The 112275-nt window shown below is 58.5% G+C and carries 105 protein-coding genes, 1 tRNA gene and 1 pseudogene (1 of these 107 only partly in view); 47 read left to right on the top strand and 60 right to left on the bottom strand.

What is annotated here, in order from left to right:
- From ACK4FF_RS15275 to ACK4FF_RS15265, 3 genes and pseudogenes are all read right to left on the bottom strand, one after another.
- A pseudogene (locus ACK4FF_RS15275) lies at window positions 1-357 on the bottom strand (4-hydroxythreonine-4-phosphate dehydrogenase PdxA); the annotation flags it as partial.
- A gap of 5 nt (window positions 358-362) precedes the next feature.
- Window positions 363-1763 (bottom strand): peptidylprolyl isomerase, encoded by a 1401-nt coding sequence (locus ACK4FF_RS15270; RefSeq protein ID WP_409711154.1) that lies wholly within the window; start codon window positions 1761-1763, stop codon window positions 363-365.
- Window positions 1760-3919, bottom strand: a complete 2160-nt coding sequence (locus ACK4FF_RS15265) for an LPS-assembly protein LptD (RefSeq protein ID WP_409711152.1) — start codon at window positions 3917-3919, stop codon at window positions 1760-1762. Before ACK4FF_RS15265 ends, ACK4FF_RS15270 begins: the two co-directional genes overlap by 4 nt.
- A 258-nt stretch (window positions 3920-4177) precedes the next feature.
- Between ACK4FF_RS15265 and ACK4FF_RS15260 the strand changes: the two genes are divergently transcribed.
- The 6 genes from ACK4FF_RS15260 to ACK4FF_RS15235 are packed head-to-tail and all read left to right on the top strand — an operon-like array spanning window position 4178 to window position 10169.
- A complete protein-coding gene (locus tag ACK4FF_RS15260; protein ID WP_409711150.1) occupies window positions 4178-5221 on the top strand; it encodes an aminoglycoside phosphotransferase family protein in 1044 nt (347 codons plus the stop codon).
- A gap of 1 nt (window position 5222) precedes the next feature.
- Window positions 5223-5954 carry an N-acetylmuramate alpha-1-phosphate uridylyltransferase MurU gene (murU, locus tag ACK4FF_RS15255; protein ID WP_409711148.1) on the top strand — a complete coding sequence of 244 codons (732 nt, stop codon included), beginning with the start codon at window positions 5223-5225 and terminating at the stop codon, window positions 5952-5954.
- Window positions 5951-7348: an aminopeptidase P N-terminal domain-containing protein gene (locus tag ACK4FF_RS15250; protein WP_409711146.1), complete on the top strand. Its 1398-nt coding sequence runs from the start codon at window positions 5951-5953 to the stop codon at window positions 7346-7348. Before murU ends, ACK4FF_RS15250 begins: the two co-directional genes overlap by 4 nt.
- On the top strand, window positions 7345-8556 hold the full coding sequence (locus tag ACK4FF_RS15245) for an FAD-dependent monooxygenase (RefSeq protein ID WP_409711144.1): 1212 nt from the start codon (window positions 7345-7347) through the stop codon (window positions 8554-8556). The genes ACK4FF_RS15250 and ACK4FF_RS15245 overlap by 4 nt, the downstream gene beginning before the upstream one ends.
- Window positions 8553-9173 carry a CoA pyrophosphatase gene (locus ACK4FF_RS15240; protein ID WP_409711142.1) on the top strand — a complete coding sequence of 207 codons (621 nt, stop codon included), beginning with the start codon at window positions 8553-8555 and terminating at the stop codon, window positions 9171-9173. The genes ACK4FF_RS15245 and ACK4FF_RS15240 overlap by 4 nt, the downstream gene beginning before the upstream one ends.
- A 6-nt stretch (window positions 9174-9179) precedes the next feature.
- Window positions 9180-10169, top strand: coding sequence for a hypothetical protein (locus ACK4FF_RS15235; protein ID WP_409711140.1), 990 nt, complete (start codon window positions 9180-9182; stop codon window positions 10167-10169).
- Window positions 10170-10174: 5 nt separating this feature from the next.
- On the opposite strand, the gene rsgA is transcribed toward ACK4FF_RS15235, so the two are convergent.
- Genes rsgA through ACK4FF_RS15220 form a run of 3 tightly spaced genes read right to left on the bottom strand, consistent with a single transcriptional unit; the run spans window position 10175 to window position 12760 of the window.
- Window positions 10175-11083 (bottom strand): ribosome small subunit-dependent GTPase A, encoded by a 909-nt coding sequence (gene rsgA, locus ACK4FF_RS15230; RefSeq protein WP_409711138.1) that lies wholly within the window; start codon window positions 11081-11083, stop codon window positions 10175-10177.
- 45 nt (window positions 11084-11128) lie between these two features.
- On the bottom strand, window positions 11129-11503 hold the full coding sequence (locus tag ACK4FF_RS15225) for a 4a-hydroxytetrahydrobiopterin dehydratase (protein WP_409711136.1): 375 nt from the start codon (window positions 11501-11503) through the stop codon (window positions 11129-11131).
- Complete coding sequence (locus ACK4FF_RS15220; protein WP_409711134.1) at window positions 11504-12760, bottom strand: M48 family metallopeptidase; 1257 nt, start codon at window positions 12758-12760, stop codon at window positions 11504-11506.
- A 98-nt stretch (window positions 12761-12858) separates the two neighbouring features.
- Here ACK4FF_RS15220 and orn point away from each other — a divergent pair, with 98 nt between their 5' ends.
- Entirely contained in the window at window positions 12859-13467 is a 609-nt protein-coding gene (gene orn, locus ACK4FF_RS15215) for an oligoribonuclease (RefSeq protein WP_409711132.1), read from the top strand.
- On the opposite strand, the gene ACK4FF_RS15210 is transcribed toward orn, so the two are convergent.
- The 3 genes from ACK4FF_RS15210 to ACK4FF_RS15200 form a co-directional block, all read right to left on the bottom strand.
- Entirely contained in the window at window positions 13464-14834 is a 1371-nt protein-coding gene (locus tag ACK4FF_RS15210; protein ID WP_409711130.1) for an MATE family efflux transporter, read from the bottom strand. The two genes, orn and ACK4FF_RS15210, sit on opposite strands and share 4 nt — an antisense overlap.
- A 1-nt stretch (window position 14835) precedes the next feature.
- Window positions 14836-16620, bottom strand: coding sequence for a hypothetical protein (locus tag ACK4FF_RS15205; protein WP_409711128.1), 1785 nt, complete (start codon window positions 16618-16620; stop codon window positions 14836-14838).
- 105 nt (window positions 16621-16725) lie between these two features.
- Entirely contained in the window at window positions 16726-16980 is a 255-nt protein-coding gene (locus tag ACK4FF_RS15200; RefSeq protein ID WP_409711126.1) for a type B 50S ribosomal protein L31, read from the bottom strand.
- A gap of 291 nt (window positions 16981-17271) precedes the next feature.
- Between ACK4FF_RS15200 and ACK4FF_RS15195 the strand changes: the two genes are divergently transcribed.
- Window positions 17272-18927 carry a methyl-accepting chemotaxis protein gene (locus ACK4FF_RS15195; protein WP_409711124.1) on the top strand — a complete coding sequence of 552 codons (1656 nt, stop codon included), beginning with the start codon at window positions 17272-17274 and terminating at the stop codon, window positions 18925-18927.
- An 84-nt stretch (window positions 18928-19011) separates the two neighbouring features.
- The gene (locus tag ACK4FF_RS15190) at window positions 19012-19275 is read left to right on the top strand and encodes a hypothetical protein (RefSeq protein WP_409711122.1); all 264 of its coding nucleotides are present in this window, start codon (window positions 19012-19014) and stop codon (window positions 19273-19275) included.
- 103 nt (window positions 19276-19378) lie between these two features.
- Here ACK4FF_RS15190 and groL read toward each other — a convergent pair whose 3' ends face one another.
- The 3 genes from groL to ACK4FF_RS15175 form a co-directional block, all read right to left on the bottom strand.
- Window positions 19379-21025 carry a chaperonin GroEL gene (groL, locus tag ACK4FF_RS15185; RefSeq protein ID WP_409711120.1) on the bottom strand — a complete coding sequence of 549 codons (1647 nt, stop codon included), beginning with the start codon at window positions 21023-21025 and terminating at the stop codon, window positions 19379-19381.
- A gap of 29 nt (window positions 21026-21054) precedes the next feature.
- Window positions 21055-21345 carry a co-chaperone GroES gene (locus ACK4FF_RS15180; RefSeq protein WP_409711118.1) on the bottom strand — a complete coding sequence of 97 codons (291 nt, stop codon included), beginning with the start codon at window positions 21343-21345 and terminating at the stop codon, window positions 21055-21057.
- A 146-nt stretch (window positions 21346-21491) separates the two neighbouring features.
- Window positions 21492-22532 (bottom strand): TRAP transporter substrate-binding protein, encoded by a 1041-nt coding sequence (locus ACK4FF_RS15175; protein ID WP_409711116.1) that lies wholly within the window; start codon window positions 22530-22532, stop codon window positions 21492-21494.
- Window positions 22533-22655: 123 nt separating this feature from the next.
- Here ACK4FF_RS15175 and ACK4FF_RS15170 point away from each other — a divergent pair, with 123 nt between their 5' ends.
- Window positions 22656-24650: a two-component system sensor histidine kinase NtrB gene (locus ACK4FF_RS15170; protein ID WP_409711115.1), complete on the top strand. Its 1995-nt coding sequence runs from the start codon at window positions 22656-22658 to the stop codon at window positions 24648-24650.
- Entirely contained in the window at window positions 24637-25296 is a 660-nt protein-coding gene (locus tag ACK4FF_RS15165) for a response regulator transcription factor (RefSeq protein WP_409711113.1), read from the top strand. Before ACK4FF_RS15170 ends, ACK4FF_RS15165 begins: the two co-directional genes overlap by 14 nt.
- On the opposite strand, the gene ACK4FF_RS15160 is transcribed toward ACK4FF_RS15165, so the two are convergent.
- Both ACK4FF_RS15160 and ACK4FF_RS15155 read right to left on the bottom strand, forming a co-directional pair.
- Entirely contained in the window at window positions 25278-26660 is a 1383-nt protein-coding gene (locus tag ACK4FF_RS15160; RefSeq protein WP_409711111.1) for a chloride channel protein, read from the bottom strand. The genes ACK4FF_RS15165 and ACK4FF_RS15160 overlap by 19 nt on opposite strands.
- A gap of 135 nt (window positions 26661-26795) precedes the next feature.
- Window positions 26796-28709, bottom strand: coding sequence for a DEAD/DEAH box helicase (locus ACK4FF_RS15155; RefSeq protein ID WP_409711109.1), 1914 nt, complete (start codon window positions 28707-28709; stop codon window positions 26796-26798).
- Between the two features lie 377 nt (window positions 28710-29086).
- Here ACK4FF_RS15155 and ACK4FF_RS15150 point away from each other — a divergent pair, with 377 nt between their 5' ends.
- The 5 genes from ACK4FF_RS15150 (at window position 29087) to ACK4FF_RS15130 (ending at window position 32383) form a co-directional block, all read left to right on the top strand.
- On the top strand, window positions 29087-29671 hold the full coding sequence (locus ACK4FF_RS15150; protein WP_409711107.1) for a hypothetical protein: 585 nt from the start codon (window positions 29087-29089) through the stop codon (window positions 29669-29671).
- A 73-nt stretch (window positions 29672-29744) separates the two neighbouring features.
- The gene (gene dacB, locus ACK4FF_RS15145; RefSeq protein ID WP_409711105.1) at window positions 29745-31175 is read left to right on the top strand and encodes a D-alanyl-D-alanine carboxypeptidase/D-alanyl-D-alanine-endopeptidase; all 1431 of its coding nucleotides are present in this window, start codon (window positions 29745-29747) and stop codon (window positions 31173-31175) included.
- Window positions 31176-31273: 98 nt separating this feature from the next.
- Window positions 31274-31573 (top strand): YqjD family protein, encoded by a 300-nt coding sequence (locus tag ACK4FF_RS15140; protein WP_409711103.1) that lies wholly within the window; start codon window positions 31274-31276, stop codon window positions 31571-31573.
- A gap of 16 nt (window positions 31574-31589) precedes the next feature.
- On the top strand, window positions 31590-32012 hold the full coding sequence (locus ACK4FF_RS15135) for a phage holin family protein (protein WP_409711101.1): 423 nt from the start codon (window positions 31590-31592) through the stop codon (window positions 32010-32012).
- Window positions 32012-32383 (top strand): hypothetical protein, encoded by a 372-nt coding sequence (locus ACK4FF_RS15130; RefSeq protein ID WP_409711099.1) that lies wholly within the window; start codon window positions 32012-32014, stop codon window positions 32381-32383. The genes ACK4FF_RS15135 and ACK4FF_RS15130 overlap by 1 nt, the downstream gene beginning before the upstream one ends.
- Before the next feature lie 14 nt (window positions 32384-32397).
- Here the strand turns inward: ACK4FF_RS15130 and ACK4FF_RS15125 are convergent, their stop codons facing one another.
- Entirely contained in the window at window positions 32398-33981 is a 1584-nt protein-coding gene (locus ACK4FF_RS15125; RefSeq protein ID WP_409711097.1) for a UbiD family decarboxylase, read from the bottom strand.
- A 412-nt stretch (window positions 33982-34393) separates the two neighbouring features.
- Here ACK4FF_RS15125 and ACK4FF_RS15120 point away from each other — a divergent pair, with 412 nt between their 5' ends.
- Window positions 34394-35218, top strand: a complete 825-nt coding sequence (locus tag ACK4FF_RS15120; RefSeq protein WP_409711095.1) for a lytic transglycosylase domain-containing protein — start codon at window positions 34394-34396, stop codon at window positions 35216-35218.
- 12 nt (window positions 35219-35230) lie between these two features.
- On the opposite strand, the gene ACK4FF_RS15115 is transcribed toward ACK4FF_RS15120, so the two are convergent.
- Complete coding sequence (locus ACK4FF_RS15115) at window positions 35231-36418, bottom strand: aminotransferase class I/II-fold pyridoxal phosphate-dependent enzyme (protein WP_409711093.1); 1188 nt, start codon at window positions 36416-36418, stop codon at window positions 35231-35233.
- Window positions 36419-36543: 125 nt separating this feature from the next.
- Between ACK4FF_RS15115 and ACK4FF_RS15110 the strand changes: the two genes are divergently transcribed.
- The 8 genes from ACK4FF_RS15110 to ACK4FF_RS15075 all read left to right on the top strand — a co-directional run bounded on the left by ACK4FF_RS15110 (window position 36544) and on the right by ACK4FF_RS15075 (window position 47168).
- Complete coding sequence (locus tag ACK4FF_RS15110) at window positions 36544-38859, top strand: NADP-dependent malic enzyme (protein ID WP_409711091.1); 2316 nt, start codon at window positions 36544-36546, stop codon at window positions 38857-38859.
- A gap of 133 nt (window positions 38860-38992) precedes the next feature.
- Window positions 38993-40192: a patatin-like phospholipase family protein gene (locus ACK4FF_RS15105; protein ID WP_409711089.1), complete on the top strand. Its 1200-nt coding sequence runs from the start codon at window positions 38993-38995 to the stop codon at window positions 40190-40192.
- A 38-nt stretch (window positions 40193-40230) separates the two neighbouring features.
- Entirely contained in the window at window positions 40231-42075 is a 1845-nt protein-coding gene (locus tag ACK4FF_RS15100) for a bifunctional chorismate-binding protein/class IV aminotransferase (RefSeq protein ID WP_409711087.1), read from the top strand.
- 32 nt (window positions 42076-42107) lie between these two features.
- Entirely contained in the window at window positions 42108-43367 is a 1260-nt protein-coding gene (locus ACK4FF_RS15095; protein WP_409711085.1) for a putative Na+/H+ antiporter, read from the top strand.
- Between the two features lie 93 nt (window positions 43368-43460).
- Complete coding sequence (gene mgtE, locus ACK4FF_RS15090) at window positions 43461-44945, top strand: magnesium transporter (protein WP_409711162.1); 1485 nt, start codon at window positions 43461-43463, stop codon at window positions 44943-44945.
- A gap of 21 nt (window positions 44946-44966) precedes the next feature.
- On the top strand, window positions 44967-45683 hold the full coding sequence (locus ACK4FF_RS15085) for a TIGR04283 family arsenosugar biosynthesis glycosyltransferase (RefSeq protein WP_409711083.1): 717 nt from the start codon (window positions 44967-44969) through the stop codon (window positions 45681-45683).
- A complete protein-coding gene (locus ACK4FF_RS15080) occupies window positions 45680-46393 on the top strand; it encodes a TIGR04282 family arsenosugar biosynthesis glycosyltransferase (RefSeq protein WP_409711081.1) in 714 nt (237 codons plus the stop codon). The genes ACK4FF_RS15085 and ACK4FF_RS15080 overlap by 4 nt, the downstream gene beginning before the upstream one ends.
- Window positions 46374-47168, top strand: coding sequence for a DUF3047 domain-containing protein (locus ACK4FF_RS15075; RefSeq protein WP_409711079.1), 795 nt, complete (start codon window positions 46374-46376; stop codon window positions 47166-47168). The genes ACK4FF_RS15080 and ACK4FF_RS15075 overlap by 20 nt, the downstream gene beginning before the upstream one ends.
- Before the next feature lie 482 nt (window positions 47169-47650).
- Here ACK4FF_RS15075 and ACK4FF_RS15070 read toward each other — a convergent pair whose 3' ends face one another.
- The 7 genes from ACK4FF_RS15070 to tyrS form a co-directional block, all read right to left on the bottom strand.
- Window positions 47651-48124 (bottom strand): C40 family peptidase, encoded by a 474-nt coding sequence (locus tag ACK4FF_RS15070; RefSeq protein WP_409711077.1) that lies wholly within the window; start codon window positions 48122-48124, stop codon window positions 47651-47653.
- 101 nt (window positions 48125-48225) lie between these two features.
- On the bottom strand, window positions 48226-48849 hold the full coding sequence (locus ACK4FF_RS15065) for a riboflavin synthase (RefSeq protein ID WP_409711075.1): 624 nt from the start codon (window positions 48847-48849) through the stop codon (window positions 48226-48228).
- Between the two features lie 34 nt (window positions 48850-48883).
- Window positions 48884-50041 (bottom strand): bifunctional diaminohydroxyphosphoribosylaminopyrimidine deaminase/5-amino-6-(5-phosphoribosylamino)uracil reductase RibD, encoded by a 1158-nt coding sequence (ribD, locus tag ACK4FF_RS15060; protein WP_409711073.1) that lies wholly within the window; start codon window positions 50039-50041, stop codon window positions 48884-48886.
- The gene (gene nrdR / locus ACK4FF_RS15055) at window positions 50038-50493 is read right to left on the bottom strand and encodes a transcriptional regulator NrdR (protein WP_409711071.1); all 456 of its coding nucleotides are present in this window, start codon (window positions 50491-50493) and stop codon (window positions 50038-50040) included. Before nrdR ends, ribD begins: the two co-directional genes overlap by 4 nt.
- A 4-nt stretch (window positions 50494-50497) precedes the next feature.
- Window positions 50498-51748 carry a serine hydroxymethyltransferase gene (glyA, locus tag ACK4FF_RS15050; protein WP_409711069.1) on the bottom strand — a complete coding sequence of 417 codons (1251 nt, stop codon included), beginning with the start codon at window positions 51746-51748 and terminating at the stop codon, window positions 50498-50500.
- A 63-nt stretch (window positions 51749-51811) separates the two neighbouring features.
- A complete protein-coding gene (locus ACK4FF_RS15045; protein ID WP_409711067.1) occupies window positions 51812-52540 on the bottom strand; it encodes a histidine phosphatase family protein in 729 nt (242 codons plus the stop codon).
- 7 nt (window positions 52541-52547) lie between these two features.
- Entirely contained in the window at window positions 52548-53735 is a 1188-nt protein-coding gene (gene tyrS / locus ACK4FF_RS15040) for a tyrosine--tRNA ligase (protein ID WP_409711065.1), read from the bottom strand.
- 227 nt (window positions 53736-53962) lie between these two features.
- On the opposite strand from tyrS, the gene ACK4FF_RS15035 reads away from it, so the two are divergent.
- Both ACK4FF_RS15035 and ACK4FF_RS15030 read left to right on the top strand, forming a co-directional pair.
- Window positions 53963-55363 carry a peptidoglycan DD-metalloendopeptidase family protein gene (locus tag ACK4FF_RS15035; RefSeq protein ID WP_409711063.1) on the top strand — a complete coding sequence of 467 codons (1401 nt, stop codon included), beginning with the start codon at window positions 53963-53965 and terminating at the stop codon, window positions 55361-55363.
- Between the two features lie 27 nt (window positions 55364-55390).
- Window positions 55391-56512: an anhydro-N-acetylmuramic acid kinase gene (locus ACK4FF_RS15030; RefSeq protein WP_409711061.1), complete on the top strand. Its 1122-nt coding sequence runs from the start codon at window positions 55391-55393 to the stop codon at window positions 56510-56512.
- On the opposite strand, the gene ACK4FF_RS15025 is transcribed toward ACK4FF_RS15030, so the two are convergent.
- Both ACK4FF_RS15025 and ACK4FF_RS15020 read right to left on the bottom strand, forming a co-directional pair.
- Window positions 56493-58298 carry a sensor histidine kinase gene (locus ACK4FF_RS15025; RefSeq protein ID WP_409711059.1) on the bottom strand — a complete coding sequence of 602 codons (1806 nt, stop codon included), beginning with the start codon at window positions 58296-58298 and terminating at the stop codon, window positions 56493-56495. The two genes, ACK4FF_RS15030 and ACK4FF_RS15025, sit on opposite strands and share 20 nt — an antisense overlap.
- Before the next feature lie 55 nt (window positions 58299-58353).
- Window positions 58354-59016: a LuxR C-terminal-related transcriptional regulator gene (locus ACK4FF_RS15020; RefSeq protein ID WP_409711057.1), complete on the bottom strand. Its 663-nt coding sequence runs from the start codon at window positions 59014-59016 to the stop codon at window positions 58354-58356.
- Window positions 59017-59329: 313 nt separating this feature from the next.
- On the opposite strand from ACK4FF_RS15020, the gene fabR reads away from it, so the two are divergent.
- The 3 genes from fabR to ACK4FF_RS15005 are packed head-to-tail and all read left to right on the top strand — an operon-like array spanning window position 59330 to window position 63071.
- Window positions 59330-60031, top strand: coding sequence for an HTH-type transcriptional repressor FabR (gene fabR, locus ACK4FF_RS15015; RefSeq protein ID WP_409711055.1), 702 nt, complete (start codon window positions 59330-59332; stop codon window positions 60029-60031).
- Window positions 60028-61449, top strand: a complete 1422-nt coding sequence (locus ACK4FF_RS15010; RefSeq protein ID WP_409711053.1) for a UbiA family prenyltransferase — start codon at window positions 60028-60030, stop codon at window positions 61447-61449. Before fabR ends, ACK4FF_RS15010 begins: the two co-directional genes overlap by 4 nt.
- 44 nt (window positions 61450-61493) lie before the next feature.
- Window positions 61494-63071 carry an ArnT family glycosyltransferase gene (locus ACK4FF_RS15005; RefSeq protein WP_409711051.1) on the top strand — a complete coding sequence of 526 codons (1578 nt, stop codon included), beginning with the start codon at window positions 61494-61496 and terminating at the stop codon, window positions 63069-63071.
- A 15-nt stretch (window positions 63072-63086) separates the two neighbouring features.
- Here ACK4FF_RS15005 and ACK4FF_RS15000 read toward each other — a convergent pair whose 3' ends face one another.
- Both ACK4FF_RS15000 and ACK4FF_RS14995 read right to left on the bottom strand, forming a co-directional pair.
- The gene (locus ACK4FF_RS15000; RefSeq protein ID WP_409711049.1) at window positions 63087-64190 is read right to left on the bottom strand and encodes a fatty acid desaturase family protein; all 1104 of its coding nucleotides are present in this window, start codon (window positions 64188-64190) and stop codon (window positions 63087-63089) included.
- A gap of 15 nt (window positions 64191-64205) precedes the next feature.
- Entirely contained in the window at window positions 64206-65267 is a 1062-nt protein-coding gene (locus ACK4FF_RS14995) for a flavin reductase family protein (protein WP_409711047.1), read from the bottom strand.
- Window positions 65268-65645: 378 nt separating this feature from the next.
- On the opposite strand from ACK4FF_RS14995, the gene ACK4FF_RS14990 reads away from it, so the two are divergent.
- Window positions 65646-66164 carry a porin family protein gene (locus tag ACK4FF_RS14990; protein ID WP_409711045.1) on the top strand — a complete coding sequence of 173 codons (519 nt, stop codon included), beginning with the start codon at window positions 65646-65648 and terminating at the stop codon, window positions 66162-66164.
- A gap of 57 nt (window positions 66165-66221) precedes the next feature.
- Here the strand turns inward: ACK4FF_RS14990 and ACK4FF_RS14985 are convergent.
- The 9 genes from ACK4FF_RS14985 to ybgC all read right to left on the bottom strand — a co-directional run bounded on the left by ACK4FF_RS14985 (window position 66222) and on the right by ybgC (window position 72744).
- Window positions 66222-66298: transfer RNA gene (locus ACK4FF_RS14985), tRNA-Met, on the bottom strand.
- Window positions 66299-66369: 71 nt separating this feature from the next.
- Window positions 66370-67479 carry a YeeE/YedE family protein gene (locus ACK4FF_RS14980; protein WP_409711043.1) on the bottom strand — a complete coding sequence of 370 codons (1110 nt, stop codon included), beginning with the start codon at window positions 67477-67479 and terminating at the stop codon, window positions 66370-66372.
- 74 nt (window positions 67480-67553) lie between these two features.
- Window positions 67554-68315, bottom strand: coding sequence for a tol-pal system protein YbgF (gene ybgF / locus ACK4FF_RS14975; RefSeq protein WP_409711041.1), 762 nt, complete (start codon window positions 68313-68315; stop codon window positions 67554-67556).
- Between the two features lie 20 nt (window positions 68316-68335).
- Entirely contained in the window at window positions 68336-68869 is a 534-nt protein-coding gene (gene pal / locus ACK4FF_RS14970; RefSeq protein WP_409711039.1) for a peptidoglycan-associated lipoprotein Pal, read from the bottom strand.
- Between the two features lie 44 nt (window positions 68870-68913).
- A complete protein-coding gene (tolB, locus tag ACK4FF_RS14965) occupies window positions 68914-70221 on the bottom strand; it encodes a Tol-Pal system beta propeller repeat protein TolB (RefSeq protein WP_409711037.1) in 1308 nt (435 codons plus the stop codon).
- Window positions 70222-70251: 30 nt separating this feature from the next.
- Window positions 70252-71133 carry an energy transducer TonB gene (locus ACK4FF_RS14960; RefSeq protein WP_409711035.1) on the bottom strand — a complete coding sequence of 294 codons (882 nt, stop codon included), beginning with the start codon at window positions 71131-71133 and terminating at the stop codon, window positions 70252-70254.
- A gap of 5 nt (window positions 71134-71138) precedes the next feature.
- Window positions 71139-71561: a protein TolR gene (tolR, locus tag ACK4FF_RS14955; protein ID WP_409711033.1), complete on the bottom strand. Its 423-nt coding sequence runs from the start codon at window positions 71559-71561 to the stop codon at window positions 71139-71141.
- A 20-nt stretch (window positions 71562-71581) separates the two neighbouring features.
- A complete protein-coding gene (gene tolQ / locus ACK4FF_RS14950) occupies window positions 71582-72259 on the bottom strand; it encodes a protein TolQ (protein ID WP_409711031.1) in 678 nt (225 codons plus the stop codon).
- Between the two features lie 74 nt (window positions 72260-72333).
- Entirely contained in the window at window positions 72334-72744 is a 411-nt protein-coding gene (gene ybgC, locus ACK4FF_RS14945; RefSeq protein WP_409711029.1) for a tol-pal system-associated acyl-CoA thioesterase, read from the bottom strand.
- Between the two features lie 125 nt (window positions 72745-72869).
- On the opposite strand from ybgC, the gene ACK4FF_RS14940 reads away from it, so the two are divergent.
- From ACK4FF_RS14940 to ACK4FF_RS14920, 5 genes are all read left to right on the top strand, one after another.
- On the top strand, window positions 72870-74375 hold the full coding sequence (locus ACK4FF_RS14940) for a WS/DGAT/MGAT family O-acyltransferase (protein ID WP_409711027.1): 1506 nt from the start codon (window positions 72870-72872) through the stop codon (window positions 74373-74375).
- A gap of 187 nt (window positions 74376-74562) precedes the next feature.
- Window positions 74563-75315, top strand: coding sequence for a hypothetical protein (locus ACK4FF_RS14935; protein ID WP_409711025.1), 753 nt, complete (start codon window positions 74563-74565; stop codon window positions 75313-75315).
- Window positions 75316-75318: 3 nt separating this feature from the next.
- Window positions 75319-75933, top strand: coding sequence for a hypothetical protein (locus ACK4FF_RS14930; RefSeq protein ID WP_409711023.1), 615 nt, complete (start codon window positions 75319-75321; stop codon window positions 75931-75933).
- Window positions 75930-76442 carry a hypothetical protein gene (locus ACK4FF_RS14925; protein ID WP_409711021.1) on the top strand — a complete coding sequence of 171 codons (513 nt, stop codon included), beginning with the start codon at window positions 75930-75932 and terminating at the stop codon, window positions 76440-76442. The genes ACK4FF_RS14930 and ACK4FF_RS14925 overlap by 4 nt, the downstream gene beginning before the upstream one ends.
- A gap of 18 nt (window positions 76443-76460) precedes the next feature.
- Complete coding sequence (locus tag ACK4FF_RS14920; RefSeq protein WP_409711019.1) at window positions 76461-77192, top strand: hypothetical protein; 732 nt, start codon at window positions 76461-76463, stop codon at window positions 77190-77192.
- A 20-nt stretch (window positions 77193-77212) separates the two neighbouring features.
- Here ACK4FF_RS14920 and ACK4FF_RS14915 read toward each other — a convergent pair whose 3' ends face one another.
- From ACK4FF_RS14915 to ACK4FF_RS14845, 15 genes are all read right to left on the bottom strand, one after another.
- Window positions 77213-78559, bottom strand: a complete 1347-nt coding sequence (locus tag ACK4FF_RS14915) for a dicarboxylate/amino acid:cation symporter (protein WP_409711017.1) — start codon at window positions 78557-78559, stop codon at window positions 77213-77215.
- 109 nt (window positions 78560-78668) lie between these two features.
- Window positions 78669-79721, bottom strand: a complete 1053-nt coding sequence (gene ruvB / locus ACK4FF_RS14910) for a Holliday junction branch migration DNA helicase RuvB (RefSeq protein ID WP_409711015.1) — start codon at window positions 79719-79721, stop codon at window positions 78669-78671.
- Between the two features lie 53 nt (window positions 79722-79774).
- Window positions 79775-80377 (bottom strand): Holliday junction branch migration protein RuvA, encoded by a 603-nt coding sequence (gene ruvA, locus ACK4FF_RS14905; protein ID WP_409711013.1) that lies wholly within the window; start codon window positions 80375-80377, stop codon window positions 79775-79777.
- Between the two features lie 81 nt (window positions 80378-80458).
- The gene (gene ruvC / locus ACK4FF_RS14900; RefSeq protein WP_409711011.1) at window positions 80459-81007 is read right to left on the bottom strand and encodes a crossover junction endodeoxyribonuclease RuvC; all 549 of its coding nucleotides are present in this window, start codon (window positions 81005-81007) and stop codon (window positions 80459-80461) included.
- A 13-nt stretch (window positions 81008-81020) separates the two neighbouring features.
- Window positions 81021-82613, bottom strand: coding sequence for a bifunctional phosphoribosylaminoimidazolecarboxamide formyltransferase/IMP cyclohydrolase (gene purH / locus ACK4FF_RS14895; protein WP_409711009.1), 1593 nt, complete (start codon window positions 82611-82613; stop codon window positions 81021-81023).
- A gap of 40 nt (window positions 82614-82653) precedes the next feature.
- Window positions 82654-82902 carry a Fis family transcriptional regulator gene (locus tag ACK4FF_RS14890; RefSeq protein WP_409711007.1) on the bottom strand — a complete coding sequence of 83 codons (249 nt, stop codon included), beginning with the start codon at window positions 82900-82902 and terminating at the stop codon, window positions 82654-82656.
- Window positions 82899-83951 (bottom strand): tRNA dihydrouridine synthase DusB, encoded by a 1053-nt coding sequence (dusB, locus tag ACK4FF_RS14885; protein WP_409711005.1) that lies wholly within the window; start codon window positions 83949-83951, stop codon window positions 82899-82901. Before dusB ends, ACK4FF_RS14890 begins: the two co-directional genes overlap by 4 nt.
- A gap of 219 nt (window positions 83952-84170) precedes the next feature.
- Window positions 84171-84560, bottom strand: coding sequence for a lactoylglutathione lyase (gloA, locus tag ACK4FF_RS14880; RefSeq protein WP_409711003.1), 390 nt, complete (start codon window positions 84558-84560; stop codon window positions 84171-84173).
- Window positions 84557-85282, bottom strand: a complete 726-nt coding sequence (locus ACK4FF_RS14875) for a M48 family metallopeptidase (protein ID WP_409711001.1) — start codon at window positions 85280-85282, stop codon at window positions 84557-84559. The genes gloA and ACK4FF_RS14875 overlap by 4 nt, the downstream gene beginning before the upstream one ends.
- A 14-nt stretch (window positions 85283-85296) precedes the next feature.
- On the bottom strand, window positions 85297-86058 hold the full coding sequence (locus ACK4FF_RS14870) for a lysophospholipid acyltransferase family protein (RefSeq protein ID WP_409710999.1): 762 nt from the start codon (window positions 86056-86058) through the stop codon (window positions 85297-85299).
- A gap of 59 nt (window positions 86059-86117) precedes the next feature.
- Window positions 86118-86696, bottom strand: a complete 579-nt coding sequence (gmhB, locus tag ACK4FF_RS14865) for a D-glycero-beta-D-manno-heptose 1,7-bisphosphate 7-phosphatase (protein ID WP_409710997.1) — start codon at window positions 86694-86696, stop codon at window positions 86118-86120.
- A gap of 43 nt (window positions 86697-86739) precedes the next feature.
- Window positions 86740-88824 (bottom strand): glycine--tRNA ligase subunit beta, encoded by a 2085-nt coding sequence (glyS, locus tag ACK4FF_RS14860; protein WP_409710995.1) that lies wholly within the window; start codon window positions 88822-88824, stop codon window positions 86740-86742.
- Between the two features lie 33 nt (window positions 88825-88857).
- Window positions 88858-89772, bottom strand: coding sequence for a glycine--tRNA ligase subunit alpha (gene glyQ / locus ACK4FF_RS14855; RefSeq protein ID WP_409710993.1), 915 nt, complete (start codon window positions 89770-89772; stop codon window positions 88858-88860).
- 75 nt (window positions 89773-89847) lie between these two features.
- The gene (locus ACK4FF_RS14850; protein ID WP_409710991.1) at window positions 89848-91308 is read right to left on the bottom strand and encodes an NAD-dependent succinate-semialdehyde dehydrogenase; all 1461 of its coding nucleotides are present in this window, start codon (window positions 91306-91308) and stop codon (window positions 89848-89850) included.
- A gap of 16 nt (window positions 91309-91324) precedes the next feature.
- Window positions 91325-92122: a 16S rRNA (uracil(1498)-N(3))-methyltransferase gene (locus ACK4FF_RS14845; protein ID WP_409710989.1), complete on the bottom strand. Its 798-nt coding sequence runs from the start codon at window positions 92120-92122 to the stop codon at window positions 91325-91327.
- 138 nt (window positions 92123-92260) lie between these two features.
- On the opposite strand from ACK4FF_RS14845, the gene tkt reads away from it, so the two are divergent.
- From tkt to ACK4FF_RS14830, 3 genes are all read left to right on the top strand, one after another.
- Window positions 92261-94261 carry a transketolase gene (gene tkt, locus ACK4FF_RS14840; protein WP_409710987.1) on the top strand — a complete coding sequence of 667 codons (2001 nt, stop codon included), beginning with the start codon at window positions 92261-92263 and terminating at the stop codon, window positions 94259-94261.
- Between the two features lie 26 nt (window positions 94262-94287).
- Complete coding sequence (gene gap / locus ACK4FF_RS14835) at window positions 94288-95298, top strand: type I glyceraldehyde-3-phosphate dehydrogenase (protein WP_409710985.1); 1011 nt, start codon at window positions 94288-94290, stop codon at window positions 95296-95298.
- Between the two features lie 262 nt (window positions 95299-95560).
- Entirely contained in the window at window positions 95561-97594 is a 2034-nt protein-coding gene (locus ACK4FF_RS14830) for a S8 family serine peptidase (RefSeq protein WP_409710983.1), read from the top strand.
- Here ACK4FF_RS14830 and ACK4FF_RS14825 read toward each other — a convergent pair.
- Complete coding sequence (locus tag ACK4FF_RS14825) at window positions 97519-98130, bottom strand: rhomboid family intramembrane serine protease (RefSeq protein WP_409710981.1); 612 nt, start codon at window positions 98128-98130, stop codon at window positions 97519-97521. The genes ACK4FF_RS14830 and ACK4FF_RS14825 overlap by 76 nt on opposite strands.
- A 25-nt stretch (window positions 98131-98155) precedes the next feature.
- Here ACK4FF_RS14825 and ACK4FF_RS14820 point away from each other — a divergent pair, with 25 nt between their 5' ends.
- The 8 genes from ACK4FF_RS14820 (at window position 98156) to ACK4FF_RS14785 (ending at window position 106391) form a co-directional block, all read left to right on the top strand.
- Window positions 98156-99337 carry a phosphoglycerate kinase gene (locus ACK4FF_RS14820; RefSeq protein ID WP_409710979.1) on the top strand — a complete coding sequence of 394 codons (1182 nt, stop codon included), beginning with the start codon at window positions 98156-98158 and terminating at the stop codon, window positions 99335-99337.
- A 14-nt stretch (window positions 99338-99351) separates the two neighbouring features.
- Window positions 99352-100800 (top strand): pyruvate kinase, encoded by a 1449-nt coding sequence (gene pyk / locus ACK4FF_RS14815; protein ID WP_409710977.1) that lies wholly within the window; start codon window positions 99352-99354, stop codon window positions 100798-100800.
- 21 nt (window positions 100801-100821) lie between these two features.
- Complete coding sequence (fba, locus tag ACK4FF_RS14810; protein WP_409710975.1) at window positions 100822-101886, top strand: class II fructose-bisphosphate aldolase; 1065 nt, start codon at window positions 100822-100824, stop codon at window positions 101884-101886.
- Window positions 101887-102021: 135 nt separating this feature from the next.
- Window positions 102022-102918 (top strand): phosphoribosylaminoimidazolesuccinocarboxamide synthase, encoded by an 897-nt coding sequence (locus ACK4FF_RS14805; RefSeq protein WP_409710973.1) that lies wholly within the window; start codon window positions 102022-102024, stop codon window positions 102916-102918.
- Window positions 102919-102939: 21 nt separating this feature from the next.
- Window positions 102940-103455, top strand: coding sequence for a 5-(carboxyamino)imidazole ribonucleotide mutase (gene purE / locus ACK4FF_RS14800; RefSeq protein WP_409710972.1), 516 nt, complete (start codon window positions 102940-102942; stop codon window positions 103453-103455).
- A 14-nt stretch (window positions 103456-103469) separates the two neighbouring features.
- Window positions 103470-104654 (top strand): 5-(carboxyamino)imidazole ribonucleotide synthase, encoded by a 1185-nt coding sequence (locus ACK4FF_RS14795; RefSeq protein WP_409710970.1) that lies wholly within the window; start codon window positions 103470-103472, stop codon window positions 104652-104654.
- Between the two features lie 12 nt (window positions 104655-104666).
- Window positions 104667-105674 (top strand): L-threonylcarbamoyladenylate synthase, encoded by a 1008-nt coding sequence (locus ACK4FF_RS14790; protein WP_409710968.1) that lies wholly within the window; start codon window positions 104667-104669, stop codon window positions 105672-105674.
- 66 nt (window positions 105675-105740) lie between these two features.
- Entirely contained in the window at window positions 105741-106391 is a 651-nt protein-coding gene (locus ACK4FF_RS14785; protein ID WP_409710966.1) for a hypothetical protein, read from the top strand.
- Window positions 106392-106429: 38 nt separating this feature from the next.
- On the opposite strand, the gene panD is transcribed toward ACK4FF_RS14785, so the two are convergent.
- From panD to ACK4FF_RS14745, 8 genes are all read right to left on the bottom strand, one after another.
- Entirely contained in the window at window positions 106430-106810 is a 381-nt protein-coding gene (gene panD / locus ACK4FF_RS14780) for an aspartate 1-decarboxylase (RefSeq protein WP_409711160.1), read from the bottom strand.
- Window positions 106810-107661, bottom strand: a complete 852-nt coding sequence (panC, locus tag ACK4FF_RS14775; protein WP_409710964.1) for a pantoate--beta-alanine ligase — start codon at window positions 107659-107661, stop codon at window positions 106810-106812. Before panC ends, panD begins: the two co-directional genes overlap by 1 nt.
- Window positions 107662-107668: 7 nt before the next feature.
- Window positions 107669-108499, bottom strand: a complete 831-nt coding sequence (panB, locus tag ACK4FF_RS14770) for a 3-methyl-2-oxobutanoate hydroxymethyltransferase (RefSeq protein ID WP_409710962.1) — start codon at window positions 108497-108499, stop codon at window positions 107669-107671.
- A gap of 19 nt (window positions 108500-108518) precedes the next feature.
- Window positions 108519-109181, bottom strand: a complete 663-nt coding sequence (locus ACK4FF_RS14765) for a deoxynucleoside kinase (RefSeq protein WP_409710960.1) — start codon at window positions 109179-109181, stop codon at window positions 108519-108521.
- A gap of 84 nt (window positions 109182-109265) precedes the next feature.
- Window positions 109266-109748 (bottom strand): 2-amino-4-hydroxy-6-hydroxymethyldihydropteridine diphosphokinase, encoded by a 483-nt coding sequence (gene folK / locus ACK4FF_RS14760; RefSeq protein ID WP_409710958.1) that lies wholly within the window; start codon window positions 109746-109748, stop codon window positions 109266-109268.
- Entirely contained in the window at window positions 109745-111181 is a 1437-nt protein-coding gene (pcnB, locus tag ACK4FF_RS14755; protein WP_409710956.1) for a polynucleotide adenylyltransferase PcnB, read from the bottom strand. Before pcnB ends, folK begins: the two co-directional genes overlap by 4 nt.
- Window positions 111178-111843 carry an HAD family hydrolase gene (locus ACK4FF_RS14750; RefSeq protein ID WP_409710954.1) on the bottom strand — a complete coding sequence of 222 codons (666 nt, stop codon included), beginning with the start codon at window positions 111841-111843 and terminating at the stop codon, window positions 111178-111180. Before ACK4FF_RS14750 ends, pcnB begins: the two co-directional genes overlap by 4 nt.
- 7 nt (window positions 111844-111850) lie before the next feature.
- Window positions 111851-112275: the 3' portion of an HdaA/DnaA family protein gene (locus ACK4FF_RS14745; protein ID WP_409710952.1), read on the bottom strand. The gene runs 268 nt beyond the window's last position; the window shows 425 of its 693 coding nt (coding positions 269-693); its start codon lies beyond the right edge, outside the window; the stop codon is at window positions 111851-111853.

Genomic DNA, 112275 nt, shown 5'->3' with positions numbered 1-112275 from the left:
GCCAGACAGGCAGGCGTCACACGCGGCATCCAGCAAGTCAAGCACATGCCGGGCGTTTGCGCTGTTGGGTTGGCCGGTGGTGCAAGGGGTGTTCAGGGGGTGGTGCCACAGTTGGATCGGCGGGCGTGCCGCCAGCGCCATGTTCAGGCAGTCCTCTCCAGCAACGGGCCAAGCCAGCGTGATACCGATGGCTTTGGCACGGGCCTGAATGAGATTCGCGTCACCGAGAATCACCAAGGGCCGGTTTTCGGGCAAATGCTCGGCCTGTTCACTCAACAGCCCCATCAGCTCGGGGCCAATGCCCGCAGGCTCCCCGCAGGTGATCAGCAGCGGGGGCAGGGCGGTGGTGTTGTTCACTTCAGTTACAGTCGGATGTCGACAAAGGTGCGATCGCGCAGTTGTTTCAGCCATTCGGCGTAAGCTTCGTCCGACTTGGTGGCGCGTATGGCCTGCTTGGCGGCTTGGCGCTGACGCTCCTCTGACGCCGCTTGCTGGCGGCGTTCAACCACCTGAACCACATGGAAGCCGAAGCGGCTTTGGAACACCGGGCTGACATCGCCGATGCCCAGCAGGTTCATCTCGCGCTCAAATTCGGGCACGGTGTCGCCTTGGTATAGCCAACCCAAGTCGCCGCCTTTGGAGGCGGAGCCATCCTGTGAATACCGGCGGGCCAAGGTTTCAAACGACACATCACCCGACTTCAATTGGGTCAACGCGAAATTCAGGCGACGGCGGGCTTCAGCTTCGGTCACATCGGGGCCGGTTTTGATCAGGATGTGGCGCGCCCGTGTTTGAATCACCGGCTTGGTGTCCAGTTGCGGGCCGGCCTCACGGCGTTCCAGCACCTTGATCACGTGAAAGCCGTTGGGGCTCTTGATGGTGGTGACTGCGCCGGGTTCGCTGCGGGTTAGAAAGTCGGTGAACAGGGTGGGGGTTGAGTCGTACCCTTGCCAGCCCATATTGCCTGTACCGTCCAGTTTCAGTTCCGGGTAGGCTTTGTACACTGAATCTGCGTTGGCCCCGCCCTTGAGCAGTTTGTCCACCGCTGCGGCTTTGGATTGCGCTGCCGACAAGGCCTGCCCTTCCGCATTGGCGGGCACACGCACCAGCACTTGAATCCAGTTCACCTCGGGTTTGCGCACTGCTGACCCGCCTTGGGTTTTGGCGGCCAGGTAGTCCTGAATTTCCGCTTCAGTCACTTGGATGCGGGATTCAACCTCGCGTTCCCGCAAGCGCCCCAGAATGATTTCATTGCGAATTTCCTCACGGAAGCGCGACAGGGGAACGCCGTCTTCTTTAAGCCGCTGCACAAACTGTTCAAGGCTTTGGCCATTGGCCTCCGCCACACGCACCATGGTGGCTTCCAGTTGGGCGTCGTCAATCCGAATGCCCGTGTCGTTGGCCAGTTGTAGTTGGGCTTTGTCGTTGATCATCCGGTCCAGCACCTGCTTGCGCAGCGTATCGCGGTCGGGCAAAGCCACGCCACGTTTACCCAATTGCTTTTCCACCAGCGCGGTTTGGCGGTTCAGCTCGCCGCGGGTAATCACATCGGTGTTCACAATGGCCACAATGCCGTCAATTTCTGGGCTGCCCGGGTTGCCGCCCGCCAAGCCGGTGCTCAGCTTGCCAGCGTTCACCACGGGCGATTCGCCAATGGCGCCTTTGCCTGCGGTGGACGGTTTCAGGGACTGGGCCTGTACAGGCTGCAAAACCGACAGAGTCAGCAGCAGGGCGCACAGTGGCGTGAATGTCTGGAGCTTCATGGGGTGGTGGACTGCGTCAAAGGTGTTGAGGCGAACGGGGTGTAGCCCGGTACTTGTCTGGACAACAGGAGCAGCGGGTTGGAGCCAATTCGCCCCAAGCCACTCAATTCAAGTTGTACAAACAGGGAGGTTGTTTCCAGTTGTGGGGCGGTGGCAAAACGCTGCGCCACGACGCGCAGTACCCAGCAGCCTTCACTGTATTCAAGCCCGGCAACGCCTTCAATCAGGCGGTCATCCAGCAGCGAGTAGTTCAAGCGGCCCACACCGCTGAGGCGTTGGGAAATGGGCCATTGGCCAGACACATCGAACTGGTCGATCTGGTTGCGGGTATAGCGGTAGCCTGTGTTCAACTGCTTGCCCGGTGAGGGCGAGTAGCCCACGGTGAAATTACCCCGTTGGTGTTTGCCGGTTTCGGCGCTGAACTGGCTGGTGGCGTCGACAAAAATGTCGCGTCGAATACGCCCGCGCACATTGGCAAAGAAGTCTGAATCACTGGGGTTTAAGGGCTCCAGGCCTGGCAGCACCAGTCGGGGCGTTTTCAGGTTCACGCGCTGGCCGCCGGTCAGGCTGAACAACTCCTCACCGGTGCGCGAGTCGCTGAACCGGCTGGTCACTGCTGCAGTAATCTGGTTGGCATCGCCCACCCGGTCAAGCCCGGCGTACCGGTTTTCCGAGAAAATACGGCTCAGGCTTTGGTCGGTGACCGTGGTGTCGAACAGGGGTTGTGCTGATTGGTCCCGAAACGGGGTGTACAGGTAGAACAACCGTGGCTCAAGCGTTTGGGTGACTGCACGGCCAAACAGGGTGGTTTGCCGGTCGAAGTACACCGTGCCATCCAGTGATGCCGTCGGGATGACGGTGTTGGGCGCGCTGGTTTGCCCGGTGGTCTGATTGCGAAGCGAGTAATTGTTCGATTGAATCGACACCGCAGGCGTGATGGAGAACTGCGCCTTGTTGATGGGCATGAACAGGCGCGCGCGCGTCACGCCACGGCTGCCTTCCACCCGGTTGGTGATCCGGGCCGGGTTCGCAAAATCGGTGTACAGGCCTGACACGCTCAGGAACGCAGGGCCGACCCGCGTGGGGTACAGCTCCACCGAGGCTTCCGGCAAGCGGTCGTAGGGTTCGGTAATGACGTCGTTGAACAACTGCAACGTTTGCTGTGTCACCGCCCGAATATTGGCTGACCAGTTTTGTTCCCGGTAACCGAAGTAGCCTTCCCGCATCAACACCCGTTGCGAAGCCACGGCCTGGGTGCGTGAGAAGTCGACGAAGTACTGGTCGTCAGACACGCCATTGAGGTTCAAGCCTGCAACGTAGTTGCCTTCGTTGTAGCGCTGTTGCACCGAGTAGGCGTAGCGCGAGTCGTTTCGTTTCTTGTCGTCAGGCAGGTAATCGAATTTCACCACGCCAGTCTGCGTGGGTGTCAAGTACCGGGTTTCGGCGCCCAGTTGAGCACCGCGCCCGGTGATCAGCTTGGGAAACAGGGTGATGTCTTTGTCCGGCGCCACATTCAGGTAATAGGGCGTGGTAATTTCCAGGCCACTGTTGGACACGGTGCCGATGGACGGTGGCAGAAAACCGCTTTTGCGCTTGTCCGACGTAGGGAACGACAAGTACGGCGTGGCCAGAATGGGCACGTCTTTGAACACCACCTTGGCGTCCCGGGCTTTGCCGACTTCCTCCACCTGGTCAACTTCCAACTGGCGAGCACTGATGTACCAGTCTCCTTTGTCGGCTTGTGAGGGGTCAGGCACCGCACACACGGTGTAGTTCGGGTTTTCCAGCGTGAGGGTGGAAATGCCGTCGTAATTCAGCTTGTCAGCCCGGCCTTTGCCCACGAAGCGGGGGGTATTCAGTTCGAAGGTGGGGGTATTCAGTTCGCTGGCTTGGGTGCCCAGTTTCACCTGCCCTTCCGGGGCCCGAAGCACCATACCGTCCTGCTCAATCACCACATTGCCGCGTGCAGTCGCCCTGTCGGTCAAGGGCGAGTACAGCACGCTGTCGCTGCGCAGGCGCATTTTTTGGCGCTGAATGTCCACGTTTCCATTCAGCCGGGTTTCCTCGTCACCGGTGCTGATCAACGAGTCTGCGGAGATGAAGGTGCTTTGATCGTCAGGGGTGGTGGATTTCACACCCATGAAGCCGGAGTCCATTTTCAGTCTCGGTGAACTCAGGGTGCCCTGTGTCCATGCCGTTGATGCGAAGCAACACAGAACAAGCGCGGACACGGGCCGAAGGGGCCATGCGGGTGCCTGCGTGCTCTTCCTGTGGCCCGCCTTCGGGGAGGGCGCTGAAAATTGGGCTGTGTTCAACGGGGTACCTGGTGGATTTGGGCTGTAATCAGGCAAAACGGGGCCTATATCCCACTATTATAGGCAACTGCAAGCACCTTATAGGATTTCACTGGTTTCATGAGCGCCTCGCGTCAAGAATTGATGGAAAAATGGCTGGGCCAACTGGCTGCCACGCCACTGGATCTGTCTTCAATCCAGCCCGCATCCAGCGATGCCAGTTTCAGGCGCTATTTTCGGGTGAAATCCCGGGCGGGTGATTCAACCTTTGTGGTGATGGACGCGCCGCCCGAGAAAGAAAACGTGCTGCCCTTCATTGAAGTGGCCGGCGTGCTGGCTCAAGCTGGGGTCAAAGCCCCAGCCATTCTGGCCAAATCGGTGGAACAGGGCTTTCTGTTGTTGGACGATTTCGGCAGCCGCACTTTTTTGAGCGTGCTGGGTGGCGGTGGCGAAGAGGCCGATGAGAAAGCCCATGCCATGTACCGCTGCGCATTGTCCGACTTGGTGCACATGCAGGCCAACGCGGGCACTCAAACGTTGCCCGCCTACAGCCCCGAAAAGCTGCGTTCGGAAATGGACCTGTTTGATGAATGGTTTGTTGGGCGGCATTTTGGCAATGCCCTCACCGATGAGGAAAAGAACCATTTGGAGCGCATCAAGGCCAGCCTGGTGGCCAGCGCCACGGCTGAGGCTCAGGTGTTTGTGCATCGGGACTACCACAGCCGCAACCTCATGGTGCTGGGTTCAGAATCTGACCCGCTGAAATTGGGCATGCTGGATTTTCAAGACGCCGTGCGGGGCCCGCTGAGTTATGACGTCGTCAGCCTGCTGCGCGATGCCTACGTGGAATGGCCCGAAGATTTGACGCTGGACTGGGCCATCCGCTATTGGGAAATGGCCCGCAAGGCGGGGTTGGCTGTGCCCGAGGACCCATCCGAGTTTTATCGTCAGTTTGATTTCATGGGCATGCAGCGCCACCTGAAGGTGCTGGGTATTTTTGCGCGGCTGTTTCATCGGGACGGCAAAGACCAATACCTCAACGATTTGCCGCTGGTGCTGGCGTATGTGCGTTCGGTGGCCCACCGTTACATCGCCTTCAAGCCTTTGTTGCTGATCCTCGACCGCCTGGAGAATCGGGCTGTGCAAGTGGGCTACACGTTCTGACATGCGCGCGATGATTCTGGCCGCCGGGCGCGGTGAGCGCATGCGTCCCCTGACAGACCACTGCCCCAAGCCGCTGCTCAAGGCAGGTGGCAAGCCCTTGTTGCAGTGGCACATTGAGGCGTTGGTGAACCACGGCATCACCGACTTGGTCATCAACCATGCCCATTTGGGGCATCAGATTGAAGCCTTTTTTGGCGATGGGCAATCACTGGGTGCCTGCATTCAGTATTCGGCCGAAACCACGGCACTTGAAACTGCAGGTGGCATTCGCAAAGCACTCGATTTGCTGAACCCTGACCAAACCGACCAGCCTTTTTTGGTCCTCAATGGTGATGTATTCACCGATTGGCCCTTGGCCCGCGCACTGGCTGTGGCCCGGCAATGGCAGCAGCAGCCTTGGGCCGCCCGCCAGGCTCATGTAGTGATGGTGCCTAACCCGGCGCACCATCCTGAAGGCGATTTCTCGGTGAACGGCGATGTGGTGCGCAGCCAGCCTGGCTTGGGTGAGCGGTTCACCTTTTCCGGGCTAGGCATGTACGCGCCCAGCCTGTTCAATCACATAGAGCCGGGTACTGTGGCGAAATTGGCACCGGTGTTGCGTGCGGCGATGGACGCTGGCACAGTCAGTGGTGAAGTGCATCACGGGCTGTGGATGGACATTGGTACGCCAGCACGGCTGGATGATTTAAACAGACACCTGTCGAGTGTCGCAGAGGACAGAAACACACCATGAGCAGTCGTTACCCCACCCAGCCTGTGTCCGTTTACGCCAAACGCCGTGCCAAGCTGGCCCGCCAGCTGAAGGCCCAGGGCGGCGGCGTGGCCCTTGTTCAGTCGGGCCTGGAAGTGATGCGCAATCGCGACGCCGATTATCCATTCCGCGTTGACAGTTACTTTTACTACCTCACCGGTTTTCCCGAGCCTGAGGCGTGCCTGGCCTTGGTGGTCAGCCCCCGGGGCGACACGCGTAGCCTGCTGTTCTGTCGGCCCAAGCACCTTGAGCGGGAAATATGGGACGGTTTCCGGTTTGGCCCCGAATCTGCACAAGCGGCCTTCGGCTTGGATGCCGCATTTTCCATGGACGATTTTGAGGAAGGCTTGGGTGAATTGCTGGCCAACCAGTCCACGGTGTACCTGCGGATGGGTGAGGACGATGCGCTTGAATCAGCGGTCAGTGACGTTCTGAAAACCCTGCGCGGCAAGGTGCGCATGGGCGTGGGTGCGCCGCATGTGGTGCGTGACCTCAGCCAGATTCTTGATGACCTTCGCCTGTTCAAGGACAAAACCGAGTTGGACATTATGCGCAAGGCCGCGCGTATTTCGGCTCAGGCGCACGGCCACGCCATGGCGGCGTGCAAACCCGGCATGCACGAATTCGAGATTGAAGCTGAGTTGCTGTATACGTTTCGCAAACACGGCTCGGAAGCGCCAGCCTATGGTTCCATCGTGGCCGGTGGGGCCAATGCCTGCGTGCTGCATTACCGCGCCAATGACCAGCGCCTGAACAACGGTGATTTGTTGTTGATCGACGCTGGTTGTGAGCTGGACTGCTACGCTTCGGACATTACCCGTACCTTTCCTGTGAACGGCCGCTTCAGCGCTGCACAACAAGCCGTGTATGAGGTGGTGCTGAATGCGCAGTATGCGGCCATTGCTGCCACCAAACCCGGTGCCCGGTTCAACGACCCCCACGATGCGGCTGTGAAGGTGCTTACCCAGGGCTTGATCGACCTGAAGCTGCTGCGCATGAGCCTGAAAGACGCCTTGGACAGCAAGGCCTACACCCGGTTTTATATGCACCGCACCGGCCACTGGCTGGGCATGGATGTTCACGACTGTGGCAGTTACCGTGACCCTTCGGCCAAGCCGTCGGATGGCGTGGCGCCTCACACGTCTCGCAAACTTGAGCCCGGTATGGTGCTGACCATTGAACCAGGTTTGTACATCCGTCCGGGCAAAGGCGTACCCAAGCGCTTTGAAAACATCGGCATCCGCATTGAAGACGATGCCATTGTCACCGCCAAGGGGTGTGAGGTGTACACCGCCGACGCCCCGAAAACCGTGGATGACATTCACGCGGTGATGAAAGAAGGAGGGCGGGTCAGCGTGGCCCGCACGCGCGGATGAGCACGGGCAAGGCGTCCCGGGTTCCCGTACCCGACTTCGATGTGGCGATTGTGGGCGCAGGCCCTGTGGGCTTGGCGTTTGCGGGTTGGCTGGCGGCCCAATGGGGTGAGCGGGCCAACCGCATTGCGGTGTTTGATGCCAAGCCTTTGGAGGCCAGCGCCAAAGACCCCCGGGTGTTGGCCCTGAGCGACGCCACACGCCTGCGCCTGGCCAACCTTGCGTTTCCAGCCAACGCAACACCGATACACCACATCCATGTGTCCGAGCAGGCCAGGTTTGGTCAGGTGCGCATGCGGGCCGAAGACCTCGGTTTGCGCGCTTTGGGCTGGACCGTGCGGTATGGCGACTTGGTGTCCTGCTTGAACCAGGCGGTTGAAAGCCGCGGAGTCAAGGTGTTCAGGCCTGCCACCGTGCGTTTTGCGCACCGAAGCCCGCATCAGTCGTTAGAAATTCTCGAGTTGGATGACGGCACCGAGTACACCGTGAATTTGAGGGTGGATGCTGAGGGTGGCTTGTACGGTGAGGCCGGCGAGCGTGACCATGTGGTGGATTACGACCAATGGGCCATGGTCAGTGAGGTCACTGTCAAAGTGGAGCCCGGTTTGCTGAGCGCCAGCAACACACTGGCGTTTGAGCGATTCACCCATCAAGGCCCTTTGGCGCTGTTGCCCATTTCCAAAGATCAAACCCAGTATTCCCTGGTGTGGTGTGCCCCCAAAGCTGAAGTGGACCGCCGCCTCGCGCTGTCTGAACAGGCATTGTTCGATGAGTTGCGCCAGCAGTTTGGCCGCCGAGTGCAATGCACATCGATCGGCAAACGCCTGGCCTTTCCCCTGGGCATGAATTGGCGCGAACGCTTGGTGCAAGGCCGGCGCGTGGCCATCGGCAACGCAGCCCAAATTCTGCACCCAGTTGCGGGCCAAGGCTTGAATCTGGGCTTGCGCGACGCAGTGGCCTTGACCCGCAGTGTGTCGCCCAAAACTGTGCATGATGAAGTGGCCTTGCTCGGGGCATTGGATGAGTTTGAGCGCGGGCGGGTGGCCGACCGAACTGCAGTGGTGCGCATGACTGACCTCATGGTCAAAGGCTTTTCCAACCACAACCCGCTGTTGGGTGCAGGCCGTCAACTGGCCTTGAACGTCATGGAATTCACGCCGCCCTTGCGCAAGCAGTTTGCGGAGTTGATGCTTTTTGGGTTGGCAGCATGAGTTGGACCATTGAATTTCTTCGTCAGCGTTTTGAGGTCATGCCCGCCATTCGCTGGACACCGGAACCCCAGGAGCCACCGCTGTTCCCCGACCGTGCCCCGGCCTCTGCCGCGGTGCTGATTCCCCTGGTTCAACGTGACGAAGGCCTGACGGTACTGCTTACCCAGCGCACTGCCCATTTGAATGACCACGCGGGTCAAATCAGTTTTCCCGGTGGGCGCACCGAACCCCACGACGATGGCCCCGTGGCCACAGCGCTGCGGGAAACCGAGGAAGAGGTTGGTTTAAGCCGTGCGCATGTTCGCGTGTTGGGCAGTTTGCCCATGTACCAAACGGCCACCAATTTTCAGGTGATTCCGGTGGTGGCCGTGGTACAGCCACCGTTTGAGTTAAAGCCCGATGATTTCGAAGTGGCCGAGGTGTTTGAAGTGCCCTTGGCGTTTTTGATGGACCCGGCCAACCATCAAGAAAAATTCATACAGACACCGGGCGGCCCTCGCCGATACTTCGCGATGCCCTATTCAGCGCCAAACAGCCCAGGCAAAGAATATTTCATTTGGGGTGCCACCGCAGCCATGCTCAGGAACTTGTACAATTTCCTCAGCGCGCCCCTTTGATCCCCCATGTCCTTTCTAGCCCTTCTTGTTGCCGTGGTGCTGGAAGCCCTCCTGCCGGATGGTTTCTTTGAACGCCTGCGCGAGTTGGTAGACCGCTTTTCCCGAGAGTGTGAAGTGGACTTGGCCAGCCTTGGCCTGAATCAACGGGAACATCAGCAATGGTTGATCCCTGTGCTGATGTGGATGATTGTGGTTTACCTTGTTCATGGTGTGTTGATGTCCACCACCCCCTTGCTGGCCGCGATTTTCACCTTGGTGTTGTTGCTGTACGGCCTGCGGTTCAAGCACTTCGCTGAAGTGTTCACCTCCACCCAACTGTTTTTGAATCAGGGCGATTATTTCCGCGCGCGTGAGCTGTACATTCATTGGGTCAAAAGCTATGACGGCACGGAACCCCATGTGCATGGGCCGGATGAGCTGGTGTCGGCGCTCATCCACCACGGTGTTGAACGGGCCTTGCGCCAATACTTCGCGGTTATTTTCTGGTATCTGATCATTCCCGGCCCGCTTGGCTTGGTGGCCTATCTGGCTGTGCAGTGGTCTGTAATCCGCGAACGCCAGCGGGTCAGCGAACATGGCCTGCACCTTGAGCTGACCAGTTTGCCCGAGCTGTGGCGGACTAACCCCACCTCGGCCCGCTGGAGCCCCCGGCAGGTTCAATACTGGATGGAATGGCTGCCTGCGCGTTTGGTGGCCTTGACCATCGCGCTGGTGTCGCAGTTTGATGAGGTGTTGTTGGCGTGGCGAAATGCCATGCTGCATGGCCGGTATTCCAACCGTGCGCCGTTGACTGCAGCATTTTTGGCGTCCATCGGCTATGTGGGCGCCGGCGCCGTTCGGCATGCTTCCGATGGCCTGGATGAGCAGTCGGCGAATGAGGGGCAGGTCATGGCCTTGCAGTCATTTCGACAACTGGTGCTCAAGTGCGCCGCTGCGTGGCTGATGCTGGTTTTCGCCATGGCTTTGCTGGGCTGGATTCCCAACCCCTTGAACTGAGGCGCCTAGGCCGATCCCAATTCGTTGCGCAACAGGTCAAACAGTTCAAAGCGCGCCTCAGAAATGTCGCCGTTCTCCAACCCTTCCTTGACTGCGCAGTCAGGCTCCTTCAGGTGCCTGCAGTTCGCGAAGCGGCAGCGCAGGCCGGGCTCTGCAATGTCGGGAAATTCGTTGAGCAAATCTTGTTCACTCAAGTGGTGAAGCCCAAAGGCCTGAAACCCCGGGGAGTCAATCAGACACAGACCGTCATCGCTTCGGTGCATTTGCGTGTGCGTGGTGGTGTGTTTACCCGCATTCAGGGCCTCAGACACCGTGTTGGTCGCTGCTCTGGCGTGGGGAATCAGTGCATTGATGAGGGTGGATTTGCCCATGCCCGATTGGCCAAGAATCAGGACGCGTTTGCCTTGAACCAAAGGCCGTACACGCTCAATCGCCTCGCCGGGCGCTTCAGTCGCACTGATGAAATGAATGGGTGTCTCGCCCAGCGTCCATTCCTTCAACTCGTCTTCCAGCGCCTCATGGGCTTGTTTATCCAGCAGGTCGGCCTTGTTGAAAATCAGGTGCAGGGGCACGCCAGCGTGTCGACACGCCACCCAAGTGCGGCCAAGCAGCTCTGGCGAATAAGGCGGGTTTACGGCCAACACCAGCAGCACCGCATCCAGGTTTGCTGCAAACAATTTGCTTCGCAACGCGTCAGACCTGTACAGCAGGTTTCGCCGGGGTTCAATCTGTTCAACCCAGGCCTGGCAGTCGCCGCTGGGCGACAGCAACACTGAGTCACCCACAGCCACCTCACGCCGCTTGCCTTTGCCAAACAACTGCCAGTGTTGTCCTTGTGCATCTTCGGCCATGAAGTGCCGCCCGTGGCTGGCAATCACCAAGGCCTGTATCAAGCCGGTGTCAGGTGCAGGCAATGCCCCGGGCTGCTTGTGATTCGCTTTTCGACCCACAGTGCGCCTTTAACCGATGTGACGCAAAGCGTCATCCAGCTTGGCGGCGCAAGCCCAGTCATTGTTGCTGATGCCCTGCGCGCTGTGGGTGGACCAGCGCACGGTCAACTGCTGGTATCCAAACTGGGCTTCGGGGTGGTGGTCTTCATCATCGGCCAAGTGCATGAGTGCATGCACTGCCATTTTCACGCCTTCAAAGTTGGCGAAGCGGTATTCACGCCACAGGTTCAGCACCTGGCCTTGTGCGTCGAAAGCGACCGACCAGCCGGGAAACTGCACCAGTTGGGCTTTCAAGGCTTCCAAGGGCCATGCGCGGGTGTCGTGCTGACAGGCCACGTGCAGCCAATCCGAGGGTGAACGGACACTCATGTCAGTCAGGCTCATTCAGTGAGCCCCTTGCAATTGTTTCAAATGCGCAATCCGTATTGATGCAGGGGGGTGGCTGTCATAGAACGCGGAATGCACGGGGTCTGGGGTCAGGGTCGAGGCATTGTCCCTGTACAGTTTCACCAAGGCCGTGATCAAGTACTCGGGCTTGCTGTGCCCGGCTGCAAATGCATCGGCTTCAAACTCGTGTTTGCGGCTCAGCCACGACATCAGTGGCCTGAAGGGAAACGTGAAATAGGGCAGCACCAGCGCGAACAGCAACAAAGCCACAGCCTGGTTATTGCCTTGAAGGTTAGGGCTCACCCCCAACTCGGTGTAAAACCACGCCGCATGAATCAATTGGCCAAGCAGGGCAAACAGCACCAGGCTGGCCACACCGCTGAAGGCCAAGTGCTTAGTCACATGTTTCTTGCGGAAGTGCCCCAATTCATGGGCCAGCACAGCCTCAATCTGGTTGTCGTCCAGCCGGTTCAGCAGCGTGTCGAAAAACACGATGCGTTTGGCTTTGCCCATGCCGCTGAAATACGCATTGCCGTGGCTGGACCGCTTGCTGCCGTCCATCACAAACAGGCCGTCGGAATCGAAGCCGCACCGTCTCAGCAGGCTCACGATGCGCTCACGTGTCGCGTTCTCGGGCATCGGGGTGAATTTGTTGAACAAGGGGGCAATGAAGGTTGGGAACACCCACATCATCAGCAAGCTGAAACCAAACCACAGGGCCCAGGCCCACAGCCACCAATGGTCACCGGCGGCCTGCATGAGGGCCAGCACAGCCAGCAACAAGGGGCCACCAAGGGCAGCACCCAACACCAAGCCCTTGGCCCAGTCGGCGAAGAACAAACCGGGCGTCATGCGGTTGAAACCAAATCGGGTTTCCAGCACAAACTGCCGGTAATAGGACAGCGGCAGGTCAATGACACTGCCAATCAGCCCATACGCTGCAAACAACAGTACACCCGCCCACAACCCGGGCAAGACACTTTGCGCCCAGTTGTTGAGCAGGTTGAGGCCGCCAAACAGGGTGAAGCCCAGCAGCAGTGCAATCTCCACCCACAGATTGATCATCCCCAGACGGGTGCGTGCGATGGAATAGTCCGCTGCCTTCTGATGTTCCTCCAGCGTCAATTGTTGGCTGAATTCCGCAGGCACTTGCGCACGGTGTTTGGCCACATGGCGGATTTGCCGTGTGGCCAGTGTCAGCCGGATGGCAATGTTCAACAAGACAGCAAGAACAAATACTTCAGTCAAAACCATGATTCACTCTTTCATGCGGGATGTTCAGCCCGTTTGTGGGTGTGAGACAATCAGCCCGACTTGTTGTTCGAACTGTTTCAGCACTCTGGATTCCCATTATGTCACAGCCTTCTCCCCCCCCTGTTTCCAACGCCGACGCGATTGTGCGCGATGACAACCGGCTTGTCTGGGTGGACATGGAAATGACCGGGCTGGACCCGATGAACGACCGCATCATTGAGGTGGCGGTGGTGATCACCAATTCCAATCTGGATTTCGTGGCTGAAGGGCCTGTGCTGGCCATTCACCAGACGGATGAAGTGCTGGCTGGCATGGATGCCTGGAACACCAACACCCATGGCCGTTCAGGCCTGACTCAGCGCGTGCGCGAGTCCACCGTGGACGAGGCGCAAGCACAAGCGCAGTTGCTCGATTTTCTGCGCCAATACATCGGCCCCAACAAAAGCCCCATGTGTGGCAACAGCATTTGTCAGGACCGTCGCTTCATGGCCCGCTACATGCCTGAACTGGAAGCGTACTTCCACTACCGCAACCTCGATGTCAGCACGTTGAAGGAGTTGTGCAAGCGCTGGAACCCGGGCATGGCCCGTCAGTTTGTGAAGAAGACCAAGCACACCGCCTTGTCCGACATTCAGGAATCCATCGACGAATTGCGCTTTTACCGCGCCAACTTCATCGTGGCGCCCGAAGGCATTCCCGGCATTTAAAGGGTGGTGGTTGCTCGAAGGCTTTTTCGGATAGTCACCAGCAGCAGGCCTGCAAGGCATACACCGGCCAGCACCAAGCCCGCCAAACTGGCGATCCAGAAGCCTTCGGCCTGAAGCGGCTGATCGGCCCACACACCAAGCCACATGCCGCCCCCAATACCGACGCCCCACAGGGACACGCCGTAAATGGCCAGTGGTCGGCCTGACACTTTGTAGGCCCGCAGCGAGAACGAGCACACGGTTTGCAGTGCATCGATGAAATGGTAGGCAATCACCCAGGGCAACAAGGCCAAGGCCACCGCTCGTGTGCTGTCGTCCCGCGTGTAAGCGGCAATCAGCCAATCGCCTGCGGTGTAGAACAGCAGGCACACCCCCAAGGCAATCAGCATGGCCAGTTCCAGGCCTTTGCGCACCATGGCTGCGGCCACTTTCGGTGAACCTGCCCCCAATTGCTGCGCCGCCATCACCGTGGTGGCATTGCCCATGGCCAGGCACATCATGTACGCCACTGCCGCCATGTTGGACACAATCTGGTGGCCGCCGACCTGATGCACCCCAAACCGGGAGACCAGCAAAGCGATGAATGTGAACGACGTCACCTCAATCAGATAAGCGCCGCCGATGGGTAGGCCCAACTTGAGAATGGCCTTGAGCCTGTCCCAGTGCGGCCACACAAACCCGCGTGGCCTGAATTGCGCATAGTGCTCGCTGCCAAACCAGATGCACAGGCTGATGGCCAGCACCACCCACATCGTAATGCCGGTGGCCCAGCCAAAACCGGCAGCACCCAAAGCGGGTACGCCCCAGCCACCATGCATCAGCCAGAGGTTGAGCGGCACTTTCAGGGCCAACATCAGAACCTGAAGGCCCATCACCACCCCCGGTCTGGAAATGGATTGGCTCATGGCATAGAACACACGAAACACCAACGCGGCGGGCAGCCCCACGGCAATGCCGGCCATGTAGCCGCTGGCTTGGCTGGTGATTTCCGGTGGTGTGTCGGTCAGCCTGAAGATGAAGTCGGGGTTAAAAAGCACCAACAGGCCGGGTACGGACATGAACAGGGCAATCCAGATACCCTGCTGCGCGTCCTTGGCGACTTCGTCGTAGCGCCCCGCGCCATAGTGGCCTGAGCAGATCGGCGTCAAGCCAATCAGCACCCCCATCAAGCCCACATACAAACTGATGTAGATGGACGAGCCCACTGCCATGGCAGCCAACACCTCGCTGCCTGCGCGGCCGGCCATCACGCTGTCCACCAAGCCGTTGGCCATCACCGCCAGTTGGCCAACAAGAATGGGCGTGGCTTGGGCAATCAAGGCCCTTCTGGGGTGGTCAGCGGCCCGCGCAATTTTCGCCTGGCTCACGTCACTGCGCCTCGGTCAAGGCAGGGGTGCGGCGGTACAGGGCCAAAAATTCATGCCGGTCAGAATTCCGTCCCCCAATCCAAACCAGCGTCCATTGTTCACCGTGGTTTTTCTCGAAACCTGTTTTGACAGGGGAGCGCGCCCGGCGGTCATCTTGCAGCAGCAGGTACTCGCAGGGCTTCTTCTCGGCCCAGCGGCTGTGCCGCACGAAGCGACGCTGGGTGTGGTACTCCAGGGTGGCCCGTTGTGCAAAGCCGAGGTTCAGGTCGATGATGCAGTCCTCGGTATTCCCCCCGGTTTCCACGAGGCGCTGGTTCAAAGTCAGACCCACGGCTTTGTAGGATTTGGCGTAGTCGATGCGCGGTATCCACAGCGTCATCATCAACAGCCAAATCAATATGATGCCGCCGCAGGACAGCACCATCGGCCTCCACAAGGCTTTCTGACGCGACGTGGTACGCCACACCACCAATTTGACCCAGCCCAGCGTGGCCAGTAGAGCCACTGCCAGCTCAAGGCCGATGACCTCGGGCACGTAGCCGGGCGACAGCTTCTCGAAATTGGCTGCAATTTTTGCAGGGAAGCCGAACGTTGCAGCCGACCAGCCCAGCCACACCAGCACCGCAATCAGCGTAAAGCACAGTACGGCAAACCAGTCGATCATGCTGATCAGGCCACGGCGCATGGTGGACAGGCCAATGGCAGCCAGCACGGCCAATGGAGGCAACAAGGGTATGTAGTTGCTTTCGTCGGCGGGGTTGGTGATGAACAGCACAATCAAACCAGCCGCAGCCGCAGCCAGCGGAATTCGAATGGCGGGCTCGCGCAGTGCGTTGCGGTAGCGCCACAGGGTCCACACGCTCATGGGCAAAATGGGCCACAGGAACCAGGCCAGCGTTTTGAACGTGACAACCCAGGTTGATTTGTCGAATGACTTAGCAGGGTCAAACAGCAAGTACCGCTTGGTGTTCCAGTCCATCCAACTGTTCCACCAGATTTCACCCATGGTGGTGCCCATCAGCCAGAAAAACCAGAGGGCAAACACGGCACCAAAAATGCCGCTGGCCCGCAAAAGCCGCCGCAACAGGCCGAACCGGGTGCTCTGGTGTGAGACTGAACTGATCAGCAGCAGCCCCAAAAATGGCAGGGCATGGGCCCAACCGCGGGCAAAGAAAGTCAGTGCAACACCCCAACCCAGCATCCACCCCGCGCCAATGGGTCGGTCCAGCGCACGAACGGCGGCCAACAGCATCAAGGCCATGCCCGCCAGCTCAGCCACTTCGGGGCCTTGCATGTGCGCTTTCATCAACAGGCCCAGGGTGGCCAAGAGGCAAAGCACCGATGCGTCAGCCACTGCGCGGGCGTAGTCCACCCGGGTTGGGGCAGCCCCCAGTGGGTCTTCAGGTTGCAGTTCGACCCGTTTGGCCAAGCGGTAGGTGGTGTTCCAGATGGCCCAGCCAGCCAGAATCAGCCAGGCAATGTTGCCCAGGCGCATGGCGTCATCCAGCCATTGAACTGGCAACCCACCCCATAACGCCAATTTGCCCAGCAGGCCACCCAGCCAGGCCGCAGCAAGGCCGCCCTCAGCATACAGGCGGTCACCAATGGCCGAATAAGCCCAATCCTGAAAGGGCAGTTTGGCCAGCGTGTAGGCTTGTCCAAAGCCACTGGCGTCTTCCGGTTTCCAAGGGCTGCGTGCAAACAGCCCGGGCAGGATGTACAGGAAGATCAGTGCCCACAGCAGGCGGCGCGAGAGTCGGGCGTTGTTGGCGGCAGTCAGAACCATGACTGTATTGTGTCCTGAATTGGGGGCTAACCAATGAAAAAGGCAGCCGGTTTGACTCGGCTGCCTTCAGAGGCGATGCAAATTTGCAACGCGTCAGTCGTTCGATCAGTTCGCCTTGAAGCGATCGAAACGACGGCGGAATTTCTCAACGCGACCTGCGGTGTCCACGATGGTGTTCTGAGCACCGGTGTAGAAGGGGTGGGAGTAGGACGACACGTCCAGCTTCACCAGAGGATACTCTTTGCCGTCGATGGTCACGGTTTCTTTGCTGCCCATGGTGGAGCGGCAGATCCACTCTTTGCCATTGGACATGTCTTTGAAAACCACTTCGCGGTAGTTAGGGTGAAGGCCTTCTTTCATGATGTGCTCCGTTCGCAGCCAATCCGGTGGTCGGCATGGTTTTATCCATGCCCTGACAAAAACCGAATCACTTGCAGGTTAATAAGGTTAGCCGAAAAGGATACCAAAATTTCTTCAGAAAATCAAACAACTGGGGTTGGTTGGCAGCCCGTGGTCCGTTTGGCAGCGTGTCACCTTGTTGGAGGGGGTGGGCGGCCCTCACCAAGCGGGGTGGGGACGTTTGCTGCCCGACCGAGCAGACTTTGCCAGTTGGGTGCTTATTCCCATCTTCAAGAATACGGTGGAGCTGCGATGAATCTGAGTTTGAGGGGCATGTCCCTGGTGTTGGCCGCCATGGTGGCGGTGTTGTTGAGTTTGTCGGGTTTGCTGGTTTACGGGCAGTTGAAAGAGGCTGAGCAAATTGAGTTGAAGGCTGCCGAGGTGGCGGCTCAGGAGGCCAGGGCGTCTTCGCTGATCGGCGGAGCGGTGCATGACGTGACCCGGTTGGCCTCCTCCTTCAAAAACGTATTGCTACGGGGTACTTCGGACGCCGCGCGCCTGAAGCATACGGCTGAATTTGACAAGTACCGGGCTGATTTCCTCGCCAAAATGGACAAATTGGCCCAACAGGAGGTGGTGAACAGCGCGCCTGAGCGTGCGGCCTTGGTCAAGGAATGGGGTGAACAATTCAATACGGTGGCCCAAAAGTACCGTGATCAGATCCAGCGCTACGACCCTTCCGTACCGGATGTTCATTTGCAACTGGACAAAGCGGTCAGTGGCATCGACCGCCCGGTGGTGGCCTTGGGCGCCAAGGCTGAGGAGCAGGTGTTGAAGGCTGCCGAGCAGGCCTCTACCAGCATGATTGAGCAGGTTGAGACCCTGTTTTCACGCTTGGTGGTCACAGTTGCCATCACCTCGGCCATCACGGTGGCCGTGCTGCTGGCGAGTCTGTTGGTGTTTGCGGGCACCATCAAGCGCAGGCTGGGCGCAGAACCTTCAGATTTGGCGGCCATGGCCAACAAAATGGCTTCAGGTGAGTTGGTGCTCCAGCATGGCCTTGCGCCTGTGGACGGCAGTGTGGCGTCAGCATTCAGCCGAATGTCTGAGAGCTTGGCGGCCATGGTTGCCCAGATCCGGGACTCATCCAAAGGGTTGGTGTCCGCCGCGCAGGACATACAAACCCAATTGCGGGTGGTTGATTTGTCGGCTCAGGAGCAGTCAGAGGCCGGTTCAAGCATGGCGGCGGGCATTGAAGAGCTCAGCGCCAGTGTGAGTCAATTGCTGGGTGTGGCTGAACAGTCGGCGCAGGCCTCTGGCCGGTCCGAGTCAGCCTCTCGCGAGGGGCTGACCTTGGTGGAGTTGTCCTCCCGTGAGGTGGAAGACACGGCGCGCGGCGCTGAAAGCTTGAGCCAGACTGTACAAAAGCTTGGCGAGCAGTCCCAGAATATTGGTCAGATCATCGCGGTGATTGAAGGCATAGCCGAGCAGACCAACTTGTTGGCCCTGAACGCCGCCATTGAGGCCGCCCGCGCTGGAGAGTCAGGCCGTGGCTTTGCTGTGGTGGCCGACGAGGTGCGCCGGTTGGCCGAGCGCACGACCGAGTCCACCTCGGAAATTGAGCAGATGGTGAAGACCATCCAACAAGGCACCAGCGGTGTGGTGGATGAAATGGGTGCCTGGGCCTCCAAGGTGTCGCAAAACCTGGTCAGGATGGGGCAGGCCCGCCAATTGATGGCTGATTTGCAAAATCTGTCCAATGACGTGCGTGTGTTGGCCTCTGAGGTGTCCACCTCATTGGCCGAGCAGCGCACTGTGGCCCAACAAATGTCGGGCAAGGTGGAGCAGTTGGCTGCAGGTTGCGAGGAGAATGCAGGGTGTGTTCAAAGCATTCAAGCCACGATCGCCAGCCTGACAACCCTATCGACAGCACTTGAACAACAAGCGGCGCAATTCAAGTTGGCGTGAATGGGCTTGCATGCAAGGCATTGAACCTTTGTTCGCCCCCGGTTACTGAGATATCAGAGGGTGTCTTTTTACAAGGGGTGTGACATGACATGTGGCAGCGTTGCGGCAGTTCAAAGTTCCGAGATTAACGGCCAAGGGTGTGGTGCGCAGGCTAGCGCAGGTTGCGCGGGTGCGTCTTCGTGTGGGTCGAGCGATCAAAAATATTACTTGATGCTGGTTGAAATACTGATACGGCAGGGGTTGAGCCAGGCTGAGGCCGAGGAACAGGCCCGGCGGGAACAGCAATCAGGTTCGCCTTTGCAGGATGTGTTGGCCAACCTCAGGCAGCAAGCCGGCGCCACTTCCTGATGGTTCAATCACGCAGAGTCCCATAAAAAAAAGCCAAGGCCGCAAAGCCTTGGCTTTTTTATGGGTATGGGCTGTTGAACAACAGCCCAAGCCGGTCATGGCATTACATGCCCATGCCGCCCATTCCACCCATACCGCCCATGCCGCCCATGTCAGGAACGGCAGGCTTTTCTTCCACCAACTCGGCCACCATGCAGTCGGTGGTCAGCATCAGGGAAGCCACAGACGCTGCGTTCTGCAGTGCAGTGCGGGTCACCTTGGTGGGGTCCAGAACGCCCATTTCCACCATGTCGCCGTACACGCCAGTGGCGGCGTTGTAGCCGTAGTTGCCCTCGCCAGCCATCACGTTGTTGGCCACAACAGACGATTCCTCGCCTGCATTGGTCACGATCATGCGCAGTGGTTCTTCCATGGCGCGCAGCACAATCTTGATGCCGGCGTCTTGGTCAGCGTTGGCGCCTTTCAGGCCAGCGATTTTGGCACGAGCGCGCAGCAGGGCTACGCCACCACCAGGCACGATGCCTTCTTCAACGGCAGCGCGGGTAGCGTGCAGCGCGTCTTCAACGCGGGCTTTCTTCTCTTTCATTTCCACTTCAGTGGCTGCGCCTACCTTGATCACAGCAACACCGCCGGCCAGCTTGGCCACGCGCTCTTGCAGCTTTTCACGGTCGTAGTCGGAAGTGGCTTCTTCGATCTGGGCACGAATCTGTTTCACACGTGCTTCAATGTTGGTCGCGTCGCCAGCACCGTCGATGATGGTGGTGTTTTCTTTGCCGATTTCAATGCGCTTGGCTTGGCCCAGGTGTTCCAGGGTCACGTGCTCCAGGCTCATGCCGGTTTCTTCGGAAATTACCACGCCGCCAGTCAGGATGGCGATGTCTTCCAGCATGGCTTTGCGACGGTCACCAAAGCCGGGGGCCTTGACGGAACAGGTCTTCAGAATGCCACGGATGTTGTTCACAACCAGTGTGGCCAGAGCTTCACCTTCCACGTCTTCAGCCACGATCAGCAGGGGGCGGCCAGCTTTCGCAACTTGCTCCAGGGTGGGCAGCAGGTCACGGATGTTGCTGATTTTCTTGTCGTGCAGCAGCACGAAGGGGTTGTCCAGTGCAGCAACCTGTTTTTCCTGGTTGTTGATGAAGTAGGGGGACAGGTAGCCACGGTCGAACTGCATGCCTTCAACCACGTCCAGCTCGTTGTTCAGGCTCTTGCCGTCTTCAACGGTGATCACGCCTTCCTTGCCCACTTTTTCCATGGCTTCAGCAATGATGTTGCCGATGGATTCGTCGCTGTTGGCGGAGATGGAGCCCACCTGAGCGATGGCCTTGGTGGTGGAGCAGGGCTTGGACAGGGCGCGCAGCTCGTCGATGGCCGCTGCAACAGCTTTGTCGATACCGCGCTTCAGGTCCATGGGGTTCATGCCAGCGGCGACGAACTTCATGCCTTCCTTGACCACGGCCTGGGCCAACACGGTCGCGGTGGTTGTACCGTCACCCGCGTTGTCGGAGGTTTTGGAAGCCACTTCCTTCACCATTTGGGCGCCCATGTTTTCGAACTTGTCTTTCAGTTCGATTTCTTTGGCCACAGACACACCGTCTTTGGTCACTGTGGGGGCGCCGAAGGAGCGCTCCAGAACCACGTTGCGGCCTTTGGGGCCCAAGGTGACTTTCACTGCGTTGGCCAGAATGTTCACGCCACGCACCATGCGGCTGCGTGCGTCGTCGCCGAAAAATACTTCTTTAGCTGCCATTTTGATTCTTCCTTACTGAATTCGGTGAATTAGCCTTCGATTACGCCCATGATGTCTTCTTCGCGCATCACGAGCACTTCCTTGCCATCAACCTTGATCGTCTGGCCGGCGTACTTGCCGAACAACACGCGTTGACCGACTTTCACGTCCATGGGAATCAGTTTGCCAGCGTCATCGCGCTTGCCGGGGCCCACGGCCAGGATCTCGCCTTGGTCGGGCTTTTCTGCGGCAGCTTCGGGAATCACGATACCGGATGCTGTGGTGCGCTCACTGTCCAGGCGCTTCACGATCACGCGATCATGCAACGGACGAATATTCATGGAAACTACTCCTAAATTGTCTTGAAAATGAATTGCTTAGGTGTTTTGCAGACGGGGGCTGTTAGCACTCACCGCTGACGAGTGCTAATAATAGGGATGGGTCGAGCGCTTTTCAAGACCCGAGGGCTAAAAAATGTTCGCTGCAGTTATTGGGTTTGGGCCTGAGTGGTTTGAACCGCCCGGCGGATTGACGCAATGAGGCTTTTGTCGATGCGGCTTTCCACTTTGCGGTAAACAGGCTCCAGAGCTTGCCGCCATTGGGAACGCTCTTCCTCGGTCAGGTCGACCACTTGGGTTTTTCTGGACTTTTTAACCGCAGCCAAAGCGGCCGCATTCAGCCGGTCTGCCTCTTGGGTGTTTTTGCGGGTGGCGTCCTGCAGGCAATTTTCGAGAATGATCCGAATGTCCCCGGGCAGGTTGTCCCAGTACTTCTTGTTGACAATCACCGCATAACCCAAAAAGCCGTGGTTGGTCACAGCCACGTACTTTTGCACGTGATGCATGTTTTGAGAATACAGGTTGGAGGGCGGGTTTTCGGTGCCATCCACCAGCCCGGTTTCCAGGGCGGCGTAGACATCGGAGAAGGGCAGCGGGATGGGAATGGCCCCCAAAGTCTCCATTTGGGTTTCGATCACCCTCGACGGCTGAATTCTCATTCGCCGGCCCTTGAGGTCTTCAGGCAATCGAAGGGGGTAGTTCGAACTCATTACCTTGAACCCGTTGTCCCAGAACGCCAAGCCTTTGATGCCCCGCTCTTCAAGCGGGGACAGCAGCGAGCGGCCAATTGGGCCGTTGGTTACTACCCTCAGTGCGGTGCGGTTGGGGAAAATGTAAGGCAGGTCGAACACTTCAAATTCCCGGATGCCCAACTGCCCGAACTTGGCCAATGAGGGCGCCAGCATTTCCACGGCCCCGAGTTGCAAGGCCTCCAGTTCTTCCTTGTCCTTGTACAGGGTTGAATTGGGGTAAACCTGAACCTGAACACGGCCCTTCGTGCGTTGTTCAACAAGCCGCTTGAATTCAAGGGCAGCGATACCCTTGGGTGTGTCGTTCTCAACCACATGGCTGAAGCGGATGACAAATTTGGGTTTTGAGTCTGCGGCTGTGCTGCCTTGTGCGTTCGCGAGTGTTGGCAAAGCCAATATCAGCGTCGACCACAAAGCGAATCGGCGAAAAAGGTCATTCATGGGTGGTGACCATCGTTGTTATGTGTTTAAGCCCTGTAACTTTCCAGACCGCGGGGGCAATGCCCATTGTGGCTTTCCACAGAGGGGGATGGCCCTGACCGGGTTTCGTGGCAAGATCCAACCATGGTTCAGAGTACACCCGAAGTTTCCAGCTACCGAGCGCGTCAGGTTCGTCAAACCCTGCGATTTGGCGTTCCTGCGGTCGTGTTTCTTCTTCTGATGGTGCTCATCGGTTCGGCGGTAGTTTACACCCGACAGCAAGAGCAGGAAGCCCATCAAAAAAAGCTGATCAGTAACGCCTTGTGGTCGGCCGACACCCTTCAATTCCAGCTCAAACGCTTGTCTGGTTCCCTGGATGCACTGGCTTCGGACCCTGGGCAATACCAGTCGCCTCGGCTGAAACTGGCCCTGGAGCAACTGGCCCGAAGCACACCCGGGCTTGTGGCGGTGTTCAAGGGCCATGGCATGGGCCTTGCGGCCAAGCTGGACGACTCCGTGCCCGATTCGGTGTTGGGCCCCTTGCGGGATCAGATCGCCAAGGATGTGGCCACGCGCGAACTGCTTCGGTCTGACGGGGTGATTGGCCCTTACGAGCTGGATGGATTGCGTTACATCGCGTCCGTCAACATGACGCCGGGCGGGCATGCCTTGCTGGTAGGTATTTTGGACCTGGACAGCTTTCTGCAAGCCGAAATGCCCAAGTGGCTGCTGGAATCTACAGACCTTAGTATCACCGACCTCGAGGGCCGGGTGTTCGGCAGTGTGGCACGCCCCCGCATCAAAGGGCAGAACAATCTGTCGCATGTCAGTGAACTGGATTTGGGCGGCCTCAACCTGCAGTTACGTGCCTACAGCGCTGCCGACGAGCCCCCGTTGTTGCTCAGTCATGTATTCAACTCCATCACTGGTTTGTTGTTGCTTTTGCTGGCCGTTACTTTTGTGCTGTTGTGGCGCGACTCCCGCCAGCGTTTGGTGATGGAAGAAAAGCTGCGCGAAGAAAAGCAGTTCCGTCAGTCCATGCAGGATTCCATGGCTGTGGGCTTGCGCGTCTGGGACCTTGACGGCGTCATTCGTTACGTGAACCCCGCTTTCTGCAACATGGTTGGTTTCGAACCCAAAGAGCTGATTGCAGTGCCGCAGCCCTTGCCGTATTGGCCATCCAAAAACATCGAGGAATACAAAACCTTGGTGGCCAATGTCATTTCCGGCAACGCCCCACCCGAAGGGTTTGAGACCGTGTACCAGCACAAGTCGGGGCGCTTGATTGATGTCCTGATTGTTGAGGCCCCCCTGCGTGACGGCAAAGGCGAACACGTGGGCTGGATGAGTTCGGTGATCGACATCACCGACCGCAAACGTTCGGAAGCCTTGGTGGCCGAGCAACGTGAAAAACTGCAGGCGGCCTCACGTTTTGCCTTGGTGGGGGAAGTGGCCTCCAACATTGCGCATGAGCTGAACCAGCCGTTGGCCACCATGGTGTCGTTTGCGCAGGCCGGGTTGAACCTCACTGAACGCGGAGCGACCGTTGAAAAGTTTGCCCAGCTGTTCGAGAAACTGCGGGACCAAGCCCAACGAGCCGGGCGTGTGGTGGGGTCTGTGCAAAACCTGGTGCGCAAACGCCGACCGGTTCGTGAATCCGTTCGGGTTGAGGATCTGATCGATTCCATTCGTTTCATGGTCACCAGCATTGCCGTTCATCACGATGTGCGTCTGCACTTCAAAATTGACGACCATGAAGTTCAGGTTCACGTGGACCGCATCATGGTGGAGCAGGCCATCATCAATCTGGTCAAGAACGCGGCTGAAGCCTTCACTGCCGCCCAGCGGATTCGCAATGTGTGGGTGCTGGCCCGCCATGTTGAAGACAGCTTTGAAATCGCAGTTCGTGATGATGGCCCCGGTTTAAGCCTGAATAACCCGGAGCGCATGTTTGAGGCGCTGGTGTCTACAAAACCGGATGGTCTGGGCTTGGGCTTGAGTCTCTGTCGGTCGGTGGCGGAAGCCCATGGTGGCCGATTGAAGGTGGAGGCTGTCGCCACAGGCGGTACCTGTTTTATCATGAGCTTGCCCATGGCCATTCGAGAGTCCATGGAAGGGGAGACAATTGGAGCTCAATAAAGGCAAGCAGGTTCTGCTGCTTGACGATGACAACGACCTGCGCGAAGGCCTGAAGTGGATGTTTGAAACCTCGGACCTGCCGATGCAGGGCTACGGCCGTTTCGAGCAGTTCCGCGCTGACCTGGACGCGCACTTCAACAGCAGCAATGCCTTGTGCCTGTTGCTGGATTTGCGGATGCCCGACATGTCTGGGTTGGAGGTGTTTCAATGGTTGGGCCGCAACGGTTACAACCTTGACCGCATGCCGGTTATATTTTTGACCGGTCATGGTGACATTTCCACTGCCGTAGAAGCTGTAAAAAACGGTGCCTTCGATTTTTACGAAAAGCCGACCACGGACCAACGCCTGATTCAGCGGGTGCAGCAAGCCTTGCAGAAGTCCTTGGAACACATGGAGGTGCAGGGCTCCATGCGTGAGTGGGTTGAGCGCCTGTCCAAGTTGTCGCCGCGGGAGAAAGAGGTGATGGTGCTGGTGGCCCAAGGGCGCCTGAACAAAGTCATCGCCTCGGACCTCGATATCTCCATGCGCACCGTGGAAGTTCACCGCGCTAACGTGTTCGACAAACTGAAAGTTCGCTCGGCTGCCGAGTTGGCGACTATGTTGAGCAGGTTGAGCGAACGTTTGGGTTATGACCCGGCGGCCTGATTGGTTCCAGCAGGTTTGTTCCCGTCCGCTGTGCTTGTAGGTTCAGCCGGGGTTTCAGGCACTGGGGCGAAGCTGACCTTGATGTGATTGGCCAGCAACTGGTAAATGGACGAGGGCAGCAAACGTTTGCTGACCTGTGTGGCCACTGCAGATACAAAAATCAGCGGCATGACCAGCTCGTGGTTGTCCACCATTTCCAGCACAATCACAAAGGCTGTAATGGGGCAATGGGTGACTGCGGACAGTACGCCGACCATGGCCAACAGCATCAGCGGTGCCGCTTCATGGTCAATCAGGTTGGCGTAGAAATGCCCGAAACCGGCGCCTATCGACAAGGTGGGCGAGAATACCCCACCCGGCGCGCCGCTGGCGAATGACACCAGTGTTGAAGTGAATTTCACCAGCCAGTACATGGGCGAGAGGGCTTGCTCGTCTTGCAGCGCCATTTTGGTTTCGGTGTACCCTGCACCCAACACCTCGGCGCCAAATACCCAGGCCATGGCCGAGACGATTACGCCGCACCCCGCAGCAAACCAGTAAGGGTGGCGGGCCCGCAGGCCACCGATTCGGCCCTTGGGCGACACCACCATGATCATCAAGCGGCCATACAGGCCACCGATCAAGCCCGCAAAAATGCCCAAACTCAGAATGGTGACCCATTCCTCACTCCAGTCGATGGTGGCATTCGAGTACCCGAAGTACGAGTAGTTGCCCTGTAGAACCAAGGTCACCAAGCCCGCCAGCACGATGGCCATCAGCAGGGAAGATGTTCTGCGCATGGCTTTTTTGTGGCTGAGTTCTTCAAAGGCAAACATCAACCCACCCAGCGGTGTGTTGAACGCCGCCGCAACCCCGGCCGCGCCGCCCGCGATGATCAGCGAACGGCTGTCAAACAGGCGGGCTACCCCGGGGAAGCGATGGGCAAAACCCATCATGGCGGCGCCAATTTGAACAGTGGGCCCTTCGCGCCCCATGGCGGCGCCGGAGGCCAGTACCAGCGGGGTCAGAATCAATTTGCCCAAAAAGGCGCGCCAACCCAGGAGGCGATCGGTCAGCCTTGGTTTGGGGTGGCGAATCACCTTGATGACTTGAGGAATGCCACCACCGCCCGCGCCCCAAAAAAGTCGGTTGATCAACCAGACGCTGAGTGGAAAAACGATCGGGGGAAGCAACAGTGCCCAAGCTGTGTGCTCTTCAAAAAAATCGATGTTCCATTCAGCAGCGTAGTCGGCGACCATGGCAAACCCGACCGCCAAAAAGCCAACAGCCAACGCAAACGCGTACACCACCAAGGTGATGAGGCTGCGGTTGGCCATGAGGCGGGCACGCTGACTGGAGAATCGGCTTCGGGTACGGCTGGGCACGACGGTCCTTTGATTGGGTTGGACTCTAGTCCGAGATTGTCGCATGAAAAGAAAAAACCCCGGTGCAAGGCTCCGGGGTTTTTAGTCTGAGCGTCGGTCAGGGGCGACACACCCCAAGACCGGAGGTCGTTCGTATCAGAACGACTTGCGACGGGCAAATCCGCCGCGCTCACCGCGGGGAGCATCGCCAGTTCCGGCGGGTTTGCCCCAGCTACCACCTTTGGATTCGCCACGGTTGGGTCGGTCACCAAACTTGCGATCACCGCCTTCACGGTTGCCGAATGCGGGGCGATCACCAAACTTTCGTTCGCCGAAGGCCGGACGGTCACCAAACTTGCGTTCGCCGCCTTCGCGGTTGCCGAATGCAGGGCGGTCACCAAACTTGCGTTCACCACCGAAGCTGCGCTCGCCGCCTTCGCGATTGCCGAATGCGGGGCGGTCACCAAACTTGCGTTCACCACCAAAGCTGCGCTCGCCGAACTTACGCTCGCCGCCTTCGCGATTGCCGAATGCGGGGCGGTCACCGAACTTGCGTTCACCACCAAAGCTGCGTTCGCCACCTTCGCGGTTGCCATACGCTGGGCGGTCACCGAACTTGCGTTCACCACCGAAGCTGCGCTCGCCACCTTCGCGGTTGCCAAATGCGGGGCGGTCACCGAACTTGCGTTCACCACCAAAGCTGCGCTCGCCACCAAAGCTGCGCTCGCCACCTTCACGGTTGCCAAAGGCCGGACGGTCGCCGTGCTTGCGTTCGCCGCGGTCACTGTTGAAGCCTTCCGGGCGGGGTGCAAAACGCTGACCGGGGTTGTTGCTGCGTCCGTCGTTGCGGAAGCCGCCGGGGCGGCCACCACCACCGCCGCCACGCTTGCCATTGCTGCGTGGGGCTTTGTCGAAGTTGCCACGAGGCTCAAGGCCTTCGACCTGCTCTTCAGGAATTCGGGCACTGATGAAACGCTCGATGGCACGAACGCGGATGATGTCTTCTGACTCAGCCAAGGTGACAGCCACACCGGTGCGGCCAGCACGGCCGGTACGGCCAATGCGGTGCACGTAATCTTCCGGCTTCATGGGCATGCCGTAGTTGATGACGTGAGAAATTGTGGGCACATCCAGGCCCCGGGCTGCCACATCGGTGGCCACCAGAATCTTGATATCGCCTTTTCGCACGCTGGCCAGTCGGCGGTTACGCACCACCTGAGGCATCGCACCGTGCAGGGCGCAGGCCCGCACACCTTCGTCCATCAAATCACGGGCTAGGTTTTCAGCATCAATCTGAGTGCTGGTGAAAATCACAGCCTGATCAATGTCGGGCTGGCCCAGCCAATGGTCCAGCAGCTTGCGCTTGTGGCCCCGGCTGTCAGCCCACATCAGTTTCTGGGCAATGTCAGCATTGGTTTCGTTGGGCGCTGCCAGTTCAATTTTGCGGGGATCGTTCATGATGCGCTCAGCCAGCGTGGTGATGCGCTTGGCGAACGTGGCAGAGAACATCATGGTCTGGGTCCGGTTGCCGCACAGGCGGTCCAGGGCTTCCAGGTCTTCCGCAAAGCCGAGGTCCAGCATGCGGTCCGCTTCGTCCACGATCAAGGTGTGAACAGTGCTCAAGTTCAATTTGCCTTGCTGGGCCAAATCGAGCAGACGGCCGGGGGTGCCCACCACCAGGCGTGCGCCGCGCAGGCCAGCCATCTGTTTGCCATAGGGCATACCACCCACCACGGTGGCGATTCGCAAGCCTTTGTGGTGGCGCACCAGGTTGATGGCGTCCTGGCTGACCTGTTGGGCCAGTTCACGGGTGGGGCACAGCACCAGGGCCTCAGGGCCTGCCAGCGCGTCCAGTGGGCTTTGCTCTGGGGCCATCATGCGGTGCATGGTGGGTAGCAGGAATGCAAATGTTTTGCCGCTGCCAGTCTTGGAGCTGACCATCAGGTCGCCGCCAGCGATCGCCAAAGGCAATACGTCAGCCTGCACAGGGGTAGGTTCGGAAATATTCAATGTGGCCAATGCCTGGAGCAATGGCGAAGCAAGGCCGATGGCCTCGAAAGACGTGGTCATGATTTATCCAATTCGATGGATTCAAAAAGTCATCGACAGACAGACGGACAGCAGACGAGACCCAAAAAACAGGGCGAAACTGCGAGGAGACTGACGGCGATGGGCGTAACGCTTAAGCAACCCAACGCGGCCGTTGAACAGGGTATGAAGAGACCCGTTGATTTGCAAGAGTGGGCGAAGTGTAACCACTCACTGTGCAATGCACAAGAGGTAATTCATTCTAGATCGCCAATTCGGTGGCACGAGGCATACATTTTTTGCGAAATCGGTCGTTAAGCCCTATGAGAGGCCCCCTGTGTTGTCTGTGTACGACACCTGGAGTGCCATTGGGTGCCCGGAATCATCGCTGGGCCGGGCCATTGATTGAGTCTTGCTTTATGAAACCTCTGAAAATGTTGGCGGTGGTCTCCACCGCATCCCTGTTGAGTTCCTGTGATGTGTCACAGCTACCGGGTCTGGATGGACGCCTGTCCCAGCAAGACAGCAAGGCCATAGGTGCAGCCTGCCGACATTCCGGTCGGGCCTTGGAGGATTGTTTCGCGCTCAATCCCAAAGCGCCCCAAGCCGGCGTGTTCGAGGGTTGGAAGGACATGAACGATTACATGCTCGCCAACCAGATCGAAGAAGTGAAACCCGAGTTGCAGGCGTTGGCCCCCAAGGCTGAGAAGCCGGCAGTGGCGGCGGCTGAGTCGCCTCACGGCGAGGCCGCTGCCAAGCCAGCGGAGGCCCAGGTCAGTGATTCCTCGGGCCGAGGGCGCTGGAGTCCGCGCCCCGCAGGCGCGCCTGCGGCCGAGGCACCTGCTGACACCAAAGAAGCGTCTGCCAAGCCGATGACGCATGCGGAAACCAGCGCCCCGCAGCCCTCTGCTGTGGCGCCGGCTTCGCATCCCAAGCCTCGTCCATGGGAACGAAAGACTGAACCCGCGCCCGAGGCCAAAAAAGAGCCCAAGAGCCACACATGACGGGACGCTGACCGCATCAGCCGGTCAGCCCCGGTGATATGCTCAACCCATGCCCACCCCATGAGGAAGAGCCGTGTTCAAAGCCCTGCGCTGGCCTGTGTTGGCCGTGCTTGCCCTGACCTTTCCCCTGTCCTTGTACGCCCAAAGCAGTGCGCGCCCACTGCCGCAGTCTCTGCTGGCGGCATTCAACAAAGCGAAAATTCAGACTGACGATGTCGCCATCTACGCCATGCCAATCGAGCCGGTGCTCAACGACCGCACGCCTGCTTGGGGTTTGAATGCCAATATGTTGGTGAACCCGGCCTCGGTGGTGAAGGTGCTGACCACGGGAATTGCGCTGGACACGTTAGGCAGTACTTACCAGTTTCGCACCGGGTTTCACGCCGACGCCGAGCCTGTGGATGGGGTGTTGCGGGGCAGCCTCTATATTAAGGGGGGTGGGGACCCTGGCTTCCTGACCTCCGATTTGTGGGGCGCGCTGCGCAGCCTGCGTGCCAAAGGCGTCAAAACAATTGCCGGCAACGTGGTCTTGGACGACTCCGTGTTTTCTGATGTGGGCGTGGCCTTGAGTGGCGATGACGCCGCAGCATTTGATGAATCCCCGCACCGCGCTTACCACGCCCAGCCGTATGGCTTGTTGATGAATCACGGGGCCATGTCCATTGACTTGGAGCTGGACCGTGACTCCGTTCGTGTCGTGCCTGAAGAAGCGCCGGCCAGTTGGGCGTTTGTGTCGGAGGTTCGGTTGGTCGGTGGTGCCTGCGGTTCCTGGAAAAACGGCATGCAGGTTGGCTTTACCCGCCGTGGGGACAATGTGGTGGTAACTGTCGCAGGCAACTACCCCAGGGCTTGCGGTACCTCCCGTTTGCCCATCCGCATTCCGCCTCAAGACTGGCTGTGGGAATCGTGGTTCCGGGAAATCTGGGCCCAGTTGGGCGGCGAGCTGCGTGGCCAGGTCGTCAAAGGCAAAACCCCCAACAGCACCCTCGCATTGACCACCGTCATGGGGCGCCCCATGGCCGACCATATCCGGCAAGTCAACAAGTGGTCCAGCAATGTGATGGCGCGTCATCTGGAGTTGGCGGTGGCCGGTACACCTCAGGCTTTCGGCCCCAAAGTGCTGGGCTGGCTGGCCACGCAGGGTGTGCCCACCCCGGGTTGGGTCATCGACAATGGCTCCGGTTTGTCGAGAAAAACACTCGTGGACCCCAAAGGCTTGGCCCAATTTCTGCGGAACATGGCCCAGCGGCCTGATTTTCCCGACTACCTGGCCAGCTTCCCCCGTGCCGGGGCTGACGGCACGGTGCGCAAACGCATGAACGAGGTGGATGGTTACGCCTATCTAAAGACCGGCAGCTTAAGTGGCACGCGTTCTGTGGCCGGTTATGTCAGGGCGCAGGACCGGCAATGGTGGGCGGTGGCCATCATGGTGCGCAGCCCCAATGCCGCTGAAAGTTGGCCTGCCATGGAAGGGGTGATCGAATTCATCTACCGCTCTCGGTGAAGTTTTCTCCACCCTTGTTGAAAGGCGCGCCAGAACTCGCTTTTTCCTTTGTTAGACTAAGTCCTCCAGATCCACATACTTATGACGAGGACACCACCATGGACAACAACAAAGACAAATTGTTTAGTGACATGAAAATCGTACTGAGCGACGCCGAGGATCTCCTGAAGGCTGCCGCCTCGTCTTCTGGTGAGCGCGCTGTAGAACTGCGAGAAAAGGCATTGACCAGCCTGCGCCGCGCCAAAGAAGTCATGCAGGATGCCCAGTCCGCCGTGGTCGAGAAAGGCAAGGCTGCCGCGCGCGCCACTGACGATTATGTTCATGATCACCCTTGGCGCGCCGTGGGTATTGCAGCGGCCGTCGGCTTCGTGCTGGGCCTGATCGTCAACCGCCGTTGATTCTCAAGGGCCGTCTGTGATCAATCCGCAATCCCGAGCAGCGTTTCGACGGGTTCTGGCTGGCCTTTTGGGCATGGGCCAGACCCGGCTCGAGTTGCTGGGCGTAGAACTGGTACAGGCCCGCCAAGCCACTGTGGTCACGCTGTTGTGGTCCTTGGTGGCTGTGCTGGCGTTGGCCTTTGCGTCGCTGTTCGCGGGTGTGGCGGTTATTGCGTTGTGCTGGGAAACCCATCGCATGGCGGCCATCCTGGGCTGTGTGGCCGCGTATTCACTTCTGGCGGCCTATGCCTGGGTTCGGCTTAAACGCAACTTGGCCGAGCAGCCCGCCTTGTTTGAAGCAACACTCGAAGAATTGGGCAAAGACCGGCAGGCTATTCTGGACTCCATTGGTCAGGACGAACCCAGCGGCTCAACCCTGTCAACCCGAGGGGGCGTGTAATGGCGCAGCAATTTGATGCTCTGGAAGCCCGCAAGCAATTGTTGCAAATGAAGGCCCAGTTGCAACGCATGGAGCTGGGCGCCGATGTTCAGGCACTCAAACAAGAGATGGCTTGGCTGGGCACCTTAAGGCAGATCGGCGGTTTTTTTGCACAGCGCCGCCTCCAGGGGTTTGGGCCCTTGGGTGCCTTGGGTGGTCAGGTGTTGCAGGACAAATTCAAGCAACACCCTTGGCTGGGCTTTGTGGTGTCCACCGCCTTGATGCGGTTTCGCAAACCAATCGCCAAAGTGGCCCTGAAAGCCTCCTTGGGCGCAGTATTGTTGGCCGCTGCCGTGGCCTGGGTGCAACGCCGCCCCAATTCCGACGCGTAACCGCCAAGCCCGGCTTACAGCCCAAGCCGGGTCATCAATTCCCTAACCCGTTCATCCAGTGCCGCGTCCGGTGCAATGGCTCGTCCCCACTCCCGTGAGGTTTCGCCAGGCCATTTGTTGGTTGCATCCAGCCCCATCTTGCCGCCCAAGCCGCTGATCGGGCTGGCAAAGTCCAGATAATCGATTGGGGTGTTCTCGATCAACACGGTGTCCCGTACTGGGTCCATTCGTGTGGTGATGGCCCAAATGACCTCTTTCCAGTCCCTGGCGTTCACGTCGTCGTCCACCACCACGATGAATTTGGTGTACATGAACTGCCGCAGAAAGCTCCAAGTGCCCATCATGACCCGCTTGGCGTGGCCTGCGTAGGCTTTTTTCATGGAAACAACGGCCATGCGGTAGCTGCACCCCTCGGGCGGCAAGTAGAAATCCACGATTTCCGGAAACTGCCGCTGCAATATGGGTACAAACACTTCGTTCAAGGCCACGCCCAGCACTGCGGGTTCATCGGGCGGTTTGCCTGTGTAGGTGGAGTGGTAAATTGCATCATCCCGCATGGTGATGCGATCCACCGTGAACACCGGAAACCAGTCCTGCTCGTTGTAATACCCCGTGTGGTCCCCGTAAGGGCCTTCCAGGGCGCAATCCCAACCTTTCAGGTAATCCGGAACAGGGGGAGGGGCCCTCAGAACGGTGACTCCTTCGCGGATATCCGGCACCTGGCCATCTGTTCGCCCCTTGCGGGCTTGGACTGCAATCGGGTGGTCAGCCGGGTAGATGTGGCCTTCCAGCACAATCTCGGATTCCGCGGGCACCTGAAGGGCGTTGCCGATGCATTTCACCAACTCAGTTCGGCTTCCCCTCAGCAGGCCGGCGAATTGGTACTCCGACAAGGTGTCCGGTACCGGGGTTACAGCCCCCAAAATGGTCGCCGGGTCAGTGCCCAGCGCCACCGAGATTGGGAAAGGCTGCCCCGGGTTTTTCAAGGCATGGTCCCGAAAATCAAGTGCACCACCCCGGTGGGCCAACCAACGCATAATCAGCCGATTCGGGCCGATTTGCTGTTGTCTGTAAATGCCTAGGTTTTGCCGTTTGCGGTTGGGCCCTTTGGTAATGACCAGCCCCCACGTTACCAGTGGTGCTGCATCGTCAGGCCAGCAGGTCCATATCGGAATCTGGTTCAGGTTGGCGTCGCTGCCCTCCAAAATATGGGTCTGGCAGGGGCCTTTGCTGACTTCCTTGGGCGCCATGGACAGCACTTGCTTGACCAGGGGCAGCTTGTCCAAGGCATCGCGCAGGCCCTTCGGAGGCTCGGGTTCTTTCAGGTAGGAAAGGGTTTCACCAATTTCCCGTAGTGCCCGGGTGTCCGAAGCACCCATACCCATGGCAACCCGCCGCGGGGTGCCAAACAGGTTGCCCAGTACCCGGTGTTTGAACCCGGAAGGCGCGTCAAACAACAGTGCCGGACCTTGTGCCCGTAGCACTTTGTCGCATAAATGCGTCATTTCCAGCACCGGGTTAACCGGTTCTGGGACTCGGACCAACTCACCCTCTTTGTAGAGTAAGTCTATGAAATCTCTAAGATTTTTATATTTCATGGGCTGTAAGAGGGACTGCTAAACCCCGAAAAAGTTCGCCGGACTACATTTTGCGTGGGTTCGAGAAAAGTTTCAGTTCTGAACAAACCCGCGCCAACACTGGCTTTCAGGTCAATCGCCCGAATTAGTGGCAAAACTCTATCAGATTTCGAGTTGACCCCCCGTAAATCTGCCCCTAGAATCCGCTCAACTTCGAACGAGAGCACAGACCTCTCCATCCGAAGCTCGCCGAAGAGGGCCTGCCTGCGAACGAACTTTAAGGCGCCCGTCTTCACAATCGAGTGCACTGGCCAACACAGGGTGTCAACCCGGCCCGCGTGCAGAACGTTCTGCCTCACGGATCAAATCGAGGCAGATGCAACGCTGAGTCAAACAATGCGAGCAATCGCGTTTGCGTAGCGAAGGAGGTTGCATGAATAAGCAGTACCAAACAGTACTGACCGTGGACTTGAACCCAAGCCAGGTCAAGCTGTTGAAAAATGTTCGCAATTGGATGTCCGTGCTGGGCGTTGTGTCCGTATTCACAACCTTGGCTGTCGGTGCCGCTCTGGCATTGAACCCTGACTTCCGCAATCGTGTGTTCTTTTCCGAGCCCGTTCAGGCTGTGTTTGCCAATCAGATTGATTTGGTGTCCACAGGGTTGGCCGATGACGAAATCGACAACAAATCCGCCGGTAAGGGCATCACTCTGATTCCAGCCAGCTACAGCGCCAACGGTGCCAAGCAGGCATTGACCCCTGGGCAGCGTGAAGTGGTCGAGTATCTCTCTGACCGTTTCCGCGTGTCTCCGGAGGCGGTGGAATCCATTGTTCGACTGGCCTACAAAGTAGGGCGGGAAGAAAAGGTGGATCCCACTTTGATTCTGGCTGTGGTTGGCGTTGAGTCCAGCTACAACCCTTTCGCTGCCAGCCCTGTGGGTGCCAAAGGCCTGATGCAAGTCATGCCCAAGGTGCACAAAGACCGCTTTGAAGAACTGTCCCCCGGCGATTGGTCCGCACTGGACCCCGAAGACAACATGCGGGTGGGTGCTCAGATCATCAATGAATACACGCGCCGTGCTGGTTCAGTTCAGGCGGGCCTGCGCTGGTACGTAGGCGCAGCGGTGTCGGGCAATGACCGCGGCTACCCCGCCAAGGTGCTGGCATTGAAATCCCGCATTGATGCTGCTTACCGTTCTGGCCGCCTTGTGGCCGACGGGAAACCCCAAGCCGCCAAGCCCACGCCCTACGAAGGCTGAGCAAGCCCTTCTTTAAGGTTGCGAATGGCGCGCATAAAAGCGTTCCATTCGCCCTATGCATTCCTGCAAGGTGTTCAGGCTGTTGGCATACGACAACCGCACCATGGAATGGCCATTCTCGGGCGAAAAGTCTTTTCCCGGCACAGTGCACACCCCCTCTTCATTCAGCAGAGCTTGGCAATACTCATCGCTTCGACCAGCCCATGGGCTGGGTACGCGGGTGTACACGTAAAAAGCAGAATCTGGTTTGGAGCGCACCGTCATACCGGCCCGGTGAAGGTTGACCAACAACCAGTCCCGTCGGGCCTGAAACTCCAGTCGCCGGGCTTCACATTCGGCCAGGCTCTCTGGGGTGAAGCAGGCCAGCGCAGCCCATTGGGCTGGGGTGCTGGGGCATATCGCCAGGTTTTGAGCCAACTTCTCCAGGGTTGAAATCATGTTCATGGGGGCCAGCAGCCAACCCAACCTCAGGCCCGTCATTCCAAAAAACTTCGAAAAGCTGTTGACGACCATCAAGGGCCACGAGTCGTCGGGCGCTCCAGTGGTTTGAACGATGCTGCGCGCAGGCCCATCGTGGCTGAGCTGTTGGTAAATCTCGTCCATGATCAAAAACCCTTGTCGTTGTTTGATCAACTCAACAACGTCAGCCAAGCGGCCCTCAGACAGCCGGGTCCCGGTGGGGTTATTGGGGCTGGCCAACAAGGCACCACGGGTGCGAGCCCCCCAGGCGTGGTGCAAAGCACCCACATCAGGTTCGAAATTGAGTGCCTCTTGGGTATTGATGGCCACGGGAACACCGCTTGCCGTTTGAACAAAGGTTTTATTGCAGGGGTAGCCGGGGTCGGTGATCAAGACTTCATCACCCGGGTTGATCAAAGCCAGGCAAGCATATTGAAGGGCAGCCGAAGCCCCGCCGGTAATCACGACCTGTTCGGGGCGTACTTTAACCCCGAAGCTGTCTTGGTAATGCTGCGCCACTGCCGCGCGAAGCGGCCAAAGGCCCAAGGCCGAGGTGTAGCCGGTCTTGCCCTCCTGCAGCGCAGTCTGAAAGGCGTGTAGCACGGCTTTGGGTGGGCCAAAGTCGGGTTCGCCAATCGACAGGTGCAATACCGATCGGCCTTGTTGAGCCAATTGATCGGCCGCTTTCACCAGTTCCATCACATGAAATGGCTGAATCTGTTGACTCAAAAGGGAGGACATGGGTTCACTCAATCTGGGTATGGGCACGACTTCTTGATGGCTTTTGTGGAAACTCCTGAAGTCAGGGTGTCAGGCAGCACCTATAATTTTGCATTCACCGACTTCCCACAAGCAGAGAAGATTATATGGCTCAACCGATGGATCAGCGTTTCCGACAGGCCGCACTGGAGTACCACGAGTTTCCCACTCCCGGTAAATTGCAGATCTCTGCCACCAAAAGTTTGGTAAACCAGCGGGATTTGGCTTTGGCCTATTCCCCGGGGGTTGCCGCTGCCTGTGAGGAAATTGAGGCCGATCCGTCCACCGCTGTCCGCTATACCTCGCGAGGCAACTTGGTGGGTGTGGTCACCAACGGTACCGCAGTGCTGGGTTTGGGCAATATCGGCCCCTTGGCCGCCAAGCCTGTGATGGAAGGCAAGGCGGTGCTGTTCAAGAAGTTCGCGGGTATCGATGTGTTCGACATCGAAATCAATGAAAGTGACCCTGACAAGCTGATTGAAATCATTGCGTCGCTGGAGCCCACCTTCGGCGGCATCAACCTCGAAGACATCAAGGCCCCCGACTGCTTTAAGGTTGAGCGGGTCCTGCGTGACCGCATGAAGATTCCGGTCTTTCACGACGACCAGCATGGCACCGCAATTGTGGTGGGTGCAGCAGTCTTGAATGGATTGGAAGTGATCGGCAAAGACATCAAAAAGGTCAAGCTGGTCACCTCCGGTGCTGGTGCTGCGGCCTTGGCCTGTCTGGATTTGCTGGTTGAACTGGGTTTGCCCCGTGAAAACATTTGGGTGACCGACCTGGACGGCGTGGTGTACAAAGGCCGCACGGCTGCGATGGACCCGGACAAAGCCCAGTATGCTCAAGACACCGTGGCCCGCAAGCTGGCCGATGTCATTGAGGGCGCTGATGTGTTTCTCGGTTTGTCGGCTGGCGGTGTGCTGAAGCAGGACATGGTCAAAAGCATGGCAGCCAAGCCGCTGATTCTGGCCCTGGCCAACCCCACGCCGGAAATTCTCCCAGAGCAGGTGTATGAAGTTCGGTCCGACGCCATCATGTGTACAGGCCGCACCGATTACCCCAACCAAGTGAACAACGTGCTGTGCTTCCCGTTCATTTTCCGGGGCGCGTTGGATGTGGGGGCCACCACCATCACCAAAGAAATGGAAATTGCGGCTGTTCGGGCTGTGGCTGAGTTGGCGCGCAAGGAACAGTCGGATGTGGTGGCGTCAGCCTACCGCACCCAGAACCTGAGTTTTGGCCCTGAATACCTCATTCCCAAGCCATTTGACCCCCGCTTGATTGTGCACATTGCCCCGGCGGTGGCCAAGGCGGCGATGGACAGCGGCGTGGCCACCCGGCCCATCGCCAACCTGGACACTTACCGTGACCAGTTGCAGCAGTTTGTGTACCACTCCGGTACCTTCATGAAACCGATTTTCGCGGTGGCCAAGCGTTGTGTCACCCAAACGCCACAAACATCCCGTGTGGTGTTTGCTGAGGCGGAAGATGAACGCGTGCTGCGCGCAGTGCAGGTCGTGGTGGACGAAGGCATCGCCAAACCCGTGTTGATTGGTCGCCCTTCCGTGGTGGAGCGCCGCCTGGAACGTTTCGGCCTGCGCATCAAGGCGGGAGTGGATTTCGAGTTGATCAACCCGGAATACGATGAGCGGTATAAAGACTTCTGGACTTCGTATTACGACCTGTCCAAGCGCAAAGGCGTGACGGAAGCCTACGCCAAGATTGAGATGCGCCGGCGCAACACCCTGATAGGCTCCATGCTGATTCACAAAGGGTATGCGGACGCCATGATTTGCGGCACCTTCGGCACCCATTCCCTGCACCTGCATTACGTGAACCAAGTGATCGGCCTGCGCAGCGGCTGTAACACCTATGCCGCCATGAACGGCTTGATGTTGCCCAACCGTCAGGTCTTCCTGGTTGATACTCACGTGAATTACGACCCCACAGCCGAGCAGATCGCGGAAATTACCCTGATGGCTGCCGAGGAAATGATGCGTCTGGGTATTCAACCCAAGGCGGCCTTGCTGTCGCATTCCAACTTCGGGTCGAGCAATCAGCCTTCAGCCGTCAAGATGCGTGATGCACTGGCCAAGTTGCGGGACATCGCCCCTTGGCTGGAAGTGGAGGGCGAAATGCATGGTGACTGTGCCTTGGACGAAGCCGTGCGCAACAGCATTTTCGCGGGGTCCAACCTCAAGGGCGATGCAAACCTGCTGGTATGCCCCAACATTGACGCAGCCAACATTGCCTACAACTTGCTGAAATCGGCTGCCGGCAATGGTATTGCTGTTGGCCCGGTCTTGTTGGGTGCAGCCAAGCCTGTGCACATTCTGACGCCTTCGGCCACTGTTCGCCGTATTGTGAACATGGCAGCCTTGGCTGTACTGGACGCGAACTCCGAACGGGTGAGCGCACTGTAATTTCCTCAGCCCCTGCCCCAGTCGGCAGGGGTAGGCCAGGGCTGAAAGGCGAGAACAAAGTGCACAAGGTGCACTTTTTTGACGTTTCGGTCTCGCCACATTCAAGGCATGATGCAGCATGAGGGGGTGCATCATGAGCGAGTCCATCGATTCCCAGTTGTCTCACAGCGAAGAAGTGACAGGCTTGGTGCTGTCCGGCGGTGGGGCACGTGCGGCCTATCAAATCGGGGTTTTGCACCAGTTGGCCATTTGGTTTGCCCAGGAAAACAAGCGGGACTTTGATTTTCCATTCAAGATTCTGTGCGGCACCTCAGCCGGGGCCATCAACGCCGCTGCGCTGACCTGTTGTGGTCGAAATTTTTACCAATCCACGGAGCGGATGCTGAGGGTGTGGGAAAACTTCCACGCCGAACAGGTGTTCCGGGCCGACTCCTTGGGCATTATCCGCAGCGGTGCGCGCTGGCTGTCGGCCTTGTCCATCGGGTGGATGTTGCGTAAACGCCCCAAGTCCTTGCTGGACAGCTCCCCTTTGGGCCACCTGTTGCAAAACCTGCTCCATTTTCGCCGGCTTGACGAGGCGCTTGAGAGTGGAAAAATTCATGCCTTGGCGGTGGCCGCGTCCAGTTACACCAGCGGTCGCCATGTGACTTTTTTCCAGGCCCGAGAAACCATCGAGCCATGGGTGCGCACCCAGCGAGTGGCTTTGCAGACCCGCATCACGGTGGACCACTTGCTGGCTTCTGCAGCCATCCCCTTTGTATTTCCATCCGTTCGCGTTCAAATGGATCAACAGATGGAATGGTTCGGCGATGGTGCCATTCGTCAACTGGCCCCCATCAGCCCGGCCATTCACCTGGGCGCGAACAAGGTGATGGTGATTGGGTCCAGCCAGGAAGCGAAGAACCACACCTTGGCCACCGACATGCAAATGGCCTACCCCAGTTTGGCCCAAATCGCTGGTCATGCCATGGCCTCCATTTTTCTGGACAGCCTGTCGATCGACATTGAACGGTTGTCCCGGGTCAACAAAACCTTGTCCTTGTTGCCTCCGGAAATGGCCGCGCAGAGTGCACTCAAGCCTGTTGAATTGCTGGTGATTGCGCCCAGTGGCCGTATTGATGAAATCGCTGCCAAGCATACCCAGGATTTGCCGCGCCCGGTGCGTGCAATGTTGTCGGCGCTGGGGGCCACTGAAGCCGGTGGCGCTTCGCTGGCCAGTTACCTGCTGTTTGAGGGCAATTACACCCGTGAATTGATCCGTATGGGTATCGCTGACACCATTGCCAAACGCGATGAGGTGTATTCCTTCTTCCGTCTGGGGGCCCGCAGTTAGTACAATGGCGGCCTTGATGCTGCTTTTCCGGTGTGTTGATGAATGGCCTGAAGCCCTATGCCGCATGGCACGCCCAGTTTCGCGACCCCACCCTTGCTGCAGGGCTGGAAGCCTTGTGGCAAGCGCCCGACCATGTGCTCCAAGCCCACACCTTGAGCGAGGTGTTGCCTTGCCTAGCCCGTGCCCAAGCCTTGGCGGCTCAGGGCTTGTGCGTGGTGGGTGGGGTTCAATATGAGGCGGCCGCGGCCTTTGATTCGTCCTTGCACACGGCCTCACCCTGTGCTGCGCCGTTGGCCTACTTTCTGGCGTTTCCTCACGCCAGGATTCAACGCGTTCAGCTTGCCGAGAATGCTGAGCCAACCGTTGACAATGGCCTAACTACAGAACCTTGGCTGGACGACCTTGCCACCCCACGCTTCGATCAAGCGTTTCAGGCGGTTTCGGAGGCCATTGCGCAGGGTGAGTTTTATCAAATCAACTTCACCACCCGGCTCAGAAGCCATCTCACGGCAGGTGACACCTGGGCCTTGTTTCTGCGCTTGTATCAAGCACAGCCCGCGCAACTGAGCCTGTACATGAGCACACCGGGGGGCGATGTCCTCAGTCTGTCCCCTGAGTTGTTTTTCGAGGTGCGGGGCAAGCACCTGAAAACATCACCCATGAAAGGCACTCAAAGTTTGGGTGAGAAGGCTGATGGCCACACACCGGCCCTTCAGGACAGTGAGAAGGACCGCGCCGAAAATGTGATGATCGTGGACCTTTTGCGCAATGACATGGCCAAAGTTTGCGAAGCGCGGTCGGTGCAGGTGCAATCATTGTTCGATGTGATGACTTTGCCCACGCTGGCGCAAATGACATCCACCATCACTGGGCAACTCAAAGAAGGCACTGGCGTGGTTGAGGTGTTCAAAGCCCTGTTTCCTTGTGGCAGTGTGACGGGGGCTCCAAAACACCAGGCGATGTTGAGAATTGCCCAGTGGGAACCGGCGCACCGTGGCTTTTATTGTGGTGCGTTGGGGGTGTTTAACGGGCCAGATCAGGTGCGCTTCAATGTGCCCATCCGCACTGTGCAAACAGGCGGGTTGGCCCAAGGTGGCCCCGGCGCATTGATGTACGGTGTGGGCAGTGGCGTGACCTGGTATTCACAGCCACAAGCCGAGCAAGCTGAGTGGGCCGTCAAAACGCGATTTCTCAGCCGCGCAACCACCGAGTTTCACATCCTTGAAACGGTGCGTCTGCAAGATGGTCAATGGCAGCGTGCGGATGATCATCTTCAACGCATGCGCCGTAGCGCGGCTGCGCTGGGCTTTGTGTGGCCGGAGCAGACGATGCCCGCCAGTCTCAAGGCCTGTGCAGCGCTTCATCCAGTGGGTGTTCACCGGGGGCGCTGGCTGTTGTGGCGTGATGGTCAGTTTGACATTCAGGTATTCCCACATCAGGACCAACAGGCCCCAGTGTCCGTTCGTGTGGTGACCTGGCCCAAGCATGTGCAGCCATGTTTCATCGTTCACAAAACCACACATCGCCCCCATTACGATGCAGCCTACGCCTTGGCTGACGGTGATTTTGATGTGCTGCTGTGCAATGCAGAAGGGGTGCTTTTAGAGTCAAGCAGGGCCAATGTGGTGGTGCAGCTCGACGGCCGTTTGTACACGCCGGTGCTGGACGAATCTGCCGGGTTGAATTTGTTGCCGGGGGTGTTTCGCCAAGCGCTTTTGCGACACAATACCGTGGTTGAGGCAAGGCTGCAGAGCAAGGATTTGGCGCGTGCAGAGGGTATTTGGCTGGTGAACAGTCTGCGTGGCTGGATACCGGTTCACACCGTGAATCATGAAGGAGGGCAGTGGTCGGTCTCAACACCAGCGGTTCCTGAGTTGTCCTGATACCAATAACATTTTTAGAGAGACCCCAACCCGTGAATCCAAGCACCATCCAGATCATCGGCGCAGCCCTGTTTGCCATCGCCGTTCTGCACACGTTCTCCACCAAGTTCTTTGAACGCCTTGCCCATTCGCAGCCCAATCATGCGGGTTTGTGGCACCTGCTCGGTGAGGTGGAAGCCGTGTTCGGTTTCTGGGCCATGGTGTTGGTGGTGTTCATGTTCTTCCTGCTGGGCAGCCACGAGGCGGTGACGTATGTCGACACCCGCAACTACACCGAACCCTTGTTTGTGTTTGCCATCATGGTGATCGCGGCCAGCAAACCGATTCTTTATCTGGCTGCGCAACTGGTGCGTGGTATTGCAGCCTTGTTGCCTTTGAACCGACAAGTGGCTTACCTGTTTACCGCTCTGTCGGTGGTGCCGTTGATGGGTTCATTCATTACCGAGCCTGCCGCCATGACCTTGGCGGCCCTGTTGCTGCGTGACCGCTTTTATGCGCCAGGCATCAGCAACCGGCTGATGTACGCCACCTTGGGCACTTTGTTTGTGAACGTGTCCATCGGCGGCACCCTGACACCGTTTGCAGCACCACCCGTGTTGATGGTGGCGGCCAAATGGGGGTTTGACATGCCCTTCATGCTGGCTACATTCGGTTGGAAAGCAGCCTTGGCTGTGTTGGTGAATGCTTCGGTAGTCACTGCCTTGTTCGCGCGGGAACTGAAATCCATGTCCATTCCTTCCAACCCGACCAATGGTTCAGCCATGCCCATCTGGGTGGTGGCCACACACCTGGTGTTTTTGGTGGGTGTGGTGGTGTTTGCCCACCATGCGGCCATGTTCATGGGCTTGTTTCTGTTCTTCTTGGGCTATACGGTGGCCTATAGCCAGTATCAGGATCGCTTGATTTTGAAAGAAGGCTTGATGGTGGCTTTTTTCCTGGCGGGCTTGGTGGTGCTGGGGGGTATGCAGGCCTGGTGGCTTCAGGATGTGTTGAAGGAGTTGAGCCCCACTGCGCTGTACTACGGGGCCACGGCACTGACAGCCATCACTGACAATGCTGCGCTGACCTACTTGGGCTCGCTGGTGGAAGGCGTGAATGATGAATTCAAATATGCACTGGTGGCTGGTGCGGTAACCGGAGGTGGATTGACTGTGATTGCAAACGCCCCCAACCCGGCTGGTTATGCCATTCTCAAGCCATTTTTCAGTGACGGGGCCATCAGTGCGGGTGGACTGTTCATTGCAGCCGCTCCACCCACCGTGGTGGCTATTCTGGCATTTCAACTGCTTTAAGCAGAACAGCCCTAACCTGAACCAGGTGCACCAGTGTCTGAAGAACTGAAACCTCACGAACAGCATGAACCCACAGGCTCAAACCATGAGCCTGTGAGTGCGTTCGAGGTGAATCACGAGGAGCAGTCCACCCCGCGTGACCTGGACGACGCCCAACGTGCGCTGGTTGAGGTGCAGGCGCTGCTGCGCAAGCAGAAGGTGATTGAAAGTGTGGTTCACAACCAGCAAAGCCATGTGAACCCTGAGCGTCACCGTTTGGTGGAAGACTTGGTGCATCGCCAGCACGTCAATGAGCTGGGCCACAAACTGCATCAGCTTCACCCGGCCGATGTGGCCTATGTACTCGAAAGCCTGCCGCTTGAAGAGCGGATGATGGTGTGGAGTTTGGTGCGTTCCGAGCGGGACGGTGAAATTCTGCTGGAATTGTCGGATGCGGTGCGGGAAACGCTGATCCGCTCCATGGACAGCGAAGAGCTGTACGCCGCTACTGAATCGCTGGATGCCGATGAAATTGCGGACCTGGCCCCCGATTTGCCGCGCGATGTGGTGGAGAAGCTGGCTAGCAGCCTGAGTCTGGAGGAGCGCGAGCAACTGCGCGCCGCCATGAGCTACCCCGAAGACAGCGTGGGCGCGCGCATGGACTTCGACATGGTGACCATCCGTGATGACGTGACGCTGGAAGTCGTGTTGCGCTACCTGCGCCGTTTTGAAGAGCTGCCTGAGCAAACCGATCAAGTGTTTGTGGTGGACCGCGTGGAGCATTTCAAAGGCAGCCTGCCTTTGGACCGCCTGCTGGTGAATGAACCGGAAACATTGGTGAGCGATGTCATGCGCCGGGATGTGTTGACGCTGGCGGCCTTGGATGATTCGTCCGAAGCGGCCCAAGCGTTCGAGCGTTACGACCTGGTGTCTGCCCCAGTGCTGGACCACACAGGCAAACTGATTGGCCGGCTGACCGTGAATGAAGTGGTGGACGTGATCCGTGAGGAAAGCGAGTCCGACCTGTTGAACACCGCTGGTTTGCGGGAAGAAGAGGACTTGTTTGCCTCGGTGTGGGAGTCTGCGAAAAACCGCTGGTTGTGGTTGGGCGTGAACCTGTTCACCGCATTTTTTGCCAGCCGGGTGATTGATGCGTTTGAAGGCACCATTGCCAAGGTGGTGGCCTTGGCTACCTTGATGCCCATTGTTGCGGGTATTGCGGGCAACTCCGGCAACCAGACCATGACCTTGATGATTCGCTCCCTCGCCCTGGGGCAGGTTAATGCCACCAACCTTCGCCTGCTGCTGAAAAAAGAATTGGCCGTGGCGGGCCTGAATGGATTGGTGTGGGGCAGTGTGGCAGGCGCTGCTGCAGTGGCCTTGTATTGGGGTACTTCGCAAGCCATGCTGCTTGGCGTGTTGATGATGATGGCCGTGATGCTGAACCTGGTGGTTGCTGCAGTGATTGGTGTGGCCGTGCCCATGGCCTTGGCCAAGATGGGCCGTGACCCAGCCATGGGTTCTTCCGTGTTGCTGACATTCTCCACAGACAGCATGGGTTTCTTCATTTTCCTGGGTTTGGCTTCGCTGTTTTTTTAAGCGCGAGCCCCCTTGCTGCGGATGCACCGTCCTTCTGTTTCCATCGTGATGCCGGTTCGCAATGAAGCGGCGGTGATTGCATCCACGTTGATCAATACACTGGCTCTGTTGGGCCCAGAAGACGAGTTGATCGTTGTCGACGGATGCTCCAGCGATGGTACTTTGGACATACTTCAGCGTCACACCGTTGATTACCCGGCCTTGACAGTCTTGACCGGACACACAGGCCGCGCCCGGCAGATGAATGCCGGTGCTGCACTGGCCAGGGGCGATGTTCTGCTGTTTCTGCATGCCGACACCCTTTTAACGGCCATGTGTTGGCGAGCATTGCTGCTCGCGGTACACGGTACTCAGCCGGTTTGGGGAAGGTTTGATGTGCGCATTGAAGGCCGCAGCCGCAGCTTGCCCATGGTGGCTTGGTTCATGAATCAGCGTTCGCGCCTGACCCGTGTGTGCACGGGTGACCAAGCCCTGTTCCTGACTCGAACGCTTTTTCAAACATTGGGGGGCTTTCCTGAGCAGCCCTTGATGGAAGACATTGAATTGAGCAAGCGCCTGAAGACTTTGGGGTCGCAAGCCAGGTTTGTTCCGCTGAGTACGCCGGTGTTTACCTCGGGCCGGCGCTGGGATGAACAGGGCCCATGGCGCACAATCGTGCTGATGTGGCGCTTGCGTTGGGCTTACTGGCGCGGCGTGCCTGCAGATCAACTGGCTGCTTTGTATCGGGAGGTGCGGTGAAACTGGCCATAGCCCTCTTTGCCAAATGGCCAGCAGCGGGCCGCACCAAAACCCGGCTTATTCCTGCTTTGGGCGAACAAGGCGCAGCCGATTTCGCCCGCTACCTGTTGTTGAGCCGGTTGCAGAATGTGCAGCGCTGGTCGAATTTGATGTTCAAAGGCAGCCAGCCAACCCGGGCGGTGGATGTGTCAGTCAAGGTTTGGACCGACGGGGGAAGCCCAGAGCATTGGCAGGCGTTGCTGGGGCCGCAGGTGAGCACTGCTGTGCAGGTGCCAGGGCATTTGGGGCAACGCATGGGCGCAGCAGTGCAGCACCATTTGAAGCACACCGACGCGGTGTTGTTGCTGGGCACCGATGCTGTGTGTTTTTCTGCCTCGCATTTACAGGCCATGTTGGACCAATTGCATGGGAATGTTCCGGTGGTGTTTGCACCCGCAAACGACGGGGGTTATGTGGCCGCACTCTGCGCTGGCCATGTTCCAGCCATGTTCGGCGGGAATATCGACTGGGGTACAGCCTCGGTATTGAGTACCAGCCTGCGCCTGTTGAAAGAGGCGGGTTATGCGGCGCCATGCATTGAGGTCCAGTTGGATGTGGATGAGCCTGCCGACCTGCAGCAGGCCTTGGACGAAGGCTGGGTGCCCGGTGATTGGGCAACACTGTTCGATGAACGCGGCGATAGGGGGCAATATGACGTTTCAGACGATTAACCGGGGGCAAGGCAGGTGGGGGCGTGTGTTGGCCGCGCGGCTTGCGTGGGGGGGGGCGTTGATTGTGGCCACCTTGGGTGGTGGTTTGTTGGTGCAAGCGCAGACTGCACCGCCCGCAGTGCCTGCATGGCCCAAATCGGCCACCGGCCCCATTCCATCGCCATGGACGGCGCAGTTTCACCCCAAGGTCAAGCAGCACACCGAATTCAAACTGGCTGAGTGGGGCGGGCAAACCGTGGTTCGTGCCGACGCCAACCAATCGTACGGTTCTATGGCCTTGGTGTTCCCAAGCCCTTCGGTGTTGGACAGCCTGCAATGGTCTTGGGCTGTGCTGACCCACCCCACTGGGGCCAACCCCCGAGTGAAAGAGGGTGACGATGCAGCCGCCAAGGTGTGTGTGTTCGTTGCGATCGACGAAAGCCGTCTGCCGCTGGGCACGCGGATCAAGCTGGGTGCAGCGCGAACCCTGTCCGGGGAAGCGCTGCCCGCAGCCACCCTGTGCTACGTGTGGGCTGACGAAGGCCAAGCAGTTGGCGCATGGTTCAACAACCCGTACACCGACCGTGTACGCAATATCGTGCTGCGCAGCGCCCCGGCGGTGCAAGGATCGGCCTTGGTGACGGAACAACGCGACCTGCAAGCCGATGCACGCCGCGCATTTGCAAGTGAGTTACCCGAAGGTGCAGTGAAATTTCTGGGGTTGGCCTTTGGGGCGGATGCGGACAACACCCAAAGCCGGGCGGTGGGGGTGTTTGGGGTGATTCAAGCCCGTTAGGCTACTTGGGGTGATAGATGAGGATAGAAGACTCTTCGTCAATGGTCACTAAATAACCTAAGGTATTCAACATGAATCGATGACTTAATGCTTGGCCTTCCTCGCCTGAACACAACACGTCAATGACCCAGACTTTAGGGGAAGGCAGTTTCAAATCCGAGTCTTTGATCTGGCGAATTCGCGGTGTTGATAACTTGATTTGACGCTGCAATTCGGCGGTTATACGCTTACTCTGGGTGGCTGACTTGAGTTGCTTACACGTGTCGCCAGTACCCGATCTCCAAAGACTTTGACCTGAGAAGTCGATGGATTGACCGATCTGACTGTTCAGTGTTTCCTGTAGATGATTGGAACAACCACTGGGACATTGGTAATCCTGTAATGTCCAGATTGTGTTCTTGAGTGCCGGTGCATCCGCACCAGTCGACGTGTTTTGAGCGTTGATAATCAATGGCACCAAAACGGATGCCAGTGAGAGCACCTTAAGCCAACAAAGCATTTGCATGATAAGACATTGAAACTTTGATGGCTTGGGTAGACACGCCTTTGTAGCGGCGAAAGATATGAGGTCTAGAAGACCAGTAGGAATTATTCATCTGTACTTCTCGGACACCTTGGGACTGCGCTCCAATCCAGAGTTTGTCTGAAAGCACTATTCCGATGTGGTTGACGCTGCCTTGATGCGCCTTGAATATGATCAAGTCGCCCGGCTGAGGTGAGTCAACTGTTTGAAACAAGCTACTGTTGATATAGCCCTCAACATTGGTTTTAAATTGAATTCCATGCATAGGGAAAAGCTCGGACAGCACAAATCCCACGAACCCGGAACAATCAAATCCGGCCTTTGTTTTTCCACCCCAAATATATGGCTTGGAAAAAACGTCCTGACCAAGAGCTCTTGCTGCTTCGGCAATTCCTAAGCCGGTTTGAGCGATGAGGTGTTCATCGGTATTCATGGTGTCCTTGACGTTTTGGCTGTTTGGCTTAGACCGAAACGTCACGCTACGCAATCATGATCTGAGTATCAAACCTCACGTCCGCTCACCCCTGAGATTGATTACGCCAGCTTCATCGCCCTCACGATCCGCTCGCAGTACCGTGCAATCTGATCAATTTCAAGGTTCACCGGCGACCCAGCCTTCAAGTGCTTCAAGGTCGTCATCTGCACGGTGTGTGGAATCAGGTTGATGTGAATGTCGCACTCCCCGCTGGCCAGGTCGTCCACCTTGTTCACGGTCAGGCTGACGCCATTCACAGTGACTGAACCTTTGTAGGCAAAAAATGCGCTCAGCGTTTGTGGGGCACGAATTTGCAGGTGCCAGCTTTCGCCAACCGGGGAGAAATCCACCACATGGCCCAAGCCATCCACATGGCCGCTAACCAGGTGGCCCCCCACGCGGTCGGACAGGCGCATGGCCTTTTCAAGGTTGACTTCGCCGGGTTCGGCCAGCCCCACGGTTTTTGACAGGCTTTCCTGTGATACGTCGACCCAGAAGCGTGCATTGCCCATTTCGACCACAGTCATGCAAGCGCCCTGGATGGCGATGCTGTCCCCGAGTTTCACATCGGAGAAGTCCAGGGTGGGGGCATGCACTTGCAGGCGAACACCCGCCCAGGCGGAGTCTTGCAGTGGGCTGACGCTTTCAATCTGACCGATGGATTCGATGATGCCGGTGAACATGGTGGGTACTGCTCCAAATGTCGTGTTGATGTGTTTAAACAGATGAACGGGCCCAGACTACTTTCAAGTCTTCGCCGATAGATTCGTGGCTGTGCAATTGCCACTGCTGGCCAGTGGGCAGTGAGGTCAGCTCTGGCAGCCTGAATGCACCAAGCCCGGGGCCCAGAAAGCGGGGTGCGATGTACTGCACCACTTCGTCTACCAGCCCTGCTTGCAGGAATGAGCCGTTCAGCCCATAACCTGCTTCAAGGTGTAGTTCGTTGATGCCACGGGCTGCCAGTTCGGCCAGCAGGCGGGGCAGGTCAGTTTTCTGTCGCTCCTTGTTCAGTCTGGGCGGTGCTGCGTTGATGGCGAGCAAATGGGCTGCGTTGGGGTGTTCCGCAAACCACGCGGGGGTGGCGGCGTTGGCGTGCGCAATCCACACCACGCCTTCCTGAAGCAGTCGGGCTTGCGGTGGTATTTCAAACTGACTGTCCACCACCACTTTGATGGGTTGTCGTGGGGTGTCGATGCCGCGCACGTTGAGTTGGGGGTCGTCAGCCTTCACGGTGCCAATGCCGGTCAGCACCGCACAGGCTTGGGCCCGCAGGTGGTGGCCGTCCAGCCGGGCTGCTTCACCGGTGATCCATTGGCTGACGCCATTGTTCAGGGCGGTAACGCCGTCTGCACTGGTGGCCACTTTCAGGCGTACCCACGGGCGGCCACGTTCCATGCGCGAGAAAAATCCCCGGTTAATCCAGCGGGCTTGGGCCTGCAACACACCATGTTCAACAAGCACCCCGGCGCGTTGCAATATGGCCATGCCTTTACCGGCAACCAGTGGGTTGGGGTCCAGGGTGGCGGCCACCACACGGCTGACTCCTGTGGGAATCAGCGCTTCGGCGCAGGGGCCGGTGCGGCCATGGTGAGCGCAGGGTTCAAGGGTGACATAGGCCGTGCTGCCAGCCAGGCTCACGCCATGAGCCTTGGCCTGAGCAATGGCTTGTACCTCGGCATGGCCTTGGCCTGCTTTCTCATGAAAGCCGGTGGCCAGAATTTGGCCTTCGCGCACAAAGATGCAGCCCACACGGGGGTTGGGTGTCGTGGTGTATTGGCCTTGCCAGGCTTGAGCCAACGCCAATGCCATCCAGTGTTCGTCTTGCTGCGCCTGCGGCCAGCCAAGTACGTCACTGGTGGGCGGCGGGGTGCTCATGGCAGGCGTGTGAGTTTGGCGATTTCTTCAGAGAAGCTTTGCAGGTCTTCGAAACTTTTATACACCGAAGCAAAGCGGATGTAGGCCACAGTGTCGAGCTGCTTGAGCTGTTGCATCACCAGTTCACCGAGAAACTTGGTGTCCACTTCACGCAGGGCGCTGACCAACAGTTTCTCTTCAATGCTGGCAATGGCGTTGTCGATGGCGTCCGCTGGCACTGCACGTTTGCGCAGGGCCAGCATCAGGCTGCCACGCAGTTTGTCGCGGGAGAAATCGACACGCGAGCCATCTTTCTTGACGATGGCCGGGAAAAACAATTCGGCCCGTTCGTAGGTGGTGAAACGTTTGCCACACCCGCCACACTGACGCCGCCGGCGAATTGACTGCCCGTCTTCAGGAGTGCGGGAGTCAACCACCTGCGTGTCGGTGTGTGCGCAGAACGGGCACTTCATGCCATCACTTGCCGCTGTATACCGGGAAGCGGGCGGTCAATGCAGACACTTTGGCGCGCACAGCGGCCAAGGTGCTTTCATCGGCCGGGTTTTCCAGCACGTCAGCGATGAGGTTACCCACCAAGCGGGCTTCTTCTTCTTTGAAGCCGCGGGTAGTCATTGCGGGGCTGCCCAAGCGAATGCCACTGGTGACGAAGGGTTTTTCAGGGTCGTTGGGGATGGCGTTTTTGTTCACGGTGATGTGAGCCAGGCCCAGCGCTGCTTCAGCCGCCTTGCCAGTGATGCCTTTGGCACGCAGGTCAACCAGCATGACGTGGCTTTCGGTGCGGCCAGACACAATACGCAGACCACGCTCGACCAGGGTTTCAGCCAGCACTTGGGCGTTTTTCACGACTTGTTGCTGGTAGGCCTTGAACTCGGGTTGCAGGGCTTCGTGGAAAGCCACGGCCTTGGCCGCGATGACATGCATCAGCGGGCCACCTTGAATGCCGGGGAAAATCGCGCTGTTGATCTGCTTGGCGATGGCTTCCTTCATCAGGATCACGCCACCACGAGGCCCGCGCAGGCTTTTGTGGGTGGTCGAGGTGCACACGTCGGCGTGAGGCACGGGGTTGGGGTACACACCCGCAGCAATCAGACCGGCGTAGTGGGCCATGTCGACCATGAAATAGGCACCCACTTCCTTGGCGATTTTGGCGAAGCGCTCGAAGTCGATGCGCAGGGCGTAAGCCGATGCACCAGCGATGATGATTTTCGGTTTGGTTTCACGGGCCAGTTTTTCAACGGCGTCGTAATCAATTTCTTCACGTTCGTTCAAGCCGTACGACACAACCTTGAACCACTTGCCGGACATGTTCAGGGGCATGCCGTGGGTCAGGTGACCACCTTCGGCCAGCGACAGGCCCATGATGGTGTCACCGGGTTGCAGCAGGGCAAAGAACACCGCTTGGTTGGCCTGCGAGCCCGAGTTGGGCTGCACGTTGGCCGCTTCGGCGCCAAACAGTTGCTTCAGGCGGTCAATGGCCAGTTGTTCGACCACGTCCACGTGTTCGCAGCCGCCGTAATAACGCTTGCCGGGGTAGCCTTCGGCGTACTTGTTGGTCAATTGGGAGCCTTGGGCTTCCATGACCGCCGGGCTGGCGTAGTTTTCAGAGGCGATCAGCTCGATGTGGTCGTGCTGGCGAGTGTTTTCCAGTTCGATGGCTGCCCAGAGTTCGGGGTCGATTTGGGCGATGCCCTTTTGGCGGTCAAACATAGTGGTTCCGTGGGAATTGAAGCAAGGGTACACAGCCTTCAATTTTAACCCATTTTCAAGGCTTTAGGCCACCCGGCCATCGACCTCGTCCCCAGCGGGCTGGCTTGTGTTCAGGTCCAGATGGTGCGTGTCCGCCCAAAGCCGGACTTGCAGCCCTTGACCGGGCGGTTGGTCCATCACATTCAAGGCGCAGTTGGGCAGCAACCAGGCCCTTTTGGGGGCAAGGTCAATGCCTTGGGCATGCCGGTAAATGCAGTCCAGAACGCCGCCATGGGCCACCACCAGCACGGTTTGGCCGGTATGTTGTTGCAGTATGGCCGTCACAGCGTCCATCACCCGGGTGTTGAATTGGCGCAGGCTCTCACCGTCTTTCACCGGGCCGTCAGGTTGCCGCTGCGAGATGATCTGGAATTGATTCGGGTTTTTCTGGGCCATTTCCGCGCTGGTGAGGCCGGAAAAATCGCCGTAATGCCTCTCACGAAGCCCGGTCAACAGTTGAATAGGCACAGTGTCGTCTGGCCGAATGATCTGTGCGGTGTGCTGGGCACGGCTGAGGTCGCTGCTGTAGCAGGCATCAATGAGCGGGCCTTGGTCGTCTTTCAGCAAGCGGGTGTGGGCAAGGTGCATGGCTTGGTGCACTTTGTGGGCCTGCTCAATGCCCCGTTGGTTCAGGCCAATGTCGGTGTGCCCCTGAAAGCGTTGTTCGACGTTCCATGGGGTTTCGCCGTGGCGCACCAGCACCAGTCGAGTGGTGCTGGCCGGTTTGGGCCACAGTGAGTGAAATGGGTTCATCGGTGGGTCAGCCCAGGTGCACGCGTGCAAAACGGCGTTTGCCGACTTGAACAATGTGCTCGCCCTTGGCCAAGCGGGTGCCTTTGTCACTGATCTTTTCGCCACCTACCTTAACACCGCCTTGTTCAATATTGCGGTTGGCTTCCGAGCCCGAGGCGCACAGGCCTGCCGCTTTCAACACCCAGGCAATGGCTGCATCGTCTTCGCCCTCTGGGCAATTGAGGTGCACTTCGGGCATGTCCTCGGGCAGGGCCCCCTGTTTGAAGCGGGCTTCAAAGTCGGCCAAGGCCTGCTCCGCGGCTGCTTGAGAGTGAAAACGGGCCACTATTTCCTGGGCCAGCGCCACTTTGGCGTTGCGGGGGTTGGCGCCTTCGGCGCAGGCCTTTTTGAGGGCGGCTTGGTCCGCAGGCGAAGTGAAGCTGAGCAGGGTGTACCAGTCCCACATCAGGTCGTCAGAGATGGACATCACTTTCCCGAACATTTCACCCGGTGCTTCAGTCACACCCACATAGTTGTGTTTGGACTTGGACATCTTGTTCACACCGTCCAGTCCCACCAGCAATGGCATGGTCAGCACGCACTGTTGGGCCATTTGGTGTTGCTTTTGCAACTCCCGACCCACCAGCAAGTTGAATTTTTGATCAGTGCCGCCAATTTCAAGATCGCTTTTCAAGGCCACCGAGTCATAGCCCTGCATCAGCGGGTACAGGAATTCATGAATCGCAATCGGGGTGCCGTCCCTGTAACGTTTGGTGAAATCGTCACGCTCCAGCATGCGGGCCACGGTGTGCATGGACGCCAGCCGGATCAAGCCTTCAGCACCCAGTGGCGTGCACCATTCACTGTTGAAGCGGATTTCGGTGCGGTCGCCGTCCAGAATCTTGATGGCTTGCTCGTGATAGGTTTTGGCGTTGTCAAGAATCTGTTCCCGCGACAGGGGCGGGCGGGTGGTGTTGCGGCCCGATGGGTCGCCAATCATGGCTGTGAAATCACCGATCAGGAAGATCACTTGGTGGCCCAGATCTTGCAACTGTCGGAGCTTGTTCAGCACCACGGTGTGGCCCAGGTGAATGTCGGGCGCAGTGGGGTCCAGGCCCAGCTTGATCCGCAGCGGCACGCCAGATGCTTCACTTTTTGCAAGTTTCTGAACCCAGTCGGCTTCAACAAGCAGTTCTTCGCAGCCGTGCTTGGTCATGGCCAGCGCATGTTGAACCGATTCGGAAAAAATAGGTTCGGGAGGTAAATTATTTGACGCACCGCATACAGGTGACTGGCTCATTTGGCAATCCTTTGTTACACTCCGGGTCGGTTCGTGTTGTATTTTTGAAAATGCGTCATTTTGGGGCGTTCGACACGATGGCCAAAAGGCCCGCGGAGCCCCGCTTTTCATTCAACTGAAAACCAACAATTACGACAAAAAACATGATGCTTCAAACAATTCTGCAGCAGGTCATTGCCTCCACATTGAGGGGCATTGAGCTTGCCAAAGGCCTTGCAGTTCGGGGCGTTCAAGCCGCCGACGCTGCCTTGCCTGCGTCACCGGTGCATCGGAAGTGGGTCATTGTAGGGTTTTTTTCGCTGCCCGTTATGGGTGCAGTGGTCGCAATCGCGGGCTCTGGCCAAAATTCGCTCCCCACTTTCGACTCCTCTGAGGCCGTGATCGAGGCCATTGAGCTGAATCTTGCCCAACAAGACGTGTTTTCCGTGGACCCTTTGGTGGCCGAAGAAAAAATTCGTCGGGGTGAAACCTTGGTTGAAATGCTGGACCGCCTGGGCGTCAACACCAAAGGGCTGGCCGCATTCATCAAGGCCGACCCTGTTGCGCGCAAACTGGTGAGCCTGCGGGCCGGCCGGGTCATCAGCGTGCAGCAAAACGCAGCGGGCGAGCTGGTGTGGTTGCGTTACCGCAGCGGCGTGGATGAAGACAAGCAAGAGTCTATCCTGATCCAGCGCCTGAACGGTCAGTTCACCGCTCGTCAGGAGTCGGTGCAGTTTGAGCGTCAGGTGGTGTTCAAGTCAGGTCGCATTGAATCTTCCTTGTTTGCTGCCGCTGACAAAGCCGACTTGCCCGATTCCGTGGCTGTGCAGATGACCGAAATTTTCGGTTCCGAGATTGACTTCCACAGGGAATTGCAACGGGGTGATGAGTTCCGTGTGGTCTATGAAGACCTGACCCTGGATGGCCGATCAGCCCGTGCTGGCCGAGTACTGTCCGTTGAGTTCATCAATGGTGGCCGTTCACACAAGGCCTATTGGTTTGCTTCGAAAGGCGGGCAAGGCGGCTATTACGACGAGCTGGGCCGTACACTGAAGAAGTCGTTCCTGCGTTCTCCCTTGGCGTTCTCCCGTATTTCTTCGGGCTTTACCTCCCGCCGTTTCCACCCCATCCAGCAAACCTGGAAAGCCCACACAGGTGTGGACTACGCAGCCCCAACCGGTACGCCCATCATGGCCACATCAAGCGGGACTGTGAAGTTTGTCGGTCAACAAAATGGCTATGGCAATTTTGTTGAAATTCAGCACCCGGGTAACGTGACTACGGCCTACGCCCACCTGAGCAGTTTTGCGCGCGGCCTGCGCAAAGGCCAGTCCATCGAACAGGGCCAGATCATCGGTTTCGTAGGCTCAACAGGTTGGGCCACCGGGCCACACCTGCACTACGAGTTCCGCGTCAGCGGCGCTCCCCGTGACCCGCTGGGCGTGAAAGTGGCTCAGCCGGTGCCTTTGGACCGCACTGCGATGACTGAATTCAAGCGTACCCAGTTGTCCATGGACCGTCGCATGGAATTGGCCGGTGTGGTGCGTGTGGCACGCGCCCAGTAAGCCCTCGGCGTTCTTGGGCTTTTTCGCATGATTGTTTTTGGCGCCATGTCCGGCACCAGCACCGACGGTGTGGATGTGGCTGCCCTGCGAGTGGCGCCCGATGGGGCCCTTCACTATCTGGGCCTGGTCAGCACGCCTTTCTCTCCTCACCTTCAGCGTGAATTGCTGGCTCTTCAGCAACTTCCCCCTTCGCTCGCCAACCGAGCCGACCCCTTGCTTGACCTGCTGGTGGCAAGGCGTGACCTCACCGACGTTTACAGCCAGGCTTGCAGCCAGTTGATGGATTTGCTGGGGCTGGCCGCTGCAGATGTGGCGGGTTTCGGTGTGCACGGGCAAACCATCCGGCATCGGCCTGACCTGGGGATTACCTTTCAGATGATTGACCCAGCCCGCTTGTCGGTGAGTACCGGCTTGACGGTGGTTAGCGATTTCCGAAGCAAGGATGTCGCTTTGGGCGGGCAGGGCGCCCCGTTGGCGCCTGCATTTCATCAGGCTTGGCTGGCGGGCCGGGGGGTGCACGGCCCAGCGGGTGTGCTGAACCTCGGTGGTTTTTCCAACCTCACTTTGATTCAGGGCCCCGATCAGCCTGTGTTGGGTGGCGACTGCGGCCCAGCCAATTGCTGGATGGATGCGTGGGCCTTGCGCACCACCGGTACGCCCATGGACATTGATGGGGTGATGGCCGCCTCTGGGGCTGTGCACCCGGGTTTGCTGGCTGCGCTGTTGGCCCACCCGTTTTTCGGGAAAGGCTGGCCAAAAAGCACGGGACGGGATGATTTCACTTTGGCGGTGTTCGACGATGCCCTGTCACACTTTCCTGGCTTGTCTGACCGCGCCGAGGACGTGATGGCGACGTTGATGGCCCTGACGGTGGAGTCTGTGCGTCAGTGTGTTCCACCCCAAGTCAGCGATTTATACCTCTGCGGTGGCGGGGTGATGAACCCGGTGCTGGTCAGCGCAATCGAGGCCGCCTGCCCGATGGCCACGGTTCGCCGTATCGAAGATTTGGGCCTGCCTACACAAGCCGTGGAAGCCTGTGCCTTTGCGTGGATGGCTGCCAGAACCCTTGCCGATCAGCCATCCAATTGCCCAACTGTGACAGGGGCTCAGCAATCCGCCGTATTGGGGCTTATTCAGTCGCCGCGTTGATTGCCAGAGGTTCGTCCAGCTCGGGACGGCGCTCGTGGCCCCGCTCCAACTCTTTGCTCTTGCGGGCGGGGAACAGTTCAGACAATACTTTCATGGCACCGTCAATTTGCCCGGGCAGGTAATGCACTCGAATGATGGGGCTGTGAAAGTCAATGGCCTTGCCTTGCGGCAAATGTTCTTTGGCCGACACGATGATGCAGAAGGGCTCCAGTTTGCATACAAGGCGTGCCCTGTTCAGTTCACGCACGGCTTGGTGTTCCTGATTCTCATTTTCAGTGATGGCTACCAGCACCGGGGCAACGCTGGCCGGTATGCCCGGTAGCTCGTTGCGGATTAAAGTCATGCAGCTTTTATTGACCAAATCGAACCCGGAGTCCGGGAAATGCTTTTCCACCTGAAGCGCCAAAGCGTGGCTGCCTGAATAGACGTAGGCGCCCAGCGGGTGTTGATCCTTGAGCATGGGTTGCTGCGGATCGGTTCTGTCTTGGCCTTGCGTGCCCGGCAGGCTGATTTCGAATATCGATCCCCGAACCTGTCCGCCGATGACACGGTTGACGCAGCGTGTCATGGCCAGAATTCGGTCGCTGAGGTCCTGAACAATTCGGGAGCCGTGGCCCCATCCTTTGTTGCGCTGGTGTCCCGGGTCTGTGGACACACCCGGGCCGGTGTCGACAATCTGAATCAGCACTCGGTTGCCCCGGCGCCGCGCCCCAACAACTACACCCCCATGTTCGGTGTATTTCACCGCGTTGTCCAGGCCATTGCGCAGAATTTTCGTCAGCGATTCGAGATGTGTATTGATGCTTAAGTCGTTTTCGACATAGCGCAGTTGCAGGTCTTTAGATTGAGCCAACAACCGATATTCCTCAACCAATGGGGCCAGTACATCATGCGCCTTGACGGGTTTGAGGGGGGCGTGCTGTTCGTCGAATGGGTACTGAACAGCTTCTTCCATCTGGTCGAAGAATTCTTCCAGCATGGTTTTCAAGGCTTTTTGGGCGGTCTGAATGTGCTGGTAGCGGGCGCTGACCTCAGGGTCTTTGGCGATGGCACGCCCCACGCTGGCCAGAATGCCCAAGGTGCTCAGCGGTTGACGCAAGTCGTGACGGAAATCCTTCAGTACACGCCGCCCCCGATAGGCCACCTGCATGGCTGCAGCTTCAAGGGCTTGCCCTTGGCTGGGTTTCTGAGCGCTTTTAATCACCGCGCTTTGAGCCAACAGGTTCAGGTAAGTGCCCGCCAAAAGTGCCAGCATCATGCCTTCTGTCAACGCGGGCATGGCCTCGGAAATGACCAAACCATTGAGGTGAAGGTTGATCAGGAAGGTCGACAAGGCGTAAAGCGCAACCAGCACATACCCTTTGATCCGCTTGGCGATTGAGGCCCCGCGGTAGGCCAGCATTAACCAGCATAAAGAGGCAGCCTGAGCCACGCTCATGATCAGGACGGTCTCAAATTGCTGGACACAAGCCCCAAGGGTGGTACCCACGACATTGATGGCCAATGGGGCAAGGACACGCTGCTTGCGGTTGATTTGTTGATCTACCCGCCGATACACATACGCCAGCGCAAACAACAATGCCGAAGCCAAAAACAGGATGATGTAGTAAGGGCTGGGGTGCCCGTCCGCAGTGGTGGGCGTCACTGGTGCCCACAGTGAAATGGCCAACAGCAATGCGCCCAGCGAACCGCTGGCATTTTGACGCTGATTGGAGCCCTGTTCTCCGATCAGGGGGATCAGACAAATGCCCCCCAAGGCTGCTGCAATAGTGATTGTTTCCGGCATATTGTTTTGGGTGAACAGGCCCAGCCCCTGCTCGGGCTGGGCCTAGGTTCTGCGGTTAAATGCTGGTGGCGTTCAAGCGGGGTATCTTTCGGTACAAGCTGACTGCCTGAGTCCGGTTCTTCACATTCATGCGGGTGAAAATTTCGCGAAGGTGGGTTTTGATGGTCTCGGGAGACAGGTCCAACTTTCGGGCAATTTCCTTGTTGGACAAACCCGAGGCCAGGTAATGCATGACCTGTTGCTGCTTGTGTGTCAACTGTATGCCTGAATTGTGGCTGTTGCGGCTTCCGCCGTGGTCACCCTGGCCAGTACGGTTACTCAGCGCATTGGGGCGCCATTGCACCTGCACACCCGCGCGGGTCAGCGCTTCAAGCAGCAGTGCCGAGGTTTGTTCAAACCCCTCAGACTTCGACAGCAACCAAGCCGGTGCATGTTGGCTGGTTTGAATGGAGCGCAGCAGAATGTCGTCACCACTCATGATCATCGTGGGTACATTCGGCCGGAGGCGACTCAAAGAATCTAACACTGTTTGACCTTGTGCATCGGGCAAACGCAGGTCGGTGATGATGAGCGCTGGGTTATGGTGGTCCAGCAATTCCCGAGCGTGGTTCAGGGACGATGCGCAAATGATTTCGGCGTTGTTGGCGACGAATTCAACAAGGTCCTTGATGCCAGTGGCAAACAGGGGGTGATCTTCAATGACTAAAATTTGATTCATGGGCATGGCGGCCTCCTCCCAAGTGAGAGCTAGTTGGATCGGATTCACTACAACGGATCATGCAAACATGATGTGGCGGAGAAGGGGGATATCCAACCCTCTTTAGGGTGAGTTAATCCGGTCTGTTGAATATATTCAACTATTTTTCACAAATTAACAATTAAATTTCCAAATGGTGAAAATGTGTAATGTTTATCACGGGGTGTACACTTGTAGTGGCCATGCATCGCCTTTTCCTGAAATACCCGGCTGGCGCGGGTTTTTCATTACAATGCAGGTTTGCTGACCTTTTTGCCGCCTTTGGGCCCCATTCATGAGAAACCGACTTACGCCCGCAGCCAAGCCTGCAGACGAGCTTCAGGCCCGGGTGCGCCGCAAGGAGCAGACCCGACAAAACCTGATGCAGGCGGCGTTGGCTTTGGTGGGCAACGGCAGCAGCTTCACCGCACTGGGTATTCGGGAAATTACCCGTGAGGCCGGGGTGGTACCCACCGCTTTTTACAGGCACTTCAAGACAACCGATGAACTGGGGTTGGCTTTGGTGGAAGAAGCCGGTTTGACGCTGCGACGGTTGTTGCGCGAGGCCCGTCAGGCCAGCCTGCCCGGCGAGGACATGATTCGCCACTCAGTGAATGTGTTCATCAACTACTTGAAGCAACACCACCTGGAGTGGCGCTTCATCAGTTCGGAGCGCTCTGGGGGTTCCCCCGCTTTGCGCAATGCGATTCGCAATGAAATCACGCACTTCACCAACGAAATGGCCAGCGACCTTCGGTCCCTGAATATTTTCCCCAAGCTGACTGGCACTTCATTGCTGCTGATTTGCAGCGTGGTGGTCACCTTGATGATGAACTCGGCGGTGGATTTTCTGGACCTGAAGCCCGAGCAGCCCATGATTGAACGTGAGATGCAGGACAACTTCGTCAAGCAGATTGTGATGGTGTTCTTGGGGGCTGCCCATTGGGAAGAGGTGCCCACTGGTTCCTTGCAGGACGAAATTTCAGGCCGCCAATGACGGGTCAACCGATCGTTTATGTCGACTTGGACGGCACACTCAGCCCCTCTGACGTGTTGTTGGAGTCTTGCCTATTGCTGCTCAAGCGCAATGTGCTGTACGTGTTTTTGTTGCTGTGGTGGGCCCTGAAGGGTGGCTGGCGCCTGAAAACCGAAGTGGCACGCAGGGTGACTTGGCACGGGCAGTTTTTTCCGCTCAACCGTGAGGTGGTGGCCCGGTTGCAAAGCCTGAAGGCGCAGGGCCACACCCTGGTGTTGGCCTCGGCGTCGTTGGCCAGGGACGTCAACCAGGTCGCGGAACAAACCGGTTTGTTCGACCGGGTGCTGGCCAGCACCACCCACAATCTGAAAGGCAAGGCCAAGCTGAAAGCCATTCAGGCCGATGCCCAAGGCCAGCCGTTTGCCTACTTTGGTGATGCCAGTGTGGATGTGCCGATCTGGACGGCCTCAGCACAGGCGTGGGCGGTGAACCCCTCGCAGGCGGTGCAGTTGAAGGCCAAGGCCGCTGGGGTTGAATTGAATGTCATTCAGACCGAGCGCCCCGCCCGCCTTCGTTCTTGGTTGAAAGCCATGCGGGTTCAGCAGTGGGTGAAAAACGGCTTGCTGTTTGTGCCCTTGCTGGCAGCACATCGGGCCGATACGCAGGCCTGGGTGACCACGCTGTGGGGCTTTGTGGCGTTCGGCTTGGTGGCCTCTGCCACGTATGTGTGGAACGACTTGATGGATTTGGAGTCGGACAGACAACACCCACGCAAACGCCTGCGCCCCATGGCCAGCGGTGTGCTGCCCATCCATCACGCCTTGGCTGGGCTGGCCTTCTTGGGCCTTGCGGGTTTTGCGGTGTCAGCCACGTTGGTCGGCTGGGCCTTCACCGCGGTGCTGGCCATTTACACGGTGATGACGTTGCTCTACACCTTTGTGTTCAAGCGCACTGCGTTTGTGGACGTGTTGCTGTTGGCCTTGCTGTACACAGTGCGCATTGTGGCCGGGGGTGTGGGCACGGGTATTGATTTGTCCAGTTGGCTGTTGGCCATTTCGCTGTTCCTGTTTTTGAGCCTGGCCTTGGTCAAGCGCTGCGCTGAGTTGGAGTTTTTGGCACAGGAAGGGGTGGATCAGCCCTCGGGACGTGGTTACCGGATGGATGACCTCAGCTACTTGGTGTCCATGGGTATTTCCAGCGGCTTTGTGTCGGTGTTGGTGTTGGCCCTGTATGTGGACAGCACCAACGGTTCGCGCCTGTATGCCACGCCGGAATGGCTCTGGGGGGTGTGCCCCTTGTTTCTGTTCTGGTTGATGCGCATCTGGATTTTGACCGCACGCCGTGAAATGGTGGATGACCCGGTTCACTTTGCCCTGAATGACCGTGTGAGCTGGGGCTTTGTGTTGGCCAGCGGTTTGCTGTTCGTGCTGGCTGCTTGAATATTCCGCTAATTTGTTAAACCCTGACCCCTGTGGGTAAGCACATGACATCGACTTCCATGCCCGGGCGAATTTCTCTGGAGCAATCACGACGGGTGTTTGAATGGACTGTGGCGGCAACCTTGATCCTCAAGTTGTGGCTGGCCATTTGGTTTCCCATCACCAGCGACGAAGCCTTTTTCTTCCAATGGGCGCTGTTTCCAAACTGGGGCTATTACGACCACCCACCCATGATTGGCTGGTGGTTGTGGGTGCTGTCCCAGTTCAGCCATGCGCCGTGGGTGATCCGTTTGGCCACGGTGCTGTTGACGACGGTGATTGCAGTGGGCGTGGTGAAGGTTGCACGGCATGTGCTGCCTGAGGGGCAAGAGAGCCGTGCTTGGCTGGCGGGGGCGGTGTACCTGTCGTTGCCGGTGTCCTGGTTTGGCGTGTTTGTGACCACCGACACGCCGCTGATTTTTTTCTGCGGCTTGACTGTGTGGGTGTACTTGCTGGCCTGGCAACGCAACAGCGCCTTGTTGATGGTGTTGGCCGGTGTGTTGGCGGGGTTGGCGTTCCTGTCCAAGTATTTTGCGGTGCTGCTGGGGTTTGCGCTGGTGGTGCATTTGTTGGCGACAGGCCGCTTCAAGTTGTTGGGGGCCCTGGTGTTGGGTGGTTTGCCTGTGGCCATGGTCAATGTGGCCTACAACGCCTACAACTGCTGGAACAACATCATGTTCAACCTGGTGAACCGGCATGACGATGCGCAACTGGGTTGGAAAACCGTGGCAACGTATTTGGGCATGATGGTTTACTTGCTTACCCCGTGGGTCGTCTGGGCCTTGTGGAAAGGCCGAGCCGAGTGGACGCGCCAATCGGCGCTGGTTGCAGCCTTGTGGATTCCGCTGGGGCTGTTTCTGTTGATCTCACTTGAGAAAACCGTGGGCATGCACTGGGTGCTCAGTTTCTTGCCGATCGCATTTGTGCTGTTGGCTTTGGGCGTTCAGGAGTCCAAGTTGCTGGCCTTTGTGCGCTTCAATGCTTGGCTGGCGTTGCCTCACATCGCCTTGTTTGCTGCGTTGATGCATGCCAACCCGTCCATCTGGTCAGAAAGTTTTCGTGACGACGTGATCTTCCATCGTCAGGGCGGGGACATTGTTCGTCAGTTGTCTGAAGATTTACCCGCTGGGGGCACACTGGCAACGATTGCCTATTCGCCAGCGGCATTAATGAGCTACCACGCTGGCCGCACTGTGCCTGTTTTTGGGCCCGGCAAATACCATGCACGCAATGACGATGTGTTTGTGGATTGGCGGCAGATGGATGGCAAGCCCATCCGCATTGTGGCCAAGGCCAAGCCCATTGACCCCGCAAGCTATGCGCCGTATTTCAAATCAACCAAGGTGAGCACACGTGTGGTAGATGGCGTGAGTTTCACCGTGGTGGATGGTGAGCAGTTCAACTACCCGCGTTTTCGTGAGGTGGTGCTGCGTGAGGCGGTGGAGAAATACTACCGAATCCCCCAAGGCCTGCCCGTGCTGGATTGCCCGTTCGGGCGAAAGTACGGCTTTGAGGATGAATGCAGAATTGGCGACTGGGGTGTGTTGAACCGGTTCAAGGCTGCCCATGCGGGGCAACCCTGAACCTTTTGTGCAGGCTTATGCCTGAGCGGCAACGGGTTTGCTGCGGGTAGGCAAGGCCAGGCGGAACACCTTGCGCAGCACACCAAAGTACTGCTTGTGCAACTTGCCCGTGTTGTAAGGCAGGCCATATTTTTCGCACACGGCACGAACCTTGGGAGCCACTTCGGTGTAGCGGTGTGCGGGCATGTCTGGGAACAGGTGATGTTCGATCTGATGGCTGAGGTGACCACTCATCAGGTGCATCAACTTGCCACCTTCAAAGTTGGCTGAGCCGGTGATCTGCCGGATGTACCAGTCACCACGGGTTTCCTGGCCCATGTCTTCTTCCTTGTAGGTGGCCACGCCGTCGGGAAAGTGACCGCAGAAAATGACCGTGTAGGACCACAGGTTGCGGATCAGGTTGGCCAGGAAGTTGCCCAGCAACACGCGGGGTGCATTCCACAGCGCGATGGCTGGAAACAGCACGTAATCCTTGCCCACTTGCCGGGCGATTTTCTTCAGGAACGGCTTGAGCCTGGCCATGAAAGTGGCTCGGTCAATTTTGCGTTCGCCGGTGATTTCGAATTCCAGGTCGTGCGCGCCGACACCCCATTCAAAGCCCGCAGCCAGCATGGCGTTGTACACGGGTTGGCCGAGGTAAGCGGGGTGCCAGGGCTGGTCTTCGCTCATGCGCATGATGCCGTAGCCCACGTCACGGTCTTTGCCCACGATATTGGTGTAGGTGTGGTGCATCACGTTGTGGCTGTGGCGCCATTGGTCGCTGTCGCAGACGTTGTCCCAGTCATATTTCAGGCCGTTGAGCTTGGGGTCGCCCGTCCAGTCGTACTGGCCGTGCATCACGTTGTGGCCAATTTCCATGTTTTCGAGAATCTTGGCATTGGCCAGTGCGGCAACACCGATCACAAAGCTGATGGGGTCAAAGCCCACATGCAACAGGGTGCGGCCAGCGATTTCGCTGCCTGTGGCAATGCGCATGATCTTGCGGATGTGGGCGACGTCTTTCTCGCCCAGGTCGGCCATCACTTCATCGCGAATGGCATTCAATTCTTTTTCAATGGCGTCCACGTCAGCACGGGTGATGTGGGCGGGGTGTCCGAGTGTGGAGTGTGCTTGGGTCATGGTGCGTCTCCTGGCTTACAGTTCGATGTTCAGTGTGATGTCGCTCAATGCGCGGGTGCTGCACAGCTTGATCAGTTCATTGGGGGCGTTGGAAATTTCGCCGGTCAACAGGTTTTGGGTGGCGCCTTGCACTTTCAGGCAGGTGCAGGTGGCGCAGATGCCCATGCGGCAGCCGTTCTGGGGCTGAATGCCTTGGGCTTCGATCTGTTGCAACAAGGGTTGGTCGCCCTCGGTGGTGAAGCTGCGGTTCAGGTTGTCCAGCACCACGCTGACAGGGCCCATGTCGTCGCCTGCTTTGGCGAACACCGGCGGCATGAAGGTTTCAGTCACCAACAGTTCAGGCTGTGCGCTGAAGAACGGTTGAATGCCTTCGAGCATGACGCGGGGCCCGCACACCCAAGTGCTGAGGCTGCCGAAGCCGGGCAGGGCTGCCGCGATGACTTCAGCGGTTGGCACGCCTTGCGTGTCGCTGTCGTGGTTGATGAGTGTCAGTGCGGGCCAACGTGCAGCCAGCGCGTCCAGCTCGTCCGCGAAAATGCGGTTGTCCCTATTGCGGCTGATGTAAAAGAACTGCACCGGTGTTTGGGGGGCGGTTTTCTCCAGGGTGTAGAGCATGCTCATCACTGGGGTAATGCCGCTGCCTGCTGCAACAAACTGCAGGGTGGACGTTTTGGCTTTGGCCAGGGTGAATTCGCCGCCAATGCTGTCGAGCACCACGGTGTCGCCGGCTTTCAGGTTTGAGTTGATGTAGGTGGACACAGCGCCTCCTTCAATCTGCTTGACTGTGAAGCGGAGCAGGGCCGAGCCCTCAACCACACTGAGGCTGTAAGTGCGGCCAACCCGGCGACCGTTGATTTCCACATTCACCCGGGCGTATTGGCCCGACTTCATGCCCTTGAACAATGAGTTGGGTTTCAGGGTGATGCTGGTGGTGTCGTGGATTTCTTTGCGCACGGCCACTACAGTGGCGCGAATTTCGTCGAACGACGCGGTGGGCTGAAACGCTTGCAGGGCCACTTCAACCAGCTTGGGGTTGAACAAAATGGGGCTGATGCGTTTGAGTGTATTTTGGAGCATGGTTGTGTCCTCCGTTTGGATGTGCACAACTGTACTCTCAAATATAAAAAAGTCTACGAATTAATATAGAGCGATCATTCCAAAATATTGTAAGTATATGAAATTATTCTGATTATGTTGTGCACATATGTGCACAGTTGTCGTGCACAGGTTGAGTTTATTGGAGGGTGGTTCGGTGTGCGCCGCCGGGCCTGAACACTGATTACCCTTCATGGAGTTAACCCGGCCGGGTCGCTATTTAGGCTTTCAATCACCTCACGCCTACACTGTGCCGCCAATTCGATTCTGCCTTTTGCAGATGAATCGAAATCGGCGTCAAGCAGTCCATTTGGGCATGGCTTGTCCTCTTAAACATTCGTTTAATCTTAAGGAAGTTCAATGAAAAAAGTTTGGGTTGCTGGATTGATGGCCTTGGCGACAACTGCTGCATCAGCCGCAGAAGGGTTGTATGCCGGTGCCACTTATTCCACCATTTCTGTGACAGACAGCAGCGTTCCCGGCGTGAAAGTTGATTTGGATGCACTGGGTGTCTTGGGCGGTTATCGCTTCAACGACCATGTCGCTGTTGAAGGGCGTTTGTCCACCGGTGTGAAGGATGAACGGTTGGGCAATGCCAAGTTCAGCCTTGATTCTTACGTTGGCGTGAACGCCTTGGGTACCTTGCCCCTGAACGCGTCGGGCTTCAGCCTGTATGGCACTTTAGGCTATGGCCGCGTGGAGGTTAGCGCCTCTGCCCCTGGTGTTTCTGCGTCTGGCAGCGAGACTTCCGTAAGTTATGGTGCTGGCTTGATGTTCACCAGCGGCCGATTCGCAGTGCGCGGTGGATACGAATCCTTGTTTGACAAGCAAGGTGTGGAAGGTGATGGTGTCACTTTGACCGCAACTTACGCCTTCTGATTGGCCTGAGCATGAAAAAAGCCCAGTGTTCGATGAGCACTGGGCTTTTTTGTATTCTGGTGGCGAATCAGGGACTCGAACCCCGGACCTGCGGATTATGATTCCGTCGCTCTAACCAACTGAGCTAATTCGCCGAAAGACCGCAATTATAGCCGAGTTTTTTGGGGAATAAAAGCCCCCCGAAGCCCTCAAGGCGCTGCCCGTGTCACATCATTCGTTCAACACGCCAGGTTTGGTACTTGATGGCCAGCACGGCACCACCGATGATGGCGAGCAGTGCAACCCAAGAGGCGGTGGCCAAGGTACTGACGCCACTCAAACCCTGACCCACGGTACAACCCATAGCCAGCACGCCGCCAAAGCCCATCAGTACGCCACCAACCAAGTGGTTGGCGGTGTCTTCCACGCCCTGGAATGTTTCCCAGCGGAATGAGCCCTCAGCCAGTGCACTGGCGGTCGCCCCCAGCACCACACCAAAACAGGCCACCATGCCCACGGTGAGCAGGCGGCTGGTGTCAGAAAAGTAGCTGAGCCATTCCAGCGTATGGGCATAGGGGGCCACGAAGGTGAAGCCCTCGGCGCGGTTGGCGTAGGTGCCCAAGTAGGCGGCTTCAAGCGTGTCGGGGTGTTCGGGCAGATAGGCCACTTGAAAAACAACCCACCATGCCGCCAGCACGGTGAGGCCGATGCCGATGCCCCCGAGCAGCGTTTCTTTGGTCCACGCGGATTTGTTCGAAAGGGCAAGTACGATGATCAACGCGGGAATGCCCAAAGAGAAGGCCGTGGCCAAGGTGTCAGAGCCCCCAAGGCTGCCCAGCAGGCCGGGCAAGGTGGCTGCGGTACCCAAATCCAGTTTGATCGGGTCCAGCCATTGGGCGCGGAACACGCCGAAAAGCCCTTTGAGCGTCATGGCGCTGGAGAAGCCCAAGGCCAAGAACACCACCAGGGCTTTCAGGTTGCCAGCGCCAAGACGAATCAGGGTTTTGCTGCCGCACCCGGAAGCCAGCACCATGCCCGCACCAAACAGTGCGCCACCAAGCAGGGTGGACAACCAGGACCAATTGCTGCCCAAATAGATGGTGTCCGCCAACTGGGCATTGCCGGTGACGGCCATGGTTTGCAGGCCCAAACCGGCAACACCGATGGCCAAGGCCCATGCGCGCATGCGGTTCCAGTCGCCGAAATTGACCACATCAGCCACGGCACCCATGGTGCAGAAGTGGCTGCGGTGGGCAATCAGCCCAAACAACGCACCCACGGCAAAGGTGGCCCAAAGCACCGTGTGGCGCAGGTGGTCCAGATTCAGTTCTTCCATGTTGGCTCCCTGTGGATGGTGTCGCCAAGTCGGTGAGCCGGGGGCCTTGTTCGCCCCTATTTATTCCGGGCTGCTTACTTCAGCGCGTCAAGCCTGGCTTTGGCGCTGCTGGCTGCAGGGGTTCCCGGATACTTGCTCACGATCTCGGTCAGTGTTTTTTTGGCATTGGGAATGGCCTTCAATTCCAGTTGCGCGCTGGCCATGCTCAAGAGGGCATCGGGGGCGCGGGGGTGGTCTGGATAGTCTTTGGCCAAGTCGCGCTGGGTCACCAGCGCTGCTTTGTAATCGCCTTGCGCAAACTGCGCAGAGCCCAGGTAGTAACGGGCCTGAGGCTCGAGGGTGTTCTTGGGGTAGCGGGCCAGAAAGGCCTGCAATTGGGTGGCGGCTTGGGCAAAATTGCCGGCCTTCAGGGTGTCCAGTGCGGCTTGGTATTCGCCGTACTGGTCCTGTGGGACTGCCATCTGCTGGCCATCCATTTCAACTTTCTTGGGCTCCAGCTGGGCGATTCGCTTTTCCAGACTGGTGTACAAGACACGGTTGTCGTCCTGCAGTTTTTTGATGGCGTTGTTGGCCACCTCGAGATCGCCGCGCAGTTTGGCGATCTCCCGGTCCTTTTCAGCCAACTGCTGGGCCAGTGTTAACTGGCCCTCAGTCACGGTTTCCAGCCGAGTGACGCGCTGACCCAAACGCTGTTCCAGGGCATTGACCTGCTGACGCAAGTCGATGATGGCTTTCCTGGCTTCGTTGTCGTCAAACAAAGCGAATGACGGGGTGCTGACCATGAGCAGCAGGGCTGCGCAGGTGGCGTGAAGCAGGGGGCGTTGCATCAGGCGCATCGGGGCTGGTTCTCCGTGATTTATTGGTAAGCGATGTCGGCGCGGCGGTTTTCGGCCCAAGCGGCCTCATTGCTGCCGGTGGCTTTGGGTTTTTCTTTGCCGAAGCTCACGGTTTCAACTTGGGAGGCTTTCACACCCAAGGCCAGCATCAGGGTTTTGACGGCGTCGGCACGGCGCTGGCCGAGGGCCAGGTTGTACTCAGCGCCACCACGTTCGTCGGTGTTGCCTTGAACCACAATTTTGCGACCGGGGTTGGCCACCAGGAACTTGGCGTGGTTTTGTACCACTTCGCGGTACTCGCCTTTGACGTCATAGCTGTCCAGGTCGAAGTACACGCTGCGCTTGGCCAGAACACCTTTGGGGTCGTTCAGGGGGTCCAGGTCGCCGGGGGTGACTGTGGGCACTGCGCGTGTGTCAGCGCTGGGGGCTGTGCTGGGGGCTTTGCCGGTTTTGGTTTCAACAGGCTTGTCGTTCAGGGGCACTGTGGAGCTGCACGCGGCCACGGTGGCGATCAGGGTCGACAAGGCGATGGTTTTCAAGCTGATGGTTTTCATAAATCCTCCGAATTCGGACTGCTGTTAAATGTGTTGTTGCAGGGTCAGTCGTTGGTGTACGGGCCCCACGTGGGTTCTGCAATATTGGCGCCAGTGCTGGACAGGGTTGCGCGTACGCGGCCATCCTTGGACACCAGTGCCAGTGTTCCTTTGCCGCCCATTTGCGTGGCGTACAGCACATAACGGCCGTTGGGGGCAAAGCTGGGGCTTTCCTCGCGACCGTTGGTGGTCAACACCATGTCCTGTCCGCTGGCCAATTCCAGTACGGCAATTTTGAAGGTTCCGTCCCGTCGAGTGACGTAAGTCAATGTTTTTCCATCGGGACTGAGCCTTGGCGAGATATTGTAGCCGCCTTCGAAGGTGACACGAGACGCATTGCCGCCGTTCACACCCATTCTGTAAATTTGTGGGCCGCCCCCACGGTCAGATGTGAAATAAATCCAGTTGCCGTCAGCGCTGAAGGCGGGCTCGGTGTTGATGCCGTTGCCCGAGGTCAGCTTGGCCACATCAGAGCCATCGAGGTTGAGCGTGAATATTTGCGAGCCGCCATCCTTGGTGAGTACCACCGCAAGGCGGCGCCCGTCTGCCGACCAGGCTGGGGCGCTGTTGCTGCCAAAGAAGTTGGCCACCACCTGCCGTTTGCCCGTGGCCAGAGTGTGAACAAACACCACGGGTTTGCGGGTTTCGAATGAGACATACGCCAAGCGGGAGCCGTCAGGCGACCAGGATGGGGAGATGATGGGTTCTTTGGACGCCAGGGCCACCTGTGGGTTGGCACCGTCGGAATCGGCCACGATCAGCCGGTAACGGCCGGGCGATTTCTCGACATAGGCGATGCGGGTGGCAAAAACGCCTTTTTCGCCCAGCAGCTTCTCGTACACGTAGTCCGCAATTTTGTGGGCGGTCAAGCGCAGCGCGCTGGGCGCCACCACATAGCTGAATTTGCCCAGCGACTTCTGTTGGGCGGTGTCATGCAGGTTGAAGCGAATGTCCAGCCGGCCATCGGGCAGCTTTTTGATCGAGCCCACGATGAGTGCATCGACGCCGATGGATTTCCAAGCGCTGGGGTCAATCAGGGTGGTCTCGTTCAGCTCGATGTTGCTGGATGTTTTGACGGACTTGAAAAAGCCGCTTCGCACCAGGTCCGCTTCGATGATTTCACGCAGGTCCTCGGGCAGGCCCTGGTTGCCTTGGAAGCTGGCTGCCGAGAACGCAATTTGATTGGCACCGACACCGGTGATGTCGATTTTCAGTTGCGCCTGTGCGGTCAGTGGGGCAGCCAACAAGAGCAGGGCTGCCAAGAACCAGCGGTTCAGCCGCGTTAGTGGGTTCCAGTGGTTGGACATGGTCATGGTCGATATCAAAAAATTGGCCTTGTGGGTTTACTGAATGTCTTTGGGACGGAACGACAACAACAGCACAGGTTCAACCGAGCCGTCATCGGCTTTGGGTAAAGGGCTTGACCGCTGTAGCGCCCTTTCTACGGCGCTGTCCCACGCCGGTATACCACTGCTTTGTTTCTGTGTGATGGACACAATTTCCCCTGTCGGCAATTGTCGCACCTCGAACACAGCCTGAGGGTTGCCATCCACGCTGCTGGCGCCCGGGAACACAATGCGGCTTCTCACGTACTGACGAATCTTGTCGCTGTACTGTGCCTTGTTTCGGCTGTTGCCTGCACTGCTGCTGCCCGTGGCTGGCAAGCCACCCGTGGCTCGCGCAATTTCCTCATCCCGAAGTTTTTTGAGCAAGTCACTGTTGACCTTGGGCTCCGGTTTCTTCGGTTCAGGCTTGGGTTCCGGTTTTTTGGGTTCGACCTTGGGCTCGGGTTTAGGTTCCGGCTTTTTCGGTTCGGGTTTTTTGGGCTCCGGCTTCTTGGGCTCTGGCTTGGGAAGTTTGATGTCGGCTTTGGGCGGCTCAGGCGCGGGCTCGGGTTGTTTCGCCGGTTCGGGCTTGGCCACGGGTTCCGGCTCTGGCTGGGGCTGGGGTGTCGGGGCAGGTTGCGCACTTGGGCCGGGCAGTTCGGCAAACAAAATGGCTTCGAATGGGGCTGGTTCTTCGGTTTTCCAAGCCAGTCCAATGACGAAGAACAGCACCAGCAGCAGGTGGGCGGCAATGGACATCGTCAGCCCAACTTTGTCCCCGGTGTGGTCTGCGGGCGTGGCTGGCCGCTGGCCCAGCGCATTGTCTTGGCCAATTTTATTCAGCAGTGCCTGTTGGGCAGCACTCAGTGACAGGCTGGGCCTTTGGATGCTTGGATCCACGTCATTTACCCTTTTGGCTTGACCAACAAGCCCACTTTGGGCACGGCGGCGCGCTGCAGGGTGTCCATGGCGTCGACAACGGCTTGGTATTGAATCGATTTTTCAGCCGCAATCACCACGGGGCGCTCGGTGTCGCCTGCTTGCAGGCGTTTGACTTCGGCGGCCAGCCCGTCCAGCGTGACTTCGCTGCTGGCATTGGTTTTCAAGTCGCGCACCACCAGTTTGCCGACTTGGCGTACCGTGACTTCAATCGGTGTGGTTTGTTTGGGTACATTCGCGTTGGCCATCGAGGGCAGGTCGATGACCGAGGGTGTGACCATCGGGGCTGTCACCATGAAAATGATGAGCAGCACCAACATCACGTCGATGTAGGGCACCACGTTGATTTCATTGATGCCGCGGCGTCCACGGCGTCCAAGCTCTTTCATGTCGGAACTCCTTGTGGCGTTCAGTGCTGGCGCTGCAGGATGTTCAGGAATTCTTCAATGAAGGATTCAAACTGGGTGGACAGGCGGTCAATGTCATTGGCGTACCGGTTGTACGCCACCACAGCGGGAATAGCGGCAAACAAGCCGATGGCTGTGGCCACCAGCGCTTCGGCAATACCGGGGGCCACGGCAGCCAGCGTGGCCTGCTGTACATTGGCCAATCCACGAAAGGAGTGCATGATGCCCCACACGGTGCCGAACAGGCCGATGTACGGGCTGACTGAGCCTGCGGAGGCCAGGAATGGCAGGTTGCGTTCGAGCAGGTCGTTTTCACGCTGGAAGGCGGCTTTCATGGCGCGCCGGGCGCCGTCGATCAACAGGGTGGGGTCAGTCAGGCCTTTTTTGTCGCGGGCGCGCAGGAATTCGCTCATGCCAGCTTCAAAAATTCGTTCCAGAGGGCCAGCTTCCATGCGGCGGCTGCTGGCGCGCTGGTAAAGCATGTTCAAGTCGCCACCGGACCAGAATTCCTCCTCGAAGCGGTCAGACTGGCTGCGGGCCTGCTTAAGGACTGCGTATTTCTTGAAGATGGTGCCCCAAGACATTAGGGAGATGGCTACAAGAATGAGCATCACCACCTGAACCACAGGGCTGGCCTGGAGGATCAGGGACATAAAGGACATGTCAGTGGAAACTTGCATGGTGTTCGTGGCCTGAAAAAGAAAAGGTCCTGTGAAAGTACAACGGGGCGGGCTGTCCGGGTGCAGCCGGTTGATCAGTGCATGAGCTGTTTCAACTCGTCCAGCACCTTGGGCGGTATGGCCGCCGGGCGCAGGGTTTGGGTGTTCACGCAGCCGACCCGGGTCAGGCCCTCGCACAGGGTTTCGCCCTGACGCATGACCCGTTGTCTGAAGACAGCAGAAACCCGCTTGAGTTCAACGAGTTCCACAGTAATGTTCAGCATGTCTTCCAGTTTAGCAGAGCGCAGGTAATCCAGTTCCGTGCGGCTGACGACAAAGACCAGGTGATGGTCCTTCATCAGAGAATTCATGCCGATGCTGCGTTGAAGGAACCATTCGCTGCGCGCACGTTCCATGAATTTGAGGTAGTTGCCGTAATAAACAACCCCAGCGGCGTCGGTGTCTTCGAAATAAACCCGCAGAGGCAGGCTGAAAGTCTCGCTCATGATGCGGTCGGTTTCGTGTGGCGTCCGTGGTATTGTAATGACTCAAGCAGGCTGTAGACAGAGCCGGCCCCGGTGGGGGCTCATTATTCATACCCAGGCATGAACCTGGACTCAGGAGAAGAGGGATGGCCAGAAACATTCCCGTATTGGACGCATCGTGGTTGTATGTTGAGTCCCGTGAAGCGCCCATGCACGTGGGCAGCATGGCAATTTTCACGGTGGAAGGGGAGCCAGTTCAGGACGCCATCGCCCGCATCGTTCAGTTGTTGCGCAGCTCCACCGAATTCCGCCCCCCTTTCAATTATCGATTGAACAGCCCGAAGCTGTTGACGCTTCGGCCCAAGTGGGTTGAGGTGGACAAAGTGGATGTGGATTACCACTTCCGCCACAGTGCCTTGCCCGCCCCCGGCGGGGAGCGTGAGCTGGGAACGCTGATTTCCCGCCTGCATTCGCACCCGCTGGATTTCCATCGCCCCTTGTGGGAAATGCACCTGATTGAAGGGCTGCAGGGCAACCGCTTTGCGCTGTACACCAAGATGCACCATTCCCTGATGGATGGCGTTGGGGCCATGCGTTTGATGAGCCGTATTTTTGGTAAGTCAGCCCAGGAAAGCCTGGCCTTGCCTGCCCCTTGGGCGGTGGGCACGGTGAGCAAAAAGAAAAAGTCCGGTTCCGCGCCGCCGTTTGTTGACCAAGCCATGGAGGCTTGGAAAGCCGCCAAACTCAATGGCGCAGCGGTGTCGGTGGCGGGTAAAGCCTTGCGGGCCTTGTTTGATGAGGCCTTCAAACCGACGGACACGGCCATTGCCACGCCGTTTTCAGGGCCCAAGTCGATTCTGAATGGACGGGTGGGCGGTGCACGCCGGTTGGCCACACAAACTTACCCGCTGGAACGCGTACGCGCTGTGGCCGAAGCGGGCGAGGTGAGCGTGAATGACATTTTCCTCGCCATTTGTTCGGGTGCGATGCGCCGTTATTTGCTGGAACGCGACGCCCTGCCGCATGAAAACCTGACCGCAGGTTTGCCTGTGTCAGTGCGCCCAGCCGATGACCTGGATGGTGGCAATGCCATCAGTTTCATTTTGGCTAACCTGAACACTTGCGAGGAAGACCCGCTGGTGCGTTTGCGGGAAATCAACCGCTCGACGCAGTTGGCGAAAACGCATCTGCAGACCATGCCGAAAGAGGCGATCAACAACTACACCATCATGCTGATGGCGCCGATGATGTTGCAGTTGGTCACCGGCTTGGGTGGTTTGACGCGCCCGATTTTCAACACGGTGATTTCCAATGTGCCGGGCCCATCGCAGGACCTATACTTCTCGGGTTGCCGCTTGAGCCAGTTTTACCCGATTTCGCTGATTCCCCACGGCCAGGCATTGAACATCACCGTGGTCAGTTACGCGGGGCAGTTCAATGTGGCGTTTACTGGCGACCACGATGCCTTGCCCTCCATGCAAAGGCTGGCGGTGTACACCGGTGAGGCCTTGGAGGAATTGGAAGCGCTGTTGGGTGTCAAGCCCGCCAAGGCCCAACCCGCTGAACCCAAAAAGGCAGCGAGCCCCAGGGCCACCAAGCCTCGCCAACCCACCAAACCCACCAAAGCGACGAAGGCGACCAAAACAGCCTGACCGAGCACCCGCATCGCACCGCTGTGCCACTGCACTGTTGCAGTCTGGTACAGCGGGTGTACCACCCAGCCCGGTTTTGAGGGTTTTCCGGGTGGTTTTTCATGGCCCGGAATTTGCAGACTTGTCACCATGGCGTGGGTGAGGCATCGCCCACTTTGAATGCCGTTGATTGACAAGAGAGGGTGGTGTGTTCTGGTTCAAGCGACAAAGCCTGCCTGGCCTAACCGGCGGGCGACCTGCAAGCGCTCCACTGCAGCGCGTTGAGCCCCTGTTTGAGCTGTGGTGCGCATTCTGCGGGGTGTTGATTTTTGCGGCGTACATGCTCATGGTCAAAGGGGTGTGGCAAGCCTTGTTCAACGCCGACCCCACCTACCTGACTGCGCTGATTGTGCTGCTGTTTCTGGGGGCTACAGTGTGGACCGGTTTTCGGGCGATGGAGCTGACTCGTCAATACCAGCACTTCGAACACCTTCAGCATTTGTTGCGAACCAATACCGAGCAGGCCCGAGCGTGGCTGGCCTCGGAGCGGCATTGCTGGGCGCAGCATTTCTTCGCAGGCTTGGCCCAGCGGGGTGATGGGTGGCGTGATTCTGGGCAGGCCTTGAACCTGCTGGCTGAGCGGGCGGCCTCGCCCCATGAAATGCCGTGGTGGCTCAATGGTGTGTTGTTGAAGCTGGGTTTGCTGGGCAAGGTGATCGGCTTTTCAATCTTGGCTTTGCAGTTGGGGGCCATGGACACCTTCGATGCCGGGCAAACCGCCACGGTGTTGAAGACGCTGACCGGTGGGCTTGGAATTGCCCTGTTGACGACCATGACTGGCTTGGCGGCCAATATGTTGCTCGGTTTGCAGTTGATGCGCTTGGACCGGTTTGCCGATGCTTTGACCGCGAAGGCGCTGGACATTGCCGAGTTCGACTTCCACCGTGTGATGGGCCATTGAGCGGTGGGCATTTCCAGACGCAAAAACCGCGAGCCCGAGGCGGACCCTTTCTACGACATGTTGTTCAACATGTTGATCGCTTTCGTGTTTTGTTTCGTCATTGCACTGTTGGCTTTCAACCCCAATGCGAACAAGTCAGGCGACATTCCGGCCCACGCTGAGTTCATCATCACCATGACTTGGCCTGACATGAACCCCAACGATTTGGACACGTGGGTGGAAGACCCCGGCGGCCATTTGCTGTGGTTTCGAGACCGCGATTCTGGCCTGATGCATTTGGACCGAGATGACCGGGGCCTGGTCAATGACGTGTTGTTGATTAATGGCAACGAGGTGGTCAACCCCTTGAACCAAGAGGTGGTCACCATTCGTGGGTTTGCCGAAGGGGAATACACCGTCAACGTGCACTACTACGACAGCAAGGACCAAAAGCCGGTGGAGGCCACTGTGTCGGTCGTGAAAGTGAACCCCAAGGCTGAAGTGATTTTTTACGGCACTGTTCAGTTGCCGCGCAAAGGCGATGAACGCACAGCAGTGCGATTCACGATGGGTGCCCAAGGGCAGATTCTGGGGGTAAACACCTTGCCCAAAACAATGGTCGAGAGGACTCAAAAATGAACACCACGGTGATTCTCACGCTGGCAGTCGGTTTTGCGCTGCTGGCCTTTCTCATGCTTTGCCTGCTGATGTACAGCAACCTGTCGCGCAGGGCCAAGCTGGCTTTGGTGGGCTTGGTGACCCTCAGTTACTTTGGTGCGTATCAAGCCTTGAGCGAAACCCAAGGCTGGGCCACTGCCGAAGAATTGCCCCCGCGTTTTGTGTTGCTGGCTGCGGTGATTGAAGAGCCTGTGAAGGACAAAAGCAAGGGTGAAATTTTTGTATGGGTGCAACCGATTCTTGAAAACAAACCTGCCGGCGAGCCTCGGGCCTACCGCTTTGCCTACGAGAAGGGTTTGCACAGCCTGTTTGAAAATGCCATGAAGCAAGCCCGCAACGGCAATTCGCAAATGGGTACTCTGCGGCCACGCAAAGGCCCCAAGGGGTCGATATTCGGCAAGCCGGGCGGCAACATGGCCGACCGCATTCGCATCAGCGATTTGCCCGCCCCTCAGTTGCCTGAGAAATAAACACGCCGGGAGCATGCTGTGAATAAAACTCGATTGGGCACAGTAGCCGTAGTGCTGGTGGCGGGGCTGGCTTGGTGGGCCTGGCCTCATGAGCCTGCCAGTGATTCTGCTGACCCCACCGGTGGGTATTTCCCCTTGGCGGTGGGCCGGCAGTGGGTGTACGAGGTGGAAACCGATTTGAATGAGCCCGACATTGAGCAAACGCTGACCTTGTCAGTGGACCGCCAGATTGAGCTGGATGGGCAACCCACCTGGGTGCGTCGCAGTGCGGATGGCGCTGAATACTACATTCAGCGTGATGCCCAAAGTATTCGCCGTGTGGCCAGCCGAACTGACTTGGACGAGCAGGCCAAGAAGGAGCCCGTGCCCCGTGTGGTTTTGAAATTGCCTTTGACCAATGGCGCCAGTTGGGACGGTGGGATGACGTCGCCCTACCTGATTCGCCGCAGCAATGAATACCCCAGAACCTTTCGCTACACCCACAAGGTGCCGATGACCTTTCAGGTGATGTCCATGAAAGAGACCATCGAGGTGCCGTATGGCAGCTATTCAGACTGCATCCGCGTCGAAGGCCGGGGCTACATCAAGTTGTTCACTGACCCGGTGAATGGCTTTACGGATGTGCCTTTGATCACGACCGAATGGTATTGCAAAGGCGTGGGACTGGTGGCGTTTGAGCGGGAAGAAAAAGTCCCCGGTGGTTTCATGACCGGGGGCAAAGTCAGTTACAAACTGGTGTCCATGCAGTAAGCAAACACAGGGATGTTGGGTCAGTGGTTCACCGCCTTCAGCGTGGGGCTTGCTGTGGTGACAGTGGCTGCTGTGGGTGTTGATGGACTGCTCGGAACCGCCAATTCGTCAGGGTTTGGGTTGCTCAGTGCGGCCTTCATGGCGGCCTGGTCCAGTTCGTTTTCCCAATTGGACACCACCACGGTGGCCACGCCATTGCCGATGAAGTTGGTCAAGGCGCGGGCCTCGGACATGAACCGATCAATCCCCAGAATCAGTGCCAAGCCAGCCACTGGAACTTCGGGCACCACAGCCAAGGTGGCTGCCAGCGTAATGAAGCCTGCACCCGTGACGCCAGATGCGCCTTTGGAGGTCAGCATGGCCACGCTGAGGATGGTCAGTTGTTGAGTCAGGCTCAAGTCGATGTTCAGCGCCTGGGCCACAAACAGCGTGGCCATGGTCAGGTAAATGTTGGTGCCGTCCAGGTTGAATGAGTAGCCGGAGGGCACGACCAAACCGACCACCGATTTGCTGCAACCCATGCGTTCGAGCTTGTGCATCAAGGGCACCAAGGCGGACTCGGAGGATGAGGTGCCCAGTACGGTCAGCAATTCCGAGCGGATGTAGCGAATGAACTTCAGAATGCTGAACCCGTTGTACCGCGCGATGGCGCCCAGCACCAGCAGCACAAACAGCACGCAGGTGGCGTAGAAACTGGCCATCAACGCAGCCAGAGGTGCCAGCGCGGCCACGCCGTATTTGCCGATGGTGAAGGCCATGGCACCACCAGCGCCCAGTGGGGCCAGTTTCATGATGGTGTTCATCATACTGAAAAAAATGTGGGAAGCGTCTTCAATGAAGCGGTGAACGGGTTGCCCAACCTTGCCCAGCTTCATGAGTGCGTAGCCAAACAGCACCGCCAGCAACAGCACCTGCAACAGGTCGCCAGAACCGGTGAACGCGTCGGTGAAGGTTTTGGGGATGATGTGCAGGATAAAGTCAGTGGTGTTTTGTTCCCCTGCGGACTTGGCGTACTTGGCCACAGCAGAGGCGTCCAGCGAAGCTGGGTCGGCATTGAAGCCTTTGCCGGGGTGGACCAGGTTCATGATCAACAGGCCCATGGCCAGTGCCAGCGTGGACACGATTTCGAAATAAATGAGGGCTTTGCCGCCAACACGGCCCACCTTTTTCATGTCGCCGGACCCTGCAATGCCCAACACCACCGTGCAGAAGATGATGGGGCTGATCAGCATTTTGACCAGGCTGATGAAACCGTCGCCCAGCGGCTTGAGGCTGACGCCGAGGCTTGGCGACAAATACCCCACAGTGCCTCCGGCCACAATGGCAAGCAGTACCCAGAAATACAAATGCCCAGTCAGTCTTTTCATGGCCCACGCCCCTTGCCTTCACGGCTTGATGTGAAAGCTGGAGGTTAGGGCTTGGGCAACCCCCCGGAAATTGTGGCTTCCCGAATTGTGGATGCCCGAGACTGTCAGGTTATAGAAGGGTTCCTTGTGATCCGGAGTTCTGGTGCTGGGCAATGTGGGACGGTGCCACCACGCCGAGGTGGCTGTAGCTGTTCAGCGTGGCAATGCGACCGCGTGGCGTGCGTTGAATGTAGCCTTGTTGAATCAGGTAGGGCTCCAGCACGTCTTCAATGGTGTCGCGTTCCTCGCCGATGGCGGCGGCCACATTGTCCAGCCCTACAGGGCCGCCATTGAAGCGGTGAATGATGGCCTCGAGCAGGCGACGGTCCATCGGGTCCAGGCCGATTTTGTCCACATCCAGCATGCCCAGTGCTGCATCCGCCACGTCGGCAGTGATGATGCCTTGGGCCTTGACCTGGGCGTAGTCCCGCACACGGCGAAGCAGCCGGTTGGCGATACGCGGTGTGCCGCGGGAACGCCGTGCAATTTCCAGGCAGCCCTCGGCTTCATGCGGCATGTTCAACAGGCCGGCACTGCGGGCCACAATGCGGGACAGTTCCTCGGGCGTGTAAAACTCCAGGCGGGCCACAATGCCAAAACGGTCACGCAGGGGGTTGGTCAGCATGCCAGCCCGTGTGGTGGCCCCCACGAGTGTGAAGGGTTGAAGGTCCAGTTTCACGCTGCGTGCGGCAGGGCCTTCGCCAATCATGATATCGATCTGGTAGTCCTCCAGCGCCGGGTACAGAATCTCCTCCACCACGGGGGACAGCCGGTGGATTTCATCGATGAACAGTACGTCGTTGGTTTCCAGATTGGTCAGCAGGGCGGCCAGGTCGCCCGGCCGCTCCAGCACAGGCCCAGAGGTTTGCTTCAGGTTTACGCCCATTTCACGGGCCAGAATGTGGGCCAGCGTGGTTTTGCCCAAGCCCGGGGGGCCAAACAGCAAGACATGGTCCAAGGCTTCTTTTCGCGAACGCGCTGCGGCGATGAAGATGTCCAATTGATCGCGGATTTTCTGCTGCCCAACATATTCATCCAGCTGCTTGGGGCGCAAGGCCCGTTCGTAGGCTTCTTCGGAAGCACTGGCTGGGGCTGGGCTGATGAGGCGATCCGGTTCAATCATGGGTGTGGGGTGTTGCCGCTGTTCTCAGGATGGTAGCGCATCGCAGGGCCCGCTCAACCGCGGGACAATTGCTTGAGTGCCAGTTTCAAGCCGTCCGTGACACCGCAACCCTCAGGCAGGCCTTTGCAGGCCAGCAAGGCTTCTTTGTCGGAATACCCCAAGGCGCACAGCGCAGCCACAATTTCGTCCACGGCTGACGCTGAAGCCTGCAGCCCACCCACCGGCAGGCTGACGCCACCCAAGCCGGAGTTCAAGGTGCCCAATTGCCCTTTGAGTTCCAACAGCAAACGCTCGGCGGTTTTTTTTCCGATGCCCGGAATTTTAACCAACCGTGCCGTTTCCTGACTGTGCACCGCCAGCAGGAAGTCTTGCGGGGTGATGGACGACAAAATGGCCAAGCCCGTGCGCGGGCCGATACCGGACACCTTGATCAGGGTTTTGAACAACTGTTTTTCATCCAGCGTGGCAAAGCCGTAGAGGCTGTGGGCGTCCTCGCGCACCACGAGGTGGGTGAGCAAGGTGCAGGGTTGGCCTGGGTCGGGCAGCACAAAGAGGGTGCTCAATGGAACCTGCACTTCATAGCCCACGCCGTGTGTGTCGACCAGCACCCAAGGTGCGTTTTTTTCCAACAGGGTGCCGTGCAGGCGTCCAATCATGGTGGGCTCCGTGGGGGTTGATGTCGGGAGTATATACTGGATGAATGCCCAGTTGTTTGTGCTTTGTCAGGGCTGGGTTGTTTAGCGCCAACTGGTGCGGCCTTTGCGGGTGCGTGCACGGCGCGCCCCGGCGGGCAGGCCGGTGTGGGCCATGGCATTGAGCATCTTGCTGGATTGGGCATGGGTTAGCGCCGCAGCCAGCGCATCCGCTGCGTCGGCACTGGGTGGTGCGGGCAGTTTGAGCAGGCGCTTGACCATCTCCTGCACCTGTTCCTTGTTGGCTTTGCCATGGCCAACAATGGCCTGCTTGATTTGCAAGGCGGTGTATTCCATGACGCTGAGGCCCGCATGCGTGAGCGCAGTCAGCACGGAGCCCCGCGCTTGCCCCAACAGCAAGGTGGACTGCGGGTTCACGTTCACGAACACGATTTCCACCACGGCCACTTGGGGTTTGTACAATTCGGCCAGTTCGTTCAGGCCTTTGAAGAGGGTGTGCAGGCGGTGGGGCAGCGGGGCATCGGAGTCGGTTTTGATCACCCCGCTGGCCACATAGTGTTGCTGGCCAGCCTCCACATCAATGACCCCATAACCGGTGACGCGCAAACCGGGGTCTATGCCAAGTATGCGCATCAACGGTGCCTGATCAGTGGCGGAAGTGACGGATGCCCGTCAGCACCATCACGATGTTGCGCTCGTCTGCCGCGGCGATGACTTCATCGTCACGCATGGAGCCACCAGGCTGAATCACACAGCTTGCACCGGCATCGACGACCACATCCAGGCCATCACGGAAAGGGAAGAAGGCGTCTGAGGCCACGGCGGAGTCGGCCAGGGTCAAGCCTGCATTCTGAGCCTTGATGGACGCAATGCGGGCCGAGTCTACACGGCTCATTTGGCCGGCGCCCACACCCATGGTCATGCCGTCTTTGCAGAACACGATGGCATTGCTTTTCACGAACTTGGCACAGCGCCAGGCAAACATCAGGTCGTTCCACTGTGCTTCGGTAGGCTGGCGTTTGGACACCACACGGATGTCAGCCTGCTGCACGTTGTGGATGTCCGGCGTCTGGACCAGCAGGCCTCCACCCACGCGTTTGTAGTCAAAGCGGTGGTTACCGGCGTCCATGGGGATTTCCAGCAGGCGGACATTCTGTTTGGCGGCGAACACGACACGTGCACCTTCGTCGAAGGCCGGGGCGATCAACACTTCCACAAACTGTTTGCTGACGGCTTCGGCGGTGGCTTGGTCCACAGCGCGGTTGAAGGCAATGATGCCGCCAAAGGCCGAGGTGGGGTCGGTTTTGAAGGCTTTGCTGTAGGCCTCAAGCGTGTTGGTGGCCACAGCCACGCCACAGGGGTTGGCGTGTTTGATGATGACACACGCCGGTGCTTCGAATGTTTTTACGCATTCCCAGGCGGCGTCGGAATCTGCGATGTTGTTGAAGCTCAGTTCTTTGCCTTGCAGTTGGCGGTAGTTCGACAGCGAACCCACGGGAGCATTTGCTTCGCGGTAAAACGCGGCAGTCTGGTGGGGGTTTTCGCCGTAACGCATGTCCTGAACCTTGTGCAGTTGCATGGACAGCACTTCCGGGTATTCCACGCGGGCAGGCACGTCGTTCAAGTCACCTTCGGTGCCTTGCAGGCTGGTCAGGAAAGCGGCAATGGCGCCGTCATACCTGGAGGTGTGCGCGTAGGCTTTGGCCGCCAGGCCACTGCGGGTTTTCAGGGTGGTGGCGCCGTCGTTGCTGCGGATTTCATCAATCACGCGGCCATAGTCAGAGGGGTCAACCAGAATGGTCACACCGGCGTAGTTTTTGGCCGATGCACGCACCATGGCGGGGCCACCGATGTCGATGTTTTCAATGGCGTCTTCCAGTTTCACCTGAGGGGCTGCGGTGGCTTGATCGAAGTGATACAGGTTCACGGCCACCAAGTCGATGGCGCCGATGCCATGTTCTTCCATCGCATCCAGATGGCTTTGCAGGTCTCGCCGGGCCAGAATGCCGCCGTGGATTTTTGGGTGCAGCGTTTTCACGCGGCCATCCATGATCTCGGGAAAACCGGTGTGCTGACTCACCTCTTTCACTGCAATGCCTTTGTCAGCCAGCAGTTTGGCGGTGCCGCCTGTGGACAGAATTTCCACACCCTGATCGGCCAGGGCTTTGGCCAGTTCCAGAATGCCGGTTTTGTCGGAAACGCTCAGCAGCGCACGCTTGATGGTCGGGTTGGAGGTCATGGTGGTTTGGGCGCTGTTGAGGCGCGTTAGGCAATGAAAATCAGATGAGTCCGTGTTGCTGCAGCTTTTTGCGCAGGGTGTTGCGGTTGATGCCCAGCATCTGGCTGGCAATGGTTTGGTTCATGTTGGCTTTCTCCATCACCACCTCCAGCATGGGCCGCTCAACGGCGGCCAGAACCATGTCATAGACCGAGTTCGCGCTTTCGCCTTCCAGGTCGGCAAAGAACTTGTCCAGGTTGCTGCGGATGCAGTCTGAAATGGTTACGGGTGATGGGGTGTTGGGGTTCATGCGGCCAATCTTCTGTCTGTTGGTTCGTAATGGGTTGTTGAGTCGGGTGCTGCAAAGTAGCGTTGACCATCCCGAACCAGGGCATTGAAGAACGAATCGACGATGCGCAACTGATCGACCGTGCTTTCTGCGAGCATCAGTTGGTCGATCACGGGATGGGATTTTCCGGCTGGGCCGCAAAGATACCATTGCAGGTGTTTGCGTGCGGTCCGAAGGCCCGTTTTTTCGCCATAAAACTGGTGGTGGTCAGCCAAATGGGCCAACATCACCGAATGGGCCTCGTCCACCGTGGGCGGGGCAAGGTGTTTGCCTGTGTTCAGGAAATGCAGGGTTTCCCGAAAAATCCAGGGGTTGCCTTGTGCGGCTCGGCCAATCATCACCCCGTCAGCGCCGGTGTAGTCCAGCACAAACTTCGCTTTTTCCGGGCTGGTGACGTCTCCATTGGCAATCACAGGAATGGACACCGCGGCTTTCACAGCACGAATGGTGTCGTACTCGGCATCGCCGGTGTAACCACAGGCCCGGGTGCGGCCGTGCAGGGTCAACAGGCTGATGCCGATGTCTTGCGCCATGTGCGCAATGGTTAACGCGTTGCGCTGGTCGGGGGCCCAGCCTGTGCGGTATTTCAGGGTCAGCGGTACGCCCCGCGATGCGCATTCGTGATGCACTGCCCGCAGAATACTTTCCACCAGTGGCTCGTTTTGCAGCAGGGCAGAGCCTGCGGCCACTGCACACACCTTTTTGGCGGGGCACCCCATGTTGATGTCGATGATCTGTGCACCGCGCTCAATGTTGAAAGCGGCTGCGTGGGCCATCATGGCGGGGTCTGAGCCTGCAATCTGAACCGCCACGGGTTTGGTTTCGCCCTCGTGGTTCAGGCGCCTGGTGCTTTTGTCAGTGGCCCACAGTTTCGGGTTGCTCGCAGCCATTTCGGACACGGCATGCCCTGCGCCCAGCTTTTTACACAGCTGGCGAAATGGCCTGTCGGTGACGCCCGCCATGGGGGCCAGAAACAGGTTGTTGGGTAGGGTGAACTGGGCGAGTTGCACGGGCGGGTTGCTCAAATTTTGAGCAGCCCATTTTAGCGGGGCCGAACACAAAATTCGACCCTGACTCCGGAAAAAAAAGAAAATTTTTTACTTGACTTTTCAATGTCAAAATGGGCCTTGAGCATTGATGCCGCTGTGTGCCGGGGTGACCGGAACCACCGTGTCAGCGCTCAAGTTGTTCACATTGCGCACTGGTTTACAGTGGTATTCCGGGGTCCCTTACAAGGTGCCTTTCTGGATCAGTTCGATCTTGTATCCGTCCGGGTCTTCCACAAATGCAATCACGGTTGAGCCGCCTTTGACCGGCCCCGCAGGGCGAGTCACTTTCCCCCCAGCCGCCTCAATGCTGGCGCATTGGGCATAGGCGTCATTCACTTCAATGGCAATGTGGCCGTAGGCGCTGCCCAAGTCGTATTGTTCAACACCGTAGTTGTAGGTCAATTCCAGCGCAGCTTGCTCGCTTTCAGGGCCGTAGCTCAGGAAAGTCAAGCTGTAGCCTTGTTCCGGGCGGTCGGTGGTGCGCAGCACATGCATGCCCATGACTTGGGTGTAAAAGTCCACTGAGCGTTGAAGGTTGCCGACACGCAGCATGGTGTGAAGAATTCTCATGGTTTGGGTACCTCTGCAGGGTTGAGTTGTGCGAGTGTGTGATGGGGCTCGCGGTAGTCGGGCATCAGTTCTTCCACAATGGACCAGAACCGAGCGCTGTGGTTCATTTCTTTCAGGTGCGCCAATTCATGGGCAATTACATAGTCGATCAGTTGGGGTGAGTGGTGCACCAGTCGCCAGTTCAGGCGGATTTGCCCGGCGCTGTTGCAGGAGCCCCAGCGGCCAGAGGGGCTGGACAAATGGATGGTGTAGCGCGGCCAGTCGCGGTCGTTGAGCAAACGCCGTGCGGAATGTGCAAAAACCTCGCTGGCGTGATGGCGCAGCACAGTTTCCAGTTTTTTCAAGCGGATGGCCTCGGACTGCTTGCATGCTTCAGGCAGCACAATGCGCTGTGTCCAAGGGTTGAGCAAGCCACTGCGCTGGGCACTGTACTCAAGGGCATAGGCCTGGCCGCGAACCGGCACAGGGCCGTGCTTGGCCACCAGTTCAGTGAGGGTGGTGGTGCGTGCCTTTCGCTCCTGCCATCGGGCCAGGCTGCGTTCAATCCAGCTGGCCTTGCTGCGAAGTACTTGCTCAACCGACGCTTGGGGCGCCAATGTTGGGGCCGACACCACCAAACCGTCATCGGTGATCAGCAAGCCCACGGACCGACGTGCGCTGCGTTTGAGCAGGTACGTGCATGGCCCCCAAGGCAGGTGAATGGTGTACTGCTGCGCCTGCACCGTGGGGCCTCGGGTTAGTCCTTGGGCACCAAGGGCGTGTCTGGCCCGGTGTAACGGTGGGGGCTGATTTTGTGCATTTCGCCTTCAATCCAGCCTTCAACCACAGCCATCAGGCTGTCGGCATCGTGCCCCTCAGGGCTGATGGGTGGGCCAAAACGCAAGGTGACTGTCCCGGCTTGTTTGAAGAAACTCTTGCGGCCCCAGTATTCACCCGCGTCGTGCGCAACGGGAATCACCGGCGTGTTGGTGGCCACGGCCAGCCGGGTACCGCCAGTTTTGTAACGGCGCTTGTAACCCACCGGCACTCGGGTACCCTCGGGGAAGAACATCATCCAAGCGCCTTCGCGCATCCGTTGCCCCGCCATTTTGGTGACGAATTCAAACGCCTCAACGCCTTTGTTTCGGTTCACTGGCACCATGCGCAAGACCCACAGGGCCCATCCGAAGAAAGGCACCCAGTGCAGTTCTTTTTTGTAAATGAGGCACAGTTGGCGGGGCAGCAGTTGTGAGGGAATCGCGAAAGTTTCCCAAGCGGATTGGTGTTTGGCCAACACAATGGCCCCGGTGGTGGGCAGGTGCTCCATGCCTTCAATCCGATATTGAATGCCGCACAGCCAGCGCAGCATGAAGATGTTGATGGCATTCCACCAGCAGGCGAAGGTGTAGCGGTTGCGGATGCTGAGCACCGGGGAAAGCACCAGCAGTGCAATCGCGTGCAGGGGGGTATACACCACCACGTACACAAAGAAGAGGATGGAACCGACGATTGATCTCACACAGGCCTCCGGGTTTTGTTGTTGTGTGTTGTGGTCTGTCTGTGCAGACTCTGCGTTTGTTATTTTCGGGTGTTGGCAAAGGGGTCGTCAGGCACCAAGTGCGCTGCAACCGCAGCCAGGTCTGCAAACACCTGGGTGCCTGCGGGCAGTTCTTCCTTTTTGTCGGCGGCTGTTTTCTTGCCCTTGCCAGTTTTGACCAACATGGTTTTGCAGCCCATGGCGGCACCGGCTTGAAGGTCGCGAAGCGAGTCGCCCACGGTGGGCACCCCTTGCAAGTCGATGCCCACGCGGGCGGCAATTTCTTCAAACAGGCCCGACTTGGGTTTTCGGCAATTGCACTTGTCATCGGGGCCGTGCGGGCAAAAGAACACACCGTCGATGTGGGCACCGGCTTGGTTGGCCAGGTCATGCATCTTTTTGTGCATGGCTGACAGGGTTTCCAGATCGAACAGCCCCCGCGCAATGCCGGACTGGTTGGTGGCCACCACCACGCGGTAGCCCCCACGGTTCAGCCGGGCAATCGCGTCCATGCTGCCGGGAATTGGAGTCCACTCGTCCGGCGACTTGATGTAGGCATCGGAGTCTTCGTTGATGACTCCGTCCCGGTCCAGGATGATCAGTTTGTGCAATTGAGGCATGGTGTGGTCATCTCCTGAAACGGGTCGGTCTTGGGCTTGCTGTTTAAGCCGCCAGTTGGGCCAGGTCAGCCACGCGGTTCATCAGGCCGTGCAACCAGCGCAGCAGGGCAATGCGGTTGTGGCGCAGGTTCTCGTCGGGGTCATTCACCATGACCTGATCAAAGAACGTGTCTACAGGGGCTTTCAGGCTGGCCAGCGTCAGCAGGGCTTGTTGGAAGTCGCCCTGTTCAAACGCTGCTGTAGAAGCGGGTTCCAGCCGTGCGGCGGTTGCGTGCAGTTCAAGCTCGGCGGGCAGCGTCAAGCGGCTCGCGTCCAGCGCGCGAGGGGCCTCATCCACTTTCTTGAGGATGTTCCCGATCCGTTTGTTGGCGGCGGCCAAGGCAGCCGCCTCGGGCAGTTGGCTGAATGCGCGAACCGCCTGCAGGCGTTTGGGCAGGTCAGCAAACTGACTGGCACCTTGCGCCATCACGCTTTCCACTTCAGGCGTGCTGTAGCCTTGGTCTTTCAGGTACCCGCGCAAGCGGTCAGCCACAAACCCGGCCAAGCCTTCGGTGGCGGGTTTGAAGTCGGGATAGGCGGTGAACAAGGTGGAGGCGTGGTCGATGGCTTCTACAATATTCAGGTTCAGGCCGCGTTCAATGACCATCCGAATCACGCCCAATGCGTGGCGACGCAGGGCGAAGGGGTCTTTGTCACCTGTGGGTACAAGGCCAATGCCGTAAATGCCCACCAGGGTTTCCAGTTTGTCGGCCAGCGCGGCCGCCAGGCCCACAGCGTTGCGGGGCAGCGCATCACCGGCAAAGCGCGGGCTGTAGTGGTCAGCAATGGCTTGGGCCACTTCAGTGGCTTCGCCGTCGTGGTGGGCGTAGTGTTCGCCCATATTGCCTTGCAGTTCGGGGAATTCGCCCACCATGTCCGTCAGCAAGTCTGCTTTGCACAGCAGCGCAGCGCGTTCCGCGAGGGCCACGTCAGCGCCGACTTTTGGCGCCAGCCAGCTGGCCAGTTGCACCAGGCGCTGGTTGCGGTCTTTCTGGCTGCCCAGCTTGTTGTGATACACCACGCTGGCCAAGCCCGGCAGGCGGCTTTCCAGGGTTTTCTTGCGGTCTTGGTCGAAGAAGAATTTCGCATCGGCCAGCCGTGCGCGCAACACCCGTTCATTGCCATGGGTGATTAAGCTGGGGTCAGCAGTCAGCAGGTTGGACACCAGCAAGAAGCGGTTTTTCATCTTGCCGTTCACGTCGGTAACTGCAAAGTATTTCTGGTTGGCCTGCATGGTCAAAATCAGGCATTCCTGAGGCACTTCCAGAAACTCCTTTTCGAACCCGGCTTCATACACTACAGGCCATTCCACCAAGGCGCATACTTCGTCCAGCAGGTCGTCAGGCTGAATCACCACATCGCCTGCCGCCTGTTCAGCCAACTTGGCCACCACCGCTGCGCGGCGGACTTCAAATGAGGCAATCACCTTGCCTTCGGTTTCAAGCTGTTTGGCATAGCCGTCGGCGGTTTTGATCTGAATTTCACCTTGGCTGAGGAAGCGGTGGCCCAAGGTCACATGGCCTGAATGAAGGCCGAGCACCTGTGCAGGCACCACTTGATCGCCATGAAGCACCACCAGTTTGTGGGCTGGGCGCACGAAATGCACGGTGCTGCCATCGGGCCGTTGGTAGCTCATTACTTTGGGGATAGGCAGTTTCGTGGTGGCAGCCTGCAGCGCTTTGTCCAGGCTGGCGGCCAGCGCTTTGCCCGCCACAGTGCGCGACACGGTCAGCACATCCTGTTTGCCATCGCTGACTGTTTTCAGTTCGGACACGGGCAGGTTATCCAGGCCCAAGGCTGACAGTTTTTTCAACAGTGGGGCCGTGGGTTTGCCATCAGCGTCCAAGCCGATTTTGGCCGGCAACAGGCGTTCTTCCAGTGTTTGCTCGGGCGATACAGCGGCCACTTGCGTGATGGTGCAGGCCAGGCGGCGGGGGCTGGCGTAGGCGGTGATGACACTGTCGGCATGCAGGTGACCTTCTTCGCGCAGCACAGTGCTCAGCAGGTCGGTGAATGCATTGCCCAGTTTTTGCAGGGCTTTGGGTGGGAGCTCTTCGGTGAACAGCTCAACCAGCAACGTAGGGTTCATGATGTGTATTCAGTTCAGGGGTTGGTCCGTTGCTCAGGCAGCCTGGCTCTTGGGGGTGTCGCACATGGGGAAGCCCAGCTTCTCGCGCGAGTCGTAATAGGCCTGGGCCACCGCGCGCGACAGGTTGCGGATACGGCCAATGTAGGCAGCCCGCTCGGTCACTGAAATGGCTCCGCGTGCGTCCAACAGGTTGAAGGTGTGCGCCGCCTTCAAAATCATTTCATAGGCGGGCAGGGCCAGGCCCACCTCGATCAGCCGTTTGGCTTCGCTTTCATATTCGCCGAAATGGTTGAACAGCATGGTGGCGTTGCTGTACTCAAAGTTGTAGGTGGACTGTTCCACTTCGTTTTGGTGGAACACGTCGCCGTAGGTGAGCACCTTTTTGACGCCTTTGTCTTCGCGCTCGGTCCACACCAGGTCGTACACGTTTTCCTTGCCTTGCAGGTACATGGTCAGGCGTTCAATGCCGTAGGTGATTTCGCCCAGAATTGGCGCGCAATCCAGGCCGCCGACCTGCTGGAAGTACGTGAACTGCGTCACTTCCATGCCATTGAGCCACACTTCCCAACCCAAGCCCCAAGCGCCCAGCGTCGGGTTTTCCCAGTTGTCCTCTACGAAACGGACATCGTTTTTCTGGGTGTCAATGCCCAGTGCTTCCAGGCTGCCGAGGTACAGGTCGATGATGTTCTCGGGCGAGGGCTTGAGCACCACTTGGAACTGGTAGTAGTGCTGCATGCGGTTGGGGTTCTCGCCGTAACGGCCGTCTTTGGGGCGGCGTGACGGTTGTACGTAGGCCGCATTCCAAGGCTCGGGGCCCAGCGCGCGCAGGAAGGTGGCGGTGTGGCTGGTGCCAGCACCCACTTCCATGTCGAAGGGCTGAAGCAGGGCGCAGCCTTGTTGGTCCCAATAATTCTGCAGGGTCAGAATGGCCTGTTGAAACGTCAGCATCGCGCTGTCCTTGGTGTCAATAATCAAAATCCCGCTATTGTAAGGGATGCCCGGGGTGGCTGGCCTTCGGCGGCTTCAGTTCACGCCGATGCACAGGTATTTCATTTCCAGGAATTCCTCAATGCCCCACACCGAGCCTTCCCGCCCCAAGCCCGATTGTTTCACCCCGCCAAACGGGCCCACTTCGTTGGAAAACACACCCACATTGATGCCCACCATGCCGTATTCCAGGGCCCGAGCCACGCGGAACGTGCGCGACGAGTTTTCGGTGTAAAAGTAGGCGGCCAGGCCAAACGGCGTGTTGTTGGCGTGGTGGATGGCTTCGTCTTCGGTGTCGAAGGGGAAGATGGCGGCCAAAGGGCCAAAGGTTTCTTCTTGTGCCACCAACATGTTGTGGTTGGCGTTGTCGATCAGCGTGGGTTGAAAATACCGGCCGCCCAAGGCGTGGGGTTGCCCCCCCGCCAACAGTTGAGCGCCTTTGCTCACAGCGTCGGTGACATGCCGGTGTACTTTCTGAACTGCATCGTCGTCAATCATGGGGCCAATCGGGGCGTCACTGGCCAAGCCATCGCCGACCTGGAGTTCCTGCACTTTGGCTTGCAGGGCCTTGGCCAGGGCCGCTTGAATGCTGCGGTGGGCGTAAATGCGGTTGGTGCAGACGCAAGTTTGCCCGGCGTTGCGGAACTTCGAGGCCATGATGCCTTCCAAGGCTTTGTCCAAATCCGCGTCTTCAAACACGATGAACGGTGCGTGGCCGCCCAGTTCCAGCGACAGTTTCTTGATGGTGGGGGCACATTGCTGCATCAGGATGCGGCCCACCTCGGTGCTGCCGGTGAAGGTGAGTTTGCGCACCACGGGGCTGTCGCACAGCAATTTGCCGATGGCGATTGACCGGGCAGAGTCGCCAGTCAGCACATTCAGAACGCCGGCCGGAATGCCTGCCTGGCGGGCCAATTCGGCCATGGCCAACGCACACAAGGGGGTTTGCTCAGCGGGTTTAATCAGCACCGTACAGCCTGCCGCCAGCGCCGGGGCCACTTTGCGGGTGATCATCGCGATGGGGAAGTTCCACGGGGTGATGGCGGCACACACGCCAATGCCTTGTTTCAACACCAGCAGCTCGCGCCCAGCCGCAGGGCTTTCCAGCACGCTGCCTTCAATCCGCTTGCCCTGCTCGGCAAACCACTCAACGAACGAGGCGCCGTAGGCCACTTCCCCCCGGGATTCCGCCAGCGGCTTGCCCTGTTCAAGGGTCATCAGGCGGGCCAGGTCTTCGGTGTTGGCCAGAATCAGGTCATGCCACCTGCGCAGCAGCGCAGCGCGGCTTTTGGCGGTGGTGCTTTTCCACGTTTGGAATGCACGTTCCGCCGCTGCAATCGCCATGGTGACCTGCGCGTCGCTGGTGTTGCCGACCCTCACCAGCACCTCGCCGTTGGCGGGGTTATCGACCGGAAAATGGCTTTCAGTGGTGATGAAGGCCCCGTCGATGAACGGCAGGTTTTGCAGCAGGGCAGGGTTGTTCAGGGTAATGGACATGGCAGTCTCGCGCTGTTCAGAATGGGTCCAGGCCGAGTTTCTCGGTCAGTTGGGACAAGGCTGCACACCCGAAGGTTTCGGTGCGCAGAATACGGGGGGACAAACTCAGGCCCCGGTTGTTGATCAAGGGCGACTCCAGGGCCAGCGCAGTTTCTTCGGCGCTCCAGCCGCCTTCAGGGCCAATGGCCACAATCAGTGGTGCGGTGTCGTCGGCAGGGTGCCAATGCCGAAATGCCGACTCGGCGCCCGGCGTGAACCACAGCAACTCTGCCTTGGGGTGCAGTCGAGCGATTTCCGCCAGGCAGGCCTGCAAGGGCATGCAGTCGTGGACCGTGGGCAACTCGGACCGCTCGCTTTGCAGCGCAGCTGCCAACACCACACGCCCCCAATGCGCCTGCCGTTTGGCCAATCGTTCACCGTCCAGTTTCACCACACTGCGCCGCCCCATCGCCGGCCAGAATGCGGCCGCGCCCAATTCGGTGGTTTTCTCAAGTACCCAATCCATTTTGTCACCCTCAGGCAGGGCCTGAAGCACGTGCACAGGCCGCCGCAATTCCTGGCTGGCCAGGCTTCGTGGGGCAGAAGTCAGGGTGACTTGCGCCATTTTTTTGTTCAGGTAATGCAGGGTGCCATCGAATTCCTGACCAGCGCCGTTCCATATACGCAACACATCGCCATCCAGCACACGAAGCACTCGACTGGCGTAGTGCATGAGGTCTTCATCCAGCGGGAGCGTTTGCCCTTGTGCCTTTGCTTCGGGCATGCAGAACCGGGGGACTCGTTTGGGTTGGCTTGTGGGTTTTCCGGCAATCATTCGGGGTGGTGTTTCTTCGGGGGTTTGGCGCTGTTGAGGCGCGTAAACCACATAGCTTTGATAAAATTCACCTTTTCCCGAACTTTGCCACAAGCAAAACCCTTTTTCCTCACACCTATGTCTTCTTCATCCAAGAACATGGCCAACGCGATCCGCGCGCTCGCCATGGACGCCGTGCAAGCCGCCAAGTCCGGACACCCCGGCATGCCCATGGGCATGGCAGAAATCGCCGTAGCCCTGTGGGCCCGCCACCTGCGCCACAACCCGCGCAATCCGCACTGGGCTGACCGCGACCGCTTCGTGCTGTCCAACGGCCACGGCTCGATGCTGATCTACGCGCTGTTGCACCTGACCGGGTACGACTTGCCCATCGAAGAGTTGAAGAACTTCCGCCAACTGCATTCAAAAACGCCTGGCCACCCGGAAGTGGACATTACCCCTGGTGTGGAAACCACCACAGGCCCCCTGGGGCAAGGCATTGCCAACGCCGTGGGTATGGCCTTGGCTGAAAAGCTGCTGGCAGCTGAATTCAATGAGCCTGGCTTCCCGATTGTTGACCACAACACCTATGTGTTTTTGGGCGACGGCTGCCTGATGGAAGGTGTGTCGCACGAGGCCTGTGGCCTGGCCGGTACCTTGGGCTTGTCCAAGTTGATCGTGATGTACGACGACAACGGCATTTCCATTGACGGTGAAGTGGAGCACTGGTTTGGCGACGACACGCCCAAGCGTTTCGAATCCTACGGCTGGAATGTGATTGCCAATGTCGACGGCCACAATGTGGACGCCATCGACGCCGCCATTGCCCAAGCCAAGCAAAACGCCGCGCTGGACAAAGGCCCCACGCTGATTTGCTGCAAAACCAACATTGGCCAAGGTTCCCCCAACCTGGCTGGCACCGACAAAGTTCACGGTGCCCCCTTGGGTGACGCTGAAATTGCCGCCACCCGCGCAGCCATAGGCTGGGAACACGCGCCCTTCGAAATTCCTGCAGACGTTTACCAGGCTTGGGATGCCCAAGTGGCTGGTGCTGCCCGTCAAGTGGCTTGGGACAAACTCTTCGAAGCCTACTCGGCCAAGTTCCCGGCCAAAGCCGAAGAATTCAAGCGCCGCATGGCGGGTGACCTGCCTGCCCAATTCGAGCAGACGGCAGCCCGCCTGTTGGCTGAAGTGGCTGCCAAGGGCGAAACCATTGCCACACGCAAGGCCAGCCAGAATGCCATCACCTTGTTGGCGGCTGAGCTGCCCGAACTGCTTGGTGGTTCTGCCGACCTCACGGGCTCTAACCTCACCAACTGGCCCAAGTGCGTGGCAGTGCGCCGCAACCCGGAAGGCTTTACCGCAGGCAACCACATCAACTGGGGCGTGCGCGAATTCGGCATGAGCGCTGCGCTCAATGGCGTGGCCTTGCACGGTGGGTACATTCCCTTCGGTGCAACGTTCCTGACCTTCAGCGACTACGCCCGCAACGCGCTGCGCATGGCTGCGCTCATGAAAAAGCGCAATATTTTTGTGTTCACGCACGATTCCATCGGTTTGGGTGAAGACGGCCCAACCCACCAGCCTGTTGAGCATGCAGCCAGCCTGCGGTTGATCCCCGGCATGGACGTGTGGCGCCCCGCTGATTCGGTTGAGTCCATGGCCGCATGGAACGTGGCGGTGATGCGCAAGGATGGCCCGTCCAGCCTGCTGTTCAGCCGCCAGAACCTGCCCTTTGTGCCCCGCACCGAAGAGCAACTGGCCAACATCGCCAAAGGCGGTTATGTCGTGTCTGAGGCTGCTGGCGCCAAGGTCACCCTGATTGCCACCGGTTCCGAGCTGGAGCTGGCATTGGCTGCTCAAAAAGCCTTGGCAGAGCAGGGTGTGGCTGCCCGCGTGGTGTCTATGCCGGCAACCACCGTGTTCGACCGCCAGGACGCTGCTTACCGCGCTGCCGTGTTGGGCAACGCCCCCATCGCCGTGATTGAGGCGGGCATCACCGACGGTTGGTACAAGTACATGGTGCAGGCTGGTGTGAAAGGCACCGTCGTGGGCATGAACAGCTTTGGCGAATCTGCCCCGGCAGGCGCGCTGTTCAAACACTTTGGCATCACCACAGAACAACTGACCAAGGCCGCGCTCGGCTTGGTCCAGGGATAATCGATTCACTTGCAAGGAGCTTTGTCATGACTATTCGCGTTGCAATCAACGGCTATGGCCGTATTGGCCGTAATGTGCTGCGTGCACACTACGAAGGTGGCAAAAAGCACGACATCGAGATCGTGGCCATCAACGACTTGGGCGACCCCAAAACCAACGCCCACCTGACCCAGTACGACACTGCGCACGGCCGTTTCCCCGGCACCGTGACTGTCGATGGCGACTACATGGTTGTTAATGGCGACAAAATCAAGGTACTGGCCAACCGCAACCCCGCCGAATTGCCTTGGGGCGAGTTGGGTGTGGACGTGGTGATGGAATGCACCGGCTTTTTCACCTCCAAGGAAAAAGCATCGGCCCACCTGAAAGGCGGTGCCAAGAAAGTGATCATTTCTGCCCCCGGCGGCAAGGATGTGGATGCCACTGTTGTTTACGGCGTGAACCACGGCGTGTTGAAAAGCACGGACACCGTGATTTCCAACGCGTCTTGCACCACCAACTGTCTGGCACCGCTGGTCAAGCCCCTGAATGACGCCATTGGCCTGGAAACCGGCCTGATGACCACCATTCACGCCTACACCAACGACCAGGTGTTGACTGACGTGTACCACGAAGACCTGCGCCGCGCACGCTCGGCCACCATGAGCATGATCCCCACCAAAACCGGTGCGGCTGCTGCAGTTGGCCTCGTGCTGCCCGAGTTGAACGGCAAGCTGGATGGTTACGCTGTGCGCGTGCCCACCATCAACGTGTCCATGGTTGACCTGTCGTTCGTGGCCAAACGCGACACCACAGTTGAAGAAGTCAACAGCATCCTGAAGGCCGCTGCTGAAGGCCCCCTGAAGGGCGTGCTGGAATACAACGATGCTCCTCTGGTGTCCATCGACTTCAACCACAACCCTGCATCCAGCGCATTCGACGCCACCCTGACCAAGGTCAGCGGCAAACTGGTGAAAGTGTCCTCCTGGTACGACAACGAGTGGGGTTTCTCCAACCGCATGCTCGACACCACCGTGGCCCTGATGTCTGCGAAGTAATCGGTGTTGAACCCCGGTCACGGGGTTCGGCCAACAACCCCGGCAAGCCTTGGGCATGCCGGGGTTTTTTTTGGCGTAATACTGCGGATTTTTCGTTTGCCGGAAATCACCTGACTGCCTTGTAAGCCTTTGCCTGACACGTTGTCGGGCTAACCCCAAGGCCAAAAAGTAGGAGTGGTTCCTCCCCTTTTTCTTCTGATGCCTCCACCCCCCTGATCGATAGCCTGAACCCATTGCTAATCGAGTGTGGAAGGGCTGGGGCATGAACATGTTCTCGCGGTGGTTCAAGGGTGGCCTCATGGCCTTGGCGTATGCGGCTTGTGTGGCCTTAGTGCTTACTGGGCAATCGGCTGTTGCACAAACCCCGGAGCCCTCAAGCCCGCAATTCATCATCAAGCTGCGCAACGCGGTGGAATTGAGTTCAGTGCCTTCGGTGCGCCGCATGGAGAAAGAGGGTGAATTCCTGTCCGCCGTGATGAGCCGTAACAACGTGGACGCCGTGTGGCTGCGGGCGGGCACCTTGGGCTCGCACGTCATGCGCTTTGGGCCGGGGGTTCGCACCACCGATTACACAGCCTTGATCAACCGCTTGGCCAGCGACCCCGAAGTCGACACGGTGATGATCGACCGCCCCGTCCGCATGCAGGCCACACCCAACGACACCAGTTTTTCCAGCCAATGGGCGCTGCGCAACACGTCAGGCACTGCGGGTGCAAAATTCAATCTGGCTTGGGACTTGATTCGCGGAAGCAGCAAGGTGGTGGTGGCTGTGCTGGACACCGGCGTAGTCTTCCAGACGCCTGAATTGGTGGGGCGCCTTTTGGCTGGTTACGACTTCGTCTCTGACGTGGCCACAGCCAATGATGGCAATGGGCGTGATGCTGACGCGTCCGACCCTGGCAACTGGATTACCTCGGCTGAAGCGCAAAGCGGTCAGTTTCAGGGCTGTTCCGTTCGGGATTCAAGCTGGCACGGCACCTTCGTGGCCGGTCAAATTGCGGCCAATGCCAACAATGCTTCGGGCGTGGCCGGTGCCGATTGGAACGTGAAAGTGTTGCCGGTGCGGGTGATGGGCAAGTGCGGCGGTTACCTGTCTGACGTGGTTGATGCCATGGTGTGGGCCGCTGGGCTGGATGTACCGGGCGTGCCGACCAACACCACACCCGCTTCCGTCATCAACCTCAGCTTGGGCAGCTCAGCCACTTGTTCTGGCCTTGAGCAAAATGCAATCAACCGGGTGACCGCTGCGGGCACCCTCGTTGTGGCCTCCGCAGGCAATGGAGGCGGAGCGGTTGAAGCCCCAGCCAACTGTACCAATGTAATTTCAGTGGGCGCACTGGACCGCAATGGGGCCAGAGCCTATTACAGCGCCTTGGGTACAGGGCTGGATTTGATGGCGCCCGGCGGATACTTCAACGGCCTTTTGGGCGTGGGCAATTCGGGCACCACTGGGCCTGCATCGGCCAATCAGGTTGAAAAGGTAGGCACCTCATTCGCATCGCCCCTGGTGGCCGCCACGGCTGGCTTGATCAAAGCGATCAACCCCGCGTTGACGCCCGCGCAAATCACCACCCTGATTGTGTCCAACACTGCGTCCTTCCTCAGTCCTGGCAGCACCACCTGTCAAGCCAACAGCGGCTCAGCCACTTGCAATTGCACCACCGCGGTGTGTGGAAGCGGCATGTTGGACGCCTATGCGGCCGTTCTTGCGGCGCGTGGCACTCTGCCCTTGGCCAACGCATCGGTGTCGGCCAATGGCTTGGGTACAAGTGGCTATCAGGAGTCGGCTGTGGCGAGTAACCCCGTGTTGCTGCGCGGTTCAGACAGTACAGCCATTTCGGGCCGAACCATTGCGAGCTACTCATGGACCCAAGTGTCCGGCACCAGCGTGTTGACTGGTACCAGTGCCTCGGCCGACCTGACCTTGCCCGCACCGAATGCCACCACTGACCTTGTTTTTAAACTGACCGTGACAGACTCCGTGGGCCAAAGCCACAGCAGTTTCACCTCGATTCGCATGTTGGCCAATGGCGACACCGGCTTCAATTCCGCCAGCGTGGCCTCTGATGCGGCTTCAGGGTCCAGTGGGTCCAGCGGTGGCAGCACCATGGTGACTTCTGCACCTTCAACCGGCGGTGGGGGTGGGGGTGGCGGAGGTGGTGGCAGTTTGGCCCCTTGGGGTTTGGTCGGGTTGGCTGTGTTGTTGGCCTTGTGGCAGCTTCAAGCCCGGCGGTTGCTCAACCAAAAGCGCCAGGCCAAAGCCAGAATAAGGCCAGACAGCACACCACCCCGGTGAGCCGCCACAGCCACTGCATTGTTCAGCAACGGATCCCAGTGCGGGTCCGTTGTCGATTCAAGCCCCAGTTTGACGAGAAACCCTGCCAGCAGGGCCCACAAGGGCCAACTTCGCGAGAAAGGCCGGGTCACTTGCTTCTGCAAAAGCAGATTGACCAAAGCCAGGGTAAATACCCCATGCAGCAGCCCACTGAGCCCGCACATCCATCGCATGGGTTCAACCCAGGTCACATAGGCGGACACGCCCAACCAGCTCCATACCCAAGCCAGTGCCCAAACCCGCCAGGGCAGGCTGGATGCAAGGCCCCAGTTCACAATCAGTAAACCTGCCATGTTCAGCAGCCAGTGGGCGGCGTTCAGGTGTTCGAACTGGCTTGCCAGGGTTTGAAGGAAAAATCCCCAAGCGTCGCCCCGGGGTTCAGGCGCAAAGCGGGGCTGCAGCCCCCCTGCCGCCAAAGACAACAAAGCCACGGCAATCGCAGGGGCCCAGTGCAGCAGGGATGCCCCAGCCGGTTTATAATGGCCGTTTGTGTCCAATCACCTTCCTTGCGAGTGCCCAGCAATGTTGCGTTTTCTTCGCCTGACAGACCAAGCTGTATCCACCAAGCGCGTATTGATCCGCGTTGATTTTAACGTGCCAGTGGACGCCCAGGGCAACATCACCGAAGACACACGCATCCGCGCCTCCCTGCCCGGCATTCAATATTGCCTGAACAACAACGCCGCGCTCATGCTGACCAGCCATTTTGGTCGCCCCACCGAGGGTGAGTATGACGAGAAACTCAGCCTGGCCCCCGTGGCCCAACGCTTGGGTGAACTCTTGGGCCGCCCCGTGCGCTTGGTCAAGGACTGGGTGTCTGGCGTCAGCGTGGCCCCCGGCGAAGTGGTGCTGCTTGAGAACTGCCGTTTCAACAAAGGCGAGAAAAAGAACAACCCTGACCTGGCCAAGCAAATTGCCGCCCTGTGCGACATTTACGTGAACGATGCCTTCGGCACAGCCCACCGGGCTGAAGCCACCACCCACGGTGCCGCCCAGTTTGCGCCCGTGGCCTGCGCGGGCCCTTTGCTGGCCGCCGAGCTGGATGCTTTGGGTGCAGCCCTGTCCGCCCCCAAGCGCCCGCTGGTGGCGATTGTGGCGGGCTCCAAAGTGTCCACCAAGTTGACTATTCTCAACAGCCTGGCCGAGAAAGTGGACCAGTTGATTGTGGGCGGCGGTATCGCCAACACCTTCATGGCTGCTCAAGGCCTGCCCATCGGCAAGTCGCTGGCTGAATCGGAACTGTTGGGCGAAGCCCGTCAAATCATCGAAAAAATGCAAGCCCGTGGTGCTGCGGTGCCCATCCCCGTGGATGTGGTGGTTGGATCCGAGTTCAGCCCAACCGCCGTGGCCACCACCAAAGACGCCACTGACGTGGCCGACACCGACATGATTTTCGACATTGGCCCCAAAACCGCCGAAGCCCTGTCCACCCTGCTGCAGAACGCAGGCACCATTGTGTGGAACGGCCCGGTGGGCGTGTTTGAATTCGACCAGTTTGGCCATGGCACTGAACGCCTGGCCCGCGCAGTGGCTGCCTCGTCGGCCTTCTCGATCGCGGGTGGTGGTGACACACTCGCGGCCATTGCCAAATACAACATCGGCAACGATGTCAGCTACATCTCCACCGGCGGTGGCGCGTTCCTTGAATTCCTCGAAGGCAAGGTGTTGCCTGCGGTTGAAATCCTTCAACAGCGCGCCGCTTAAGCCTGGGGGCCTGAATGACCTACGCCGTTCGTCAAACCAAAATTGTGGCCACGCTGGGGCCTGCAAGCTCCTCGCCTGAAGTGCTGGAGAAAATGATTCTTGCGGGCATGAACGTGGTCCGCGTGAATTTCTCCCATGGGTCAGCCGATGAGCACATTGGCCGCGTGAACACCGTGCGCGACATCGCCGCCAAGTTGGGAAAAGACGTGGCTGTGATGGCGGACCTGCAAGGCCCCAAGATTCGAATCGGCCTGTTCGCCAACGGTTCAACCACGCTGACTGAAGGGCAAACCTTTGTGCTTGACGCCCCCTGCAAAGAGGGTGACGACAGCCGTGTCGGCCTGGATTACCCCGAACTCGTCAACGACGTGAAAGCGGGCGACACCCTGTTGCTCGATGACGGAAAAATCGTTCTGAAGGTGAAACAAGTCATCGGTCAGCAGATCAACACCGTGGTTGAAGTCGGTGGGGTGCTGAAAAACCGCAAGGGCATCAACAAACTGGGGGGCGGTCTGTCCGCTCCGGCGCTGACTTCCAAAGACATGGAGGACATCCGCACCGCCGTGGCCTTTGAAGCCGATTACATTGCAGTGTCCTTCCCGAAAAGCGGGGCCGACATGTACATGGCCCGAGAACTGACTCGCGCTGCTGGTGGTCACGCCATGATGATTGCCAAAATCGAGCGTTGCGAGGCCCTTGAAAACCTCGACGACCTCATCCGATCCTGCGATGGCCTCATGGTGGCCCGTGGTGACTTGGCCGTTGAAATTGGCGATGCGGCTGTGCCAGCCGCCCAGAAGCGCCTGATTCGCGCCGCACGCGAAAACAACAAGCTCACCATCACTGCCACTCAGATGATGGAAAGCATGATCGAGAGCCCGGTGCCCACACGCGCTGAAGTGTCTGATGTGGCGAACGCCGTGCTCGACGGCACCGACGCAGTGATGTTGTCGGCTGAAACCGCTGCGGGGCGTTTCCCGGTAGAAACCATCAAGGCCATGGCCCGCACCTGTGTTGAGGCTGAAAAGTCAGCCCCGGTGAACCTGGACACGGATTTTCTCAACCGCAAATTCAAGCGAGTGGACCAGTCCATCGCGATGGCGGCGTTGTTCACTGCCCACCATCTGGATGTGAAGGCCATCGCCGCATTGACCCAGTCGGGCTCAACAGCGCTGTGGATGTCACGCCTGAATTGCGGTGTGCCGATTTTTGCCTTGACGCCTGAAGAGAAAACACGCCGTCGCCTGTCCCTGTACCGTGATGTGCGCACGGTGATGATGCAGGCGGAAACCGAAGACCGTGAATTGTTGTTGGCCAAGTCCGAAAAGGCTTTGCTGGACGCCAAGGTGGTTGAACTCGGCGATTTGATCGTCATCACCATCGGCGAGCCCATCGGCAAGTCCGGCGGCACCAACACCATGAAGATTGTTCGCGTGGGCGAGCACATCGGACTGCTGAACTGATTTTATTTTTGGAGACTCGTGATGCCTCTCGTATCAATGCGCCAACTGCTGGACCACGCCGCTGAAAACGGTTATGGAATCCCCGCGTTCAACGTGAACAACCTCGAACAGGTGCAAGCCGTGATGGCCGCTGCCGATGAGGTCGGTGCACCCGTCATCCTGCAAGCCAGTGCCGGTGCCCGCAAGTATGCCGGTGAGCCCTTCATCAAGCACCTGATTCAGGCCGCGGTGGAAGCTTTCCCTCACATTCCCCTGGTGATGCACCAAGACCACGGCACCAGCCCCAAGGTGTGCCAAGGCGCCATTGACCTGGGCTTCGGTTCGGTGATGATGGACGGCTCCCTGATGGAAGACGGCAAAACACCCGCCAGCTTCGACTACAACGTCAACGTCACCAAAACCGTGGTGGAGATGGCTCACAAAGTGGGTGTGACCGTGGAAGGCGAGCTTGGCTGTCTGGGCAACCTGGAAACCGGTGAAGCCGGCGAGGAAGACGGCATTGGTGCCGAAGGCAAACTGGACCACAGCCAGATGCTGACCGACCCTGAAGAAGCCGCTGTGTTTGTGAAGGCCACCCAACTGGACGCACTGGCCATTGCCATCGGCACCAGCCACGGCGCTTACAAATTCAGCCGCAAACCCACCGGTGACATTCTGGCCATCTCCCGCGTGAAAGAAATTCACGCCCGCATTCCCAACACCCACTTGGTGATGCACGGCTCCTCCTCGGTTCCTGCGGACCTGCTGGCCATCATCAACCAGTACGGCGGCAAAATGAAAGAAACCTACGGCGTACCCGTGGAAGAAATTCAGGAAGCCATCAAGTACGGCGTGCGCAAAATCAACATCGACACCGACATCCGCCTGGCCATGACCGGCGCGGTGCGCAAGTTCATGGCTGAAAACCCTGAAAAGTTCGATGCACGCGAGTGGCTTAAACCTGCACGCGAGGCTGCCAAAGCCATTTGTAAACAGCGTTACCTGGAATTCGGTTGCGAAGGCCAGGCTGGCAAAATCAAGCCCATCAGCTTGGTTGACATTGCCGCCAAGTACGCCAAGGGCGAATTGGCCCAGATCGTTCAGTAATTCCGGTGAGAGCCGCGGGGCAACAGCCCTGCGCGTCACTGGCTGCCCTGGCGCAGTTCACCACGCGGGTTTCCCGCGTGTTTGTCTTTTCAGAGCGCCCGCATTGTCGGGCCCGAACCACATAGGCACTTTTGAATGAGTACCGTGTTTGAAACCCAACTGAGCTCCTTGCCCCTGTTGCACCGTGGCAAGGTTCGTGAAAACTTCGCCGTGGGCGAGGACAAAATGTTGATTGTCGCCAGCGACCGCCTGTCGGCATTCGACGTGATTCTGGACCAGCCCATCCCCGAGAAAGGCATGGTGCTGACTCAGATGGCCCAGTTCTGGTTCGACATCCTGCGCGACGTGGTGCCCAACCACCTCACCGGCGTGGCCCCTGAATCAGTGCTGACTGAACAGGAAGCGGCTTTGGTGCGCGGACGTGCCATGGTGGTCAAGCGTCTCAAGCCGTTGCCCATCGAAGCCGTGGTGCGGGGTTACATCATCGGCTCGGGCTGGAAAGACTACCAAGCCACCGGTGCCGTGTGCGGCATCAAATTGCCTGCTGGCCTGCAAATGGCCGCCAAGCTGGATGAACCCATTTTCACGCCCGCCACCAAAGCGGCGGTTGGCGAGCATGATGAAAACATCGATTTCGCCACCATGTGCAGCGTGATCGGCGATGACTTGGCCCAACAAGTGCGCGACGTGTCGATCGCCCTGTACACCAAGGCCAGCGAATATGCGGCCAAGCAGGGCATCATCATTGCCGACACCAAATTCGAATTCGGCTTGGATGAACACGGCCAGTTGACGCTCATGGATGAGGTGTTGACCGCCGATTCATCCCGTTTCTGGCCCGCAGACCAGTACCAGGTGGGTGTGTCGCCCCCCTCATACGACAAACAGTTTGTGCGCGATTATCTGGAAAGCGTGCCCGGCTGGAACAAGAAGGCCCCAGCGCCGGTATTGCCCCAGGACATCATTGACAAAACGGCGGCCAAGTACCGCCAAGCGTATGAAGTGCTCACCGGCCGCGTGTGGCTGGGATAAGCAGTGACAGGGACAACGACGATGAGTGACAACATGCACAGCAGCGAACACCCCCAGGTTGGCGTGGTGATGGGTTCTTCCTCGGACTGGGAAGTGATGAAGAACGCCGTCCAGGTGCTGCGCGATTTTGGTGTGGACTATGAGGCCCGCGTTGTGTCGGCCCACCGCATGCCCGATGAAATGTTCCAATACGCTGAAACTGCGAGCGCACGTGGCCTTCAGGTCATCATCGCCGGGGCAGGGGGTGCTGCCCATTTGCCGGGCATGTTGGCAGCCAAAACCATTGTGCCCGTGATGGGCGTGCCGGTGCCTTCCAAGTATTTGCGCGGTGAAGACTCCCTGCTGTCCATCGTGCAAATGCCCAAGGGCATCCCAGTGAACACCTTTGCCATTGGCGAGGCGGGCGCTGCCAATGCAGCCTTGGCTGCAATCGCCATTTTGGCCTTGAACAATCCTGAATTGAAACAACGTCTGGAAGCCTTCCGTGTCAGCCAATCCAATGTGGCTCGGGACATGGAACTGCCGCCCCTGCGTTGAACCGGGTCACCACCATGAACCAAGCCAAATCCTCGGTTGAATTCAAAACAGCCTTGCCCAACCAGTGGTTGGGGCTGCTGGGCGGCGGCCAGTTGGGTCGCATGTTCTGTATGGCGGCCCAGTCATTGGGTTACAAGGTGCTGGTGTTGGACCCTGCCAGCAACAGCCCTGCCGGTTCGGTGGCCGATGGCCAGTTGTTGGCTGATTATCTGGACGATGCCGCCTTGGCCGAGTTGGCCGAGCGCTGTGTGGGGGTCACCACGGAATTCGAGAATGTGCCCGCCTTGGCGCTGGACACTCTGGCCAACCGCATTCCTGTCAGCCCCTCGGCCTTTTCGGTGGGGGTTGCCCAGCATCGTCTGGAAGAGAAAAGTTACGTCAGCGGCTGTGGCGTGCCCGTGGCACCACATGCCCCCGTGCGCAGCACGGCTGATATCAGCGAGGCCCTCTTGCCCCTGCTGCCCGGCATTTTGAAAACAGCGCGCCTGGGTTACGACGGGAAAGGGCAGGTCAGGGTCAGTACGCTGGACGATTTGCGCAAAGCCTTTGCCGACCTCAATGAGGTTGAGTGTGTCCTTGAAAAACGCCTTACGCTGTTGCGCGAGGTGTCGGTGATTGTGGCGCGTGACCACAAGGGCGAATGCATTACTTTCCCCGTGGCTGAGAACCACCACCGCAAAGGCATTTTGGCCACGACCATTGTGCCTGCCCGCATTGAAGACGTGATGGCTGCACAGGCCCGGGCCAGTGCCATTTCCATCGCAGGCGCTCTGGATTACGTGGGCGTTCTGTGTGTGGAGTTCTTTGTGGTGGAAGGAATGGGCTTGGTGGTCAATGAAATTGCACCGCGCCCCCACAACAGCGGCCACTACACCATCGACGCTTGTGTTACTTCCCAGTTCGAGCAACAAGCCCGCATCCTCGCGGGTTTGCCACTGGGCGACACGCGGCAGCACAGCCCTTCCGTCATGGTGAACCTGCTCGGCGAATTGTGGTTCGACGAACAAGGCAATGAGCGCGAGCCCGATTGGTCTGCGGTGCTGGCCCTGCCCCAGGTGAAGTTGCACCTGTATGGCAAAGAGCAAGCCCGTGTGGGTCGCAAGATGGGCCACATCACGATTGTGGCCCCAGCGCTTGAACAGGCCTTGGCGGTGGCTGACCAGGTGCGCAGCATTCTGGGCATCGGCGACGACGATTGAACCACGCCTGCCATGGCCCTGCGCACCGCTCTGCTCAAACCCACCCACAGCAACATTGCTGAAGCGGCCCAGGCATTGGCCATGGGCAAGCTGGTGGCCTTTCCTACAGAAACCGTGTTTGGTTTGGGCGCCGCGGTGACCAGCGAATCCGCATTGGCTGGCGTGTTCAAGGCCAAAGGCCGCCCTGCCGACCACCCCCTGATTGCCCATGTGGCGCCTGACGCGGACCTTTCCGGCTGGGTGGCCGAGCTGTCCCCTCACGCCCGAGCACTCATGCAGGCTTTTTGGCCGGGTCCATTGACGCTGGTGTTGCCCAAGGGTGAGCGCATGTCGCTCACCGTCACTGGGGGGCAGCAGTCTGTGGGTGTGCGTTGCCCCGATCACCCCGTGGCCATTGAACTGTTGCGTGATGTCGGGGTACCTGTGGCTGCCCCTTCGGCCAACCGCTTTGGCAAAGTCAGCCCCACCCGCGCGGCCCATGTGCTGCAGGAACTGGATGGCCGCATCGACTATGTGCTGGATGGCGACATTCCCCGAGTGGGCATCGAATCCACCATCGTGAGCTTGATCGGTGATCAGCCTGCAATTTTGCGCCCGGGCGCCATCACAGCCAGCCAGATTGAACAGGTGGTAAAGACCCCCGTGCTGAACCTTGCCCAAGTGCGTGCCCAAGGGGATCAGACCCGCGTGTCCGGCGCATTGGACAAACACTACAGCCCTGATGCCCGAGTGAACGTGCTGGATGCGCCCGCTTTATCGCGGGTTCGTTGCGAGCAATCAACCCTGATCGTGGGGTGGACCGATGACTTTCTGGCCGAGGTGTCTGAGGTTCAGGTGCGCAGTGTGGTCAAACCCAAGCTGCTGGCCTTGAGCAATCATCCAGACCAAGTGGCCCAACAGCTTTATCTCATTCTGCGCAAAGCCGATGAAGATGGCCATGCGCAGTTGATCATCGAACAGCCTGCCCACACACCCGAGTGGGAAGGGGTTGCGGATCGCCTTAAGCGGGCTTCAGCCTAGGCTGGACTGAACTTTTTCTCTCTGGTTTGTGACGAAAGGGGTCTGCATTTTTTCGACCTGATTGTCATGCCTTCTCCCAGCGCAGCTACAGCCCATGCCAATGGTCTTGATGCCCATACTCCCGAGGCTCAAACCGAGTCGAAGTCAGTCTTCGCCCGGCCTGCAGTCCGCTTGGCGAGAAATCTGGTGGGCGCTTTGGGGGTCACGGCTTTTGTCGTGTGTGCAGTCACCAATTCAACCCTGAATGCCGCCATCACCTCTGCGGCCAGCAAGGTGGCGGCCGGTTTTTCAAGCTGCAACGCCTACGTGGCCGCGCACATGGGGGCGTTTGCCGGTGGGGCAGTGGCCATCGGGGCCATTAACCTGCTGGATGGTGTGATGTCTTACCGGTCAGCCCGAAAAAAGGCAGGCAAACTGAGCACCATGGAATACGCCAAACCTCAAGCTGAGCGTGGCAGCCAGGCCTATCAGCGTCTGAGAAAGGCTTACACCCAGATGAAAGCCCGTGGTGCCTTACAAACCGCGATGGGCATCACCGCCATTACCGTGGGTGCGCTGGCGCTGGCTGGGGCGATGAGTAATCCTATCGGCCTTGGCGTGGTGTTGGGCTTGGCCGTGGCCATTTATGTGGGCGTTCAGGTGCACAAGTGGTACGTCAACCGGGAAATCAAGCGGTCCATGGCCGAGTACACCAGGCCGACAGTCGCACCTGCTTAAAGTCCATCGGCGAAAAAAAAGCGCCTTGCGGCGCTTTTTTACATCTGCTGCGTGGGAATGTGCCCGCGCTGCTCATTCATTCGGTTGTTGTCGTCAACAAACACCAGTTTGGGCTGGAAGGTTTTGCATTCTTCATCGTTCAGTGTGCCGTAGGCGGCAATAATCACCAAGTCGCCTTTCTGCGCGCGGCGAGCTGCAGCACCGTTCAGGGAAATCATGCCGCTGCCACGTTCGCCTTTGATGGCGTAGGTGGAGAAACGCTCGCCATTGTCGATCACATAAATGTCGATGCGCTGAAATTCAATGATGCCGGACGCTTCAAGCAGGTTCTCATCAATGGCGCATGAACCCTCGTAGTGCAGTTCGCAGTGGGTCACCTTGGCTCGGTGGATCTTCCCAAGCAGCATTTCGCGTTGCATCACTCAATCTCCAGGTTGTCGATCAAGCGGGTGGTTCCCAGCTTTGCGGCCGCCAAAATCACCAGTGGCGTGCCTGTCGACAGGTTTTCATCGGTGGGGCGCATCAGGTCATGCTGTCTGCGCACCTCGAAGTAGTCTGGTTTCCAGCCCCGTTGAACAAGGCGGTCCCGACAATCGGCCTCGAATTGTACCAACAGGTCCAGATTCGGGCGACGGGATTTGACCAGATTGGAGAGATCATTCAAAAGTTGAAACAGAAAGGGCGCTTCGGCCCGTTCGGTCTCATTCAGATAACGGTTGCGTGACGACATGGCCAGGCCGTCGGGGTCGCGCACCGTGGGCGCTGCGATGATTTCAATGGGCATGGCCAGTTGTTGCACCAAGCGCCGGATGATCATCAACTGTTGGTAATCCTTTTTACCAAACACGGCCACTTTGGGCTGCACGCAGTTGAACAGCTTGGTTACCACGGTGCTAACACCCTCAAAGAACCCTGGGCGGAACTCGCCCTCAAGGGTATTGCCCAAGCCGTCCGGGGGGCGGATTCGGTAGTCCTGGGGCTCGGGGTAAAGGTCGCGCTCCGTGGGCGCAAACATCACGTAGACGTTTTCCTTCTCCAGTTTGGCGGCGTCTTCGGCCATGGTGCGGGGGTATTTGTCGAAATCTTCATTCGGCCCAAACTGCAGCCGGTTCACAAACACACTGGCCACGACCGGGTCGCCGTGTTTGGCGGCGATGCGCATCAGCGACATGTGGCCTTCGTGCAGGTTACCCATGGTGGGCACAAAAGCAGTCCTGTTTTGGCCGCGTAGCTGGTCGCGCAGGTCCGTGATGGAGGAAATCTGTCTCATGACGTGTTCAGAAGGTGTGTTCAGGCCCAGGAAAGGTGCGGTTTTTGACCGCTGCCACGTAGGCCTGAATGGCCGCCTGGATGGAGGGCTGATTATCCATGAAATTGCGGACGAATTTGGGTTTTTTACCCGGAAAAACATCCAGCATGTCATGCAAAACAAGCACTTGGCCGTCGCAATCAACTCCTGCGCCAATGCCGATGGTGGGCACTGTCAGGGTGCGTGAAATGTCCGCGCCCAATTTGCCCGGAATCAGTTCAAACAACACCAGTTGAGCGCCTGCATCCTGCATGGCTTTGGCGTTGGTTTTCAGGATTTTGGCCGCTTTGGCGTCCTTGCCCTGAACCCGGTAACCGCCCAGTGCGCTGACAGACTGGGGGGTCAAGCCCAGGTGGGCGCAGACGGGGATGTCTCGTGTGGTCAGGTAACTCACGGTGTCGGCCAGCCAGGCGGTGCCTTCCAGCTTCACCATATTGGCCCCAGCCGCCATCAGGCGGGCTGCATTGCGGTAGGCCTGTTCAGGGCTTTCCTGATAACTGCCAAAGGGCATGTCGGCCAGTACAAACGCAGTTTTGTTGCCGGCAGCCACGCTGCGGGTGTGGTACTCCATCATCTCCATGGTCACCGGCAGTGTGCTCGGCATGCCCGCCAACACCATGCCCAGTGAATCACCAATCAGCAAAATATCCACACCGCTGGCGTCCAGCAGGCTGGAAAAGCAGGCGTCGTAACAGGTCAGCATGGCGATTTTTTCGCCCTGTTGTTTCATCTCCAGCAGGCGGGGCAGGGTCACGGCCTTGCGGGCTGCTGCAGGGGTTGCGTGGGGTTGGGCGCTCATGGTCACTCCCTGGGCACTGTCATTCAGACCAGTTGAAAAATTCCCGCCGACCTTTCATGCCCTCAATCTGGTTGAGCAGCAACTCAAAGTCTTCATCGTGGTCAACCGGGTTCAGGTGTTCGGTGTTCACGATCAGCAAGGGCGCGTCGTCATAGTGGTAAAAGAATCGGCTGTACGCTTCGCTCAGTTGCGCCAAGTACTGTTCCGTGATGTTCAATTCATACGAAATGGCCCGGCGTTGAACCCGCTCCAGCAGTGTGGCGGGCGGGGCCTGCAGGTAGATCACGAGGTCTGGTGTGCCGGTCTGCGGGCTTTGGTGGCTGTAGATCTGGTTGTACAGCTTGAGCTCTTCTTCGTCCAGAGTCAGCGAGGCAAACATCCGGTCCTTATCCAGCAGGAAGTCGCTGACCACCATGTTCTCGAAAAAGTCCCGTTGAGTCAGGTCACGCAGTTGCCCGATGCGCTGGAACAGGAAAAACAGTTGGGTGGGCAGGGCATAGCGCCCCGGTTCGCTGTAAAACTTGTCCAGAAACGGGTTTTCGTCCGGCTTTTCCAGCAACAGTTCGGCATTAAAGCGTTCAGCCAAGCGACGTGTAAGCGAGGTCTTGCCCACCCCAATGGGGCCTTCAATCACAATGTGCCGGTATTTGCTGGCCAGATTGCTGGTTTGGGCTTGCGTCAACTCGGTCTCCGCGAGGTCGTGGGTTTGTCTTGTGCGTTGCGCCACAGTGTAGCGCAGGGCGGTGCCCGCAATTGGAAGCGGTCCTCAAATCCGCTTGCAGACTTGGTCTTGAGTTTTTGGCAACCAGAGGGCGGCAGGGCCAAGCCCGGGAATCTCGATGTCGGGGCTGAGGTCCAACAGGGGGGCCAGCACAAACCGCCGTGTGTGCAGGCGCGGGTGGGGTACCGTCAGTTCGGGGCTGTTGCGCACCTGGTCGCCAAACAGCAGCACATCCACATCAATCAGGCGCGGCGCGTTCCGCACGCTGCGCACCCGCCCAAGGTCGCTTTCCAGTTGCATGCACAGGGCCAGCAGGGCCTCAGGGGTGTCGGTCCACTGAAGGCGGGCCACGGCATTGATGTAGTCAGGCCCAGTGGCGTCCACAGGCGCACTGGCGTACCGGGGTGACATTTCAAACGCGTGTACGCGTGGGTCAGCCGCCATGCGCCGTTCCAGTTCATCAAACAGGGCATGTGGGTCGCCCAGGTTGCCACCCAAACCCAGGTGGCAGGTGGTCCCCAAAGTCATTCAGCCGGGCCTGTTGCAGAGCCGCCCCCATTGGGTTTGCGTCGGCGGCGGCGCTTTTTACGGGCAGGGTCGCCACCCTCGCCACGGTTCTCGGCGTTGCCCCGCAGCCCATCCAGCAGGCTTTGCCGGTGGGTGTTGTCGGTTTCTGCAAACTCACGCCACCATAGGGCCAGTGCTTTGTCGGCATCGCCCACCACGGCGCGCAGTTCGAAAAAGTCCAGCGCAGCGCGGAACTTGGCCTGTTCAAGCATTTTGAAAGGGGCCTTGCCCGCCCGTTTTTCAAACCGGGGTTGAAATGCCCAAATTTCCCGCATGTCGCCAGTCAGTCGTCGCGGAATGGCGGTGCGCTCGGCCTGCTCGGCCAGCACTTGGTCCATGGCCGCAAACAGGGCAGGAAACTTCACTTCCCCGCGCTTGATGCGCACTTCCCAGTCTTCAAGCACCAGGTGCCACAGCAAGCAGGCGAAGAGGAAACCCGGGCTCAACGGTTTGCCATCTTTCACCCGTTGATCGGTTCGCGCCAACGCTTCGGTGAGGAAACTCTCGCCTTTCTTGTGGTCGAGAATGGCATCCAGCAGCGGGAACACACCACCATGCAAGCCTGCTTTGCGCAACCCGACCAAACAGGCCATGGCAGACCCGCTCATCAGCAGTTTGAGCATTTCATCGAACAGGCGCGAGGCGGGAACATTCTTGAGCAAGTCAGCCAGCTCAGCAATCGGCGCGTAGGTTGCAGGTTCAATGCGGAAGTCCAGCTTGGCTGCAAAGCGCACCACACGCAGCATGCGCACCGGGTCTTCGCGGTAGCGGCGCACCGGTTCGCCAATCATCCGCAGGGTACGGGCCCGCAAGTCTTCCATACCACGGTGGTAGTCCCAAACCGTTTCCGTGGTGGGGTCGTAGTACATGGCGTTGACGGTGAAGTCGCGCCGGGAGGCGTCTTCATCTTGACGGCCAAATTCGTTGTCGCGCAACACCCGCCCATGCTCATCCACTTCGCTGCTGGAACTCGCCAGGGCCCGGAAGGTCGAGGTTTCGATGGTTTCCGGACCAAACATCACATGAACAATCTGGAAACGACGGCCAATGATGCGTGCCCTGCGGAACAGGCGCTGCACCTGTTCCGGGCTTGCGTCAGTGGCCACGTCAAAGTCTTTGGGGCGCATGCCCAACAGCAGGTCGCGCACCGCACCGCCAACCACGAAGGCCTTGTAGCCTTTGGATTGAAGTGTTTCGCACACCCGAATGGCGTTGTGGCTCACCAGCCTGCGGTCAATGCGGTGGTCGGCCACATTCCAGATTTTGGGTTTGTGCACGGAGTATGAACGTCCAGTTTTATCGTGGCCTTGAAGGTGTGAGTGCGTCGCTGTGCCGGGTGTGTCTCGGCTTAAGCCGGGCTTGGCAAACAGGCGCTTGAAGAATTTCTTGATCATACGAATAGCTCGATGATGGGCCATTGCCGCGTTTGGGCGATTTTGGCCAAAGTGGGGTCCGGGTTGGCGGCCACCGGGTGGCTGACCTGTTCCAGCAGGGGCAGGTCGTTGATTGAGTCACTGTAAAAGGTGCTTGCAGTGACGTCGCTCCATTGCCAGCCCTGGGATTGTAGCCATTGGTTCAACCGGGTGACTTTGCCTTCACGGAAACAGGGCAGGCCACTGACTTTGCCGGTGAATTCGCCATCCATGGCTTCTGGTTCAGTGGCGATCAGGTGTTCAATCCCAAACGCCTGGGCAATCGGGGTGGTGATAAAGCTGTTGGTGGCTGTGATGATGACACACACATCACCCGCATTTTGATGCTGCTCAATCAAGCGGATTGCGCTGGGCCGAATGTTGGGGCCAATCACCTTCTCCATGTACTGGGCGTGCCAGGCGTCCAGCGTCTTGCGTGGGTTGTTTTTCAGGGGCTGGAACTGAAAATCCAGAAAGGCGTGAATGTCGAGCGTGCCTGCTTTGTAATCGGCGTAAAACTGGTCGTTTCTGGCCTCGAACACAGCGCGATCCAGCACGCCAAGGTCGATCAGAAATTGAGACCATCCATGGTCAGAGTCCATGGGCAGCAGCGTGTTGTCGAGGTCGAACAGGGCAAGTTTCATGTTGGGCTCAAGGCATCTCGGGTTCACGAACCACCAGGCTTTCCCGGCGTTTCATCCAGTGGCGCAGCAGGTTGACGCTCACGGGTTTGTGTTGTTCCAATGAAAAGCGGTCCAGGCCGTCCATGACAGCAGTCAGGGAGCCCATGTCCCTCTGAAAATGCCTGAGGGCATAGTCCACCACTTCCGGGCTGAGTTCAAGGCCTCGGGCCTGTGCAATGTGCTGCAGGGCGGTCAGCTTCTCGTCGTCGGTCAAGGGCAGAATTCGCAGGCAAAGCCCGGCCTGAATGCGTGTGCGCAAGTCCTCTCGCAGGGGCAGGTCCGCGGGGGCCTGTTCACCACACAGCACGATCGCGGGTGGCTGGCGGTCGGCCAGGGCGCTGTTGAAGGCATTGAACAACTGCACCTGTGAATAGGGCGTTAACTCTTCAATGT

Origin of the sequence: Limnobacter sp. (assembly GCF_046297615.1) — a bacterium.
In the GTDB taxonomy this organism is placed as follows: domain Bacteria; phylum Pseudomonadota; class Gammaproteobacteria; order Burkholderiales; family Burkholderiaceae_B; genus Limnobacter.
This window is presented reverse-complemented; position numbering and strand designations above follow the sequence as displayed.

What these genes read in the sequence shown, in the direction of transcription:
- ACK4FF_RS15155 (WP_409711109.1), bottom strand. Translation starts at nt 28,709, where the DNA reads ATGACCACGTCTTTCGAGGCCATCGGCCTTGCTTCGCCATTGCTCCAG.
- ACK4FF_RS15045 (WP_409711067.1), bottom strand. Translation starts at nt 52,540, where the DNA reads ATGAACCCATTTCACTCACTGTGGCCCAAACCGGCCAGCACCACTCGA.
- ACK4FF_RS14845 (WP_409710989.1), bottom strand. Translation starts at nt 92,122, where the DNA reads ATGATTGCCGGAAAACCCACAAGCCAACCCAAACGAGTCCCCCGGTTC.
- ACK4FF_RS14995 (WP_409711047.1), bottom strand. Translation starts at nt 65,267, where the DNA reads ATGCTCCAAAATACACTCAAACGCATCAGCCCCATTTTGTTCAACCCC.
- ACK4FF_RS14850 (WP_409710991.1), bottom strand. Translation starts at nt 91,308, where the DNA reads ATGTCCATTACCCTGAACAACCCTGCCCTGCTGCAAAACCTGCCGTTC.
- ACK4FF_RS15175 (WP_409711116.1), bottom strand. Translation starts at nt 22,532, where the DNA reads ATGAATGACCTTTTTCGCCGATTCGCTTTGTGGTCGACGCTGATATTG.
- ACK4FF_RS14915 (WP_409711017.1), bottom strand. Translation starts at nt 78,559, where the DNA reads ATGAAAAGACTGACTGGGCATTTGTATTTCTGGGTACTGCTTGCCATT.
- orn (WP_409711132.1), top strand. Translation starts at nt 12,859, where the DNA reads ATGTCACAGCCTTCTCCCCCCCCTGTTTCCAACGCCGACGCGATTGTG.
- pcnB (WP_409710956.1), bottom strand. Translation starts at nt 111,181, where the DNA reads ATGATCAAGAAATTCTTCAAGCGCCTGTTTGCCAAGCCCGGCTTAAGC.
- gap (WP_409710985.1), top strand. Translation starts at nt 94,288, where the DNA reads ATGACTATTCGCGTTGCAATCAACGGCTATGGCCGTATTGGCCGTAAT.
- ACK4FF_RS14890 (WP_409711007.1), bottom strand. Translation starts at nt 82,902, where the DNA reads ATGAACCCCAACACCCCATCACCCGTAACCATTTCAGACTGCATCCGC.
- pal (WP_409711039.1), bottom strand. Translation starts at nt 68,869, where the DNA reads ATGAAAACCATCAGCTTGAAAACCATCGCCTTGTCGACCCTGATCGCC.
- ACK4FF_RS14805 (WP_409710973.1), top strand. Translation starts at nt 102,022, where the DNA reads ATGAGTACCGTGTTTGAAACCCAACTGAGCTCCTTGCCCCTGTTGCAC.
- tkt (WP_409710987.1), top strand. Translation starts at nt 92,261, where the DNA reads ATGGCCAACGCGATCCGCGCGCTCGCCATGGACGCCGTGCAAGCCGCC.
- ACK4FF_RS15245 (WP_409711144.1), top strand. Translation starts at nt 7,345, where the DNA reads ATGAGCACGGGCAAGGCGTCCCGGGTTCCCGTACCCGACTTCGATGTG.
- ruvA (WP_409711013.1), bottom strand. Translation starts at nt 80,377, where the DNA reads ATGATTGGACGCCTGCACGGCACCCTGTTGGAAAAAAACGCACCTTGG.
- ACK4FF_RS14830 (WP_409710983.1), top strand. Translation starts at nt 95,561, where the DNA reads ATGAACATGTTCTCGCGGTGGTTCAAGGGTGGCCTCATGGCCTTGGCG.
- fabR (WP_409711055.1), top strand. Translation starts at nt 59,330, where the DNA reads ATGAGAAACCGACTTACGCCCGCAGCCAAGCCTGCAGACGAGCTTCAG.
- ACK4FF_RS15000 (WP_409711049.1), bottom strand. Translation starts at nt 64,190, where the DNA reads ATGACCCAAGCACACTCCACACTCGGACACCCCGCCCACATCACCCGT.
- ribD (WP_409711073.1), bottom strand. Translation starts at nt 50,041, where the DNA reads ATGAGCACCCCGCCGCCCACCAGTGACGTACTTGGCTGGCCGCAGGCG.
- ACK4FF_RS15030 (WP_409711061.1), top strand. Translation starts at nt 55,391, where the DNA reads ATGATTGTTTTTGGCGCCATGTCCGGCACCAGCACCGACGGTGTGGAT.
- folK (WP_409710958.1), bottom strand. Translation starts at nt 109,748, where the DNA reads ATGACTTTGGGGACCACCTGCCACCTGGGTTTGGGTGGCAACCTGGGC.
- glyS (WP_409710995.1), bottom strand. Translation starts at nt 88,824, where the DNA reads ATGAACCCTACGTTGCTGGTTGAGCTGTTCACCGAAGAGCTCCCACCC.
- ACK4FF_RS15125 (WP_409711097.1), bottom strand. Translation starts at nt 33,981, where the DNA reads ATGAAATATAAAAATCTTAGAGATTTCATAGACTTACTCTACAAAGAG.
- glyQ (WP_409710993.1), bottom strand. Translation starts at nt 89,772, where the DNA reads ATGCTGACGTTTCAACAGGCCATTCTGACCCTGCAGAATTATTGGGAC.
- ACK4FF_RS15220 (WP_409711134.1), bottom strand. Translation starts at nt 12,760, where the DNA reads ATGGTTTTGACTGAAGTATTTGTTCTTGCTGTCTTGTTGAACATTGCC.
- ACK4FF_RS15020 (WP_409711057.1), bottom strand. Translation starts at nt 59,016, where the DNA reads ATGAATCAAATTTTAGTCATTGAAGATCACCCCCTGTTTGCCACTGGC.
- ACK4FF_RS15180 (WP_409711118.1), bottom strand. Translation starts at nt 21,345, where the DNA reads ATGAATATTCGTCCGTTGCATGATCGCGTGATCGTGAAGCGCCTGGAC.
- glyA (WP_409711069.1), bottom strand. Translation starts at nt 51,748, where the DNA reads ATGTTTGACCGCCAAAAGGGCATCGCCCAAATCGACCCCGAACTCTGG.
- ACK4FF_RS15270 (WP_409711154.1), bottom strand. Translation starts at nt 1,763, where the DNA reads ATGAAGCTCCAGACATTCACGCCACTGTGCGCCCTGCTGCTGACTCTG.
- ACK4FF_RS15205 (WP_409711128.1), bottom strand. Translation starts at nt 16,620, where the DNA reads ATGGTTCTGACTGCCGCCAACAACGCCCGACTCTCGCGCCGCCTGCTG.
- ACK4FF_RS15005 (WP_409711051.1), top strand. Translation starts at nt 61,494, where the DNA reads ATGACATCGACTTCCATGCCCGGGCGAATTTCTCTGGAGCAATCACGA.
- ACK4FF_RS15105 (WP_409711089.1), top strand. Translation starts at nt 38,993, where the DNA reads ATGAGCGAGTCCATCGATTCCCAGTTGTCTCACAGCGAAGAAGTGACA.
- gmhB (WP_409710997.1), bottom strand. Translation starts at nt 86,696, where the DNA reads ATGCCTCAATTGCACAAACTGATCATCCTGGACCGGGACGGAGTCATC.
- murU (WP_409711148.1), top strand. Translation starts at nt 5,223, where the DNA reads ATGCGCGCGATGATTCTGGCCGCCGGGCGCGGTGAGCGCATGCGTCCC.
- ACK4FF_RS14980 (WP_409711043.1), bottom strand. Translation starts at nt 67,479, where the DNA reads ATGGAAGAACTGAATCTGGACCACCTGCGCCACACGGTGCTTTGGGCC.
- ACK4FF_RS14820 (WP_409710979.1), top strand. Translation starts at nt 98,156, where the DNA reads ATGTTGCGTTTTCTTCGCCTGACAGACCAAGCTGTATCCACCAAGCGC.
- panD (WP_409711160.1), bottom strand. Translation starts at nt 106,810, where the DNA reads ATGCAACGCGAAATGCTGCTTGGGAAGATCCACCGAGCCAAGGTGACC.
- ACK4FF_RS15225 (WP_409711136.1), bottom strand. Translation starts at nt 11,503, where the DNA reads ATGAGCCTGACTGACATGAGTGTCCGTTCACCCTCGGATTGGCTGCAC.
- panB (WP_409710962.1), bottom strand. Translation starts at nt 108,499, where the DNA reads ATGAGCGCCCAACCCCACGCAACCCCTGCAGCAGCCCGCAAGGCCGTG.
- panC (WP_409710964.1), bottom strand. Translation starts at nt 107,661, where the DNA reads ATGAGACAGATTTCCTCCATCACGGACCTGCGCGACCAGCTACGCGGC.
- ACK4FF_RS15075 (WP_409711079.1), top strand. Translation starts at nt 46,374, where the DNA reads ATGACGTTTCAGACGATTAACCGGGGGCAAGGCAGGTGGGGGCGTGTG.
- tolR (WP_409711033.1), bottom strand. Translation starts at nt 71,561, where the DNA reads ATGAAAGAGCTTGGACGCCGTGGACGCCGCGGCATCAATGAAATCAAC.
- ACK4FF_RS15085 (WP_409711083.1), top strand. Translation starts at nt 44,967, where the DNA reads ATGCACCGTCCTTCTGTTTCCATCGTGATGCCGGTTCGCAATGAAGCG.
- ACK4FF_RS14785 (WP_409710966.1), top strand. Translation starts at nt 105,741, where the DNA reads ATGCCTTCTCCCAGCGCAGCTACAGCCCATGCCAATGGTCTTGATGCC.
- gloA (WP_409711003.1), bottom strand. Translation starts at nt 84,560, where the DNA reads ATGAGAATTCTTCACACCATGCTGCGTGTCGGCAACCTTCAACGCTCA.
- ACK4FF_RS15195 (WP_409711124.1), top strand. Translation starts at nt 17,272, where the DNA reads ATGAATCTGAGTTTGAGGGGCATGTCCCTGGTGTTGGCCGCCATGGTG.
- ACK4FF_RS15010 (WP_409711053.1), top strand. Translation starts at nt 60,028, where the DNA reads ATGACGGGTCAACCGATCGTTTATGTCGACTTGGACGGCACACTCAGC.
- ACK4FF_RS14750 (WP_409710954.1), bottom strand. Translation starts at nt 111,843, where the DNA reads ATGAAACTTGCCCTGTTCGACCTCGACAACACGCTGCTGCCCATGGAC.
- fba (WP_409710975.1), top strand. Translation starts at nt 100,822, where the DNA reads ATGCCTCTCGTATCAATGCGCCAACTGCTGGACCACGCCGCTGAAAAC.
- ACK4FF_RS15025 (WP_409711059.1), bottom strand. Translation starts at nt 58,298, where the DNA reads ATGCCGGAAACAATCACTATTGCAGCAGCCTTGGGGGGCATTTGTCTG.
- purH (WP_409711009.1), bottom strand. Translation starts at nt 82,613, where the DNA reads ATGACCTCCAACCCGACCATCAAGCGTGCGCTGCTGAGCGTTTCCGAC.
- ACK4FF_RS15240 (WP_409711142.1), top strand. Translation starts at nt 8,553, where the DNA reads ATGAGTTGGACCATTGAATTTCTTCGTCAGCGTTTTGAGGTCATGCCC.
- tolQ (WP_409711031.1), bottom strand. Translation starts at nt 72,259, where the DNA reads ATGCAAGTTTCCACTGACATGTCCTTTATGTCCCTGATCCTCCAGGCC.
- ACK4FF_RS14795 (WP_409710970.1), top strand. Translation starts at nt 103,470, where the DNA reads ATGAACCAAGCCAAATCCTCGGTTGAATTCAAAACAGCCTTGCCCAAC.
- ruvB (WP_409711015.1), bottom strand. Translation starts at nt 79,721, where the DNA reads ATGATTGAACCGGATCGCCTCATCAGCCCAGCCCCAGCCAGTGCTTCC.
- ACK4FF_RS15140 (WP_409711103.1), top strand. Translation starts at nt 31,274, where the DNA reads ATGGACAACAACAAAGACAAATTGTTTAGTGACATGAAAATCGTACTG.
- nrdR (WP_409711071.1), bottom strand. Translation starts at nt 50,493, where the DNA reads ATGAAGTGCCCGTTCTGCGCACACACCGACACGCAGGTGGTTGACTCC.
- ACK4FF_RS15170 (WP_409711115.1), top strand. Translation starts at nt 22,656, where the DNA reads ATGGTTCAGAGTACACCCGAAGTTTCCAGCTACCGAGCGCGTCAGGTT.
- ACK4FF_RS15250 (WP_409711146.1), top strand. Translation starts at nt 5,951, where the DNA reads ATGAGCAGTCGTTACCCCACCCAGCCTGTGTCCGTTTACGCCAAACGC.
- tyrS (WP_409711065.1), bottom strand. Translation starts at nt 53,735, where the DNA reads ATGACCAAGCACGGCTGCGAAGAACTGCTTGTTGAAGCCGACTGGGTT.
- ACK4FF_RS15150 (WP_409711107.1), top strand. Translation starts at nt 29,087, where the DNA reads ATGAAACCTCTGAAAATGTTGGCGGTGGTCTCCACCGCATCCCTGTTG.
- ACK4FF_RS15265 (WP_409711152.1), bottom strand. Translation starts at nt 3,919, where the DNA reads ATGGACTCCGGCTTCATGGGTGTGAAATCCACCACCCCTGACGATCAA.
- ACK4FF_RS15130 (WP_409711099.1), top strand. Translation starts at nt 32,012, where the DNA reads ATGGCGCAGCAATTTGATGCTCTGGAAGCCCGCAAGCAATTGTTGCAA.
- ACK4FF_RS15070 (WP_409711077.1), bottom strand. Translation starts at nt 48,124, where the DNA reads ATGAATACCGATGAACACCTCATCGCTCAAACCGGCTTAGGAATTGCC.
- ACK4FF_RS15260 (WP_409711150.1), top strand. Translation starts at nt 4,178, where the DNA reads ATGAGCGCCTCGCGTCAAGAATTGATGGAAAAATGGCTGGGCCAACTG.
- ACK4FF_RS15115 (WP_409711093.1), bottom strand. Translation starts at nt 36,418, where the DNA reads ATGTCCTCCCTTTTGAGTCAACAGATTCAGCCATTTCATGTGATGGAA.
- ACK4FF_RS15235 (WP_409711140.1), top strand. Translation starts at nt 9,180, where the DNA reads ATGTCCTTTCTAGCCCTTCTTGTTGCCGTGGTGCTGGAAGCCCTCCTG.
- pyk (WP_409710977.1), top strand. Translation starts at nt 99,352, where the DNA reads ATGACCTACGCCGTTCGTCAAACCAAAATTGTGGCCACGCTGGGGCCT.
- ACK4FF_RS15110 (WP_409711091.1), top strand. Translation starts at nt 36,544, where the DNA reads ATGGCTCAACCGATGGATCAGCGTTTCCGACAGGCCGCACTGGAGTAC.
- purE (WP_409710972.1), top strand. Translation starts at nt 102,940, where the DNA reads ATGAGTGACAACATGCACAGCAGCGAACACCCCCAGGTTGGCGTGGTG.
- ruvC (WP_409711011.1), bottom strand. Translation starts at nt 81,007, where the DNA reads ATGCGCATACTTGGCATAGACCCCGGTTTGCGCGTCACCGGTTATGGG.
- ACK4FF_RS14940 (WP_409711027.1), top strand. Translation starts at nt 72,870, where the DNA reads ATGGCCAGAAACATTCCCGTATTGGACGCATCGTGGTTGTATGTTGAG.
- ACK4FF_RS14925 (WP_409711021.1), top strand. Translation starts at nt 75,930, where the DNA reads ATGAACACCACGGTGATTCTCACGCTGGCAGTCGGTTTTGCGCTGCTG.
- ACK4FF_RS15035 (WP_409711063.1), top strand. Translation starts at nt 53,963, where the DNA reads ATGATGCTTCAAACAATTCTGCAGCAGGTCATTGCCTCCACATTGAGG.
- ACK4FF_RS14990 (WP_409711045.1), top strand. Translation starts at nt 65,646, where the DNA reads ATGAAAAAAGTTTGGGTTGCTGGATTGATGGCCTTGGCGACAACTGCT.
- ACK4FF_RS15200 (WP_409711126.1), bottom strand. Translation starts at nt 16,980, where the DNA reads ATGAAAGAAGGCCTTCACCCTAACTACCGCGAAGTGGTTTTCAAAGAC.
- ACK4FF_RS15065 (WP_409711075.1), bottom strand. Translation starts at nt 48,849, where the DNA reads ATGTTCACCGGCATCATCGAATCCATCGGTCAGATTGAAAGCGTCAGC.
- ybgF (WP_409711041.1), bottom strand. Translation starts at nt 68,315, where the DNA reads ATGCGCCTGATGCAACGCCCCCTGCTTCACGCCACCTGCGCAGCCCTG.
- ACK4FF_RS14790 (WP_409710968.1), top strand. Translation starts at nt 104,667, where the DNA reads ATGGCCCTGCGCACCGCTCTGCTCAAACCCACCCACAGCAACATTGCT.
- tolB (WP_409711037.1), bottom strand. Translation starts at nt 70,221, where the DNA reads ATGACCATGTCCAACCACTGGAACCCACTAACGCGGCTGAACCGCTGG.
- ACK4FF_RS15190 (WP_409711122.1), top strand. Translation starts at nt 19,012, where the DNA reads ATGACATGTGGCAGCGTTGCGGCAGTTCAAAGTTCCGAGATTAACGGC.
- ACK4FF_RS15100 (WP_409711087.1), top strand. Translation starts at nt 40,231, where the DNA reads ATGAATGGCCTGAAGCCCTATGCCGCATGGCACGCCCAGTTTCGCGAC.
- ybgC (WP_409711029.1), bottom strand. Translation starts at nt 72,744, where the DNA reads ATGAGCGAGACTTTCAGCCTGCCTCTGCGGGTTTATTTCGAAGACACC.
- ACK4FF_RS15120 (WP_409711095.1), top strand. Translation starts at nt 34,394, where the DNA reads ATGAATAAGCAGTACCAAACAGTACTGACCGTGGACTTGAACCCAAGC.
- groL (WP_409711120.1), bottom strand. Translation starts at nt 21,025, where the DNA reads ATGGCAGCTAAAGAAGTATTTTTCGGCGACGACGCACGCAGCCGCATG.